Source organism: Kitasatospora sp. NPDC018058, assembly GCF_044327205.1.
In the GTDB taxonomy this organism is placed as follows: domain Bacteria; phylum Actinomycetota; class Actinomycetes; order Streptomycetales; family Streptomycetaceae; genus Kitasatospora.
On sequence record NZ_JBIRFA010000009.1, the window covers coordinates 140,276 to 251,917 of the forward strand.

Genomic DNA, 111,642 nt, shown 5'->3' on the forward strand with positions numbered 1-111,642 from the left:
ATCGCCGTGCGCAGCCGTCCCATCGTCGCCGCCGCGTGCAGCCCGTGACCGACCACGTCTCCGACCACCAGCGCCACCCGGGCGCCCGGCAGCGGGATCACGTCGAACCAGTCCCCGCCCACCCCGGCCTGGGCCGACAGGTAGCGGTGCGCCACCTCCAGCGCGTTCTGGGCCGGCAGACTGCGCGGCAGCAGGCTGTGCTGCAGGGTCACCGCCATCGCGTGCTCGCGGGTGTAGCGGCGGGCGTTGTCGATGCACACCGCCGCGTGCGCCACCAGCTCCTCGGCCAGCGCCAGGTCCTCCGGCTCGAACGGTTCCGGCCGCTCCGACCGCCAGAACCGGGCCACCCCCAGCAACACGCCGCGCGCCCGCAGCGGCACCCGCACCAGTGAGTGCACCCCGTACGCCAGGATCTGCGCCGAGCGCTCGGGGTCCTGTTCGCGCCACTCCCGGGCCTCGGCCAGGTTCGGCTCAAGGTCGGGCTCCCCGCTGTGCAGCGCCCCGGCCAGCGGGGTGGCGGGTACCACCTCCAAGGTGGTGCCCACCGGGTAGAACGGCGCGTCGGTGCTGATCCCGGCGATGGCCGCGCGCCGCATCCGGCCGAGCGAGCCACCCGGGGGCGGTTCCTCGCCGGCCGGCACCTGCTCCGCGAGGTCCACCGTGACGAAGTCCGCGAACCGGGGCACCGTGACCTGCGCCAGCTCCTCCGCCGTCCTGGTCACGTCCAGCGAGCTGCCCACCGTCACCCCGGCGTCGTACAGCAGCCGCAGCCGCCGCTGCGCTCCCTCGGCCCGGCCGGTCAGCGCCAGCAGCTCGGTGGAGTCCCGCAAGGTGGCGACGCAGCCGGGCGGGCGGCCCGTCTGGTCGATCAGCCGTACGTTCACCGCGAGCAGCCGCTCCCCGGCCAGCACCACCTCGTCGGTCACCTGGCGGTTGGCGGTCAGCAGCTCCAGCGAGGCGGGCTCCAGGCCCAGCTCGGTCACCGGGCGGCCCTCGGCGTCCGGCGGCAGGTCGAGCAGCCGGCGCGCCTCGTCGTTGCAGAGCAGCAGCTGCCCGTCCCCGCCGACGATCATGACGCCCTCACGAACCGCGTGCAGCACCGCCGCGTGGTGCTCGTACATCCTGGTCATCTCGACCGGGCCCAGCCCGTGCGTCTGCCGGCGCAGCCGTCGACTGACCAGCGCCGTGCCCAGGGTGGCCAGCCCGATCGCGCCCGCCGCCGCACCCAGGACCACCGGCAGCTGGCGCTCGCTCGCGGTGGAGACGTTGCTCAGGGTGACGCCCGTCGAGACCATCCCGACCACCGAGCCGTCCGGCGCGTACACCGGGACCACCGTCTGGACCAGCGGGCCGAGCGTGCCGTTGAGGCGCTCGGTCACCACCTGGCCGTGCAGCGCGGGCTCGTAGGTGCCGACGAACTTCTGACCGATCAGGGCCGGGTCCGGGTGGGTGTAGCGGATGCCCTGGTCGTTCAGCACCACGATGAAGTCCACGCCCGAGGCGACCTGCGCGGACTGCGCCTTCGGCTGCAGGATCGCGGTGGGGTCGGGGGAGCGCAACGCGGCCACCATGCCCGGTGAGTTGGCGAAGGCCTGCGCGACCGCCACCGTCCGGTTGGCGGCCTCGCGGTCGGCGTCGTTGTGCGACTGCACCACCAGCGCCAGCGCCGCCCCCGCAACGAGCAGCAGCACGATCAGGATCTGCAGTGCGAACACCTGCCCGGCCACCGACCGGTGTCGTATCGGTCGCGACCGCTTCGCGCGTGGCAACTGTTGCCGACCGTGTGGGCGCCCACCGAAGGAGCCGGCGTCGCCGGTGGCACCAGAGGCCGACGGAGCCCAGGATCGGCCCGGATTTCGGGCCATACGGTCATATTTGCACTCCGCATAGCCTGCGACCACCCCGTCCCTTCGGCCGTTTGGCCTTCCCCGCCCCGGCTTGGCAAGATCGCAGGGTGTCCGAACCCAGCACCATCACCGACCCCGCCGACCCCCGCCTCGCCGACTACACCGGCCTCACCGACGTCGAACTGCGCCGCCGCCGCGAACCCGCCGAGGGCCTGTTCATCGCCGAGGGGGAGAAGGTCATCCGCCGCGCCCTCGCGGCCGGCTACCGGATGCGGTCGATGCTGCTCACCGCCAAGTGGCTGGACGTGATGGCCGACGTCATCGCCGAGGCCGACGCCCCCGTCCACGTGGTCGAACCCGCCCTCGCCGAGGCCGTCACCGGCTACCACGTCCACCGCGGTGCCCTCGCCTCGATGGAGCGCAAGCCCCTCCCGGACGCGGCCGACCTGCTCGCCGGGGCCCGCCGGGTCGCCGTCCTGGAAGGCCTGGTCGACCACACCAACCTCGGCGCGGTGTTGCCTTTGGGTCTACGAGAACATGCGGTTCGGCGCGTCGCCGTGTTCGAGGATATCGTCGACCACGCCAACATGGGGGCGGCCTTCAGGAACGCGGCCGCCCTGGGCGTTGACGCGATCTTCCTCACCCCGCGCTGTGCCGATCCCCTCTACCGCCGGTCCGTGAAGGTGTCGATGGGTGCCGTCTTCCAGGTGCCGTGGACTCGCCTGGTGGCCTGGCCGAAGGACATCGAGATCCTGCGTTCCGCAGGCTTTACGGTCGCTGCGCTGTGCCTGAGTGACCGGGCGATCACCCTCGATGACCTCGCTTCGCGGGACAACGAGAAGCTCGCCCTGGTTTTCGGCACGGAGGGCGACGGCCTCGCCGCCAGGACACTCGCTTCGGTCGACGAGCATGTCCGCATCCCGATGGATGCCGGTGTCGACTCGCTCAACGTCGCGGCGGCCTCGGCGGTGGCCTTCTACGCGACCCGCCCGCGACGTGAGCTGGCCCAGTAGATCACCCAGGGCAACTCCTGGGCCTCCCCGCCGCACAGGCCAGCCCGACCAACGACGGTGGAACCCCGCGCAGTGCCCAGCGGGCGACCGACCGCCAGGCAAGGCCCATAGGCGGCCGGGGTGTCTCGCTAGCCCCATCCTCCGCATGTGACCGGTTCGGATGAGCTGATGATGTGGCCGGTACTTCGGCGAGGCTGGGTCGTTGGGTAGGGCGTGCCGATATCTCGTTCGCGTCGTTCCCGGGTCGGGTCTGTGCAGTGACTGGGGCGTCGCTTCCTAGAACCTCGCCGTTGAGCCAGTACGAGTTCGGGTGGGCCCTCACCCGCAGCCGCTGGGCTCCGCGGGTGAGTCGCTCGACGCGCGGCCTGGCGGCGTCGTAGCCGGGACGGGGACGGAAGAGCGAGGCGACGCGGACCTCGCCGCCAACGCCCTCGACGATCCGGGATGATCCTGGCGTCCGCGTGGTCGGTGACCGTGGGCGCCGGCATGAAGTCGGTGACGGCGACCGTGCCGGTGGCGGTGTCCCACTCCTGGCGCAGGACCAGGGACCAGGACACCGTTCTCGAAGCGCGCGCCAGCGCGGACCAGGGGAACGAGGCGGGCGCCGGTGATGGCACGCCAGCGGGCCTGGGCGGATTCGATGAGCTTGAACACCATCGCCAGGGCCGCGGCCGGCAGCCGGTCGAAGGCGCGGGTGGCGGGCCAGGACGGGGCGGCGGGTGGGCGGGCGCCGGTAAGGTTCCGGTGCGGCACGTCCACGGTGGAGGGTGGGGGTATATGGGGTCCGGCGGCGAGCAGCGGTTACCCGTTGAGGACTTGAAGGAACAGCTTCGCCGGGCGCGGGCCGAACGCGGTCTGTCGATGGACTCGCTGAGCCGCCGGGCCGGCCTGGGCCGGACCACCGTCAGCCAGGCCCTCAACGGGCCCACACTGCCGAGCGAAGCCACTGTGGTCCGGGTCGCCCGCGCCCTGGGGATCACCGCGGATCCACTGCTGGTCCTGCGCGGGCATGCCCTGGCGACGGCGCCAGCGGTTGCACCCGCCGTAGCGCCTGAGCGGTCGGAGAGCGAGTCTGCGCCCGATGCGGCCTTCGAGCAGCGGTACCGCCAGTACGTGGCCGAGCGGCACGCCCGGCTCTCGGTGGTCGGCCTAGACCTCTCCCAACCCGAGTACGCCTGCTGGCCGTTGGACACCGCCTACCTCAGCCTGGAGTTCTGCGCACCGAGCGCCGACCCGCTCGCGGTGGCTCTCGGAGGCCCGGGGCCCGCGGCCCCGGTGGCAGCCGTGAATCGGGCCGAGCAGGCGCTGGCCGACCTACGACGGACCCTGGTGCGGGGCCTGGCCGGCAGCGGAAAGACCACGCTGCTGCAGTGGTTGGCGGTCTCCGCCGCGCGCGGCGTGCTGCCCGCTCCGCTGATGGAGCTGAACCGGTGTGTGCCCTTCGTCCTGCCGCTGCGATCGCTCGTCCGCCGCAGGCAGCTGCCCGGTCCTGAGGAACTGCTGAGCTCGGTGGGCTGTCCGCTGGCATCCGCGCAACCGGCGGGCTGGGCCGACCGCGTGCTGCAGGGCGGGCGGGCGCTGCTGCTGGTCGACGGGCTGGACGAGGTGCCACAGGCGCAGCGGGCACGGACCCGGGACTGGCTGAGCGAGTTGCTGGCCGCCTATCCGCAGGTCCGCGTGCTGGCAACCACCCGTCCCTCGGCAGTCCCGGAGGGCTGGCTTACCGACCACGGATTCGACGAGCTGACGGTCCGTCCGATGAGCACCCGGGACGTCGGGGTCTTCGTCGGCCGCTGGCACGCTGCGGCGGCGGAGGTCGGCGCGCGCACCGGCCAGGAACGCTCCCAGCTGGCCGGGTTGGGCGAGGCACTGACGGACACCGTGCGCTCCCAGCGTCCGCTGGCCCAGCTCACCACCACGCCGCTGCTGTGCGCCCTGGTCTGTGCGCTGCACCGGGACCGGCGCGGCCACCTACCCCAGGGGCGGATGGAACTGTACGCGGCGGCGCTGTCGATGCTGTTGGTTCGCCGCGACCGGGAGCGGGGCATCGAGCGCCCCGAGGGCGTGGTGCTCTCCGAGCAGCAGAGCATCCAGCTGCTGCAGCGCCTGGCCTACTGGCTGGTCGTCAACCGGCAGACCGAGATGGACCGCGAGACGGCGCTCACCCAGATCGCCAACCTCTTGTCGGCCATGCCCGAGGTCGCGGCGCAGGGCGACGCCGTCGCGGTTCTGGATCACCTGGTGGGTCGCAGCGGCCTGCTGCGCACGCCGGACCCGGACACGGTCGACTTCGTGCACCGTACCTTCCAGGACTACCTGGGCGCCAAGGCGGCGATCGAGGCGATGGACCTCCCGCTACTGGTGCGCAACGCCCATGACGACCAATGGGAGGACGTCGTCCGGATGGCGGTCGGCCACGCCCGTCCGCAGGAGCGTGCCAAATTGCTTCGCCGGTTGGTCGCCCGCGGGGTGCGCAGCCAGCGCCACCGGGTCCGGCTACACCTGTTGGCGATGGCCTGCCTGGAGAACGCCACCGAGCTGGACCCTGAGGTACGGCAGGAGGTGACGGAGCACGCGGCGGCTCTCCTGCCGCCGAGGGACGGCGAGGAGGCCGCAGTGCTCGCCGCGGCGGGACCGGTCATCCTCGATCTGCTCCCCGGTCCCGACGGACTGGACGAGGACGAGGCGGCCGCGGTAGTGCGTACCGCCGGCTTGATCGGTGGCGAGGCGGCGATGGGGGTGATGAAGCGGTTCCGGCTGGCCACTGAGGATCGGGTGGCTTGGGAACTTCAGTCCGTCTGGGACCGGTTCGACGCCGCCGCCTACGCCGAGGAGGTCCTCCGGTATGGGCCCAACCGTCGCCTGACGACGGTCACCACGGCCGAACAGTTCACTCTCCTGCGGTCGATGGAAACGACGCCCGAAGTGATCGTCAGCGGTCCCTTCACCGGCAGTGAGATAGCCGACGCTCTCGCCGCAGAGCAGCTGGAATACCTCAACATTCAAAACAACCCGGCCTTGCGCGAGGTCGGGTTTCTCTCCGCCTTCACCCGGATGGCCACCCTCACTCTGCTCGGCTGCACCGCTATTCACGACCTCGCAGGACTGGCCGACTCCGCCGTTGCGAGCCTGACCCTCGACGTCCCGACTCAGGCACTCGACAGCCTCGCGGCGCTCACTCGATTGCGGCACCTGCACCTCTTCATGCCGCTCGGCCTCCGAAACATCGAAGCCCTGCCTATCGCAGCCGACCTGACGAGCCTAACCCTCTCCTCCACGAAAGCCGGTGGGCTGTCACTGGCCGGCATCACTCGTTGGCCGCGGCTCGACATGCTGCAACTCTACGGAAAGGTGCGGGACCTGTCTGCTATCGAGGCGCTTACGGAGCTGCGCTTCCTCGGTTTGCACGACGCTGCGTCCGCACATCTGTACCGCGAAGGGCTGCCAGCCTTGCCTCAGGTCACATCCCTCGACCTCCGTTGCCTCTCCGGCTGGGGTCCGGAGAACCCGCTGGTTGCGGTGCCCTCCGTCTTCCCGCGCCTGAAGCAGATCACCCTCCTCTGTCAGACCAAAGGCGACCGCCGGGTGGACCTCTCGCCCCTCGCTGACCTTCCCGATCTCACCGAGATCCGTCTCTACAAGGCGCGCGAGGTGGCCGGCGCCGAGCTCTTCCCCGAGGGGACGGTCTTCGGCCTCCCCCGCCCCCGCTCCTGACCCGCGCCCTCAGGCCACCAGCGCGGCCGCCGTGCCGGCCAGCGCGGCGACCAGGGTCAGGGTGGCGGCGAAGGCAGCCGCGCCCCTGGTCACGGCCGCCGGGTAGGTCGCTCCGTCCAGCCGCGCCAGGTAGGCGGCGGCGGTGCCCACCAGGACGGCGACGAGCATGGCCACGACGAACGCGAGGGCGAGCAGGGCGGTGGTGGTCACAGTCAGGTGCATCGGGTGCTCCCTCGTCAGGTGGTCAGTGGTGACGAAGTAACCCTGCCGGTCGGGCTGTTCACCGGCGTTCGGCTGAACGAAGATGAACAACCGCGGTCGGAGGACGCTTTCCTCTGCTGCCCAGCACAACGTCCGGAGCGAGCCCTTGGGAGCCCTGATGACGTTCGTACCGAAGGTCCCGGCATGATGCCCACTGTGCATGAGGACGGGAACCATCGCGGGTGGACGCGGTACACGCTGGCTGAGACGGAGAACGGCCATGCCTGGGGCGTCTTCGCCGAGGCGGAGGGGCTGTTCGGGGAGCCCCGGCGCGGGACCTACGAGCTGTTCGGCTGGGTTCCACATGTAGAAGTGCGCGGCTGGGTCGGCAGCCGGGTGTGGGTGGTGCCGGAAGACGATGAGCATGACCCCTGGCTGCTGGAGGACGCCGAGAGCCTGGGGCAGCAGCCCGGGACAGACAGTCTCGTGCTCACTGGCCTGGACGACTACGAAGGACCACCCGAGGGATTCAGGGGCCCGGTTCGAGTGCACGACAGGCACCGGTGGCTGGGCTCCTGCCGGGAATTCGCCCGCGGGGTCCTCCTGACCGCGGCCAGCCGCCGACCGCCGTGCATGTGACCGAGCTCGCCAGCTTGCGGACCGGGAGCGCTGCCGCGCCCAGATCAGCGGCGAGTCGGCTGGCAGCGCTCGACGCGGTCGAGGTCGCCGGCGAGAAGGTCGCTGTGGCTGATGGTGAAGTCTCCGTTGAGCAGGGCATCTCCTCCGCCGTAGTACTGGCCCACGACAGCGGCGGGAAGGAACGAGCGCAGGCTGTGGCGCATGTTCTCGGGGTAGTCAACGGATTCGCCCCAGTCGGAGGGAGCTTGGTCAGTGGACAGCAGGACCCAATGATCCACGGGGACGACGGCGTCGAGGTCCGGGGCTGCTCCGGTGTGGCTGTCCAGCGCGGGCACGGTCAGCCGGTCGGGGTCGAGCGGCGGGTACCACAGCAACAGGGGCTTGGCGCGCTGTGCGTCAGCGTTGTCGAAGCAGCAGACGGCGATGGTGTGGTCGGGGAAGTGGTCGGTGTAGAAGCGAAGGAGGTCCGGGTCGAGGTCCGGCCGCCGGTGTGATGGCACCTGCTGCAGTGCGGCGGGGATCGCGGTGGGGTCAGTGGCCAAGAGCACCGTGTAGATGTCGTGCTCGAAGACCTGGACAGACTCCGGCTCCCCGCTCATCCACGTGATCTCGTCGGCTGCCACGGCGATGGGGCGAACGGCGGCAACCATGCGCTCAAGGACGTCGCCGCTGCGTCCGACGGAGAGGGTATGAGTGCTGCCGACCGCAATACACGATCGTGTCGGAGAACGCGGCCTCACTGGTCGAGATACGCATGCTGGCAAGGTTTCGCCGTCCCCTACGCCCGCCTCGACCCCTGGCCCGCCGCCCTCGGCACCGTCCGCGACGCCGGCTTCACCCTGCTCGCCCTCACCCCCGCCGACACGGCCGTCGACCTCGCCAGCCTCGCCCCCCACACCCTCCCCAAAACGGCCCTCATGCTCGGCGCCGAAGGCGACGGCCTCACCCCCCACGCCATCGCCGCCGCCCACCACCCCGTCCGCATCCCCATGGCCCACGGCATCGACTCCCTCAACGTAGGCGCCGCAGCCGCCGTGGCCTTCTACGCCGTCACCACCCCCTGACCCCTCCGCCGCGCACACCGGCCACACCCTGCGCAGGAAGTCGGCCCGTCCGACGTCCCACGCCCGCCTCGGGCCGCCCGTCCCTCCCTCGTCCATGGCCCAGCCGGTAACTTTTCGATCGGCCCGGCTGCTTTGCCGCAGCTGGCTCTCGCCCAGCCGCCCGACCCCGGCCGGCATCTGCCGCATGCGCGCAGGCCTGTGCCAGCCGGGGCTCCGCGTCGCCCCGGGCTCGGCCCTGTGCGTAGGAAGTCGGCCGGGTCGACTCTCCCCGCAGATCCACGCTCGCGCTGATCTGCATCGGTGCCGCGCCGGAGATCGGCCACACCGACTCACCAGAAGTCGGCCGGGCCGACTTTCCACTCCCCGCCTCAGCCCGCCGGAGCCGTGGGCGGCGCAGGAGCGGCCGCTGGGGGTGGGGTGGTGAGGCCGGTGCCGCCGGAGGCGCCGGCGCCGGGCCAGGATTCGTCGAGACTGCCGTCGGCGCGGACGGTGTAGCGGGTGGAGGTGACCGCGCCGGTGGCGGCCACGCGCTCCTCGCGGACGACCGCGCTGCCGTCCAGGCGCCAGGTGGCCGAAGCCTGCGGGTCGGCCGTCGAGGTGCGGGAGGTGGTGGCGACCGGGTTGTCCCCGGCGAAGGTGTAGAGCTGGACGAGGTCGACCGGCGCGGACCCCTCGGCCCGCCGCAGCACGACGACCGCGGCCGGCTGGCCCTTGTACCGGGCGGGCAGCACCGTGCTCAGCGCGACCTGTGGCCCGGGCCCGGCCGAGTGCCCGTCCTTCAGGGCGATCACGGCCCCTCCCGCCCCGTCGGGGTAGCTGCGGTTCGGCCAGTTCACCACCGGACCCGGCCCCTGGGCGGGCGCCAACGCCCCGTCCGCCGCACCGCCGCGGGCCGCCGCCGGTAGCGGCGTCGCCGAGGACTGCGGAGCGACGTCCACCGAGGTCCCGGGCACCGACTGCTCGCCTCCGCGGCCACCGCGATGGTCCGCCGTCGCGGTCTGTCCGACCGGCGGCCGGGCCCCCTGGTTGCTGCGGTTCTCGCACCCCTGGGCCACCGCGATGGCCAGCGCGACGCCGATCGTCACGGTGACGAAGACCACCAGTCGCTGCCTCAGCAGCCGCTGTCGCGCCGTGCCGGGCCGCCCGCCGGGAGCCGGGGTGTGCTGCCGGTCCCGGGGCCGGGGACGCCCGGGCGGTGGAGTCTGCGGGCGGTCCCGCAGCGGACGGGTGACCGGTGTCGCCTCGGGCCGCTGGGGCGGAGCAGCCGGGCGCCGCGCCGGCATCCCCGCCTGCCCGGCGGGGCCACCGGGCCGACCGGCCGCCGCCGCTCTGGCCCGTGCCGGAGCGGCCGGTTCGGGCGAGCGCCCCGGTGCGGGAACCCCCTGCCGGAGGGCTTCCGGTGCAGGGGCCTGCGGCGGAGGCGCCGGAGCCGCCCGTCGTGCCCCGCGTGCACCGCCACCGGCGGTCCCCGCCGTCGCGCCGCGCGCCGCCAGTTCGCTGAGCCGCTCGTGCAGCGCGGCCGCGCCCGGCCGTTCGGCGGGCTCCTTGGCCAGGCAGGCCCGGATCAGCGGGGCGAGCTGCGGGGGGACGGCCGACAGGTCGGGCTCCTCGTGGACGACCCGGTACAGCATCACCTCGGAGGAGGCCCCCGACCCGAACGGCGTGTCCCCGGTGAGCGCGTACGCCAGTGTCGCCCCGAAGGCGAAGACGTCCGTGGCCGGGGTGACGGTCGCGCCGCGGACCTGCTCGGGCGCGAGGAAGCCGGGCGAGCCGACCGCCGTGCCGACGTGGGTGAGGGTGCTGGCGCCGCGCGACCACGCGATGCCGAAGTCGATGATCCGCGGGCCGCGCGGCGAGAGCAGGATGTTGGAGGGCTTGAGGTCCCGGTGGACGACCCCGGCCTCGTGCACCTTGACCAGCCCGTCGGCCAGCGCCGCCCCGATCCGGGCGGCTTCGGGCCAGCTCAGCGGCCCCTCGTCGCCGACCTGCTTGTAGAGGGAGGGCCCGGGGACGTAAGCGGTGGCCAGCCAGGGCCGGTCGGCCTCGATGTCCGAGCCGACGACGCGGGCGGTGCAACCGCCGCGGATCCGGGAGGCGGCGGCGATCTCGCGGGCGAAGCGGGTGCGGAACTCCTGGTCCTCGGCGAGTTCGGCGCGGATCAGCTTGAGTGCGACGCGCTGCCCCCGGCGGTCGGAGCCGAGGTAGACCACGCCCATGCCGCCGGCGCCCAGTCGCCGGTGCAGGCGGTACGGCCCGACGATGCGGGGGTCCTCACGCCTCAGCCGCATCATCGCCATGTCTCGTTCCCCGTCAGCCTGTGGGTGAGGCCCCGTCGCTTGGGGCATCGTCAGTTCCTGTCTGGCACAGCTTACGGACTGCCCGCTGCGGTGTGCTGATACGCAACACCTCAAGCCACCATGCGATTGTCGGATCTTGCTGAGAGCTGCAGGTCACAGGGGTGCCGAATCGTTTCTCGGGGTAACCCCTCAGGGTTCCCCCGGGGGCACGGTGCGGCCTGTCTCCCCCTCCGGTAGTACGCCTTGAGTCTGAGCGTCATCCTCCGGGATGCCCGAGGAACAGTACGACGGCATGACGCCCGGAAGGCCCCCTGACCAATAGCGTTGTGCTCAGCGGTGGACGGGGAGCTCGTCCCCCGAGGTAAGCCGTCCACCGCGCCAATTCGATCGGATCAGGAGCAGGGCCATGGCATCGCAGCAGACGGGTACCACCCGCCGCCGTCGGCTGGCCTTCACCCAGTCCCAGTCCGCCGAGCAGCCCACCCGGCACCCCGCCGTCGCGCTGGCCATGGCCCTGCCGTGCGCCGTGCTCCTGGTACTGCTGTTCGGCGGGTGGGATCAGATGGCCAACCAGGCCGAGGCCCTGGTCGACCTGATCGGCCGCTGAGGGAGGAGCACCAGAACGGGCACTGGTCCCCTGGGGACGGGGAGCGGTGCCGCCGGGGAGGCCGCGGCCGCGATGACACGCGGACGGGCGAGAGCGGTCCGCAGAGCACCCCGGCAGGCGGAGATGCCGCGTACGGACGTCGGTGAGGGCGACCGTACGCGGCTCTTCTCTTTTCCGACCTCCGCCGGAACGACGCTCCCGGAGCGACCGACCTGGAACGACCACCCCGGAACGACCGACCGGAACGACAAAACGGCCGGGGTCGCGAACCATACGGTTCGCGGCCCCGGCCGTTACTGTGCGCGATACTGGGATTGAACCAGTGACCCCTACCGTGTCAAGGTAGTGCTCTCCCGCTGAGCTAATCGCGCCTGGTGTGGCGGTCTTGCAGCAGATCCCGAAGGATCGGACGTGCGCGATACTGGGATTGAACCAGTGACCCCTACCGTGTCAAGGTAGTGCTCTCCCGCTGAGCTAATCGCGCGGGGAGGTCTCCCGGTGGAACCGGGTGAGCCTCTTGGAGGTGGAGACGGGATTTGAACCCGTGTACACGGCTTTGCAGGCCGTTGCCTCGCCTCTCGGCCACTCCACCAGGCAACACACGAAGAACGATCTTACACTGTTCTCCATCGAGCGGACGACGAGATTCGAACTCGCGACCCTCACCTTGGCAAGGTGATGCTCTACCAACTGAGCCACGTCCGCCTGTCTCCCAGGAGCTTCACCGCTTTTCTTCGGCTGCGCTCCCTGGCGACGTGTTGAACTCTAGCGGATTCCTGGGCCAGCTAAAAATCCGTTCCCGCAGCGTGCCGAGGGGACGCCCTCGGCACGCCGTCCGGTCCGCCCTCCGGACCGGTCACCGGCCGCCACCTGCGGCGCTTCCGGACGATCATCCGCAGGCCATCCGGCGCACACCCACGCGACGCACGGAACCGCTCGTACGCGGGGGCATGGGCCCGGCCGGGCCCGCGCCCCCCGACCTACACTTCAGGCACCGCCACCCCCAGCACCACCGCGCAGGAGAACCGTGTCCGGCCACCCCGACCCCCGCACCCCGCTCGCCCGCTTCGGAGGCCGCCTGGCCACCGGCCTGCGCGATGTCACCTCGGACCCGGCCGCGCTCGACTCCTCCGGCTACTGGGCCGTCGCCTACGACTTCGAGGGCCGGCTGACCTGCGCACGCTTCGACGAGGTCCGCCCCGCGCCCGCTCCGCCCTCCGGCGCCGGCTGGCGCGGCCCGGACGCCGGCAGCTGGCACAGCTCCCTGGACCGCGCCGCCTACACCGCGGGCGTACGCCGCATCCGCGAGCACATAGCCGCCGGCGAGGTCTACCAGGCGAACCTCTGCCGGGTGCTGTCCGCGCCGCTGCCCGACCCCGACCGCAGCGACATCGACGCCCTCACCGGCCTGCTCGCCCACGGCAACCCCGCCCCCTACGCGGGCACCATCCGGCTGCCCGAGTACGGCGTCGAGATCGCCACCGCCTCTCCCGAGCTCTATCTGCGCCGCAGCGGACGCACCGTCTCCTCCGGCCCGATCAAGGGCACCGGCCGCACCGAGGGCGATCTCCTCGACAAGGACCACGCCGAGAACGTGATGATCGTCGACCTGGTCCGCAACGACCTCGGTCGCGTCTGCGAGACCGGCAGCGTCACCGTCCCCGACCTCTGTGTCGTCGAGAAGCACCCCGGCCTGGTCCACCTGGTCTCCACCGTCGAGGGCACCCTGCGCGAGGGCGACGGCTGGCCCGGGCTGCTCGCCGCCACCTTCCCGCCCGGCTCGGTCACCGGCGCCCCCAAGTCCAGCGCCCTGCGGATCATCGAGGCCCTGGAGACCGCCCCGCGCGGCCCCTACTGCGGCGCCGTCGGCTGGGTGGACGCCGACCGCGGCGAGGGTGAACTCGCCGTCGGCATCCGCACCTTCTGGCTCGACCGGCAGGACCCCCGGGCGCCCGTCCTGCGCTTCGGCACCGGTGCCGGCATCACCTGGGGCTCCGACCCCGAACGTGAGTGGGACGAGACCGAACTGAAGGCCGCCCGCCTGGTCGCGATAGCGTCGGGCAGCGCGACCGGCCCGACCGGGGCGTAAGCCACGCCCGTGCTCGGGGCGTGTCTTGCGGATCTTCGCCGGGCCCGCGACGCGACCCGATTCCGACCAGACCCACACGACGCGCCCCTAGGAGCAGCCTCGATGCACACCCGCACCACGAGCTGGGTCAACGGGACACTCGTCGATTCCGCCGACGCCGCCCTGTCCGTCCTGGACCACGGACTCACCACCGGCGACGGCGTCTTCGAGACCATGAAGGCCGTCGACGGCAAGGCCTTCGCGGTCACCCGCCACCTCGACCGGCTCACCCGCTCCGCCCGCGGCCTCGGCCTGCCCGACCCCGACCACGACCTGGTCCGCGAGGCCTGCGCCCGGGTCCTCGCCGCCAACCCCGCCCCGCTCGGCCGCCTGCGGGTCACCTACACCGGCGGCAACTCCCCGCTCGGCTCCGAGCGCGGCACCGCTGCCCCGACCCTGGTGGTCGCCCTCGGCGCCATCAACCGACGCCCCGACGAGACCGCCGTCGCCGTCGTCCCCTGGCGCCGCAACGAGCACAGCGCCGTCGCCGGCCTCAAGACCACCTCGTACGCCGAGAACGTGGTCGCCCTGGCCGCCGCCCACCGGGCCGGCGCCTCCGAGGCCCTGTTCGCCAACACCGCGGGCCGACTCTGCGAGGGCACCGGCTCCAACGTCTTCACGGTCATCGGCGGCCGCCTGCTCACCCCCGTCCTCGCCTCCGGCTGCCTGGCCGGCATCACCCGGCAACTGGTCATCGACTGGTGCGGCGCCGAGGAGGCCGACCTCCCGCTCAGCGCCCTCCAGGACGCCGAGGAGATCTTCCTGACCTCCACCACCCGCGACGTCCAGGCCGTCACCCGCGTCGACGACCGCGAACTGCCCGGCGTCGGCCCGGTCACCGCCAAGGCCATGGCGGTCTTCGCCGAGCGCAGCGGCGACGACCTCGACCCGTGAGCCCCGCCCCGGGCAGCCGTGACGGGCTGCGCGGATAACCTTCCCGACGAGGGGAAGGGAGCACCACATGACCACCACGCTGCGCCCCGAGGGTCCGGAGACACCCATCACGGCCGGCGGCCGCACCAGACGCTGGCGGATCCTGGCGAACGGCCACCCGGTCGGCGCGTTGCGTACCACATCGGTCCGGCACGGCAGCCAACTCTGGGGCGAGATATCGGAGTTGGAGGTCACTGAGGGGCGCGGCCGCGGTCGCGGCACGTTCGGCGCGCTGGCCGCGGAGGAGGTGCTGCGCAACTGGGGCTGCACCCGGGTGGACGTCAACGTCCCCGAGTCGGCCCCGATCGCCCGCGGCCTCGCCGCCACCCTCGGCTACACCGAGCGGATGCGGAACCTGGGCAAGACCCTGACCGTCGCCCCCGCCCTGCCCGCCGGCGTCACCGCCCGCCCGATCGACGCCACGGAGTTCCCGGCCTGGCTCGACCGGGCGGCGGAGGGCTACGTCGCCTCGCTCATGGGTTCCGGCCTCAGCGAGGAGCAGGCCCGCGCCAAATCGTGGCTGGACCACCAGAACGTGCTCCAGCAGGGCGCCGACAGCCCCGGCGTCGCCCTGCGCCGACTGTGCGGCGCCGACGGCGCACCGGAGCCGCTCGGCTCGCTCTGGGTGGAACTCCACCTGCGCGACCTGCCGGACGGCGCACCGCTCGCCTGGGTCATGGTCGTGGAGGTGTCCCCGGCCCACCGGGGCCGGGGACACGGTCGCACCCTGATGCTGCTCGCCGAACGCGAGTGCCTGGCCGCCGGGGTGCGCGAGATCGGCCTCAACGTCTTCTCCGGCAACGAGGTCGCCATCCGCCTCTACGACTCGCTCGGCTACCGGATCACCAGCCGGTGTCACGGCAAGCCACTGTGAGGAGTCGGCGGAACGTCAGGAGGCCTTGGCCGCCTCGATGACGGTGACGATCCGCTCCCGCAGCCCCTCCTGGCTCCGCCCGCCGTCCAGCCGCTCGCCGCCGATCACGTACGTCGGCGTGCCGGTGATCCCGATCGCCTTGCCCTCGGCCTGGTCGGCGTCCACGGTCAGCATGTGCCGGCCGTCGATGAGCGCGGTCTCGACCTCCTCGACGTCCGCCCCGACCTCCCGGGCCACCTCCAACAGCACCTGCTGCCCGCGCGCGTCCAGCTCCTCGACCCGAGCCAGCAGCGCCTCTACGAACGGCCAGCCCAGTTCCTGGGCGAACGCCTCCTCGGCCGCCTCCGCGGCGGCGTAGGCGTGCTTGTGCTTCTCCAACGGGAAGTGCCGAAGCTCCACCGGCAGCGCGTCGCCGTACCGCGCACGCAGCGCCCGTACGTCGTCCAGCGCGGTGCGGCAGTCCGGGCACTGGAGGTCGCACCAGAACTCAAGGCGGGGGAGGGAACCATCGATCATTCCCCCAGTGTTCCATCAGTGGGTGCCCGCTCCCGCCGGCGGTGCGCCCGAGGGCGGACCGACAGGGAGGCACCGATGACCATGACGACCGCAAGCGAAGGGGCGAGCCCGTGCTGACCGCGGCGATCAGCTTCCTCCTCACGGCCGGCGGAGTGGCGGTCGCGGGCCTGCGGGCCTGGCGGCGGCGCTTCCGCTCGGCGACCCGGTGGTTCGCGGTGGCCCTGCTGCCCGCCGGGCTCTACCTGACCGGGCTGTTCCCGCTGGCAAGCACGATCGGCCGGGAGTTCGCCGACTGGGCGGCCAAGCTGGTCTTCGACCCCCGGGTGTGGACCGGCATCGTGCTGCTGGGCGTGTCCGCCGTCCTGCTGCTCACCACCCGGTGGGTGGGCCGCCGCGATGCCGTCGAGGGCGCGCCGGAGCGCCCGGCGGCGGCCGGAGCGGCCCCCGAGCGCCCGGCGGTGGCCCGAGCGCCGAAGGCCCCGAAGAAGCCGGCGGCGGGCAAGCGGGACGACGGCCTCGGCGACTTCGCCGACATCGAGGAGATCCTCCGCAAGCGCGGGATCTGAGCGCGCCGGGAGCGTCAGGCGGAGGCCACGGCCTCCGCCGACCGCTGCCGCGCCCGGTAGGCGGCGACGTGCAGCCGGTTGCCGCAGGTGCGGCTGTCGCAGTAGCGCCGCGAGCGGTTCCGGGAGAGGTCCACGAAGACCCGCGCGCAGTCCGGCGCCTCGCACCGGCGCAGCCGCTCCCGCTCGCCCGCCATGAGGATGAAGGCCAGCGCCATGCCCAGCTCGGCCGCGAGGTGGTCGCCGAGCGCGGCGTGCGGCGCGAAGTAGTGCATGTGCCAGTCGTGGTGGTCGTGGTTGACCAGCCGGGGCGTCGTCCCGGCGGCCGCGACGACCGCGTTGACGAGTTCGGCGGCCTCTTCGGTGGACTCCGTCGCGAACACCTCGCGCAGTCGGGTGCGCAGCTCGTGCACCCGCCGCAGGTCGTCCTCGGTCAGCGAGTCGATCTCGCTGATCTCCTGGCGGACCACGAAGGCGTCCAGCGCGGCGATGTCCGGCAGCCGCTCGTCGCCGCACACCTCGGGCGCGGTGTTGAGCAGATCCACGAGGATGCTCAGCGCGCACTCGGTGTCATGGGTGATCAGCACGTTGGGGCTCCTCGCGCAGGGGGACTCCGGTGCCCCGCGTCCACGGTTACCCCAGACCATACCGGCCCTTGCGGCAGAAGGGCGGCGCGTTCGTTCGAAGGCCTGTGCGGATTCCGTCGGAGTGTCCTAAAGCGGGCGCCGCCCGGGTGCGAGGCCCCCGCTGTACGGACTCCGCGCGGCCGCTGCGCGGCCCCGCAGGGCCCCGGGAATGACACGGGCGCCCGACAGTGAGGCCGGCCACCCGTACGGATGGCCGGCCTCGCTGCCGGGCGCCTGTAGTGCGGTGGCCCCGCTCTGGTGGGAGCGGGGCCTGACACCGGCCCCGAGACCGCGTCGTGCGCGGCTGAGTCTGCTGCCGTGCCCCCGAGTAGGACGGCTGCGATGACGGCAGGAGGTGCGGCCCCACGGACAGTGGGGCTGGACCGCCTCCGGTCGGGGTCAGCTTTCGGCGAGGATGTGGGACAGCTCCCGGTCAAGGTCGAAGTGACGGTGTTCGGTGCCGGGGGGCACCGCGGCGTCCGTCCGCTTGAGGAACGACTCAAGCGCCCGGGCCGGGGCCTCCAGCAGGGCTTCTCCTTCCGGAGAGCTCAGCGCGATGCAGACCACCCCTTGCCCGTGGCTGCGCGACGGCCACACCCGGACGTCGCCGGTACCGGTGGGTCGGTGTAGCCCCTCCGCGAGGAGATCTCGGGCGAACACCCACTCCACGGTCTCGTCGGCGCCCGTGTGGAACGTGGCGTGCACGGCGTAGGGGTCGGCGGTGTCGTAGCGCAGGCCCGCGGGGACGGGCAGTGAGGACTCGCTGGACACGATGAGGCGCAGGTGCAGCTCGCAGCTGACCGTGGTGTTCATAAGCGCCATGGCCTTTCGCTCAGTGTGCGCTCGGGGATTCGCACGTCGGCGAACGGACCATCCCACCTCCAAGACCGATGTAAACCCCTCTGTCCCGATTCGGGCGCGAGTCGTACCCCTTACGGCGCATTGCGGAATCGTCACGGAGTACCCGCCCGGGGCATTACCGGCGGTTCTTCTCGGCCGGTTTCCGGGCCGGCATGTAGTCGGTCTGTATGAAGCGCCAAGGCGGGTCGGGAACAGGGGAGCGGGTGGTGCGGCCGGGTCCGACGAGTCGGCCGCGTGGTCGGGAGGGCGGGGCGGGGTCCGGGCCCCCGCCCGGGCGTACGGCGGCCGGCGCCCCTGGGTGGGGGCCTCCGCCGGAGGGTGTTCGGAGCACCCCCCGGGATGCGGTAATGTTTTCCCTGCACCCGGGCGATTAGCTCAGCGGGAGAGCACTTCGTTCACACCGAAGGGGTCACTGGTTCGATCCCAGTATCGCCCACCGGAATGCATTGTGATATGTGAGGCCCAGTCGATTATCGGCTGGGCCTTACATGTATTTCCAGAATGCCCCCGAAGTGCCGTCTCTAATCCGGCTGAGGCTCAGTCATCTTCCGTGCGGAGCGCGAGTTCTGCAGGTGCGCCAGCCTCGCCCGGAAGGGGCGAGTTGTACGACCTCCCTCAAACGGTGCTACAGTTCATCTCGTTGCCCGGGCGATTAGCTCAGCGGGAGAGCACTTCGTTCACACCGAAGGGGTCACTGGTTCGATCCCAGTATCGCCCACCGGACAGCACGCAGGCCCTGACCAGGAAGCCGGTCAGGGCCTGCGGCGCGTTCAGGGCCGTTTCCCGCTAGGCCGCCGCCTCGCAGCCGTGTTCGGGCTCCAACCGGCGGCCGCAGCCGCACCGGGCGGGCCGCAGCGGCCAGGACGGATCCACCCGCTCCGGCGTCCCCGACCGGTTGAACCAGCTCTGCAGCCCCCGCGCCTGCGCCGCGTGCCAGACCGCCTGCCGCAGGTGCAGCTCCGCCGCCGTCAGTCCGCCCAGCGCCGCCGGGTAGCGGGCGCCTATTCGCCGGGTCAGCGAGAGCGCAGCCGTCGCGTCCGCCGCCGCGTCGTGCGCCCCGGTGAGATCGACGCCGTAGTGCGCGCACAGGTCGGTCAGCGTCCGGCGGCCCTTTCGGTAGCGGTCCACGTGCTTGTCCAGCACCCGAGGATCCAGCACCAGCAGCCCGGTGCCGTCCAGCCCGCCGGTCAGCGTCAGCCCGTGGTGGCGGCGCAACTCCCGGTCCAGCAGCGTCAGGTCGTAGGGCGCGTTCATCACCACCACCGGGTGCCCGGCCCGTGCCTGGGCCGCCAGTGCGCGGGTGACCTCCGCCACCACCGCGCGGGCCGGCCGACCGTGCGCCCGGACCCGCTCGTCGGTGATGCCGTGCACCGCGCGGGCGCCGTCCGGGATCGGCACGCCCGGATCGGCGAGCCAGGTGGTGGTCTGCGCCGGTGCGCCCGGGGTGAGTTGGACGACCAGCGCGGCCGAGACGATCCGGTCGGTCTCGACGTCCACGCCGGTGGTCTCGGTGTCGAAGGAGGCGAGCGGACCGGTGTACCAGTAGTGCTGCATGACTGCCCCTCAGACGTGCGTTCGGCGCACTGGTGATACCCGGTTCTGATGCCCGCTCAACCCGTTTGGCCCAGGCCCGACCGGGGATCCTGCCCAAGGGCGGCCCGTCCGGATCCGGACGGGCCCGGAGCCGGGGGAGGCCACGGGGCGATGGCACTGACACAGCCGCAGCCCGAGGAGGCGGCGGCCGCGCTGCGGGGGAACCTCGCGGTCACCGCCTGCATGGAGACACTGCAGGTCGGCTATCTGCACGCGGTCGCCGCCGCGTCCGGCTGCTCGCTCTCCCAGCCGTTCCCGGACAACGGCATCGACTGGCAGGTCAGCCACGGCTCACGGGCGCACGAGGTGGACGACGAGGTCACCATCAAGATCCAGCTGAAGGCCACCCAGCAGATCGCGCCCGACCCGGCCGGGCCGTTCTTCAGCTTCACCCTGGACAACGACCACCTGCGCAAGCTCGCCCGCGCCCGGGTCGCCGTCCCGCGCATCCTGGTCGTGATGCTGCTGCCGCGCCGGGTCGACCGCTGGCTCCGGGCCCGCCCGGACGCCCTGGAGCTGCGGCACTGCTGCTACTGGGTCAACCTGGCCGGCCACCCGATCACCGGGCAGCGGCGCACCAACGTCCGGGTGCCCACCGACAAGGTCTTCGACGACCGCGCGCTCTGCGACATCATGGCCCGGGTCGGCGCGGGCGACAGCCCGTGACCGCCCGGCCCCGGCAGCGAGGAACTGGACCCATGACACTGCCGCACGGACCGGACCACCCGTCCCGGGCCCTGCCCGACCCGGCCACCGTGGACCCCATGGTGCTGGCCACCCTGCTCGCCCGGCACGGCTGGGTCCGACGCGGCGGCCCCGCCGCCCGGTACGGACGCTGGACCCCGCCGGACGACGAACCCGGCACCAGCCTGCTCGTCCCCGCCGGCGACGGCTTCGACGACGCCGTGGAACTCCTCACCGACGCTGTCACCGCCCTCTCCCGCTCCCGCACGCCCTCCGCCCGTTCGATCCTGCTCGCCCTCGCCGTCCCCGGCGACGAACTGCGCTGGCGCCGCGAACTGCCCGGCCCCCTCGATGCCACCCCCTGGGACGACGCCGAGCGGCTCCAGCGGGCGGCGCGCGCGATGCTCGCCGCCGGGGCCAAAGCCGGCCGGACCACCGCCGCCTACTTCGGCGCCCGGCTGGACGGCCTCGCCGGGGACTTCCTGGAGCGGGTCCTGGTCGTCGAACAGGGAGTCGTCGAGCAGGGCGCCGCCCTGACCGCCTACACCCCCGCCCCCGAGGGCCGGGCCGCCGTCACCACCCTGGTCCGCGCCCTGGAGGCGCTGCGCGAGGCCGTCGACTACCGCCGGGTCAGCGGCGGGCCCGAGGCCCTCGAGAACGCCGTCCAGTCCGGGGTCAGCCGCGAACTCGTCCAGGCCGTCGAGGATCTGGTGCGCGGCGCGACCGCCGCCCGGCTCACCGTCGCCTGGTCGCCCGCCGCCGGAACCCCGGGCGGATTCGGCGACCGCCGGATCGACCTCGACTTCTCGCCCGGCGACCTGCCGGCCCTGGCCGAGGCCGCCGACCTGCTGGAGCGGATCGAGCCCGCCGTCGACGTCACCGTGGTCGGCGTGGTCGTCCGACTCAAGCGCGCCGACCCGTCCGGTCCCGGCTCGGTCCGGCTGCGGGTGCTCGGCGGCGCCGACGTCCGCGAACTCAAGCTGCGCCTGCCCGACCCCGACTACCGGCTCGCCGCCGAGGCCCACCTCTCCGGCGCCCCGGTCCGGGTCTCCGGCCGGCTGGAGCGGCGCGACGGCTTCCGCCGGCTGACCCGGGCCCACGGCCTTGAGCTGTGCGGTTGGGAGGAGGGCGACCGCGAGCAGCTGCTGAAGGGGCTCCAGGACGGGGGAGAGCGGACGTAGGTGCGCGGTGCGGGTGGCGCTCTCGGTACCATCGTCACGCGCAGCGCAGTGTTGCGTCCTCTGAATCCAGCACGTCAGGAGAGACCGGTGACGGACGTCCGGGTAATCATCAGCCGCGAACCCGATCGGGAAGAGCGCGTGGTGACGACGGGCACTACGGCCGCCGAGCTCTTCGCCGACGACCGCTCGATCATCGCCGCCCGCATCGGCGGCCAGCTCAAGGACCTCGCCTACGTCCTCCAGGACGGCGACGAGGTCGAGCCGGTCGCGATCGGCAGCAAGGACGGCCTCGACATCCTGCGCCACTCCACCGCGCACGTCATGGCCCAGGCCGTGCAGCAGCTCTACCCGGAGGCCAAGCTCGGCATCGGCCCGCCGGTCAAGGACGGCTTCTACTACGACTTCGACGTCGAGAAGCCCTTCCACCCCGATGACCTCAAGGCCATCGAGAAGAAGATGCAGGAGATCATCAAGCGCGGGCAGAAGTTCTCCCGCCGCGTGGTCACCGACGAGGCCGCCCGCGAGGAGCTGGCCGCCGAGCCGTACAAGCTGGAGCTGATCGGCCTCAAGGGCTCCGCCGCCACCGCCGGCGAGGGCGCCGACGTCGAGGTCGGCGCCGGCGAACTCACCATCTACGACAACCTGGACGCCAAGTCCGGCGACCAGTGCTGGGGCGACCTCTGTCGCGGCCCGCACCTGCCCAGCACCCGGCACATCCCGGCGTTCAAGCTGATGCGCAACGCGTCCGCCTACTGGCGCGGCAGTGAGAAGAACCCGCAGCTGCAGCGCATCTACGGCACCGCCTGGCCGACCAAGGACGAGCTGAAGGCCCACCTGGACTTCCTCGTCGAGGCCGAGAAGCGCGACCACCGCAAGCTCGGCAACGAGCTCGACCTCTTCTCCATCCCCGAGGAGATCGGCTCCGGCCTCGCCGTCTTCCACCCCAAGGGCGGCATCATCCGCCGCGCCATGGAGGACTACTCGCGCAAGCGGCACGAGGAAGAGGGCTACGAGTTCGTCTACACCCCGCACGCCACCAAGGGGAAGCTCTTCGAGAAGAGCGGCCACCTGGACTGGTACGCGGACGGTATGTACCCGCCCATGCAGCTCGACGAGGGCGTGGACTACTACCTCAAGCCGATGAACTGCCCGATGCACAACCTGATCTTCGACGCGCGCGGCCGTTCGTACCGTGAACTGCCGCTGCGCCTCTTCGAGTTCGGGACGGTGTACCGCTACGAGAAGTCGGGTGTCGTGCACGGCCTGACCCGTGCCCGCGGCTTCACCCAGGACGACGCCCACATCTACTGCACCCGTGAGCAGATGGCGGAGGAGCTCGACTCCACGCTGACCTTCGTGCTCAACCTCCTCCGCGACTACGGTCTGACCGACTTCTACCTGGAGCTGTCGACCAAGGACCCGGTGAAGTACGTCGGCAGCGACGAGACCTGGGAGGAGGCCACCCGCGTCCTGGCGAGCGTGGCCGAGAAGCAGGGCCTGCCGCTGGTGCCGGACCCGGGCGGCGCGGCCTTCTACGGCCCGAAGATCTCGGTGCAGGCGAAGGACGCCATCGGCCGTACCTGGCAGATGAGCACCATCCAGCTCGACTTCAACCTGCCGGAGCGCTTCGACCTGGAGTACACCGCGGCGGACGGCTCGCGTCAGCGGCCGGTCATGATCCACCGCGCACTGTTCGGCTCGATCGAGCGCTTCTTCGCGGTGCTGCTGGAGCACTACGCCGGTGCCATGCCGCCGTGGCTGGCCCCGGTCACCGTGACCGGCATCCCGATCACCGACGAGCACGTGCCGTACCTGCTGGAGGTCGCGGCCGAGCTGAAGAAGCACGGGATCCGGGTCGAGGTGGACACCTCGGACGACCGCATGCAGAAGAAGATCCGCAACGCCCAGAAGAGCAAGGTTCCGTACATGCTCATCGCCGGCAACGACGACGTCGAGGCGGGTGCCGTCTCCTTCCGCTACCGCAACGGCGAGCAGAAGAACGGCGTTCCGGTGGCGGACGCGGTCCAGGAGATCGTGGACGCGGTGAAGAACCGCGTCCAGGTGTGACGCCGTAGTCGGACCGTCACGCGCGGGGCAGGCTCTCGAAGAGTCTGCCCCGCGCGGCTTTGCAAGCACGGCTGGGCGAATATGCTGATCAGCATGACGACTGAGCCGGAACTGCAGCGGGGCGTCGGTGAGCCGGACGGCTTCCGCCGCCTGTGGACCCCCCATCGGATGGCGTACATCCAGGGTGAGAACAAGCCCACCGGCCCGGCTCCGGACGACGGTTGTCCGTTCTGCTCGATCCCGTCGCTGAGCGACGAGGACGGGCTGATCATCGCCCGGGGGAGCGCCGTGTTCGCGGTGCTGAACCTGTACCCGTACAACGGCGGGCACCTGATGGTGGTCCCGTACCGGCACGTGGCCGACTACACCGACCTGGACGAGGCGGAGACGGCCGAGCTGGCCGACTTCACCAAGAAGGCGATGACCGCGCTGCGGGCCGCCTCCGGGGCGCACGGGTTCAACATCGGGATGAACCAGGGGACGGCGGCGGGTGCCGGGATCGCGGCGCACCTGCACCAGCACGTGGTGCCGCGCTGGGGCGGGGACACCAACTTCATGCCGGTGGTCGGCCACACCAAGGTGCTGCCGCAGCTGCTGGCGGACACCCGGAAGATGCTGGCCGAGGTCTGGCCGCAGGGCTGAGCCGGACGCCCGCGCGAAAGCCCGTACGAAAGGGGCCTGCCACCGAACTCCTCGGTGGCAGGCCCCTTTCGGCACGTCGGGGGCCGGGATCAGTCGGCGCTGAACTCGTCGACCTTGTACGGGCGGCTGCCCTGCGCCTCGGACTTGATGATCGAGGTGCGGTTCTTGAAGAAGCGGTCCGCGTCCAGGTCGTGCTCCTGGAGGAACTCCAGCGTCGCGGTGTGCACCGCGTTGAGCACCGGGACGGAGGCGTTGAGCGCGTTGTCGACCATGGAGCGGTTGTTCCAGGCGGTGGCGACCCAGGAGTGCCGCAGTCCGAAGGGCTCGGGCAGGCCGAGGCCGCCGCCGAGCCAGCCGAGCAGGCCGGGCATCCGGTAGAAGGGGGCGCGGACGGCCTGGCGGACCACCTCGTCGTTGTCGATCAGCGGGAGCTTGACGGTGCGCTCCTCCCAGAACTTCACCGTCTTGGCGACCGACTTCTCCTTGTCCTTGGGCTTGTCGAAGAAGACGCCCTTGACCGGGCCGAGCGCGTAGCCGGCCACCGAGATGTTCAGCACGTTGGCCAGCAGGGTCACCGTGACGGTGAAGGTGATGACCAGCTTGCCGTCGTGGGTGATGAACTGGGTGGCCAGGTAGTGCCGGGGGCCGCCGGGGAAGGTCTGCTTGTCGGCGATGCTCTGCACGGCGAAGTCGCGCATCCGGTCGCCGTCCATGTCGGCACTGCCGGGGCGGCTGATCTCGTCGGCGCCCTCGCTGATGTCGAAGACCACCCACTGCTTGATGTTGACGTTGGGGATGCCGCTGTTGGCGACGTGGCTGACGCCGAGGCCCTTGAGGTGGGCAGAGATCCGGCGGACCAGGTCCCAGGGGTGGAAGGCGCGGAAGTCGACGTGGCCCTCGGCGGGGTGCAGGGTGTCGGCCAGGCGCCACTCGCCCCAGCGGCGGCCGGCGCCGAGGATGCCCTTCGGACCGGCGTAGTGGTGGACGTTGGTCTCCTGCTCGGCGTCCAGGCGGCCGAGCTTGTCGCGCAGGTCGTTGGCCTTCTTGTCCAGGTCGTCGCGGGGCACGGCCTTGGCCACGGTGGCGGCGACCGCGCTGCCCTCGACCAGGTCCTGCCAGCGGGTGCGCGAGTCCTTGGCGAAGCGTTCGACGATCCGGCGGGCGAGGTACCAGCCGATCACCGGGGCGAGCATGGTGATCCGCAGGTAGACGCCCAGGACACCGGCCGCCGGCGGGCGCAGCACGAGCAGGACCGCGAGGGCGGCGGCCGCGATCAGGGCGAGGCCGCCGTAGACGTCGGCGCCGCGGGTGCTGTCCCGCTTGAGCCAGGCGCGCAGTTGGAAGGCGCCGAGCCAGACCAGGGTGCCGGGGAGGAAGAGCAGGCCGGTGACCACGGTGACGGTGCTGAGCTGCCGGTCGCGGGCGGTGCGCAGTTCCTCGGCGGCCAGGCAGTGTTCGACGACCTGGCGGGTGTCGACACCGAAGGAGGGGACGAGGGGCTTGCGGTCGCCGCCGAGGGCGCGGGAGATCAGCGCCTTGCTGAAGGCCTCGCCGAGGTTGGGGCGGAGAAGGGCGAAGCGGCCCTTCTTCGCCGTGACGTCGGTGACGGCCGTGACGAAGTCGTTGATCTCGCCGTCCCGGTAGGCGGCCGAGGAGAGCGCCTGGGTGACGGCGGTCTGCGGGCCGGCGTCGGTCCGGGGTATCTGCGCACCCGGGGTCATGTCGAGTGTGGTCACGGTGGCGTCCCCTCCTCCCCTTGTCAGCGGCAGGTTACCGTGCCGCGGCACCCCCGCGCGGATGATCGTCTGAAGTACCGTCACGAACCGTCACGATCGAGCCGCACCCGGCCCGAGAGGCATGATGCCCAGCTTCGGCCTGGTCGATACCCGCCCGAACCAGACGTGTTGGGGTGGTGCAGGATGGGCGGTGAAGCTGATGGTGGAGCTGGTGAAGGGGGTTGCCGTGAAGGATCCGGTACTGGTGTTCGACGGGGACTGCGCGTTCTGCTCGTCGTGCGTGCGGTGGGGGGAGACGTACCTGCGGCAGACGCTGGCCTCGGGGGGCTGGGAGGCGGTGCCGTTCCAGTTCGCGGAGCTGTCGGAGCTGGACGCGCTCGCCGGCGGCCTGGGCGAGGTGTCGGCCGAGCGGGCCGAGCGCGAGGTGCTGTGGGTGACGCCGACCGGCCGGGTGTACGGGGGCGCGCAGGCGGTGGCGCGGTTGTTGATGCGCTCCGGGGGCGCGTGGGCGTACCTGGGGGCGGTGCTGACCCTCGCGCCGGTGCGGCCGGTGGCGGCCCTGGCGTACCGCTGGGTGTCGCGCAACCGGCACCGGATGCCCGGGGGCACGGCGGCGTGCGCGCTGCCCAACCGCAAGGCGGTCGCGCACCCCTAGGGCGCGCCCTCAGTCCGTGTAGCGCGCGGCCAGGGCGGTCGGCATGGGTTCGTGGCGCAGGTAGGCGCGGGAGAACTCGGCGGTGCCGTGGGTGAGCGAGCGCAGGTCGGTCGGGTAGCGGACGAGTTCGAGTTCGGGGACCTCGGCGCGCAGCAGGGTGAGGCCGGGCCCGCCCGTCTCCGTGCCGAGGACCCGGCCGCGGCGGGCGGAGAGGTCGCCGAGGACGGCGCCGAGGTACTCGTCGGGCAGCAGGACGCTGACGGCGGCGACGGGTTCGAGCAGCCGGATGACGGCGTGCTCGGCGGCGTCGCGCAGGGCGAGGGCGGCGGCGTTCTGGAACGAGGCGTCGGAGGAGTCGACGGAGTGCGCCTTGCCGTCGGTGAGGGTGACCCGGACGTCGACGAGCGGGTAGCCGGTGGCGACGCCCTTGGCGAGTTGGGCGCGGACGCCCTTCTCGACGGAGGGGATGAAGTGCTTGGGGACGGCGCCGCCGACGACGTGTTCCTGGAACTCGAAGCCGGAGCCGGCCGGCAGCGGTTCGACCTCCAGGTCGCAGATGGCGTACTGGCCGTGCCCGCCGGACTGTTTGACCAGGCGGCCGTGGCCGGCGGCGGCGGTGCCGAAGGTCTCGCGCAGGGCGACCTTGGGCTCGACGGTGTCGACGTGGACGCCGTGCCGGGTGCGCAGCCGGTCGAGGACGACCTCGGCGTGGGCCTCGCCGGTGCACCAGAGGACGAGCTGGTGGGTGTCGGGGTTCTGTTCCAGGCGTAGCGCAGGGTCCTCGGCGGTGAGCCGGGTGAGGGCCTGGGAGAGCTTGTCGTCGTCGGCCTTGCTGTGGGCTTCGACGGCGATCGGCAGGAGGGCCTCGGGGAGGGTCCAGCCGTCGAGTTCGACGGGGTGGCCGGGTTCGTGGACGGTGTCGCCGGCCCGGGCGGTGGTGAGTTTGGCGGCGCAGACGAGGTCGCCGGCGACGGCGTGCGGGACGGGGCGCTGGAGCTTGCCGAAGGGGCTGGTGAGGGCGGTGACGCGTTCGTCGCCGTTCTGGTCGGCGGTGTGGGTGGGGCCGACCAGGTGGATCTTGGTGTCGGGGCGCAGGGTGCCGGCGTACAGGCGCAGCAGGCTGATCCGGCCGACGTAGGCGTCGCCGGTGACCCGGACGACCTGGGCCGCGAGCGGGGCGTCGGGGTCGCAGTCGGGGGCGGGGCGGGTGCGTTCGGTGGGGTCGGGGAAGGTGTGCGCGATGAGGTCGAGGAGCTCGGCGGCGCCGAGGCCGCTCTCGCTGGTGGGGACGGCGGGGTGGAGGGTGCAGGCGAGGACTTCGCGGCGCATGCCGGCTTCGAGGGAGTCGGAGTCGAGGGTGTCGCCGGCCAGGTAGCGCTCCATGAGGGTGTCGTCCTGGCCGGAGATGGCCTCGACGAGGCTGTCGTGGGCGGGGCCGGTGTCGGGGAGCGGGGCGGCGTCGCCGTAGGTGTCGCCGGTGAGCAGGTCGACGCTGCCGTCGGGGTGTCCGTCGTGGAGGACGGGCAGGAAGAGCGGGCGGAGGGTGTCCGGGCCGAGCTCGAAGGCGTCGTGGCAGGTGGTGAGGATGTCGTCGAAGCCGGTGCGGGCGAGGTCGAGCTTGGCGACGGCGACGGCGCGCGGGATGCCCTCGGCGGCGCACTCGCGCCAGAGGGCACGGGTGGGGGCGGTGACCGGGTCGGTGGCGGAGACCACGAAGACGGCGGCGTCGGCGGCGTGCAGGGCGGCGCGCAGGTCGGCGGTGAAGTCGGGGTGGCCGGGCGGGTCGATCAGGTTGATCTTGACGCCCTTCCATTCGAGCGGGAGCAGCGAGAGCTGGACGGAGCGCTGCTGCTGCTGCTCGATCTCCTCGTGGTCGGAGACGGTGGTGCCGTCGACGACGCGTCCGGCGCGGCCGGTGACGCCGGCGGCGAGGGCGAGGGATTCGGCGAGGGTGGTCTTGCCCACACCGCTGGAGCCGATGAGGACGACGTTGCGCAGGTCCCGGGGGCCGGTGACGGCGGGCGCCTGTCCGGCACGTGCCGTGCTGCGGTCGGGCATCGGGGTCTCCTCCCGTAGCGCCGAGGCTGTCCTTCGCAGTCTAGGCGGGCCACGCGGATCAGGCCCGGCAGTGATCCGCGTGGCACGCCTGTGGTCGGGTGTCGCGCCGGTGCGTGTCGTGCGGGCGGTCGGTGACCGTGCGTGTGTGGGCGGTGGCCGGTGTCCCGTCCGGCGGTGCGTGCGCCGGAGCGTGTCTCCGGCGTGGCTACGATGGGTGCGCCGGGCGGGCTCATTCGTCCGGCCGTCTGCCGCGCGTGTTGCGCCAGGCGGGTACCTGGGAGATCGGAGCGGCTGGGAAGGCCATGCTCAACAAATACGCGCGTGCCTTCTTCACACGTGTCCTGACCCCGTTCGCCGCGTTCTTGATCCGCCTGGGTGTGAGCCCGGACGCCGTGACGCTGATCGGTACCGCCGGTTCGGTGGCCGGTGCGCTGGTGTTCTTCCCGCGTGGGGAGTTCTTCTGGGGCACCATCACGATCACGCTGTTCATCTTCTCGGACCTGGTGGACGGCAACATGGCCCGTCAGCTGGGCCGGAGCACCAAGTGGGGGGCCTTCCTGGACTCCACGTTGGACCGGGTCGCGGACGCGGCGATCTTCGGCGGCCTGGCGATGTGGTACGCGGGCAAGGGTGACGACAACCTGCTCTGCGCGGTGGCGATCTTCTGCCTGGCGAGCGGTCTGGTGGTGTCGTACACCAAGGCGCGGGCGGAGAGCCAGGGCCTGCCGTGTGACGTGTCGGGGCTGGTGGAGCGGGCTGAGCGGCTGGTGGCCAGCCTGGTGGCGGCCGGGGTCGCGGGTCTGCACGAGTTCGGGGTGCCGTACGTGGAGTGGCTGCTGCCGGTGGCGCTGTGGCTGGTGGCGGTGGGCAGCCTGGTGACGGTGTTCCAGCGAATGCTGACCGTGCGCCGGGAGGCGTTCGAGGCCGACCGAGCGGCGGCCGGGAGCTGATGGGGGGCGTCCTGCGGTGACGGACCGACTGGTGTACTGGGCGTACGCGCTGGGGTGGGCGGTGCTGAAGCACCTGCCGGAGCCGGTGGCGCGGGGGCTGTTCGACCGGCTGGCGGACTACGCGTGGCGTCGGCGCGGCAAGCGGGTGCTCCAGCTGGAGGCGAATCTGCGCCGGGTCCGTCCGGAGCTGGACGAGGCCGCGATGCGGTCGCTGTCACGGGCCGGGATGCGCTCGTACCTGCGGTACTGGATGGAGTCCTTCCGACTGCCGGTGTGGAGCCGGGCCAGGGTCGCCCGGGACGTCCGGGTGGAGGGCTTCGAGAACCTGCGGGGGCCGATGGAGGCCGGGCGCGGAGCGGTGATAACGCTGCCGCACATGGGCAACTGGGACCTGGCGGGCACCTGGGTGGCGCAGCAGGGGTACCCGTTCACCACGGTCGCCGAGCGGCTGAAGCCGGAGCGGTTGTTCGACCGGTTCGTCGAGTTCCGGGAGGGCCAGGGCATGGAGGTCCTGGCGCTGACCGGCGGTTCGGTGAACGTGATCGGCACGCTGGCGCGGCGGTTGCGCGAGGGCCGGCTGGTCTGCCTGGTGGGGGACCGGGACCTCTCGGAGGCGGGCATCGGGGTGTCCTTCTTCGGCGAGGCGACCCGGATGCCGGCCGGACCGGCGGCGCTGTGCCAGCGGACCGGGGCGGCGCTGCTGCCGGTGACGCTCTGGTACGACGGCCCGGTGCTGCGGGCGCGGATCCACCCCGAGGTGCTGGTGCCCGAGGAGGGCGACCGCACGGAGCGGACCCGGGCGATGACCCAGGAGATGGCGGACGTGTGGGAGCGGGGGATCCGCGAGCACCCGCAGGACTGGCACATGCTGCAGAAGTTCTGGCTGGCCGACCTGCCGGTCCGTGAGACGGTGAAGACGCCTTCCGCGGTGCGCGAGGAGGCCGCCCCGGAGGCGGCGCCGGAGCCCGCGGCGGAGGCCTCCGGGTCCTGACCCGGAGTGGGGACCTCCGGGTCCTGAGCCCGCGCCCGTACGACCTGTCCGAAGGAGCTTGAGGAACCCGTGAAGATCGGCATCGTCTGCCCGTACGACTGGGACGTCCCCGGTGGGGTGCAGTTCCACATCCGGGACCTGGCCGAGCACCTGATCGGTCTGGGCCATCGGGTCTCGGTGCTGGCGCCGGCCGAGGACGACGAGGCGCTGCCGCCGTACGTGGTCTCGGCCGGGCGGGCGGTGGCGGTGCCGTACAACGGGTCGGTGGCGCGGCTGAGCTTCGGCATCCTGTCGGCGGCGCGGGTGCGGCGGTGGCTGCGCGAGGGCCGTTTCGACATCCTGCACGTGCACGAGCCGTCCTCGCCGAGCCTGTCGATGCTGGCCGCCTGGTCGGCGACCGGGCCGATGGTGGGCACCTTCCACACCTCGAACCCGCGTTCGCGGGCGATGATCGCGGCCTCGCCGATCCTGCAGCCGGGCCTGGAGAAGATGCGGGCCCGGATCGCGGTGTCGGAGTACGCCCGGCGGACCCTGGTGGAGCACCTGGGCGGGGATGCGGTGGTGATCCCGAACGGCGTGGACGTCGGCTTCTTCGCCGATGCCGAGCCGGACAAGCGCTGGATCGGCGGCGCGGCCGCGGGGGAGCCGGGCACGATCGGCTTCATCGGCCGGATCAACGAGCCGCGCAAGGGCCTGCCGACGCTGCTGGCGGCGCTGCCGAGGATCCTGGCCGAGCGGCCGGGGGTGCGGCTGCTGGTCGCGGGCAAGGGCGACGAGGAGGAGGCCGTCTCGGGTCTGGCGCCCGAGGTCCGTCGGCAGGTGGAGTTCCTCGGCATGGTCTCCGACCGGGAGAAGGCCAGGCTGCTGCGCAGCGTGGACCTGTACGTGGCGCCGAACACCGGCGGCGAGAGCTTCGGGATCATCCTGGTCGAGGCGATGTCGGCGGGCGCCCCGGTGCTGGCGAGCGACCTGGACGCGTTCAAGCAGGTGCTGGACGGCGGCGACGCCGGCGAGCTGTTCCCGGTGGAGGACGCGGACGCGCTGGCCCGTACGGCGCTGCGGCTGCTGGGCGACCCGGCCCGGCTGGAGGAGCTGCGCAAGGCGGCCTCGCGGCACGTGCGGCGGTTCGACTGGTCGACGGTGGGCGCGGACATCCTGGCGGTGTACGAGACGGTGACGGCCGGGGAGGCCGCGGTGGTCGAGGAGGACGTGCGCAGCGGGCGGCGCGGCCGGTTCGGCCTGGCCAGGGACTGATCCGCAGCGGCGGGTCCCGCGGCCGGGCCGGATGTTCGTGGCGTTAGGGTCGGGCGACCGCACCACCGCGATTCATGGGGGCAAGGATGCCGCAGATCTCCGTCGACTACTCGTCCAGCCTGGCCGGCAGCTTCGACCGGGTGCCGCTCGGCCTGGCGATCAACCGGCTCGCGGAGGAGACCATCGACGCGAAGCCGGAGTCGTGCAAGACGGTGTTCCGCCAGAGCGAGGTGCTCGTCGTGGGGACCACCGGGACTCCGGCCGACGCGCAGGTCTTCGTCGAGTTCCAGATCTTCCCCGGCCGCACGCCGGAGGCGAAGGCGGCGCTGAGCGAAGGGGTCCTGGCGCTGCTGGCCGAGCACGTGAAGCCGGGGCCCGGTGTGCGGCTGTTCACGGCCGTGAACATCGCGGACATCGACCGGGAGAGCTACCGCAGCGCGACCGCCCAGGGGTGAGCCGGTGACACCCGGTAACGTAGCGGCCCGTGACTACCTGGATCTGGGCCGGCGTGGCCGTGGTGCTCTTCGGCATGTACCTGAGTTGGACGGCCGGCCGCTTGGACCGGCTGCACGCCCGGATCGACGCCGCGCGGGCGGCGCTGGACGCGCAGTTGGTCCGTCGGGCCTCGGTGGCGATGGAGCTGGCGACGTCCTCGCTGCTGGACCCGGCGGCCTCGCTGCTGCTGCTGGACGCGGCGCACGCCGCCCGGCAGGCCGATGACGAGCAGCGTGAGGTGGCGGAGAGCCAGCTGAGCCTGGCGTTGCGCGCGGTGTTCGAGGAGCCGGAGCAGGTGGCGGCGCTGATGGCCGAGCCGGGTGGCGAGGACGCCGTTCGCGATCTGACGGCCGCGGTGCGCCGGGTGCCGATGGCCCGCCGTTTCCACAACGACGCGGTGCGGGCGGCGCGGGCGGTGCGGGAGCACCGGTTGGTGCGCTACTTCCGGCTGGCGGGGAAGGCGCCGTTCCCGTTGGCCTTCGAGATGGACGATGCTCCGCCGCCCGCCCTCACCCCGGAGGGAGCGCCTGCTTAGGCTGTTCCTGGATACGGCCCGATTGTCGCATCCCGTCGTCCAGGCTGGACTTGGTGGCAGATGGATGGGTCACCTGTTCCGCCTACCATAGGGCGATAGCACTGGTTAATCTTCGAGTGAGGTCTCACGTGTCCACCACCCCCACCACCGCAGACCAGCCGCAGATCGGTACCGCCCGGGTCAAGCGCGGCATGGCCGAGCAGCTCAAGGGCGGTGTGATCATGGACGTGGTCAACGCCGAGCAGGCGAAGATCGCCGAGGACGCCGGCGCGGTGGCCGTCATGGCCCTGGAGCGGGTTCCGGCCGACATCCGCAAGGACGGCGGTGTGGCCCGCATGTCCGACCCGAACATGATCGAGGAGATCATCGGCGCGGTCTCCATCCCGGTGATGGCCAAGTCCCGCATCGGCCACTTCGTCGAGGCCCAGGTCCTGCAGTCGCTCGGCGTCGACTACATCGACGAGTCCGAGGTGCTGACCCCGGCCGACGAGGTCAACCACTCCGACAAGTGGGCCTTCACCACCCCCTTTGTCTGTGGCGCCACCAACCTGGGCGAGGCCCTGCGCCGCATCGCCGAGGGCGCGGCCATGATCCGCTCGAAGGGTGAGGCCGGCACCGGCAACGTCGTCGAGGCCGTTCGCCACCTGCGCCAGATCAAGAACGAGATCGGCCACCTGCGCGCTCTGGACCACAACGAGCTGTACGCCGCCGCCAAGGAGCTGCGCGCCCCGTACGAGCTGGTCAAGGAGGTCGCCGAGCTCGGCAAGCTGCCGGTCGTGCTGTTCTCCGCCGGTGGCGTGGCCACCCCGGCCGACGCCGCGCTGATGCGTCAGCTGGGCGCCGAGGGCGTCTTCGTCGGCTCCGGCATCTTCAAGTCGGGCGACCCGGCCAAGCGCGCCGCCGCCATCGTGAAGGCCACCACCTTCTTCGACGACCCGAAGATCATCGCGGACGCCTCCCGCAACCTGGGCGAGGCCATGGTCGGCATCAACTGCGACACCCTCCCGGAGACCGAGCGCTACGCCAACCGCGGCTGGTAATCGCTCTCCTCGCTTCCGGGCCGGCCCGCCGCAGCGCCGCGGCGCGCGGCGGGCCGTGCCGCGCATTCCCGTAGTAACGATCGATTGAGGTTGAAGACCGTGAGCACTCCAGTCATCGGCGTCCTCGCCCTGCAGGGCGACGTCCGCGAGCACCTGGTGGCGCTGGCCGAGGCCGACGCGCTCGCCCGTCCGGTGCGCCGTGCCGAGGAGCTGGCCGAGGTCGACGCGCTGGTGATCCCCGGCGGGGAGTCCACCACCATGTCCAAGCTGGCGCTGCTGTTCGACGTGATGAACCCGGTGCGCGAGCGGGTCGCCGCCGGGATGCCGGTCTACGGCACCTGCGCGGGCATGATCATGCTGGCCGACAAGATCCTCGACGGCCGGGACGACCAGGAGACCGTCGGCGGCATCGACATGACGGTGCGCCGCAACGCCTTCGGCCGTCAGAACGAGTCCTTCGAGTCCGGGATCGCCTTCAAGGGCCTGGACGATGCGCCGGTGCAGGGCGTCTTCATCCGCGCCCCCTGGGTCGAGGCGGTCGGCGCGGGCGTCGAGGTGCTGGCCGAGCTGCCCGCCGCGGACGGTCCGGAGGCCCGGATCGTGGCGGTGCGCCAGGGCAACCTGCTGGCCACCTCCTTCCACCCGGAGCTCACCGGCGACCACCGGGTGCACGCCTACTTCGTGAAGATGGTCGAGGAGCACCTCGCCGCCCGGCCGGTAGGGCACCGGTAGCCGTGTGCGTTCCACCGGTGACGACACCGGTAAGATCTCATCTGTTTCATTTCCATTTGGCGACGTAAAGGAGCTGGCGATGTCCGGCCACTCTAAGTGGGCTACCACCAAGCACAAGAAGGCCGTGATCGACGCCAAGCGCGGCAAGCTCTTCGCCAAGATGATCAAGAACATCGAGGTGGCGGCGCGCACCGGCGGTCCCGACCCGGCGGGTAACCCGACCCTCTACGACGCCATCCAGAAGGCGAAGAAGAGCTCGGTCCCGATCGACAACATCAACCGCGCCGTCAAGCGCGGTGGCGGCCTGGAGGCCGGCGGCGCCGACTACCAGACCATCATGTACGAGGGCTACGGCCCGAACGGTGTCGCCGTCCTGATCGAGTGCCTCACCGACAACCGCAACCGCGCCGCCTCCGACGTGCGCGTCGCGATGACCCGCAACGGCGGCTCGATGGCCGACCCGGGCTCGGTGTCGTACCTGTTCACCCGCAAGGGCGTCGTGATCGTCCCCAAGGCCGACGGCGTGGACGAGGACAAGCTGTTCGAGGTCGTCCTCGACCAGGAGCCGGAGGAGATCAACGACCTCGGCGACTCCTTCGAGATCGTCTCCGAGGCCTCCAAGATGGTCGCCGTGCGCACCGCGCTGGTCGACGCCGGCGTCGACTACGACTCGGCCGAGGCCAACTTCCTCCCGAGCATGCAGGTCGAGCTGGACGTCGACGGCGCCCGCAAGATCCTGAAGCTGATCGACGCGCTGGAGGACAGCGACGACGTGCAGAACGTCTTCGCCAACTTCGACATCTCCGACGAGGTCGGTGTGCAGCTCGACGCCGAGTGATCACTGCGCGGTGATCGTCGGTGAGTGATCGTTCCCACTGCCCGGCCCGGTGGTCCCAGGACCGCCGGGCCGGTGTCGTCGGCGGGGTTGTCGGACCCGGACGGTAGCCTTCGCGCAGACCCTTCGCTGCGAGCCGAAGGGCGCGCCGGTGCCGAAAGTCACGAGCGGCAAGCGACCGAGGAGCGTCGGAGCGTGGGGGCACCTCCCGGCCGCCAGGCTGGGGTGGGGGCACCTCCCGGCCGCCAGGCTGGGGGAGAGCGTCGGCATCGGGTCAGAGCGCCCGGAGGCGAGTGGCGAGTCACAGAGAGGCGGGGCGCGACGTGCGGGTGCTGGGTGTGGACCCGGGGCTGACCAGGTGCGGGGTCGGCGTGGTCGACGGTGCGCCGGGCCGACCACTGCGGATGGTCGGGGTGGGCGTGGTGCGCACCCCCGCCGAGGCCGAGATCGGGCAGCGGCTGCTGCTGGTCGAGCAGGGGATCGAGGGCTGGCTGGACGAACACCGGCCCGACCTGGTCGCGGTCGAGCGGGTCTTCGCCCAGCACAACGTCCGGACCGTGATGGGGACGGCCCAGGCCAGCGCGGTCGCGATGCTCTGCGCCACCCGGCGCGGCATCCCCGTCACCCTTCACACCCCCAGCGAGGTCAAGGCCGCCGTCACCGGCTCCGGCCGGGCGGACAAGGCGCAGGTCACGGCCATGGTGCAGCGGCTGCTGCGGCTGGACGCCCCGCCCAAGCCCGCGGACGCCGCCGACGCGCTGGCGCTGGCCATCTGCCACATCTGGCGCGGTGGGGCGACCAACCGTCTGGAGGCCGCCGTCCAGGCCGCCCGCTCCACCTCCCGCTCCATGCCCCTGAAAGCCCGCTCCACTTCCGTGAAAGGCAGCATCCTGTGATCGCCTTCGTGCAAGGCCCCGTGGCGGCCATCTCCTCCGGCGTCGCGGTGGTCGAGGTCGGCGGGGTGGGCATGGCCGTGCAGTGCACCCCGAACACCCTGGCCGGTCTGCGACTGGGCGAGCCGGCCCGGCTGGCCACCTCGCTGGTGGTCCGGGAGGACTCGCTGACCCTGTTCGGCTTCGCGGACGACGACGAGCGCTCGGTGTTCGAGATCCTGCAGGCCGCGCCGGGCGTCGGCCCCAAGCTGGCGCAGGCGATCCTCGGCGTGCACAGCCCCGACGCGCTGCGCGCCGCGGTCGCCGGTGGGGACGAGAAGGCGCTGGTCGCCGTTCCGGGCATCGGCAAGGCGAAGGCCGCCAAGCTGCTGCTGGAGTACAAGGACAAGCTGGGCGCCCCGCACGGTGCGGTGCCCGCGCAGAAGCCGATCGCCAGCGGTCCGGCGCCGTGGAGCGAGCAGCTGCACTCCGCGCTGACCGGCCTCGGCTACGCCCCGCGCGAGGCGGACGAGGCGGTCGCCGCCGTCACCCCGGAGGCGGAGGCGCAGCAGACGCCGGACGTCGGCGCCCTGCTCCGGCTGGCGCTGCGCGGCCTCAACCGCGCCCGCTGAATCCCCTGACGATCTGTCCGTTTGTCGACACCGGAGACTTTGGAGCCCGCGAGGATGTACGACTCGGAACCTGCGGACCGGCTGGTCACGGCCGCCGCCGACGGCGAGGACCAAGCGGTCGAGGCGGCGCTGCGCCCCAAGCTGCTGGACGAGTTCATCGGCCAGGAGCGGGTGCGCGAGCAGCTGTCCCTGGTGCTCCAGGCGGCCCGCAAGCGCGGCAGCGCGCCCGACCACGTGCTGCTGAGCGGGCCGCCCGGGCTCGGCAAGACCACGCTGTCCATGATCATCGCCGCCGAGCTGGGCGCCCCGATCCGGATCACCTCCGGCCCGGCCATCCAGCACGCGGGGGACCTCGCGGCGATCCTCTCCTCGCTCACCGAGGGCGAGGTGCTCTTCCTCGACGAGATCCACCGGATGTCCCGGCCGGCCGAGGAGATGCTCTACATGGCGATGGAGGACTACCGGGTCGACGTGATCGTCGGCAAGGGCCCGGGTGCCACCGCCATCCCGCTGGAGCTGCCGCCCTTCACCCTGGTCGGCGCCACCACCCGGGCCGGCCTGTTGCCGCCACCGCTGCGCGACCGCTTCGGTTTCACCGGGCACATGGAGTTCTACGCCCCGAACGAGCTGCAGCGGGTGGTGTGCCGCTCGGCCACGCTGCTGGACGTCGAGATAGACCCGGCCGGCGCGGCTGAGATCGCCGGGCGCTCGCGCGGCACCCCGCGCATCGCCAACCGGCTGCTGCGCCGGGTCCGCGACTACGCCCAGGTCCGGCACGACGGCCAGGTCACCGCCGATATCGCCGCCCAGGCGCTGGACGTGTACGAGGTGGACGCCCGCGGTCTGGACCGGCTGGACCGCGCGGTGCTGGACGCGCTGCTGCGGCTGTTCGGTGGTGGACCGGTCGGTTTGTCGACACTCGCGGTCGCCGTGGGGGAGGAGTCCGAGACGGTCGAGGAGGTGGCCGAGCCCTTCCTGGTCCGCGAGGGCCTGCTCGCCCGCACCCCGCGCGGCCGGATCGCCACCGCCGCCGCCTGGCAGCACCTCGGCCTGACTCCACCGGTCCAGACCCCGCCGGTCCAGACCACCCGCAGCGCGGCGGCGGCCCAGCCGGAGCTGTTCCGGGAGGACGGAAGTTGACCGGCCTGGGCTGAACGGGTGAGAGGTGTCCGCCGGTTCCCGCCCGGCCCGGGCGCCGCACGGCGAGGAGATGCCAGGTGAGAAGTCCGGGGAAACTGTGCAGGCGGAGGGTCGCCACTTTCGGCGGCAGGATGCGATGCTTGGCGTTGTCCGATCAGTTCGGGGTCGCCTAGACTCCGCCGGACCGCCCCTCTCACCTGACGGGCCGACCCATACCACACAGGCCGCCGGTCGGCGGCCCGTAAAGGACCCTGGCTGCAGTGAACCTCATCATCCTTCTCCTCCCGATCATCGCGATCGTGCTCATGTTCCGGTCGCAGAAGAAGCGCCAGTCGCAGATGCAGCAGATGCAGACGTCGCTGGAGCCCGGGGCGGGGGTGCGCACCATCGGCGGCCTGTACGCCCAGGTGAAGGCGGTCAACGACGAGACCGTCGAGCTGGAGATCGCTCCCGGCGTGGTCACCCACTTCACCAAGAGCGCCATCGCGGCCGTCCTGGACCCCCAGGAGTACGACGCGATCATCAACGGCCGCCCCGCGGAGGACGAGCTGCCCGAGTCCGAGGACGCGGACGACGCGCCGGTCGAGGACAAGCCGCTGACGCTCACCAAGGACAGCGCCGAGAAGGGCGATGCCGAGGGCGGGGCTCCCGCGAGCAAGTAGTACGGCCGGGCAATCCGCCCGGTCGCGCGGCGCACTGCCGCGAGCCCACAGGACCTCAGGGCCGCAGAACCGCCATGTCCCCGTCCCGCCACGAGCCGGACGGGGGTCCGGCCGGGGAGGTGGCATGGACAGGGAGAAACGAGCAAGGTGGCAACACCCAAGTCGCGCCCGCGCGACGGCTACCCAGGGCGGGCGCTGGCCCTCATCCTGGTCGTCACCGTCGGACTGGTCGCCCTCATGTTCGGGACGGGCAACACCAAGCCCCGGCTCGGAATCGACCTCGCCGGTGGCACCAGCATCACGCTGACCGCGAAGTCGACCGATCCCAAGGCGGTCAACAAGTCCAACATGGACATCGCCGTCGGGATCATCGAGCGCCGGGTCAACGGAATGGGTGTCTCCGAGGCGGAGGTCCAGACCCAGGGCTCGGACACGATCATCGTGAACATCCCCAAGGGCGGCGACCGGCAGAACGCGGCGGACCAGGTCGGTACCACCGCGAAGCTGTTCTTCCGTCCGGTCCTGGCCGTGGCGCCCAGCGGTGTCACCCCGCCCGCGCCCACCGGCACCCCGTCCGCCGGCGCCACCGGCAGCCCGAGCGCCGCCCCCTCGGGCAGCGCCACCCCGTCGGCCGCCGCCGCGGCATCGGCCGGTGCGAGCTCCTCCGCCAGCCACGCGCCGACCGCCTCCGCGAGCGCCACCAAGCAGGGCCGCGCCGTCGGTGAGGCCCTGGCCGCCGAGGCCGCCAGCCCGTCGGCCGCCGCCACCGGCGCGAGCACCACCCCGTCCGCCGCCGCCACCGGTTCCGCGGCCCCGGCCGCCAGTGGCGCCCCGAGCGCCCCGGCCACCCCGCCGAGCGCCGCCGACCTGAGCGCCGCGATGACCCAGGGCACCGTGCCGCCGGAGCTGGCCGACGCCTTCGCGAAGCTCGACTGCTCCAAGCCCGAGGTCCGCGCCGCCCAGACCGGTGCCGAGGACAAGGCCATGGTGGCCTGCTCCCAGAAGCCCGAGCACGGCTACTACGAGAAGCTGGCCCTCGGCCCCGCGGCCGTGAAGGGCGCGGACGTCTCCAAGGCCCAGCCCACCCTCGACACCCAGACCGGTGGCGGCTGGCAGGTCCAGCTGCAGTTCAACGGCGCCGGCACCGACGCCTTCGCCAAGGTCACCGGCCAGCTGGCCACCCAGACCCCGCCGGCCAACCAGTTCGCCATCGTGCTGGACAACCAGGTCGTCTCGCACCCGCAGGTCAACGGCCCGATCCCGGGCGGCAGCGCGGTCATCACCGGCCAGTTCTCCCAGGCCGAGGCGCAGGACCTGTCCAACGTGCTGAGCTACGGCGCCCTGCCGCTGGAGTTCGCCAAGAGCGACATCACCACCGTCTCCCCGGCGCTGGGCAGCGACCAGCTCAAGGCCGGCCTGGTGGCCGGCGCGATCGGCATGCTGCTGGTGGTCGCCTACTCGCTGATCTACTACCGCGGCCTCGGCCTGGTCTCGATCGCCGGTCTGATCGTCTCGGCGATCCTGACCTACTCGATCATGAGCCTGCTCGGCGGCGGGATCGGCTTCGCGCTGAACCTGCCGGCGGTCTGCGGTGCGATCGTCGCCATCGGTATCACCGCCGACTCCTTCATCGTGTACTTCGAGCGCATCCGCGACGAGGTCCGCGAGGGTGCCCCGCTGCGTTCGGCGGTCCAGCGGGCCTGGCCGCGCGCCCGGCGCACCATCCTGGTCTCGGACTTCGTGTCCTTCCTCTGTGCCGCCGTGCTCTACGTGGTCTCGGTCGGCAAGGTCCAGGGCTTCGCGTTCACCCTGGGTCTGACCACCGCGCTCGACGTCGTGGTGATCTTCCTCTTCACCAAGCCGCTGATCACGCTGCTGGCCCGGCGCAAGTTCTTCGCCAACGGTCACCCGTGGTCCGGACTGGACCCGAAGCGGCTGGGCGCCCGCCCGCCGCTGCGCAGCAGCCGTCGCCGTACCCCCTCCTCTGCCGCCGTGAAGGAGGCCTGACACCGTGTCACGCTTCTCCAATCTGGGCCACCGGCTCTACCAGGGCGAGGTCAGCTTCGACTTCGTCGGGCGCCGTAAGCTCTGGTACTCGATCTCCGGTGTGATCGTGCTGGTCGCGGCGATCGGCCTGGCCATGGGCCTGCACCTGGGCATCGAGTTCAAGGGCGGCTCGGTCTACACCGTGACCAAGCCGGGCCTGACCGTCTCGCAGGCGCAGGACAAGGCCAACCAGGTCGTCTCCTCACACCCGCTGGTGCAGTCGACCGACAACAACAAGATCCGCATCCAGGTCAGCACGGACGAGCCGAAGAGCTCCGACGAGGTCCGCTCGCAGCTCGCCGACAAGATCGGCGTGCCGCTGGACACCGTCGAGGCCCAGGTCATCGGCCCCAGCTGGGGCAAGCAGATCTCCGACAAGGCGCTCACCGGCCTGATCATCTTCATGGTCCTGGTGACGGTCTACCTGGCGATCGCCTTCGAGTGGCGGATGGCGGTGGCCGCCCTGGTCGCCCTGATCCACGACCTCCTGATCACCATCGGTGTGTACGCCCTAGTGGGCTTCGAGGTCACCCCCGGTACGGTGATCGGGTTCCTGACCATCCTCGGCTACTCGCTCTACGACACGGTCGTCGTCTTCGACACCGTGAAGGAGAACACCAAGGACCTCACCAAGCAGAACAAGCGCACCTACAGCGAGGCGGCCAACGCCGGCCTCAACCAGACCCTGGTGCGGTCGCTCAACACCACCGTGGTGGCGCTCCTTCCGGTCGCCGCGCTGCTGTTCATCGGCGGCGGCTTCCTGGGCGCCGGCACTCTGAACGACATCTCGCTCGCGCTGTTCATCGGCCTCGCGGCCGGTGCCTACTCCTCGATCTGCGTCGCCACCCCGCTGCTGGCGCAGCTCAAGGAGGAGCAGCCGGAGATGAAGGCCCTGCGCAAGCGGGTCCTGCAGCACCGGGCCGCGGCCGCCAAGGTCGAGGGCTCGGACGCGGTGCCGTCGGACGAGGGTGCGGACGGGGACCAGCCCGCGGGTATGGTCGGTCAGCGCGGTCGGGCGGCCGGTGCCGCGCGGACCAAGGACCGTCCGTCCACCAAGCGCTGATTCCGACCCGACCCTAAGGACACCACCGTGACCACCGCCGACACCACACTGGCCGAGCTGCTGAACAGCCGGATCCGGGACGTCCCGGACTACCCGAAGCCGGGTGTGCTGTTCAAGGACATCGCGCCGCTGCTCGCCGACGCCGAGGCCTTCGCCGTCCTGACCCGGGCGCTGGCCGACCGGGCGAAGGAGCTCGGGGCGACCAAGGTGGTGGGCCTGGAGGCGCGCGGCTTCGTGCTGGCGGCCCCGGCGGCCTTCGCGGCCGGGCTCGGCTTCGTGCCGATCCGCAAGCAGGGCAAGCTGCCCGGCGAGGTGTTCCGGCGCTCGTACGAGCTGGAGTACGGCTCGGCGACGCTGGAGGTGCAGTGCGACGCCTTCGAGCCCGGTGAGAAGGTGCTGGTGGTGGACGACGTGCTGGCCACCGGCGGCACCATAGGCGCCTCGTTGGACCTGGTGAAGGAGGCCGGCGCCGAGCTGGCGGGCGTCGTGGTGCTGATGGAGCTGGGCTTCCTGGACGGCCGCGAGCGGCTGGCCGGGCACCTGGGCGGTGCCCCGCTGGAGACCCTGGTCACGGTCTGAGGGACGGGCCCGGAGACGGGCCGGAGGGACGGCGGTCGGAACATCCGACCGCCGTCCCTCCGTTTACGGGCCCGGCCGGATGAACACCGGGCCGCCCGGCTCGGTACCATGAAGATTCATCCCCTTCCGGTTGCGTCCGGTCCGCACGGGCCCCGGCAGGGGTCGGCCCCGGTGCCCCGAGGAGTGTCCTTGCCCGACGAGGTTGTGCCCACGGCCGCAGCGGCCACCCCCGAAAACCGTCCCACGCCCTCGGGGGCCACCCCGGCACGCCCGACGCCGACCTCCTCGCGCCCGCCCGCCCCGCTCGGCCGCGGCTCCGGTACCGGCGGCGGCATGCGCGCCCGGCTGGCCCGCCTCGGCGGCCAGCGCTCCAGCGTGCTGAACCCCGTTCTGGAGCCGCTGTTCCGCTCGATCCGGGCGAACGACCCCAAGGCCGACCCGGCGCTGCTGCGCGACATCGAGCGCGCCTACGCCGTCGCCGAGAAGTGGCACCGCGGGCAGAAGCGCAAGAGCGGCGACCCGTACATCACCCACCCGCTGGCCGTGGCGACCATCCTCGCCGAACTCGGCATGGACGCCCCGACCCTGATGGCCGGGCTGCTGCACGACACCGTCGAGGACACCGACTACGGCCTGGAGACCCTGCGCAAGGACTTCGGTGACTCGGTGGCCCTGCTGGTCGACGGCGTCACCAAGCTCGACCGGGTGAAGTTCGGCGAGGCCGCGCAGGCCGAGACCGTCCGCAAGATGGTCGTGGCGATGGCCAAGGACCCGCGCGTTCTGGTGATCAAGCTGGCCGACCGCCTGCACAACATGCGCACCATGCGCTACCTCAAGCGGGAGAAGCAGGAGAAGAAGGCCCGCGAGACGCTGGAGATCTACGCCCCGCTGGCGCACCGGCTGGGCATGAACACCATCAAGTGGGAGCTGGAGGATCTCGCCTTCGCGATCCTCTACCCCAAGATGTACGACGAGATCGTCCGACTGGTCGCCGAGCGCGCCCCCAAGCGGGACGAGTACTTGGCGACCGTCATCGACCAGGTCCAGTCGGACCTGCGCGGCGCCCGGATCACCGCCTCCGTCACCGGCCGGCCGAAGCACTACTACTCGGTCTACCAGAAGATGATCGTCCGGGGCCGGGACTTCGCCGAGATCTACGACCTGGTGGGCATCCGGGTCCTGGTCGACACCGTCCGCGACTGCTACGCGGCGCTGGGCACCATCCACGCGCGGTGGAACCCGGTGCCGGGGCGGTTCAAGGACTACATCGCGATGCCCAAGTTCAACATGTACCAGTCGCTGCACACCACGGTGATCGGTCCCGGCGGCAAGCCCGTCGAACTCCAGATCCGCACCTTCGACATGCACCGGCGGGCCGAGTACGGCATCGCCGCGCACTGGAAGTACAAGCAGCGCGCGGTCGCCGGGGCGTCCAAGGTCCGCACCGACACCCCGACCCAGGTCCGCAAGGACGACAAGGCCGGCGCCGTCAACGAGATGGCCTGGCTGCGGCAGCTGCTGGACTGGCAGAAGGAGACCGCCGACCCGGGCGAGTTCCTGGAGTCGCTCCGCTTCGACCTGGCCAGCAACGAGGTCTTCGTCTTCACCCCCAAGGGTGACGTGATAGCCCTGCCGGCCGGGGCGACCCCGGTCGACTTCGCCTTCGCGGTGCACACCGAGGTCGGTTACCGGACCATAGGGGCCCGGGTCAACGGACGGCTGGTGCCGCTGGAGTCGACCCTGGAGAACGGAGACACCGTCGAGGTGTTCACCTCCAAGGCGGAGAACGCCGGCCCGTCCCGGGACTGGCTGGGCTTCGTCAAGTCGCCGCGCGCCCGCAACAAGATCCGCGCCTGGTTCTCCAAGGAGCGCCGGGAGGAGGCGATCGAGCACGGCAAGGAGGCGATCGTCCGGGCGATGCGCAAGCAGGGCCTGCCGATCCAGCGGATCCTGACCGGGGACTCGCTGGTCACCCTGGCCCACGAGATGCGCTACCCCGACATCTCCTCGCTCTACGCCGCCATCGGCGAGGGGCACGTCGCCGCGCAGAACATCGTCCAGAAGCTGGTCCAGGCGCTCGGCGGCGAGGAGGGCGCGACCGAGGACCTCGCCGAGACCGCGACCCCGACCCACGACACCCGCCGGGCGGTCCGCCGCCGGGCCAAGGGCGATCCGGGCGTGATCGTCAAGGGCGTCGAGGACGTCTGGGTCAAGCTCTCCCGCTGCTGCACCCCGGTGCCTGGCGACCCGATCGTCGGCTTCGTCACCCGCGGCAACGGCGTCTCGGTGCACCGCGCCGACTGCGTCAACGTCGAGTCGCTGAGCCAGCAGCCCGAGCGGATCATCGAGGTCGAGTGGGCGGCCACCCAGTCCTCGGTGTTCCTGGTGGCCATCCAGGTCGAGGCGCTGGACCGCTCCCGCCTGCTCTCGGACGTCACCCGGGTGCTCTCCGACCAGCACGTCAACATCCTGTCGGCGGCGGTCCAGACCTCCCGGGACCGGGTGGCGATGAGCCGCTTCACCTTCGAGATGGGCGACCCCAAGCACCTGGGCCACGTGCTCAAGGCGGTGCGCGGTGTCGAGGGCGTGTACGACGTCTACCGCGTCACCTCCGCCCGCAAGTGACGGCGGCATGAGGAAGGCCCCCGGGGTGCTCCCCGGGGGCCTTCCTCGTTTCGAGCCTCAGCAGGCCTCAGCAGGCCGCAGGCGGTTCAGCCGGCTCAGCCGCTGAACTCCTCCTGGCTCTTGTGCGCCTGCTCCAGCAGGGTCTGCACGCCCGCCAGCTCGGACTCCAGCTTGGCGGCCTTGGCGGTGTTGCCGGCCGCGCGGGCCTTGTCCAGGTCGGCCTGGATCTTGTCGGCCTTGGCCTGGAACAGGCCCACCATGCCGGCCGCGCGGGCCTTGGCCTCCGGGTTGGAGCGCTTCCACTCGGCGTCCTCGGCCTCGCGGATCGCCCGCTCGACCGCGTTCAGCCGGCCGTCCAGCTTCGGACGGACGTCGCGCGGCACGTGCCCGATCGCCTCCCAGCGCTCGTTGACCTCGCGCAGCGCGGCCTTGGCGGCCTTCAGGTCGGTGATCGGCAGGATCGCCTCGGCCTCGACCGCCAGCGCCTCCTTGAGCTTCTGGTTGGCCACCTGCTCGGCGTCCCGCTCGCTGAACACCGAGGAACGGGCCTGGAAGAAGACGTCCTGAGCGCCGCGGAACCGCGCCCACAGCTCGTCCTCGACGTCCCGCTGCGCCCGGCCGGCGGCCTTCCAGCGCGCCATCAGGTCGCGGTACGCGGCCGCGGTGCTGCCCCACTCGGTGGACGAGGACAGCGCCTCGGCCTCGGCGACCAGCGCCTCCTTGGTCTGCCGGGCCTGCTCGCGCTCGGCGTCCAGGGTGGCGAAGTGCGCCTTGCGGTGCTTGGAGAAGACCGAACGGGCGTGCGAGAACCGGTGCCACAGCTCGTCGTCGCTCTTGCGGTCCAGCCGCGGCAGGCCCTTCCAGGTGTCCACCAGGGCGCGCAGCCGGTCCCCGGCCTCCCGCCACTGGGTGGACTCGGCGAGCTGCTCGGCCTCGGAGACCAGCGCCTCCTTGGCGGAGCGGGTCTCGTCCTGGGCCTTGGCGCGGGCGGCCTTGCGCTCCTCCCGCCGGGTCTCGATCTCACCGGCGAGCGTGTCCAGCCGCTTGGCCAGCGCGTCCAGGTCGCCCACCGCGTGCCCCTCGACCACCTGCGCGCGGAGGTGCTCCAGCGCGGTCTGGGCGTCCTTGGCGGCCAGGTCGGTGGTGCGCACCCGCTTCTCCAGCAGGCCGATCTCCACCTCGATGCCCTGGTACTTGCGCTCGAAGTAGGCGAGGGCCTCCTCGGGCGAGCCGGCCTGCCAGGAACCCACGGCGCGTTCGCCGTCGGCGGTCCTGACGTACACCGTGCCCTGCTCGTCCACACGGCCCCACGGGTCGCTGCTCATAGCGCGTCCTCCACATGACGTCGCGCCCGCGCCGGGGCGGCGCGCGTCCGTCGTCCACAGTTGATGTGCGGCGGACCGATGAGTCCGCCGTCCCCGTCCGCCGTGTCCTGCTGCCGCGGGTGACGGCTCGGCGGGTCCGGGCACCCTATACAACGCCAACATAGGCGACCAGGCCCGGTGCTGTCCGCATCCGGGCCGGGCGATTTCGGTCCGGGGCCGGGCGGGGGCGCCTGGAACGCCCGCCGCCGGTGGCCCCGGGGTCGGTCAACTCTTCGACACGGTAACCGAGTTGAAGGTGACGTCGGCCATCGGGTGGCCGTCCGGGGCGCCCTCCAGGGTGCCCGCGGCGGCGATCTTCTGGACCACGTCCAGGCCGCCGGTGATCTTGCCGAAGGGGATGTACTTCGGGGGCAGCTGGGTGTCCTTGTAGACCAGGAAGAACTGGCTGCCGTTGGTGTCCGGGCCGGAGTTGGCCATCGCCACGGTGCCCGCCGGGTAGGTGGCGCCGGTCAGGTTCTCGTCCTTGAACTTGTAGCCGGGGCCGCCCATACCGCCCGGGACGGTCGCGCTGGCGGTCGGGTCGCCGCACTGGAGCACGAAGATGCCGTCCGTGGTGAGGCGGTGGCACTTGGTGTGGTCGAAGTACTGCTCACCGGCCAGGAAGCTGAAGGAGTTCACGGTGTGCGGCGCCTTCGCCGCGTCCAGCGCGATCGTCACCTTGCCGCAGTTGGTGTCCAACGCCATGGTGTACGAGCCGCTCGGGTCGATCGACATGGCCGGCTCGGTCTTGAACTGCTTGCCGTTGGGCGCGCCCGGCGCCGGGGCGGTGCAGCCCTCGACCGGCTTGCGGGTCGGGGTGGCCTGCTCGGTGGGCGTGGCCTGGGTCGGCGCGGCCTGGGCGGAGGAGGCGGCCGAAGCGCTCTTGTCCCTGTCCGAGTCGAACGCGCCGGTGGCGAACAGCGTGCCGCCGCCGGCCAGCACCACGACGGCGAGCGAGGCGCCCATGATCGTGTTGCGGCGCTTGCGGGCGGCCGCCGCCTCGGAACGGCGCTGCATCTGGCGCTCGTACTTCTCGCGGGCGAGCTGCCGCCGCCGCTGTTCGCTGCTGACCACCGGCCGTGTCTCCTGAGGATGTGCGGAAAGAGTGGATGGATTCCGAAGCGGATCATCGCATCCATCGGCGGCCAAGTGTAGGGACCGGGCCCGTAAGAACGGGGTGAACCAGTCGGACGGCCCGGCCCGCCACCGCTATCTGGTTCGCAACCGGACCCGGCCCGCCGGTAGGCTGCCCTTACACATCACTACTGGTAGCCATCGCAGCTTGTCGCCGCACACCCGAAGGACGCGCGTGTTCATCGCCGGATTCCCCGCTGGAGCCTGGGGCACCAACTGCTACCTGGTCGCGCCGGCGGCGGGCGAGGAGTGCGTCATCGTCGACCCCGGCCACCAGGCCGCCCGAGGCGTCGAGGAACTCATCCGCGAGCACCGGCTCAAGCCCGTCGCCGTGCTGCTCACCCACGGCCACATCGACCACGTCGCCTCGGTGGTCCCGGTCTGCGGCGCCCGCGGCGTCCCGGCCTGGATCCACCCCGAGGACCGGTACATGATGTCCGACCCGGAGAAGGCGCTCGGCCGCTCCATGGGCACCCAGCTGATGGGCGAGATCACCGTCGGCGAGCCCGACGACGTGCGCGAGCTCACCGACGGCAGCGTGCTGGAGCTGGCCGGCCTGCAGCTCACGGTGGACCACGCCCCGGGCCATACCGGGGGGTCGGTGACCTTCCGGACGCCCGGTGCCGAGGACCTCCCCCCGGTGCTGTTCTCGGGCGACCTGCTGTTCGCCGGCTCCATCGGGCGTACCGACCTCCCGGGCGGGGACAGCGAGGCGATCATGCGCTCGCTGGCCCGGGTGTGCCTGCCCCTCGACGATTCCACCGTGGTCCTCTCCGGCCACGGCGGTCAGACCACCATCGGCCGCGAGCGCGCCACCAACCCCTACCTCCGACAGGCAGCGGGGGCGGCCGGCGCCCCGGCTTTCCCGCGACGAGGAATGTGACGGAAGAGAAGTTGAGCACCTTCACCGCCCCCAAGGGCACCTACGATCTGCTGCCTCCCAGCTCCGCGACCTTCCTGGCGATCCGCGAGCGCATCGCCGCGCCCGCCCGCCGGGCCGGTTACGGCTACATCGAGACCCCGGTCTTCGAGGACGTGAAGCTGTTCTCGCGCGGTGTCGGCGAGTCCACCGACATCGTCACCAAGGAGATGTTCTCCCTCACCAAGCGCGGCAAGGAGGACCTCGCGCTGCGCCCCGAGGGCACCGCCTCGGTGCTGCGCGCCGCGCTCCAGGCCAACCTGCACAAGCTGGGCAACCTGCCGGTCAAGCTGTGGTACTCCGGCTCGTACTACCGCTACGAGCGCCCGCAGGCCGGCCGCTACCGCCAGTTCTCCCAGGTCGGCGCCGAGGCGATCGGCGCCGAGGACCCGGCGCTGGACGCCGAGCTGATCATCCTGGCCGACGACGCCTTCCGCTCGCTGGGGCTGAGCAACTACTCGCTGCTGCTCAACAGCCTCGGCGACAAGCAGTGCCGCCCGGTCTACCGCGCCGCCCTGATCGAGTTCCTGGCCGGCCTCGACCTGGACGAGGAGACCCGCCGCCGCGCCGAGATCAACCCGCTGCGCGTCCTGGACGACAAGCGCGAGTCGGTGCAGGAGCAGCTGGTCGGCGCGCCGATGCTGCGCGACTTCCTCTGCGAGGACTGCAAGGCCTACGACGAGAAGGTCCGTGAGCTGCTCACGGCCAACGGCGTGGCCTTCGTCGACGACCCGAAGCTGGTCCGCGGCCTGGACTACTACACCCGCACCACCTTCGAGTTCGTGCACAACGGCCTCGGCGCCCAGTCCGCGATCGGCGGCGGCGGTCGCTACGACGGCCTGTCCGAGATGATCGGCGGCCCCGCGCTGCCGTCCGTCGGCTGGGCCCTCGGCGTGGACCGCACCTACCTGGCCCTGGAGGCCGAGGGCGTCGTCCTCGACCTGCCGGCCGCCACCTCCGTCTACGCCGTCGCGCTCGGCGAGGAGGCCAAGAACATCCTGTTCGCCAAGGTGACCGAGCTGCGCCGGGCCGGCGTCGCCACCGACCTCGCCTTCGGCGTCAAGAGCATCAAGAACGCCATGAAGTCCGCCGACCGGTCCGGCGCCCGCTTCGCCCTGATCGCCGGGGACCGGGACCTCGCCGAGGGCGTCGTCCAGCTCAAGGACATGAGCACCGGCGAGCAGACCCCCGTCGCCCTCGACGAACTCGTCACCACCCTGAAGGAGAAGCAGCTGTGATCCGCACGCACGACGCGGGCACGCTCCGCCCGGAGCACGCAGGCACCACCGTCACCCTGGCCGGCTGGGTCGCCCGCCGCCGCGACCACGGCGGCGTGGCCTTCATCGACCTGCGCGACGCCTCCGGCACCGTGCAGATCGTGGTCCGCGACCTGGACTCGGTGCACGGCCTGCGCGCCGAGTACTGCGTCAAGGTCGTCGGCGACGTCCGGGTCCGCCCCGAGGGCAATGAGAACCCGGAGATCCCGACCGGCGCCGTCGAGGTCGTGGTCAGCGGGATCGAGGTGCTCTCCGAGGCCGCCCCGCTGCCCTTCCCGGTCGCCGAGTACGAGCCGGGCACGGTCAACGAGGAGGTCCGGCTGCGCTACCGCTACCTGGACCTGCGCCGTGAGGGCCCGGCCAAGGGCCTGCGGCTGCGCTCGAAGGTCAACAACATCATCCGCCGGGTGATGGAGGAGAACGACTTCCTCGACATCGAGACGCCGTACCTCACCCGCTCCACCCCCGAGGGCGCCCGCGACTTCCTCGTCCCGGTCCGCCTGCAGCCCGGCCACTGGTACGCGCTGCCGCAGTCGCCCCAGCTGTTCAAGCAGCTGCTGATGGTGGCCGGCATGGAGCGCTACTACCAGATCGCCCGCTGCTTCCGCGACGAGGACTTCCGCGCCGACCGCCAGCCGGAGTTCACCCAGCTGGACATCGAGGCCTCCTTCGTCGACCAGGAGGACATCCTGGCCCTCGGCGAGAAGATCATCGGTGCCGTCTGGCGCGAGGTGCACGGCTACGAGATCCCCAACCCGCTGCCGCGGATGACCTACGCGGACGCGATGGGCCGCTACGGCTCCGACAAGCCGGACGTCCGCTTCGGTCAGGAACTCACCGACCTCACCGAGTACTTCAAGGGCACCGAGTTCCGCGTCTTCCAGGCCCCGTACGTCGGCGCCGTGGTCATGCCGGGCGGTGCCTCGCAGCCGCGCAAGCAGCTGGACGCCTGGCAGGACTGGGCCAAGGCGCGCGGCGCCAAGGGCCTGGCCTACGTGCTGATCGACGCCGAGACCGGCGAGCTGCGCGGCCCGGTCGCCAAGAACCTCTCCGAGGAGCACCTGGCCGGCCTCGCCGCCGCGGCCGGCGCCAAGAACGGCGACGCGGTCTTCTTCGCGGCCGGCAAGGAGCGCGCCTCGCAGGAGCTGCTGGGCGCCGCCCGTCTGGAGATCGGCCGTCGCTGCGAGCTGATCGACGAGTCCAAGTGGGCCTTCCTCTGGGTCGTCGACTTCCCGATGTTCGAGCCGATCGAGGACGACAAGGGCCAGTTCCAGGGCTGGCACGCGGTGCACCACCCGTTCACCGCCCCGACCGCGGAGTCGCTGGCCACCTTCGACACCGACCCGGGCTCGGCCCTGTCCAACGCCTACGACCTGGTCCTCAACGGCTCGGAGCTGGGCGGCGGTTCGATCCGTATCCACCAGCGGGACGTCCAGAAGCGGGCGTTCGACGCGATCGGCCTCTCCGAGGAGGAGGCGGCCTCGCAGTTCGGCTTCCTGCTGGACGCCTTCAACTACGGCCCGCCGCCGCACGGTGGTGTCGCCTTCGGCCTCGACCGGATCGTCACCCTGCTGGGCGGGTACGACACCATCCGCGACGTCATCGCCTTCCCGAAGACGTCCACCGGTGGTGACCCGCTGACCGGCGCCCCGACCCCGATCACCCCGGCGCAGCGCCGCGAGGCCGGCGTCGACGCCCAGCCGAAGGTCCGTGAGGACGCCAAGTCGGAGGCGCAGCCCAAGAGCTGACGAAGCGTCATCCGCTAACCTTCAACGGCCCCGGACGGTCCACCCACCGTCCGGGGCCGGTCCACAACGGCGTGAGACGCAGGGAGGGTTGACCATGCAGGTCACTCAGGTCACGACGAGAGTCGAGAGTCCACAGGACGCCCCGGCGACCAGGCGGGTCCACATGGCCGCGTTCCCCGGCCCGGACGAGGCCGATCTGGTGGACGCGCTGCGCCGCGATCCCGCCTGGCTGCCCGGGCTGTCGCTGGTGGCGGTGGACGAGTCCGGTCTGGTGATCGGGCACGCCCTGCTGACCCGGCTGCGGGTCGGCGACGGCGGGGGCGGCGGTGACGCGGTGGCGCTCGCGCCGGTCGCGGTCGCGCCCGAGTGGCAGCGCAAGGGCATCGGTGAACTCGTCGTCCGGGCCGCGCTCGCGGCGGCCGAGGAGGCGGGGGAGAAGCTGGTGGTCGTCCTCGGCGATCCGGGCTACTACGGCCGGTTCGGCTTCACCCCGGCCGGGCGGCACGAGGTCACCGGCCCGTTCGAGGTGCCGGAGGCGTACTTCCAGGCGCTGCCGCTGGCGGCGTACGACGGCGGCCCGCGCGGGCTCTGCCGCTATCCGGAGCCCTTCGTCGAGGTCTAGGGGCGAGTCGGCTCGTTCCTTCTCCCCGACCTGCGAGGTCACCGTTCTGCGCCTACGGTGAAAGGTCATCAGCAGGAGTCGGACGGAGGACCCGAGGGTGACCACCGAGCAGCGGACCGCGAAGCCGGAGCGACTGGCGAGGAGATCGTACGAGCGGGAGCTGCTGCGGCTGCAGCAGGAGCTGGCGAAGCTCCAGGAGTGGGTGCGGGTCGAGGGGGCCCGCGTGGTGGTGGTCTTCGAGGGGCGGGACGCGGCCGGCAAGGGCGGCGCGATCAAGCGGGTCACGGAGTACCTGAACCCACGCATCGCCAGGGTCGTGGCACTTCCCACCCCGACCGAGCGGGAGAAGACCCAGTGGTACTTCCAGCGGTACGTCGAACCCCTGCCGGCGGCGGGGGAGATCGTGCTGTTCGACCGGAGCTGGTACAACCGGGCCGGGGTCGAGCGGGTGATGGGCTTCTGCACCGACGAGGAGTACTGGCAGTTCCTGCACCAGTGCCCGACCTTCGAGCAGATGCTGATCGAGGCGGGCATCCTGCTGCGCAAGTACTGGTTCTCGGTGAGCGACACCGAGCAGCAGCGGCGGTTCCGGGACCGGCTGGAGGACCCGATGAAGCGCTGGAAGCTCTCCCCGATGGACGTCGAGTCGATCAAGCACTGGGAGGACTACTCGCGGGCCAAGGACGAGATGTTCCTGCACACCGACACCCCGGACTCGCCCTGGCACGTGGTGGAGAGCGACGACAAGCGCCGGGCCCGGATCAACATGATCGCCCACCTGCTCTCCACCGTGCCGTACCACGAGATCACCCCGCCGAGGATCGAGCTGCCGCCCCGCCCGGCCTCGCGCGGTTACCAGCGGCCCCCGCGTGATCTGCAGAAGTACGTCCCGGACCACGCCGCCGGGCTGGAGTAGCGGGTCGTCCGGACGGACGCGTGGTGTCGCCGGTGCCAGGGACCGGCCGTGCGTGCTGGACCGCCGTCCGCCGCGCGGGTAAGGGTGTCGGCGGCCTCGCATAGGCTTCCGGTGTGGACGAACCGGACCTCTTCACCGCCGCCGCCGAGGAACGCCAGAGCAAGGAGCCCGGGCGGGCGCCCCTGGCCGTACGGATGCGCCCGCGCACCCTGGACGAGGTGGCCGGGCAGCGGCAGCTGCTGAAGCCCGGGTCCCCGCTGCGGCGGCTGGTCGCGAACTCGCGCGGGCCCGCGGCCACCAGTTCGGTGATCCTCTGGGGGCCGCCCGGCACCGGCAAGACCACCCTCGCCCATGTGATCAGCCAGGCCGTGGAGGGCCGCTTCGTCGAGCTGTCCGCGATCACCGCCGGGGTCAAGGAGGTCCGGGCGGTGATCGACGGCGCCCGGCGGGCGGTCGGCATGTCCGGCAAGGAGACGGTGCTCTTCCTGGACGAGATCCACCGCTTCTCCAAGGCCCAGCAGGACTCGCTGCTGCCGGCCGTGGAGAACCGCTGGGTCACCCTGATCGCGGCCACCACCGAGAACCCGTACTTCTCGGTGATCTCCCCGCTGCTGTCCCGCTCGCTGCTGCTCACCCTGGAGTCGCTGACCGACGAGGACATCCGGGTGCTGCTGCGCCGCGCGGTGGCCGACGAGCGCGGCCTGGAGGGCGCGCTGGAGCTGACCGCGGAGGCCGAGGACCACCTGGTGCGGCTGGCCGGCGGGGACGCCCGGCGGGCGCTCACCACGCTGGAGGCGGCGGCCGGGGCGGCGCTGGAGAAGGGCGAGGCGAGCATCACGCTGGCCACCACCGAGACGGCCGTCAACCAGGCGGCGGTGCGCTACGACAAGGACGGCGACCAGCACTACGACGTGGCCAGCGCGCTGATCAAGTCGATCCGCGGCAGCGACGTGGACGCCACCCTGCACTACCTGGCCCGGATGATCGAGGCGGGGGAGGACCCGCGGTTCATCGCCCGGCGGCTGATGATCTCGGCCAGCGAGGACGTCGGCCTGGCGGATCCGACGGCACTGCAGACGGCGGTGGCGGCGGCCCAGGCGGTGGCCCTGATCGGCTTCCCGGAGGCCCGGATCATCCTGTCCCAGGCGGCGATCGCGCTCGCCCTGGCGCCCAAGTCCAACTCGGCCTACCTGGCGATCGACGCGGCGCTGGCGGACGTCCGGCAGGGTCTGGCGGGGGCGGTGCCGCCGCACCTGCGGGACGCCCACTACGGCGGTGCGGGCAAGCTCGGCCACGGCAAGGGCTACCAGTACCCGCACGACCTGCCGGAGGGCATCGCGGCCCAGCAGTACGCGCCGGACGCGGTGCACGGCCGGGAGTACTACCAGCCGAACCGGCGCGGCGGCGAGGTCCGGTACGCGGACACCGTGGAGTGGACGCGCGGTCGGCTGCGGGGGGAGCGCCGGGTGGAGAAGAAGGCCGCGAAGGGGGTCGAGAAGGCCGAGGCGAAGGCCGACCGGCAGCCCGAGGAAAAGGCGGACTGATCCAGCGGTATACTTCGTCGGAGTGCCGTGTCCCGGGACGGCGGCGGGGGAGACCCCACCGACCGGCCGCACCAGCGGGGCACCGGCCGTAGGCCTCCGTCAGGAGGCCCGCACCAGGAGCGTCGCGCACCGTTTCGGTGTCGCGGACGGCCCGGCTTCCGGGCCCTTCGTGTGACCAGCACTTCTCGTGCCCGGCTCCGGAGAGCGGCTGACCCTCGCGCAGGCGGTGGGTTTTCTCCGGGTCGCGACATGCGACCTCCGTCAACACCTGGTGAAAGCCGTATTCGTAAGCAAGGAAGGTTTGGTTCATGGCGAACCAGAAGCGTCCCAAGGTCAAGATCGCTCGTGCGCTCGGCGTGCCGCTGACCCCGAAGTCCGTCAAGTACTTCGAGGCCCGCCCGTACCCGCCCGGCCAGCACGGCCGTGGTCGCAAGCAGAACTCGGACTACAAGGTCCGTCTGCTCGAGAAGCAGCGTCTTCGCGCCCAGTACGACCTGAGCGAGAAGCAGCTGTCGCGTGCGTTCGACCGCGCGAAGAAGGCCGAGGGCAAGACCGGTGAGGCGCTCGTCGCCGAGCTGGAGACCCGTCTGGACTCGCTGGTGCTGCGTTCGGGCATCGCCCGCACCATCTACCAGGCCCGCCAGATGGTCGTCCACGGCCACATCGAGGTCAACGGTGGCAAGGTCAACAAGCCGTCGTTCCAGATGAAGCCGGGCTACGTGGTCACCGTCCGCGAGCGCAGCAAGGAGAAGGTCCCGTTCCAGGTCGCCCGTGAGGGTGGCTACGCGGGTGAGGGCCAGACCCCGAAGTACCTCGAGGTCAACCTGAAGGCCCTGGCCTTCCGCCTGGACCGTGCGCCGCAGCGCAAGGAGGTCCCGGTGATCTGTGACGAGCAGCTGGTCGTCGAGTACTACTCGCGCTGACCCGCGCTCGGTTCCGCAGTTCGCGAAACCACCAGCGAGCCCCCGTCGCCTTTCGAGGCGGCGGGGGCTCGCTGCTTCTCGCCCGGGGCCCGGAGGCCGGGGCCTAGAGGTCCTCGCCGGTCATCACGGCGGCCAGCCGCAGGTGCGGGCGGGCCTCCTCGGCGCGGCCCTGGCGCTCAAGGGTGCGGCCGAGCATCAGCCGGGCGTAGTCCTCGGCCGGGGCGAGGTCGAGGATCCGGCGCAGTTCGGCCTCGGCGCGGCCGAGCTGGGCGGAGTGGTAGTAGCTGCGGGCCAGCAGCAGCCGGACGGAGAGGTTGGCCGGCTCCTCGGTCAGCACGCCTTCGAGCATGCGGGCGGCATCGGCGTACGCCTTGGACTCGAAGTAGAAGTTCGCGAGGCGGTACTCGTCGTGGACGGCCATGGTGCTCCTTCCGGGTGGTTACTCGCCTCCTCAAGCAATGGACAAGTTTCAACTATTCCGCACCGGCGAGGGAGCCGGCGCGGGCGGCACCGAGAAGGGGCCGGGGCCCGGCTCGGGGCCGCCCGTGGAGTCCCCGCCGCCGAGCGCCCGGGAGACGGCGGCGTCCAGGTCCAGCCGGATGCCGGCCCGGTAGCAGTCCTCGTACTCCTGCTCGGTCAGCCCGGCCCGGGCCCGCTCGGCGCACTCCTGGTGGGTGCCGAAGAAGGAGCGCGAGCCCAGGAAGGGGTTGCCGACCGCGCGCCAGATCCGGTGCGCGGCGCCCTGCAGCACCCGGGCCTCGCACAGGTCGGCCGGCTCGCCCGGGCCGCCCGGCTCGGTCTCCAGCAGCGCCAGCAGGTCGATCCCCAGCACGATGCCGAGCAGGTCGTGGAAGAGGTGGTTCAGCCGGACGCACTCCCTGGCCAGGGCCCGGGCCGGCAGGACCGCGCCGTCCAGGTAGTGCGAGTACGCCGTCGCGTACAGCACGTAGGCGTACGCCCACTGCTCGCCGTGCTGCTCGCACACCTCGCGGGCCTGGCCGAACCAGAGCTCGCCGCTGTCCAGGTCGCCCTGGAACAGGTAGGCCAGGCCCAGCTCGATCATGGCCATCACGACGTTGCTGTTGAGCTCGCCGATGGTCCGGTAGTGCCAGAGCGCCTCCTCGAACAGCTCGGCGGCGCGCTCCGGGTCGTCGCCGATCAGGGCGACGCAGCCCTGGCGGTGGACGGCGTAGGCGAGCGCCCGGTCGTCGCCGGTGTCCAGGGCCTGGCGGCGGCACTCCTCCAGCGCCGGACGGGCGGAGCGGAGGTCACCCTGCAGGGTGGCCATGTAGCCGGTCACCCAGAGGGCCTTGGCGCGGACCTCGGTGCGTTCGCGGTCCAGGGCGAGCGCGCGGTTCAGCCAGTGCCGGCCCTCGCCGAGGTGGCCGCAGCCGACCCAGTAGAACCACAGGGAGCCAGCCAGCAGCAGGGCGATCTGCTCCTCGCCGGGCTCGGTGAGGCAGAACTCCAGCGCGGCGCGCAGGTTGGTGTGGGCGAGCCGGGTGCGCTCGGCGGTCTCGGCCTGCCGGGGGCCGAACCACTCGACCTCGCCCCAGGTGGCGACGCCCAGATACCAGTCCCGGTGGCGGCGCAGCAGCCGCGGCTCCCCGCCGGCGGCGCGCAGCCAGTGGCCGCCGTACTCGCGCAGGGTGTCCAGCAGGCGGAAGCGGACGCCGAAGGCGCTGTCCTCGCGCAGCACGACGGACTTGGCGACGAGTTCGTCGAGCAGGTCGAGCACGTCCTCGGGCTCGATGCCGTCACCGGCGCAGACGTACTCGGCGGCCTCCAGGTCGAAACTGCCGGCGAAGACCGACAGGCGGGCCCAGAGTAAACGTTCCTGCACTGTGCAGAGCTCATGGCTCCAGCCGATCGTGGTGCGTAAGGTCTGGTGTCGGGGCAGGGCCGTTCGGCAGCCCCCGGTGAGCAGCCTGAAGCGGTCGTCCAGCCGGGCGGTGATCTGCTCCACCGACAGCGCCCGCAGCCGCCCGGCGGCCAGCTCCACGGCCAGCGGGATGCCGTCCAGCCGGCGGCAGAGCAGGCCGACCGCCTCCGCGTTGGCCTCGGTCACCTCGAAGGAGGGCAGCACCGCCCGGGCCCGGTCGGCGAACAGCCGCACCGCGTCCGGCAGCACGCCCGCCGGTCTGTTCGGCGGCGGGCCGACCGGCAACGGGGCCAGGGTCAGCACGTGCTCGCCCGAGGCCCGCAGAGCGGAGCGGCTGGTGGCCAGCACCCGCAGCCCGGGCAGCCCGCGCAGCAGCGCGTCGGTCAGCTCGGCGCAGGCCTCCACCAGGTGCTCGCAGCCGTCCAGCACCAGCAGCAGGCGGCGTCCGGCCAGCCGCTCGCCCAGGACGTCCAGCGGCGGGCGGGCGGTGCCGTCGGTCAGCCGCAGCGCCTCCAGGACGGCGTGGCCGAGCAGCAGCGGGTCCTGCACCGGGGCCACGTCCACCAGCCAGGTGCCGTCCGGGAAGGCACCGGCCGCCCGGGCCGCGGCGCGCAGCGCGAGCCGGCTCTTGCCCACCCCGCCGGGCCCGGTCACGGTCACCAGCCGGGCGCCGGCCAGCAGCCCCGCCAGCTCGGCCAGTTCCCGCCGGCGCCCGACGAAGCCGGTCACCTCGGCCGGCAGCCGGCCGGGCTCCGGCGCGCGCGGCCACGCCTCGGGCTGTGCTGTCCAGTCGCCGGCCAAGCGCTGCTCCCCGTCGTTCCGGGCCCGGACCGTCGCGGTCCGGACGTGCGTCGGGCCGTACGGGCGACGGCCCGCCTGGCAGAACGAGGTGACCGGCCGGTAGGTTACGCGCGCCGTTCGCACACCCGGGCGAGGTCACGGGCGACGACCCGGTCCGGAAACCGGGCCCGGGCGCGATAGGGTTCGGTTTCGAGAACAGCAAGGCGAGGGAGCGCGCAGAAGTGTCCGTGGGAGAGCTGGCCGGATTGCTCGTCGCCGTGTTCTGGGCGGTCCTGGTCACCCTGCTCGCCGTGGTGCTGGTCCGCCTCTCCCAGGCGCTGAAGGAGGCCACCGTCCTGGTCTCCGCGGTCACCGAGCAGGCCGTGCCGCTGCTGACCGAGGCGGGCGCCGCGGTGCGCAGCGCCAACGAGCAGCTGGAGCGGGTCGACGAGATCACCGCCAACGTGCAGGACGCCGCCGCCAACGCCAACGCGCTGTCCTCCACCGTGGCGGCCACGCTGGGCGGACCGCTGGTGAAGGTCGCGGCCTTCAGCTACGGCGTCCGCAAGGCCGTCGCCAAGCAGCAGGGCGCACTGCCGACCGTGCCGACGCAGCCCGGTGAGCGCGAGGAGCTGGCCCGGCTGATCAGGGCCGAGGTGCGCGCCGCGACCGCACCCAGGAACGGCCTGCTCTCCCGGGTCCGGCGCGCGGTGAGGGGCTGACGACATGGCACGCATCTTCTGGATGGCGGTCGGCGCCGGCGCCACCGTCTGGGCCATGAAGAAGGCCAACGAGGCCGCGCAGCGGCTCACCCCGGACAGCCTCTCCGGCACCGCCGCGCGCGGTGCGCTGCACCTGGGCGACCTCGCCAAGCAGTTCGCCCAGGACGTGCGGGCCGGCATGACCGAGCGCGAGGAGCAGCTGAAGGACGACCTCGGACTGCGCGGCACCGCCGTCGTCGAGCCCCGCAACACCCGCCGGGTGCTGCGCGGCGAGCCGCAGTACCGAGCTATCTCGGCGGCGCCCGGCAGCCCGGCCGCCGCCCTGCCTCCGCCCCGCGGTCCCCGCACCGCGCCCGAAGCCATCGAAGAGACGCCCCGCCGCGCCCTGCCGCCGCGGGGCGGTACCCCGAACCGGAAGGACCACTAATGGAGTCGGCTGAGATCCGCCGCCGATGGCTGCGCTTCTTCGAGGAGCGCGGTCACACCGTCGTTCCGTCGGCGTCCCTGGTCGCCGACGACCCCACCCTGCTGCTCGTCAACGCCGGCATGGTGCCGTTCAAGCCCTACTTCCTGGGCGAGGTCAAGCCGCAGTTCTCGCGCGCCACCAGCGTCCAGAAGTGTGTGCGCACCCTGGACATCGAGGAGGTCGGGAAGACCACCCGGCACGGCTCCTTCTTCCAGATGTGCGGCAACTTCTCCTTCGGCGACTACTTCAAGGAAGGGGCCATCAAGTTCGCGTGGGAGCTGCTCACCACTCCCGTCGCGGACGGCGGCTACGGCCTGGAGAAGGAGAAGCTCTGGATCACCGTCTACAAGGACGACGACGAGGCCGAGCAGATCTGGCGTGACGTCATCGGCGTGCCCGCCGAGCGGATCCAGCGCCTCGGCATGAAGGACAACTTCTGGTCGATGGGCGTCCCCGGCCCGTGCGGCCCGTGCTCGGAGATCAACTACGACCGCGGCCCCGCGTACGGCGAGGAGGGCGGCCCGGCCGTCAACGGCGAGCGCTACCTGGAGATCTGGAACCTGGTCTTCATGCAGTACGAGCGCGGCCACGGCGACGGCAAGGACGGGTTCGAGATCCTCGGCGACCTGCCGAGCAAGAACATCGACACCGGCCTCGGCCTGGAGCGCCTCGCCGCCATCCTGCAGGGCGTCGACAACCTCTTCGAGATCGACACCAGCCGGATGATCCTCGACCGCGCCGCCGAGCTCACCGGCCACACCTACGGTGCCGACCACAAGTCGGACGTCTCGCTGCGCGTGGTCACCGACCACATCCGCACCGCGCTGATGCTGGTCGGCGACGGCGTCACCCCCGGCAACGAGGGCCGCGGCTACGTGCTGCGCCGCATCCTGCGCCGCGCCATCCGCAACATGCGCCTGCTGGGCGCCACCGAGCCGGTGGCCAAGGAGCTCATCGACGTCGCGATCAAGGCGATGGCCCCGCAGTACCCCGAGCTGGAGAGCGACCGCAAGCGCATCGAGACGGTCGTCATCGGCGAGGAGGCCGCCTTCCTGCAGACCCTGAAGGCCGGCACCAACCTGCTGGACGCCGCGGTCACCGAGACCAAGCAGTCCGGCGGCGTGGTGCTCTCCGGCGAGCAGGCGTTCAAGCTGCACGACACCTACGGCTTCCCGATCGACCTCACCCTGGAGATGGCCGAGGAGCAGGGCCTCCAGGTGGACGAGTCCGGCTTCCGCCGTCTGATGCAGGAGCAGCGGGACCGCGCCAAGGCGGACGCCAAGGCCAAGAAGATGGGCCACGCCGACGTCGCCGCGTACCGCGACGTCGCCGACAAGTCGGGCGCCAGCGTCTTCACCGGCTACACCCTGACCGAGGGCGAGGCCACCGTGGTCGGCCTGCTGGTGGACGGCGTCCCGTCGCCGGCCGCCTCCGAGGGCGACGAGGTCGAGATCATCCTCGACCGCACCCCGTTCTACGCCGAGGGCGGCGGCCAGCTCGCCGACCACGGCCGGATCCGGCTGGAGTCCGGCGCGGTGGTGGAGATCCGCGACGTGCAGCAGCCCGTCCCGGGCGTCACCGTGCACTCGGGCGGCGTGCTGTTCGGCGAGGTCGTGCTGGGCGCCTCGGCGTACGCCACGATCGACACCGAGCGCCGCCGGGCGATCGCCCGTGCCCACTCGGCCACCCACCTGACCCACCAGGCGCTGCGCGACGCGCTCGGCCCGACGGCCGCCCAGGCCGGTTCCGAGAACGCCCCGGGCCGCTTCCGCTTCGACTTCGGCTCGCCCGCCGCCGTTCCGGGCAGTGTGCTGGTGGACGTCGAGCAGAAGATCAACGACGTGCTGGGCCGCGAGCTGGACGTCACCGCCGAGGTCATGACGATGGACCAGGCCCGCAAGGCCGGCGCCATCGCGATGTTCGGCGAGAAGTACGGCGACGAGGTGCGGGTCGTTTCGATCGGCGACTTCTCCAAGGAGCTGTGCGGTGGCACGCACGTCGGCAACACCGCCCAGCTGGGCCTGGTGAAGCTGCTCGGCGAGTCCTCGATCGGCTCCGGCGTGCGCCGCGTGGAGGCGCTGGTCGGCGTCGACGCGTACAGGTTCCTGGCCCGTGAGCACACCGTGGTCTCCCAGCTCACCGAGCTGGTCAAGGGCCGCCCGGAGGAGCTGCCGGAGAAGATCTCGGGCATGCTCGCCAAGCTCAAGGACGCCGAGAAGGAGATCGAGCGCTTCCGCGCCGAGAAGGTGCTGGCCGCCGCGGCGGGCCTGGCCGACTCGGCCGAGGACGTGCACGGCATCGCCGTGGTCGCCGCCCAGGTCGCCGACGGCGTGGGCGCGGACGAGCTGCGCAAGCTGGTCCTGGATGTGCGCGGCCGCCTGGGCTCGCGCCCGGCCGTGGTCGCCGCGTTCACCGTGGCGGGCGACCGTCCGCTGACCGTGATCGCCACCAACGAGGACGCCCGCGGCCGCGGCATCAAGGCCGGCGAGCTGGTCCGGACCGCCGCCAAGACCCTCGGTGGCGGCGGTGGCGGCAAGGACGACGTCGCCCAGGGCGGCGGGTCCAACCCGGCCGCGGTCGGCGAGGCCATCGCCGCGGTGCGCGGCCTGGTCGCGGAGCGCGCTTCCTGATGATCGAGCAGGAGCCGAGGCCCTTCCGGCGTGGACGGCGGATCGCCGTCGACGTCGGCGACGCCCGGATCGGGGTCGCGTCCTGCGACCCCGACGGGGTGCTCGCCACGCCGGTGGAGACCGTCCCGGCCGGGGTGAAGTCGCAGGCCCGGATCGCCGCGATCGTCGAGGAGTACGACGCGATCGAGGTGATCGTCGGGCTGCCGCGCTCGCTCAGCGGCAAGGAGGGTCCGGCGGCGGAGAAGGTCCGCGCGTACGCCGCCCGGCTGGCCAACCGGCTCTACCCGGTGTCGGTGCGGCTGGTGGACGAGCGGATGACGACCGTCACCGCGACGCACGGGCTGCGCGCCTCGGGGGTCAAGGCGAAGAAGGGCCGCTCGGTGGTCGACCAGGCCGCCGCGGTGGTGATCCTCCAGACCGCCCTTGAGTCCGAACGGGTGAGCGGACGCCCGCCCGGTGAGAATGTCGAGGCGGTCGGCTGACCGGCCTGCTCTAACGTCCCGTTGAGGGGTCCGTGCGGACGCGTCCGCACGGACCCCTTTTCGTTCGATTCCGTGTCCGTTTCTGGTCGGTACAGATCGATGCAGATTGATGCAGATCGATGTGAGCGGCTTGAGGTGACCCGGAGCGACTCGGACTGATTCGGAGCGATGCGGGACCGCCGAGGGGGCGCGAGCCATGACCGACCAGGACTTCCACCCGGGGCTCACCCCCGGGCACCTGGGCGCGCCGGTGCTGGAGCCGGAGGGTCGTCCCCCGGGCGCGCCCCGGCCGCGCTCCGATGCGCCGGATCCGCACCGGCGGCGCAACGAACTGGCCTGCGGGCTCACCGCGCTCGCGCTGGTCGCCGTGTTCGGCGGGATCGGGCTGACCGCCTACACCTGGTTCCAGGGACACCGCAGCCCCCCGGCCGCCGCCGACTACGCGGGGCAGGGCAGCGGCAGCGTCCAGGTCTCGGTGCCGGAGGGCGCGGGCCTGTCCCAGATCGCCTCCGCGCTGGTCCGCAACGGGGTGGTGGCCAGCTCGCTCGCCTTCACCAGGGCGGCGAAGGGCAGCGCGGCTGCCGCCGGGCGGATCCAGCCCGGGACGTACACCCTGAAGCAGAAGATGTCGGCGATCGCGGCACTGGCCGTCCTGATCGACCCGGCCAACGCCAACGGCCTCACCATTCCCGAGGGTTGGCGCGGCTCCCAGATCTACGCGGCGATCGACAAGAAGCTGAAGCTGCCCGAGGGCACCACGCAGAGGACGGCCAAGGAGAAGGGCGCCGAGCTGGGCCTGCCGGACTTCGCCAACGGCAGCCCGGAGGGCTACCTGTTCCCCGCGACGTACAGCGTCACCGACGGGACCACCGCGCTGGACATGCTGAAGCAGATGGTCGATCGGGCCGGCAAGGAGTTCAGCCGGGACGACGCCAACGTCGTGGCGCAGACCCTCGGGCAGAGCCTGTACGGGCTGGTCACCGTCGCCAGCATGGTCCAGGGCGAGGCCGACAACACCGAGGACATGGGCAAGGTGGCCCGGGTCATCTACAACCGGCTGGCCAAGAGCATGCCTCTGCAGCTGGACTCCACCATCAACTACGCGCTCGGCCGCTCGACCCTGAACACCACGGTCTCCGACACCAAGCTGGACTCCCCGTACAACACCTACCTGCACCCCGGGCTGCCCCCGTCGCCGATCTCCAACCCCGGGCGGCAGGCGATCATGGCGGCGCTGGACCCGACGCCGGGGGACTGGCTGTACTTCGTGACCGTGAAGCCGGGGGACACCCGCTTCACCGACAGCTTCGAGGTGCAGCAGCGCAACGTGGCGGAGTTCAACGCCGTCCGGGCCGCGGCGAAGCCGAGCCCCACGCGCTCCGGGGCGGCCGCCCCCACGGCCGCCCCCACGGCCTCGACCACGGGTGCGGCGACGCCGTGACGGTCCGGTGCGTCGACGGTGAGGCCGCTCACTGACGGTATGTCCGCCCGGGCGGGGGTACGGCTGCGGTACGGTAACGTCTCCTCCGAGGCGCTGCGCTAGCACGCCGGTTCGAGAATCAGCCGGGACGGCGTCGTCCCGGACGGCCGGTCCGATCCTCCGGTCGTCACCGTCGGTTAAGGGGATCAATGACCGATCTGGGTCGGGGCTACGGCCCCCAGGGCGAGCCGTGGCACCCCGGTGATCCCGGGTACGGCGGCGGGCAGCCGGTCCCCGGCCAGCAGGACGGCCAGTGGCAGCAGCAGTACCCGCAGCAGGGCCAGCAGGTCCAGCAGCCGTACGGGGGCGTGCAGCAGCAGGCGTATCAGCAGCAGATGCAGCAGCAGGGATACCCCGAGGGGTACCAGCAGCAGGGTCACCCGCAGCAGATGATGGCGCCGCAACAGCAGATGCCGCAGCAGGGCTTCGCGCAGGGCTATCCCCAGCAGCCGATGCAGCAGGGCCACCCGCAGCAGATGATGGCGCCGCAGCAGCAGATGCCGATGCAGCCGGGCATGCCGCAGCAGCAGATGCGGCAGGGCCACCCCCAGCAGATGCCGATGCAGCAGCAGGGCATGCCGCAGCAGCAGGTCCAGCAGCAGCCCGCTCAGCAGCAGGTCCAGCAGGCGCCGCAGCAGGCCCGGTCGGCCGCGCCCGCCTCCGGCCCCGGTCCGGACGGGATCGACTGGGAGGCCGAGGCCGCCGCGCTGGAGTCCGGCGCCGACCAGGTCGGCGGCGCGTACGAGCCCGCGGCCGAGGAGTGGGACGGGCAGCACGAGGACGGGCACTACGAGGACGGCGAGTACGTCGAGGAGCACGCGGAGGTCGAGGGGGTCGAGGAGGTCGGCTTCCTCGGCGAGCAGGACGACTCCCGCGAGGCCAAGAAGAAGCGCAAGGAGAAGGGCAAGAAGGCCGGTCGCCGCAACGGCGGCGCCTGCCTGCTGGTCGCGCTGGTGCTGCTCGGTGCCATGGGTGGGGCCGGCTGGTGGGGCTACGGCTTCTACCAGCAGCACTTCGGCCCGCCGCCGGACTTCACGGGTGAGGGCACCGGTTCCGTCCAGGTCGAGGTCAAGCAGGGCGCGGTCGGTGGCCAGATCGGTCTGATGCTGAAGAACGCCGGTGTGGTCAAGAGCGTCGACGCGTTCACCAAGGCCTGCAACGCCGAGCCCAAGTGCGGCACCATCCAGTACGGCTTCTACGGGATGAAGAAGGAGATGTCGGCGGCCGCCGCGCTCAAGGAGCTGCTGGACCAGGCGGGCGGCGCGGCCATCGTGATCCCGGAGGGCAAGAACTCCTCCGAGATCTACGACAAGATCGACGACAAGCTGAAGCTCCAGAAGGGCACCACGGCGGGCGTGGCCAAGGCCCAGGTCAACGAGCTCGGCCTGCCGGCGTACGCCCAGGGCAACGTCGAGGGCTTCCTCTGGCCGACCCGCTACAACATCGCCGACGGCATGAAGCCCGAGGACCTGCTCAAGCAGATGGTGAAGAACGCCACCGACAAGTACGCGAGCCTGGACGGCCAGGCCGCCTCGGTGGGTCTGAAGAACGCCTACGAGGTGATCACCGAGGCGAGCATCCTGCAGCGCGAGGGCAACAACCAGGCGGACTTCGCCAAGATGGCCAAGACCATCCAGAACCGGTTGGCGAGCAACGACACCCAGCACCGTCTCGGTATGGACACCACGCTCCAGTACTCGCTCGGGCGCAAGGAGCTCACCAGGAAGGACATGGACGACGCGTCCAACAAGTACAACACCTACCTCAACGCGGGCCTGCCGCCGACGCCGATCTCCAACCCCGGCGACGACGCGATCAACGCGGTGCTGCACCCGGCTGACGGCAAGTGGCTGTACTTCATCGCGATGTCCCCGACCGAGACCCGGTTCGCCGAGACGTACGCGGAGCACAAGGCCAACGTCAAGGAGTACTGCACGGCCGCCGGGCAGGGCTTCGACGATGCCCGCGGTCACTGCACCACCCAGAAGTAGCCCGCTCAACCCGCCCACGGAGAGGCAGCGTTGACCAGCAAGCACCGGGCGGCCGTCCTCGGCTCGCCGATCGCCCACTCGCTCTCGCCGGACCTGCACCGGGCCGCCTTCGCGGCGCTCGGGCTGGACGGCTGGCGCTACGACCGCTTCGAGATCGACGAGGCGGCCCTGCCGGGCTTCGTCGCGGGGCTGGACGAGGCCGAGTGGGCCGGGCTGTCGCTGACCATGCCGCTCAAGCGTGCGGTCATCCCACTGCTGGACGAGGTCAGCGCGACGGCACGCTCGGTGGACGCGGTCAACACCGTGGTGTTCACCGCCGACGGCCGGCGCACCGGGGACAACACCGACGTCCCCGGGTTGGTCAACGCGCTGCGCGAGCGCGGCATCACCGAGGTGTCCGCCGCCGCCGTCCTGGGCGCCGGGGCCACCGCCTCCTCGGCGCTGGCGGCGCTCGCCCAGGTCTGCACCGGCGAGGTGACGGTCTATGTGCGCAGCGCCGAGCGGGCCCGGGAGATGGCCGAGCTGGGCGAGCGGCTGGGCGTGGTCGTCCGCACCGCCGACTGGGAGCGCGGGGCGGAGGCGCTGGAGCGGCCGCTGACCGTCTCCACCACGCCGGTCGGTGCCACGGACGGCTTCGCGGCCGGGCTGCCCGCCGTGCCGGGGGCGTTGTTCGACGTGCTGTACCACCCGTGGCCGACGGCGCTGGCCGCCGCCTGCGCCGAGCGCGGGTCGACCGTCCTGGGCGGGCTGGACCTGCTGGTGCACCAGGCGGTGCTACAGAGCGAGGCCTTCACCGGGCGGACGCCCGGACCGCTGGCGGCCATGCGCGAGGCGGGCGAGAAGGCGCTGGCGGGGCGCTGAGTCGCGGCATGCGGCCGGTCCACGGCCGGATGGTGACCGGTTGCCGTCCGTCACGCGGACTGTGACCCCGGGTGCCGCTGGGTCATGAAAGGATTCAGGCACAAGGCACGCCCGGGGCGGGCCGCGGCGGTGCCGTGGGCCGGTCCGCTGATGAAGGAGCTCCGTTGGGTACGTTGCGCTGGCTGACGGCGGGGGAGTCGCACGGCCCCGCACTCGTCGCGACGCTGGAAGGCCTGCCCGCCGGTGTACCGGTCACCACCGCCCTGGTGGCCGACGCGCTGGCGCGCCGCCGGCTCGGTTACGGCCGCGGGGCGCGGATGAAGTTCGAGCAGGACGAGGTGACCTTCCTTGGCGGCGTCCGGCACGGTCTGACCATGGGCAGCCCGGTGGCGATCATGGTCGGCAACACCGAGTGGCCGAAGTGGGAGCAGGTCATGTCGGCCGACCCGGTCGACCCCGAGGTGCTGGCGGGCCTGGCCCGCAACGAGGCGCTGACCCGGCCCCGGCCCGGCCACGCCGACCTGGCGGGCATGCAGAAGTACTCGATCGACGAGGCCCGGCCGATCCTGGAGCGCGCCAGCGCCCGGGAGACGGCCGCCCGGGTCGCGCTGGGCGCGGTCGCCCGCTCGTACCTGAAGGAGACCTGCGGGATCGAGATCGTCAGCCACGTGGTCGAGCTGGCCGCCGCCAAGGCGCCGGCCGGTGTGCTGCCGCTGCCCTCGGACGAGGCCCGGCTGGACGCCGACCCGGTGCGCTGCCTGGACGCGGACGCCTCGAAGGCGATGGTCGCCGAGATCGACCAGGCCCACAAGGACGGCGACACCCTCGGCGGCGTGGTCGAGGTGCTCGCGTACGGCGTGCCGGTGGGCCTCGGCTCGCACGTGCACTGGGACCGCCGGCTGGACGCGCGGCTGGCCGCCGCGCTGATGGGCATCCAGGCGATCAAGGGCGTCGAGGTCGGCGACGGCTTCGAGCTGGCCCGGGTGCCGGGCTCGAAGGCGCACGACGAGATCGTCCCCACCCCCGAGGGCGTCAAGCGCACCTCCGGCCGCTCCGGCGGCACCGAGGGCGGCCTGTCCACCGGTGAGGTGCTGCGGGTGCGCGCCGCGATGAAGCCGATCGCCACCGTGCCGCGGGCGCTGCAGACCCTGGACGTGCGCACCGGCGAGCCGGCCAAGGCGCACCACCAGCGCTCGGACGTCTGCGCGGTGCCGGCCGCCGGCATCGTCGCCGAGGCGATGGTCGCGCTGGTGCTGGCCGACGCGGTGAACGAGAAGTTCGGCGGTGACCACGTGTCGGAGACCCGCCGCAATGTGCAGAACTACCTGGAGCACCTGATCATCCGATGATCACTCCTGTTGTGGTGTTGGTCGGCCCGCCCGGCAGTGGCAAGTCCACCGTCGGGCGGGCCCTGGCCGAACGCCTGGGCGTCGGATTCCGGGACACCGACGCCGACATCGAGGCGCTGGCCGGCAAGCCCATCCCGGAGATCTTCATCGACGAGGGCGAGCCGCACTTCCGCGAGCTGGAGGTGGCGGCCGTCCGCGCCGCCGCCACCGGGCACCGCGGCGTGCTGGCGCTCGGCGGCGGCGCGGTGATGGCCGAGGCCACCCGGGAGCTGCTGCGCGAGCTGCCGGTGGTCTTCCTGGAGGTCCCGCTGGGCGACGCGGTCAAGCGGGTCGGCCTGGACGCCCCGCGCCCGCTGCTGGCCGTCAACCCGCGGGCCCGCTGGCGCGAGCTGATGGAGGCCCGCCGCCCCCTCTACCTGGAGGTGGCCACCGCCGTCGTCGACACCGCCGGCCGCACCCCCGAGCAGGTCGCGGACGCCGTACTGGAAGCACTGGAGCTGAAGACCCCCCATGACTGACAACATCGTCAGGATTCACGTCGGCGGCAGCGCCGGCCACGACCCGTACGACGTGCTGATCGGGCACCAGCTGCTCGGCGAGCTGGCGCCGCTGATCGGCACCCGGGCGAAGCGGGTCGCGATCATCCACCCGGAGGCGTTGGCCGCCACCGCCGACGCCATCCGCGACGACCTGGCCGGCGAGGGGTACGAGGCGATCGCGCTCCAGGTGCCCAACGCCGAGGAGGCGAAGAGCGTCGAGGTCGCCGCGTACTGCTGGTCGGTGCTCGGACAGACCGGTTTCACCCGCAGCGACGTCGTCGTCGGCCTCGGCGGCGGCGCCACCACCGACCTGGCCGGCTTCGTCGCCGCGACCTGGCTGCGCGGGGTGCGCTGGATCTCCATGCCCACCACGCTGCTCGGCATGGTCGACGCGGCCGTCGGCGGCAAGACCGGCATCAACATCGCCGAGGGCAAGAACATGGTCGGCGCCTTCCACCCGCCGGTGGGCGTGCTGGCCGACCTCGGCACCCTGGAGACCGTGCCCAAGCACGACTACGTCTCCGGCCTCGCCGAGGTCATCAAGTGCGGATTCATCGCCGACCCGGCCATCCTCGACCTGATCGAGGCCGACCCGGAGGGCGCCAGGACCCCGGCCGGCCCGCACACCGTCGAGCTGATCCGCCGGGCCATCCAGGTCAAGGCCGACGTGGTCTCCGGCGACCTCAAGGAGTCCGGTCAGCGGGAGATCCTCAACTACGGCCACACCCTGGGCCACGCCATCGAGCGCAACGAGCGCTACAAGTGGCGGCACGGCGCGGCGATCTCCATCGGCATGGTCTTCGCCGCCGAACTCGGCCGTCTGGCCGGGCGGTTGGACGACGAGACGGCCGACCGGCACCGCACCGTGCTGGCCTCGGTCGGCCTGCCGCTGAGCTACCGGGCGGACGCCTGGCCGAAGCTGCTGGACGCGATGAAGATCGACAAGAAGTCGCGCGGCGACCTGATCCGCTTCATCGTCCTGGACGGCCTCGGCAAGACCTCCGTGCTGGAGGGCCCGGACCCGTCGCTGCTGGTCGCCGCCTACGCGGAGGTCTCCTCGTGACCCGGGTGATGGTGCTCAACGGCCCCAACCTCGGTCGGCTGGGCAGCCGCGAGCCGGACGTCTACGGCGCCACCTCGTACGCCGGACTGGTCGAGCGCTGCACCGCGCTGGGCAAGGAGTTCGGCTTCGAGGTCGAGGTGCACGAGACCAACTCCGAGCAGCAGATGGTGGAGTGGCTGCACGAGGCGGCCGACGGGAAGGTGCCCGTGGTGATCAACCCGGGCGCGTTCACCCACTACTCGTACGCCATGCGGGACGCCGCCGCGCAGCGCACCGCGCCACTGATCGAGGTGCACATCTCCAACCCGTACGCCCGGGAGACCTTCCGGCACAACTCGGTGATCGCCGCGGTGGCCTCCGGCACCATCGCCGGCTTCGGGATCGGGTCGTACGAGCTGGCGCTGCGGGCGCTGGCGGAGCAGCTCACCTCGCGGTGAGCTTCGGCAGACCCGAATCGGCTTCGGCTGACGCGAGTTGATCCGAACTGATCTGACCTGGTTTGAGCTGGCCCGGGCCGCCTGCGGGTTGACGTGAGCCGATGTCGGCCGAGGTCAGAGCAGGTGGGGCGAGCCGGCGGCCCGGCGGCGGACTGTGCCCGCTGCCGGGCCGCCGTGTAGTGTCCCCGCTGAGAGGTGTCGGGAGGTGCCGTGACGCAGTACGCCGGAGGCGGGCAGGTCCCGCCGCGTCCCGCCGCTCCGCCGGTGCCACCGGGGGGCGGTACGAGGGTGTCCCCGTCGGGGGCGCCGTTTCCTCCGCCTCCGCCGCCGTCGGTTCGGCCGCCGACCGCTCCGGCGCCTTCCGCTGCTTCGGCGCCTTCCGCCGGTCCTGCGCCTGCCCCGGCTCCCGGGCCGGTGCCCGCTCCGGCTCCCGCCGCCGTGCCGGTACCGCCGCCTCCGGTCGCGCCCGCACCCGCTCCCGCACCTGCTCAGACACCGGCACCTGCTCCGGCACCCGCTCAGGTACCCGCCGCGCCCGCTCAGGTACCCGCCCGGGCCGCGGCGCCGCAGCCCGCGCCGAGCGTGCCCGTGCCGGCCGGGGGCACCGGGCACTTCGTGCTGCCCACCGGCACGCCCGTCCAGCTCCCCGCGCACCCGCTGCAGCGGCACGCGCCCGCCGGGCCGATCGCCGTGCTGCTGATCGGCCCCGCCGGGGCGGGCAAGACCACCGTCGCCCGGTACTGGGCCGAGCGCCGGGCCACCCCGACCGCCCACATCAGCCTGGACGACGTCCGCGAGTGGGTGCAGTCCGGCTTCGCCAACCCGCAGTCCGGCTGGAACAACGCCTCCGAGGCCCAGTACCGGCTGGCCCGCCGCACCTGCGGCTTCGCCTGCCGCAACTACCTGGCCAACGGCATCTCCTGCATCATCGACGACGCCGTCTTCCCGGACCGCCCGGCGATCGGCCTCGGCGGCTGGAAGCGGCACATCGGGCCCGGCATGATCCCGGTCGTCCTGTTGCCCAGCCTGGACTCGGTGCTGCAGCGCAACGCCCGCCGCAGTGGCAACCGGCGGCTCGGCGACGAAGAGGTGGCGCGGATCCACGGCCGGATGGCCGGCTGGTACAACTCCGGGTTGCCGATCATCGACAACTCCTACCTGGACATCGCCGGGACGACCGCCGAGCTGGACCGGGTGATCCTGGCCCGGCTGATGGGCATGCCGGTCCGCTGACGGGCGCCCTCGCTGACCTGTGGCCTCGCTGACCTGCGGCTTCGTGGAGCTGTCGGCGGCGGCTGCGATGATGGACCCCGTCCTGCCGTACTACTTCTGGGGGAGCTGGCGCCCGTGCCGGAAGGCCACATCATCCACCGCCTCGCCGTAGAGAACCGGAAGGCCTTCGGCGACCGCCCGGTCCAGGTCTCCAGCCCGCAGGGCCGGTTCGCCGACGAGGCCAAGGTGATCGACGGGCAGCTGCTCACCGGCGCCGAGGCCACCGGCAAGCACCTCTTCCTCGGCTTCGAGGAGGGTGCCTGGGTGCACATCCACCTGGGCCTCTACGGCGGCATCACCTTCGGCACCGGCCCCGCACCCGACCCGGTCGGCCTGATCCGGCTGCGGCTGGCCAACGACGACGGCTACGCCGACCTGCGCGGCCCCAACACCTGCAAGCTGATCACCGGCGCCGAGAAGGCCGCCGTCGCCGCCCGGCTCGGCCCCGACCCGCTGCGCGCCGATGCCGACCCGGAGGCCGCCTGGCGCCGGATATCCGGCAGCCGGACGACCGTCGCCGCGCTGCTGATGGACCAGAAGGTGCTGGCGGGCGTCGGCAACGTCTACCGCGCCGAGGTGTTGTTCCGGCACAACATCAACCCGCACCGGGCCGGCCGCGACCTCACCCGCCGCGAGTGGGACGCGATCTGGGCCGACCTGGTCGCCCTGATGCACGAGGGCGTCGCCGCCGGCCGGATCGACACCGTCCGCCCCGAGCACACCCCCGAGGCGATGGGCCGCCCGCCCCGGGTGGACGACCACGGCGGCGAGGTCTACGTCTACCGCCGCGCCGCGATGCCCTGTCTGGTCTGCGGCACGAACGTCCGGACCGAGGAGCACGCCGCCCGCAACCTGTTCTGGTGCCCGACCTGCCAGACGGCCTGACCAGCTGATCCGCCCGTCGGCCGGGTGCGGGGGAGCCGACGGATGGATCGGCGCGAAGTGCCGTTCATCGTGTCAGGCACCACGGTGGGCGGCCAGGTGGTGCAGGCCGACAGCATCGGAGGGCGCTGCACCTCCACCAGCCCGAGCCGGTGCCGAGATCTCGTCAGGTCGGGCCGCCGCGCCGTCCCGCCGTCACCCGCGAGCCGGAACTCGCCTCGCTGACCGGGGCGTTGGGCCGGGGCGTTGGGCCGGGTCAAGGAGGGCGGCCTCGGCGGCACATCGTGCTCAACCGGGCGGCTCCCGGTGCCGCTTCACGCGGGACGGGCGGCCCCGAGTGTCGGTCAGCCCGCGGCGGCGGTGGGCTCGTGGTGCTCGGCGGCGGCGCACTCGTCGAGGAGGGGGCGCATGCTGTCGTCCACGAGCCGGTAGCGCACCACGCGTCCGTCCTTCTCCCCGGTGACCACGCCCGCTGTACGGAGCAGCCGCAGGGCCTGGGAGACGGCGGGGTCGCGCATGCCGGTGGCAACCGCCAGGTCGGTGACGGCGAGCGGCCCGGCCCGGTGCAGGGCGAGCAGCAGGGCGAGCCGTCCGGGGTCGGAGAGCAGGGAGAACCGCTCGGCCCAGGACCGGACGTGCGCGGTGTCGCCGATGGCGGCGATGGCCTCGCAGACCCGGTGCCCGTCGATGGTGCGGTGGCCCGCGCGGTCGGCCGGTACGAGATGCATGCGCACATTCTTGCAGGCAGGGGCCTGTGATCCTGAACACCTGCACAGGTGCGCAACCTTGCGAGGGTGGCGTCGGGCCCCTACGGTGTTCCCCGCCGTGGTGCTCGGGAAGACCGGTGACGGACCCTCAGGGGTCCCAGTCCGGAGCGGCCCTCGCCACTGTGATCGGGGGAGAGTTGTCCGAACCCACATGCCACTGGGCGCCTCGTGCGCCTGGGAAGGCGGGTCCGGAAGCCCCGTAAGCCAGGAGACCGGCCACGGCATCTCACGAAGTCTTTCCACGAGGTGCTGGAGCGTGATCCGAAGATGACCCTGCCCGAAACCGCCACTCCTGCTGAGGCGGCCCCCTCCGTCCTGCCCACCTTCAGGTGGAAGCGCGAGGACACCATCCGTACGGCCGGGCTGATGGGGGTGATCCTGGCCATGCACGTGGTGGCCTTCGGGACGCTCATCTTCCTGGTCGCGCCCCACAACTACGCGGTCGGTACCCAGGTCTTCGGGGTGGGCCTGGGTATCACCGCGTACACCCTCGGCATGCGGCACGCCTTCGACGCCGACCACATCGCGGTGATCGACAACACCACCCGCAAGCTGATGGCGGACGGCAAGCGGCCGGTCTCGGTCGGCTTCTGGTTCGCCCTCGGGCACTCCTCGATGGTGGTCATCATGGCCGCCCTGGTGGCGGGCGGCGCCCAGCTGGCGAACACGCTGATGGACGACGAGTCGACCACCCACAAGTGGCTCGGGATGGTCGGCACCACCACCTCCGGCGTCTTCCTCTACCTGATCGGCGCGCTCAACCTGGCGGCGCTGATCGGCATCATCAAGGTGTTCCGGGCGATGCGGGCCGGGCAGTACGACGAGGCGGAGCTGGAGCAGCACCTCAACTCGCGCGGCTTCATGGCCCGGGTGCTGAACCGGGCGACCCGCTCGATCACCCGGCCCGGGCAGATGTTCCCGGTGGGCATGGTGCTGGGCCTCGGCTTCGACACCGCGACCGAGGTCACCCTGATGGTGATGGCCGGCTCGGGTGCGGCGGCCGGGCTGCCCTGGTACGCGATCGTCTGCCTGCCGCTGCTCTTCGCGGCCGGGATGAGCCTCTTCGACACCCTGGACGGGACGTTCATGAACTTCGCGTACCAGTGGGCCTTCTCCAACCCGGTGCGCAAGGTGTACTACAACCTGACCATCACCGGGCTGTCGATCGCGGTGGCCTTCATCATCGGCACCATCGAGCTGGTCGGCGTGCTGCACGAGAAGCTCGACCTGACCGACCCGGTCACCGGGTTCATCGCGGACATCTCACTGGACAACGTCGGGTACGCGATCGCCGGGCTGTTCGTGGTGGTGTGGGCGATCGCGATCGCGTACTGGAAGCTGGCCGGCGTCGAGAAGCGCTGGACGCCCGCGGAGTAGCCCGTCGGTCACGCTGCCGCGAGTAGCAGCGTGCCCGCGACGGCGAGCCCGGCGCCGACCACCTGGACCGGGCGCAGCCGCTCCTTCAGGACCCCGCGCGCCAGCAGCGCGGTGACCACGGGGTAGAGCGAGGCGAGCACGGCGGCCACCGCCGCCGAGCCGCCGTGCGAGGCCGCCGCGTACGTGGCGTTGCCGGCGACGTCGGCCAGCCCGATGCCGGTGAGCAGGGGCAGCCGGGAGCGCAGTTCCGGCAGCAGTACGGTCTCCTTCGACGCCTCGTACGCGCACGTCTACCGCAACGCGGGGGAGCGGGTGCTGCGGCTGACCATGGTGGTGTCGGTCCCGCCGCCGCGCTGAGGCGGCTTGTCGCAGGCCGAAACGGCGCCTCCCCGGGGTGGGGGGCACCGTTTCGGCCTGCCGTCAGTGCCGGTTGCCGTAGCGGCGGTGGAGCGGAGCTTGATCGCGGGGCGCAGTTCACTAGGGGCCACGGGGTGGACGACGCTCCGGATCACGAACGGCCGTGAGGAGACCGGCACGCCTGACAACGGCATGTTCTCCACGTTCGCCGGGCCGGTACGAGTGAACGGGGTGGGGACGTGCGTCTGGGAGACCGTGACCGCGAGTGACCCGAACGGCGGCCTCTACATCTCGTACTCGACCCCGTCCCACTCCTGCTGATCCCCGTTCCCGGTCCGTCTGCCACGGGCTCGCCGGGTCTCGGGGGGAAGCGCCCGTGCCCCCTCGGCGGCGCTCGGCGGGCGGTTTGGGGTGGGGGTTCGTAGGCTCGACGCATGGTGGATACGTACGCGGGTCGGCGGGAGCGGGTGAGGGAGCACTGCAGTGCGGCCGGGGCCGATGCGGCGATGGTCACCCGGGCGGCGAACGTGCGGTATCTGACGGGCTGCGCGCCCTGTGGGGCGACCTTGCTGCTGACCCGGGAGCGGGCGCTGCTCGCGTTGCCGGACGACCTGCCGCCGGACGACTCGGGGGAGCACCTGATCGTCGCGGACGTCACCCAGGTGCCGGTGTCGGCCGGGGCGGACACCGCGCTGGCCGCCGCGGCCGCCGCCGCGCGGCTGGGGGTGCGGGACCTGGCGGTGGAGGAGCACGACCTGTCCGTCACCCGGCACCGGGCGGTGGGGGGCGTGGCGGAGGGCGCCCGGCTGGCGGACCTCGGCCAGGTGGTGGAGCGGCTGCGGGTGGTCAAGGACGAGCACGAGATCGCCGACCTGCGGATCGCCGCCGAGATCGCCGACCAGGCGCTCGGCGAGCTGCTGGAGTCGATCCTGGTCGGCCGTACCGAGCGGCACCTCGCGATGGAGCTTGAGCGCCGGATGATCGACCACGGGGCCGACCGGGCCGCCTTCCCGGTCTCGGTCGGCACCGGCAACCACTCCGGCCGGCCCGCCCACCAGCCCACCGACCGCCGGGTGGAGGAGGGCGACTTCCTCACCGTGGTGATGGGCGCCCAGTACCGCGGCTACGGCATCTCGACCGCCCGGACCTTCGTGATCGGCGCCGCCCCCGAGCCCTGGCAGGTCGAGCTGCACCGGCTGGTGTTCCGCGCCCAGCGGGCCGGCCGGGAGGCGCTCGGGCCGGGTGTGGAGCAGTGCGTACCCGACCGGGCCGCCCGGCAGGTCCTGGAGGCGGCGGGCCACGCCGAGGCCTCGCCGCACCCGGTGGGTCACGGCATCGGGTTGGAGATCCGGGAGGCGCCGCGCCTCGGTCCGTCGGACATGGGTAAACTGGACAGCCGCGTGCCGGTCACCGTCGGCCCAGGGGTGCACCTCCCGGGCAAGGGCGGGGTCCGGATCGAGGACACGCTCGTCGTGCGCCCCCTCGAGGAGGGCGGGCCCGAGCTGCTCACCATCACCACCAAGGAGCTCCTCGCCCTGTGACGGCGGCCCCCGAAGGCCGTCGGCGGCAGGACGCGAACCCTTGGTTCCTTGACAGCTATATCCAGGAGTAAGTGCGCCCGTGGCTTCCACGAACGATCTCAAGAACGGCATGGTCCTCAAGCTGGAGGGCGGCAAGCTCTGGTCCGTCGTCGAGTTCCAGCATGTCAAGCCCGGCAAGGGCCCGGCCTTCGTGCGTACCAAGCTCAAGGAGGTCCTGACCGGCAAGGTCGTCGACAAGACCTTCAACGCCGGCACCAAGGTCGAGACGGCCAACGTGGACAAGCGCGGCATGCAGTTCTCGTACAAGGACGGCGAGAACTTCGTGTTCATGGACATGGACACCTACGACCAGCTGACCGTCGAGCCGGCCGTCGTCGGCGACGCCGCCAAGTACCTGCTGGAGGGCTTCGAGGCCCTGGTCGCCACCAACGAGGGCGCGGTCCTGTACATCGAGCTCCCGGCCGCGGTCGAGCTGGTCATCGCCGAGACCGAGCCGGGCGTCCAGGGCGACCGCTCCACCGGTGGCACCAAGCCGGCCACCCTGGAGACCGGCGCCGAGATCCAGGTGCCGCTCTTCATCACCACCGGTGAGAAGGTCAAGGTCGACACCCGCGACGGCAGCTACCTCGGCCGGGTGAAGTAAGTCCGTGTCGGCCGCACGTAGCAAGGCCCGTACCCGGGCCTTCCAGATCCTCTTCGAGGCCGACCACCGCGGGGTCGACCCGCAGCAGGTCCTCGCCGACTGGGTGGCCCGCGCCCGCGAGCCGAAGCCCGACGAGGGCACCCCGCAGGTGGGCGAGTACACCATGGAGCTCATCGAGGGGTACGTCCAGCACGCTCGTCGCATCGACGAGCTCATCGAGCAGTACGCGGTGGGCTGGACCCTCGACCGGATGCCGATCGTGGACCGCAACGTCCTGCGGCTCGGCGCGTACGAGCTGATCTGGGAGGACGGCGTCCCGGACGCGGTCGTCCTGGACGAGGCCGTCGAGATCGCCAAGGAGTTCTCCACGGACGACTCCCCGGCCTTCGTGAACGGTCTGCTCGCCCGCTTCCTGGAGCTGAAGCCGAGCATCCGCCGGTAACCGGTGATGCCCCGCAGACGGCCGACGGACCCGAGATCTCGGGTCCGGCGGCCGTTTCGCGTTTCGGTCGGCAGGCGTAATGTGGAGCCCTACTCGCCAGTAACTTGAAGGGCAGGCCACCTCCATGACCACCGCGATCCGCAGCGAGTTCGACCAGGGCATCGCCCTGACCAGACATCCCGAGGAGTCCGGCCGCTACGACGCCGAGCTCGGTGCCGGCTGGCAGATCGGTGGCGGGGTCAACGGCGGCCTGCTGCTCGCCGTGGCCGGACACGCGCTGTCGCTGGAGCACGGCGAGCACCCGGACCCGGTGTCGATCAGCGGTTACTACCTGTCCGCCTCCACGCCCGGTCCGGCCACCGTCCGCACCGAGGTGCTGCGCACCGGTCGCGGCCTGTCCACCGGCACCGCCTCGCTCAGCCAGGACGGCGTCGAGCGGCTGCGGGTGGTGGCCAGCCACGGCGACCTCGCCGCCGCCGAGGGCGAGGTGCGCACCAGCGCCACCCCGCCGCAGCTGCCGCCGCCGGACCAGTGCATCGGCGTCGAGCACGCGCCCAAGCAGCTGATCGAGCAGGCCGCCCTGCTGGAGCGCTTCGACCTGCGGCTCGACCCGGCCACCGTCGGCTGGGCGCTCGGGCAGCCCTCCGGCAACGGGCGGATCCAGGGCTGGTTCCGGCTCCGCGACGGCCGTGAGCCCGACCCGCTGCTGCTCCTGCTGGTCGCCGACGCGCTGCCGCCGGTCACTTTCGACCTCGGCGTGCCCGGCTGGGCCCCGACCATCGAGCTGACCGTCCACCTGCGGGCCAAGCCGGCCCCGGGCTGGCTGCGGGTCACCCACGCCACCCGCAACCTCGCCGGCGGCTACTTCGAGGAGGACGCCGAGATCTGGGACGAGGCCGGCCGCCTGGTCGCCCAGTCCCGCCAGCTGGCCCGGGTGCCGCGTTCGGCGTGAGGTGACTGGGATCCGGCGTGAGGTGACGCGGAGGCGGCCACCGGTATTACCGGTGGTTACATTCCTGTGACACGCCGTACGTGTGTGGCGCGCGGAACTGGGGAGTAACACGGTCAGCGGCGAGCCCCCGCCGCTGACCGTCACCGCCGACGGTCGCCCGCCGACGCCAGGAGCCTCGATGACCAGCCGCAAGGGCCGCGCCCGCCGTAACTCCGACTGCACCGCCGGCGGCCTGCGGCCCGCGCTGCGGGCGCCGCACCGGCCGCGGCCGGTCGAGGGGGCCGAGCAGGCGTTCGTCATCGGGGTGCTCACCAACGCCGCGGACTTCCGGCGGGCCCGGGCCTGGGGTGTGACCGACGCCCCCGACTACGAGCGCTACCTGGCTGACACCGCCGAACTGCTGGCCGACGCCCTGGAGCGGTTCGAGACCGTCCGGGCCCGGATGTTCCACCCGCAGGACTTCGAGGAGTTCTGCCTGCTGCACCTGCTGGACCCGGCCGAGCCCGCCTCCCGCGACCGCTACCTGGTCAACCCGCCGCTGCAGACCCAGCTGCTGGCCTACCGGGGCGAGGAGCTGGCCGGGGACTTCGTGCCGCGCCTGGTGAGGGCCCGGGAGAACGGGCTGACGCTCTGCCACGCGGACCTGCTGCTGGACGGTGGCCTGTACGGGGGCGCGGGCGAGATCGACGAGGAGCACGTTCGCTGGGTACGCGCCGCCTACCAGCGCGGGGGCGAGGTGTTCCGCCGGATGCTGGTCGGCGCGGGCGCCGGGGTGTACGAGCTGCGCCTGCGGGTGGACGCGCCGGACGGGAAGCTCACCGCCGCGGCCCGGGTCCTGCAGTGGGAGGACGGCGTGGTGCGGATCAACGACGAGGACCTGGAGCTGGTCTGCGCGGTGCTGTGCACCGGGCTGGCGCTGGAGCTGCCGGGCGTCGCGGTGCTGCACGGCTCGCAGGGTTCGGCCGCCTCCTGCGGGGAGTACCTGCCGGCCGCCTGGGCCTGGTCGAGCGGCGGGCCGGACTGGGCGCCGACCGCCCGGCCGGTGCGGCTGGACGGGGTGGCGGCGCAGCCTGGCTACAGCCTGGGCACGGTCTGCTGAACCCCTGCTGCCGGGCCGAAGGGCGCACCGGTGCCGAAGGCGAGGCGGCGGTCACCGCAACGCCGCGACGCGGCCCCCGGATCCGGGAGGCCGCGCCGTGACGTTTCTGCTTGCCAGCACTGGTGAAACGCGTGCTGGCTTCCATCGATGGGAGCCGGTGCGGCGAGCGTCAGCTCGCGTCCTCCTCGCGCACCGCGCGGCGCGCGTCGGGGTTGAGCACGCCCCAGGAGATCAGCTGCTCGGTGAGGATCGACGGCGACTGGTCGTAGATCACGGCCAGCGTGCGCAGGTCGTCCTGGCGGATCGAGAGCACCTTGCCGTTGTAGTCGCCGCGCTGGCTCTGGATGGTCGCCGCGTAGCGCTGCAGCGGGCCGGCCTTCTCGGACGGGACCTGGGTCAGTCTCTCCAGGTCGAGGACCAGGCGCGGCGGCGGCTCGGCGGCGCCGCCCGGGGTACCGCCGGGCAGGAGCTCCTGCACCGGGACGCCGTAGAACTCGGCGAGCTCGGCCAGCCGCTGCACGGTGACCGCACGGTCGCCGCGCTCGTACGAGCCGACGACGACTGCCTTCCAGCGCCCCTGGGACTTCTCCTCGACACCGTGCAGGGAGAGCCCCTGCTGAGTGCGGATCGCTCGGAGCTTGCCTCCGAGCTGCTTCGCGTAGTCGCTGGACATTGATCTCCCCGGACGAGATTGCTTCGCGTTCAGTGGTGGGTCACGGGCGATTGTCGACGCCCTTACCGGTGGGTTCGACGGCCGTCTCGTAACTCACTGTGAGGTTACGTAGAGTAAGGTAGTTGCGTCAAGCCGAATGGGGCACTCGTGCGAATGGCCCGCATCATCGGCGCGTCCAGGGCGTTAACCCGATGAAGCGGAACGGTGGATGTCCATTTGCCTCCCGGGGCGCTGATAGGATGACCCGAAGCCCACGCCCGGTTAGGCGGGGGCAGATCCCAGACATCCTTTAAGGCCCGTCCCGTGAGGCGGGGAAGGAGGTCCGCTTCGGCATGACCGCACACCAAGAACCGACGCCGCGGCCGCCGCACCAGGTGCTGGACGGCACGGACATCGCCCGGGTCGTCACCCGGATAGCACACGAGATCGTCGAGCGCGCCAAGGGCGCGGAGGACGTCGTGCTGCTCGGCATCCACACCAGGGGCGTCCACCTCGCCCGCCGCCTGCACGGCCGGCTGGCCCAGATCACCGGGCGCGAGATCCCGCTGGGCACCCTGGACATCACCATGTACCGGGACGACCTGCGGCTGAAGCCCGCCCGCGCCCTGGAGCACACCGAGATCCCGCCCGGCGGCATCGACGGCAAGCTGGTGATCCTGGTCGACGACGTGCTCTTCTCCGGCCGCACCATCCGCGCCGCGCTCGACGCGCTGAGCGACATCGGCCGCCCGCGCGCCGTCCAGCTCGCCGTCCTGGTCGACCGAGGCCACCGCGAGCTGCCGATCCGAGCCGACTACGTGGGCAAGAACCTCCCCACCTCGCTGCGCGAGGCCGTGCAGGTGCGGCTGTCCGACACCGACGGCGTGGACGCCGTCCTGGTCGGCGACCGCGACCACACCGCCCGCAGCTCGCAGGCCCTGGCCTCCCAGCCCACCGAACCGCACCTCCCGGAGTAACCCGCGTGAAGCGCCACCTCGTCTCCGCCGCCGATCTCAGCCGCGACGACGCGCTGCTGATCCTGGACACCGCCGAGGAGCTGGCCCAGCTCTCCGGCCGGGCCGTCAAGAAGCTGCCCACGCTGCGCGGCCGCACCGTCGTCAACCTCTTCTTCGAGGACTCCACCCGCACCAAGACCTCCTTCGAGGCCGCCGAGAAGCGGCTCTCCGCCGACGTCATCAACTTCTCCGCCAAGGGCTCCTCGGTCTCCAAGGGCGAGAGCCTCAAGGACACCGCGCTGACCCTGCAGGCGATGGGGGCCGACGCGGTCGTCATCCGCCACCACGCCTCGGGCGCGCCGGCCCGACTGGCCCAGTCCGACTGGCTGCACGGCAGCGTGATCAACGCCGGTGACGGCACCCACGAGCACCCCACCCAGGCGCTGCTCGACGCCTTCACCATGCGCCGCCACCTGAACGCGGGCCTCGGCAAGGACCTCGCGGGCCGCCGGGTCACGATCGTCGGCGACATCCTGCACAGCCGGGTCGCCCGCTCCAACGTGCACCTGCTGACCACCCTCGGTGCCCAGGTCACCTTCGTCGCCCCGCCGACCCTGCTGCCGATCGGCATCGAGAACTGGCCCTGCGAGATCAGCTACGACCTCGACAGCGTGCTGCCCAAGACCGACGCGCTGATGATGCTGCGGGTGCAGCGCGAGCGGATGAACGCCGCGTTCTTCCCGACCGAGCGCGAGTACAGCCGCCGCTACGGCATGAACGGCATCCGGATGGCCCAGCTGCCCGAGCACGCCATCGTGATGCACCCCGGCCCGATGGTCCGCGGCATGGAGATCACCGCCGAGGTCGCCGACTCGCCGCGCTGCACCGTGGTCGAGCAGGTCGCCAACGGCGTCTCCGTCCGGATGGCCGTCCTCTACCTGCTGCTCGGTGGAGCCGTATTCGCCGACGGTCCCGCCGAACCCGCCGCCCCCCGCACCGACTCCGTGGAGACCGCTCAGTGACCAGCTACCTGATCCGCAACGCCAAGATCCTGGGCGGCGCCCCGCAGGACCTCCACCTCGCCGACGGTGTCGTCAAGGCGATCGGCACCGGCCTGGCGGTCGAGGCGGACATCGAGATCGACGCCACCGGCATGATCGTCCTGCCCGGCCTGGTCGACCTGCACACCCACCTGCGCGAGCCCGGCCGTGAGGACGCCGAGACCGTGCTCACCGGCACCCAGGCCGCCGCGATGGGCGGCTTCACCGCCGTCCACGCGATGGCCAACACCACCCCGGTGGCCGACACCGCCGGTGTGGTCGAGCAGGTCTGGCGGCTCGGCCAGGAGGCCGGCTACTGCGACGTGCAGCCGGTCGGCGCCGTCACCGTCGGCCTGGAGGGCAAGAAGCTCGCCGAGCTCGGCGCGATGCACGAGTCCGCCGCCGGCGTCCGGGTCTTCTCGGACGACGGCAAGTGCGTGGACGACGCGGTGCTGATGCGCCGCGCCCTGGAGTACGTCAAGGCCTTCGACGGCGTCGTCGCCCAGCACGCCCAGGAGCCGCGGCTGACCGAGGGCGCCCAGATGAACGAGGGCCAGGTCTCCGGCGAGCTCGGGCTCGGCGGCTGGCCGGCCGTCGCCGAGGAGTCGATCATCGCCCGCGACGTGCTGCTCGCCGCGCACGTCGGCTCCCGGCTGCACGTCTGCCACGTCTCCACCGCCGGCTCGGTCGAGATCATCCGCTGGGCCAAGGCCAAGGGTTGGGACGTCACCGCCGAGGTCACCCCGCACCACCTGCTGCTCACCGACGAGTTGGTCCGCTCCTACGACCCGGTGTACAAGGTGAACCCGCCGCTGCGCACCGCCGAGGACGTCCAGGCGCTGCGCAAGGCGCTCGCCGACGGCACTATCGACGCCGTCGCCACCGACCACGCGCCGCACCCGGCCGAGGACAAGGACTGCGAGTGGGCCGTGGCCGCGATGGGCATGGTCGGCCTGGAGACCGCACTGTCGGTCGTCCAGCAGACCATGGTCGACACCGGCCTGCTGAACTGGGAGGGCGTCGCGGACCGGATGTCGCACCGTCCGGCCCGGATCGGCCGTCTCACCGGGCACGGTCGGCCGATCTCGGCTGGTGAGCCGGCGAACCTGGTGCTGTTCGATCCCGCGTACCGTGGTGCCGTGAACCCGGACAACTTCGCCACCCGCAGCCGCAACACCCCCTACAAGGGTCTGGACCTGCCCGGACGGGTGCACGCCACCTTCCTGCGCGGTCGCGCCACCGTGCTGGCCGGCGAGCTGGCCGAGCAGGGCGGCCTGGCATGACCGACCTCGCCGAGCGAGCGAGCGGCGCGGTGACGGCGTACGCCACGCTCGCCAAGGAGCAGGCGAAGGTCACCAACTGGCCCGGGTACATCGGCTGGACCATCGGACTGCTGATCATCATCGGCCTGGTCTACTGGCTGATGCGCCAGGGCTGGAACTGGCGGCGCACCCTGCAGTCCGGCATCCCCCCGCTGCCCGCCGTGCCGGCCCACGCCGGCCGGACCATCCTGGAGACCAGCGGCCGGTACCACGGCACCACCACCGCCGGTGACTGGCTCGACCGGGTCGTCGCGCACGGCCTGGGCACCCGCAGCCGTGCCGACCTCACCCTCGGCGAGGACGGCCTGCTGGTGAAGCGCCCCGGCGACACCGATCTCTGGATCCCGGCCGAGCACCTGACGGGTGCCCGGACGGACTCCGGGATCGCCGGCAAGGTCGTCCCCTCCGGGCTGCTCGTCGTCACCTGGACGCACGAGGGCACCGAGCTGGACTCCGGCTTCCGGGCCGACCACCCCGATGAGCACACCGCCTGGATCGAGGCGATCGCTCAGCTTGCAACACGTACGAAGACGAAGACGGAAGAGGCCGCTCAATGACCGCACCTGCCCCCACCACGCAGCGCCAACGGCGGGAGCGCCCGTTCTTCGATCGTGCTGCCGCCGTGCTCGTCCTGGAGGACGGCCGGACCTTCCGCGGCCAGGCCTACGGAGCGATCGGCGAGACCTTCGGCGAGGCGGTCTTCAACACCGGCATGTCCGGCTACCAGGAGACCCTGACCGACCCGTCGTACCACCGCCAGGTGGTCGTGATGACGGCCCCGCAGATCGGCAACACCGGCTGGAACGACGAGGACGACGAGTCCAAGCGGATCTGGGTCGCCGGCTACGTCGTGCGCGACCCCGCCCGGGTGGCGTCCAACTGGCGCTCCCGCCGCTCGCTGGACGAGGAGCTGGCCGACCAGGGCATCGTCGGCATCAGCGGCATCGACACCCGCGCGCTGACCCGCCACCTGCGCGAGCGCGGCGCGATGCGCTGCGGCATCTTCTCCGGCGAGGCGCTGGCCGACCCGGCCGCCCTGCTCGCCCGGGTGCAGCAGTCGCCCGAGATGAAGGGCGCCGACCTGTGCGCCGAGGTGGCCACCACCGAGCCGTACGTCGTGCCCGCGATCGGTGAGAAGAGGTTCACCGTCGCCGCGCTGGACCTCGGCATCAAGGCGATGACCCCGCAGCGGATGGCCGAGCGCGGCATCGAGGTGCACGTGCTGCCGGCCGACGCCACCCTGGAGGACGTCTACGCGGTCAACCCGGACGGCGTCTTCTTCTCCAACGGCCCGGGCGACCCGGCCACCGCCGACCACCAGGTCGCCGTCGCGCAGGGCGTGCTGGAGCGCAAGACCCCGTTCTTCGGGATCTGCTTCGGCAACCAGATCCTCGGCCGTGCCCTGGGCTTCGGCACCTACAAGCTCAAGTACGGCCACCGCGGCATCAACCAGCCGGTGCAGGACCGCACCACCGGCAAGGTCGAGGTGACCGCCCACAACCACGGCTTCGCCGTGAACGCGCCGCTGGACCAGGTGAGCGACACCCCCTACGGGCGGGTCGAGGTCTCCCACGTCTGCCTCAACGACGACGTGGTCGAGGGCCTGCAGGCGCTCGACGTGCCCGCCTTCAGCGTGCAGTACCACCCTGAAGCGGCCGCCGGCCCGCACGACGCCGCCTACCTGTTCGACCGCTTCGTGAAGCTCATGGAGGGCCAGCGTGCCTAAGCGCACTGACATCAAGTCCGTCCTGGTGATCGGGTCCGGCCCGATCGTCATCGGCCAGGCCGCCGAGTTCGACTACTCGGGCACCCAGGCCTGCCGCGTCCTCAAGGCCGAGGGCCTGCGGGTCGTGCTGGTCAACTCCAACCCGGCCACGATCATGACCGACCCGGAGATCGCCGACGCCACCTACGTCGAGCCGATCACCCCGGAGTTCGTCGAGAAGATCATCGCCAAGGAGCGCCCCGACGCGCTGCTGCCGACCCTGGGCGGCCAGACCGCGCTGAACACCGCGATCGCGCTGCACAAGGCGGGCACGCTGGAGAAGTACGGCGTCGAGCTGATCGGCGCCGACGTCGAGGCGATCAACAAGGGCGAGGACCGCGACCTGTTCAAGGCCGTCGTCGAGGCCGTCAACGCCAAGATCGGCTACGGCGAGTCCGCCCGCTCGGTCATCTGCCACACCATGGACGAGGTGCTGGCCGGCGTCGACACGCTCGGCGGCTACCCGGTCGTGGTGCGCCCCTCCTTCACCATGGGCGGCGCCGGCTCCGGCTTCGCCCACAACGAGGAGGACCTGCTCCGCATCGCCGGCCAGGGCCTGGCCCTCTCGCCGACCACCGAGGTGCTCCTGGAGGAGTCCATCCTCGGCTGGAAGGAGTACGAGCTGGAGCTGATGCGCGACAAGAGCGACAACGTCGTGGTCGTCTGCTCCATCGAGAACTTCGACCCGATGGGCGTGCACACCGGTGACTCGATCACCGTCGCCCCGTCGATGACCCTCACCGACCGCGAGTACCAGATCCTGCGCGACATCGGCATCGCCGTGATCCGCGAGGTCGGCGTCGACACCGGCGGCTGCAACATCCAGTTCGCCGTCAACCCCGTCGACGGCCGGGTCATCGTCATCGAGATGAACCCGCGCGTCTCCCGCTCCTCGGCGCTCGCCTCCAAGGCCACCGGCTTCCCGATCGCCAAGATCGCCGCCAAGCTGGCCGTCGGCTACACCCTGGACGAGATCCCCAACGACATCACCGAGGAGACCCCGGCCTCCTTCGAGCCGACCCTCGACTACGTCGTCGTCAAGGTGCCGCGGTTCGCGTTCGAGAAGTTCCCGAGCGCCGACGCGACGCTGACCACCACCATGAAGTCCGTCGGCGAGGCCATGGCGCTCGGCCGCAACTTCCCCGAGGCGCTGCAGAAGGCGCTGCGCTCGCTGGAGAAGAAGGGCTCCCAGTTCAGCTGGACCACCCCGGTGGGGGACAAGGCCGAGCTGCTGGTCAAGGCCGCCGTGCCGACCGACGGTCGGATCAACACCGTGATGGACGCCATCCGGGCCGGTGCCACCGCGGAGGAGGTGTTCGAGGCCACCAAGATCGACCCGTGGTTCGTCGACCAGCTCTTCCTGCTCGACGAGATCGCCGGCGAGATGGCCGAGGCCGCCGAGCTGACCCCGGAGCTGCTGCGCCACGCCAAGCGGCACGGCTTCTCCGACCAGCAGATCGGCGAGATCCGCGGCCTGCGCTCCGACGTGGTCCGCGAGGTGCGCCACGCGCTCGGCATCCGCCCGGTGTTCAAGACCGTCGACACCTGCGCCGCCGAGTTCGCCGCCAAGACCCCGTACTTCTACTCGTCCTACGACGAGGAGAACGAGGTCGCCCCGCGCACCAAGCCGGCCGTGATCATCCTCGGCTCCGGCCCGAACCGCATCGGCCAGGGCATCGAGTTCGACTACTCCTGCGTCCACGCCTCCTTCGCGCTGGCCGAGGCCGGGTACGAGACCGTGATGGTCAACTGCAACCCGGAGACCGTCTCCACCGACTACGACACCTCCGACCGGCTCTACTTCGAGCCGCTCACCCTGGAGGATGTGCTGGAGATCGTCCACGCCGAGCAGCAGGCCGGCCCGCTGGCCGGTGTGATCGTCCAGCTCGGCGGCCAGACCCCGCTCGGCCTGGCCCAGGCGCTCAAGGACAACGGCGTGCCGATCGTCGGCACCCAGCCCGAGGCCATCGACCTCGCCGAGGAGCGCGGCGCCTTCGGCCGCGTGCTGCGCGACGCCGGCCTGCCCGCCCCCAAGCACGGCACCGCCTTCTCCTTCGAGGAGGCCAAGGCGATCGCCGACGAGATCGGCTACCCGGTCCTGGCCCGCCCGTCCTACGTGCTCGGCGGCCGCGGCATGGAGATCGTCTACGACGAGGCCTCGCTCGCCTCCTACCTGGAGCGGCACGCCGGTCTGATCTCCGAGCACCCGGTGCTGATCGACCGCTTCCTGGACGACGCGGTGGAGATCGACGTCGACGCGCTCTACGACGGCACCGAGCTCTACCTCGGCGGCGTCATGGAGCACATCGAGGAGGCCGGCATCCACTCCGGCGACTCCGCCTGCGCGCTGCCCCCGATCACCCTCGGCGGCTACGACATCAAGCGCCTGCGCACCTCCACCGAGGCCATCGCGCGCGGTGTCGGTGTCCGCGGCCTGATCAACATCCAGTTCGCGCTGGCCGGGGACATCCTCTACGTGCTGGAGGCCAACCCGCGGGCCTCCCGCACCGTCCCGTTCACCTCCAAGGCGACCGCCGTGCCGCTGGCCAAGGCCGCCGCCCGGATCTCGCTCGGCGCCACCATCGCCGAGCTGCGCGCCGAGGGCCTGCTCCCGGCCGAGGGCGACGGCGGCACGCTGCCCGCCGACTGCCCGATCTCGGTCAAGGAGGCCGTGATGCCGTGGAGCCGCTTCCGCGACATCCACGGCCGCGGCGTGGACACCGTGCTCGGCCCGGAGATGCGCTCGACCGGTGAGGTCATGGGCATCGACAAGGTCTTCGGCACCGCCTACGCCAAGGCGCAGTCCGGCGCGTACGGCGCGCTGCCGACCAAGGGCAAGGTCTTCGTCTCGGTCGCCAACCGCGACAAGCGCAACCTGGTCTTCCCGGCCCGGGCGCTGGTCGGCCTGGGCTTCGAGGTGCTCGCCACCGCCGGCACCGCCGAGGTGCTCCAGCGCGGCGGCATCCCGTCCACGCTGGTGCGCAAGCACAGCGAGGGCGAGGGCCCGAACGGCGAGAAGACCATCGTCCAGCTGATCCACGACGGCGAGGTCGACCTGATCATCAACACGCCGTACGGCACCGGCGGTCGCCTCGACGGCTACGAGATCCGCACCGCGGCCGTCTCCCGCGGGGTCCCGTGCCTGACCACCGTCCAGGCGATGGGCGCGGCCGTCCAGGGCATGGACGCGCAACTGCGCGACGAGGTCGGGGTGATGTCGCTCCAGGAGCACGCCGAGCTGATCAACGCCGGCCGCAAGTAGCACCACCGCAGTGGGGGGCACCGGAGCCGGATTGGTGCCCCCCACTTCCATGCCCGCCCGTCGCCCGCCGTCGCCCTTCAGCCGACGGGCTACGCCCGGGCCCTGAATTCCGCTGCCTGCTTTCGGAGTTGACCACCTTGTACAAGCTTCTGTTCGACCTTGTCTTCAAGCGGATGGACCCCGAGAAGGCGCACCACCTCGCCTTCTTCTGGATCCGGCTCGCCTCCTCGGTGCCCGGCCTGCGCACCCTGGTGCGGCTGGTCCTCGCCCCGCGTGACCGGGCGCTGCACACCCGGGCCCTCGGCCTCGACTTGCCCGGCCCGTTCGGCCTCGCGGCCGGCTTCGACAAGAACGGCGTCGGCATCGACGGCCTGGCCATGCTCGGCTTCGACTACGTCGAGATCGGCACCATCACCGGCGAGCCCCAGCCCGGCAACCCGGCCCCCCGGCTGTTCCGCCTGGTCGAGGACCGCGCGCTGATCAACCGGATGGGCTTCAACAACCAGGGCTCGGCCCGGGTCGCCGCCCGACTGGCCGCCCGCCCGCACACCAGCTCCACCCCGGTGATCGGCGTCAACATCGGCAAGACCAAGGTGGTCGAGGAGGCCGACGCCGTCGCCGACTACGTCAAGTCCACCGAGCGGCTGGCCAAGTACGCCGACTACCTGGTGGTCAACGTCAGCTCGCCGAACACCCCCGGGCTGCGCAACCTGCAGGCCGTCGACCACCTGCGCCCGCTGCTGGCCGCCGTCCGCGAGGCCGCCGACCGCACCACCGCGCACCATGTGCCGCTGCTGGTCAAGATCGCGCCCGACCTGGCCGACGAGGACATCGACGCGGTCGCCGACCTCGCCCTGGAGCTGGGCCTGGACGGCATCATCGCCACCAACACCACGATCGGCCGCGAGGGCCTGCGGGCCGACGCCGAGCGGGTCGAGCAGATCGGCATGGGCGGCCTGTCCGGCGCCCCGCTCAAGGCCCGCGCCCTGGAGGTGCTGCAGCGGCTGCGCGCCCGCACCGGGGGCCGGCTGACGCTGGTCTCGGTCGGCGGCGTGGAGACCGCCGAGGACGCCTGGCAGCGGATCATCCACGGTGCCGACCTGGTCCAGGGCTACAGCGCCTTCATCTACGAGGGCCCGTTCTGGTGCCGCCGGATCCACCGGGGCCTCTCCGCCCGGGTCCGCGCGGCGGGCTTCCGCAACCTGGCGGCGGCCGTCGGCAGCGCCGTGCGCAGCTCGTGACCCCTCTCATCGATACCGGCCTGATCGGTTCCGGAAATCCTGGAAAGGACGACATGACCCTCGCCCCGTTCGGCGCCCGCCTGCGCCAGGCCCTCGACACCCGCGGCCAGCTCTGCGTCGGCATCGACCCGCACGCCTCCCTGCTCGCCGCCTGGGGGCTCGGCGACGACCTCGCCGGGCTGGAGGCCTTCAGCCGCACCGTGGTCGAGGCGCTGGCCGACCGGGTGGCCGTGCTCAAGCCGCAGGCCGCCTTCTTCGAGCGCTTCGGCAGCAAGGGCGTCGCGGTACTGGAGAAGGCCGTCGAGGAGGCCCGGGCGGCCGGTGCGCTGGTCCTGATGGACGCCAAGCGCGGCGACATCGGCTCCACCATGGCCGCCTACGCGGAGGCCTTCCTGTCGCCCGCGAGCCCGCTGTTCTCGGACGCCGTGACGGTCAGCCCGTACCTGGGCTTCGGCTCGCTGCGCCCGGCCCTGGACCTGGCCCGCGAGCAGGGCTGCGGCGTGTTCGCGCTGGCGCTCACCTCCAACCCGGAGGGCGCCGAGGTGCAGCGCGCGGTCGGCGCGGACGGCGAGTCGGTCGCGGCGACGGTGCTGCGGCACCTGGCGGCCGAGAACGGGGACGCCGCGCCGCTGGGCTCCTTCGGCGCGGTGGTCGGCGCGACGCTGGCCGACGCGGGCGTGGAGCTGGCCATCAACGGCCCGCTGCTGGCCCCCGGGATCGGCGCCCAGGGCGCGACCATGGCGGACCTGCCGCGGGTGTTCGGCGCCTCGGTGATCAACGTGGTGCCGAGCGTCAGCCGGGACGTGCTCAAGCACGGCCCCTCGGTGGCCGCGCTGCGCGAGGCGGCGGCCCGCTTCGTGGGCGAGTTCGCGGACGCCGTCAAGTAGCCCCGCGGCCGGCCGTCATGTGGCGGAGCGTGGCCTGCGGATGTCGGCGGCCGTCGGCGGGTAGCCGGACGGTGACCGTCCGCAGTGTCCGCAGGACGGCGCGGCGGCACCGGAGTTGACGTGAGCGCCGTCACATCGACCCTGTCAAAGTTTCGCAATCGCGGTCATTTTGCCCCGGAAAGTCCTGGTCGGCCTTGGCTGACCAGGACTTTTCGTGTTCTTTTCCTGACGTGGCGCCGCAATGCGGGTAGTGTCCGGCGATAGGTCACCGGCGAGCCGCGAAACTCGTAGCTCCCGCAGGTCAGGGCCCTGTGGTTCCCCATTGGGCTCCCCTTGCGGACGGTGTCCTGCGTACCGAACCAGTCATAGCTCAATCCCTTCCTTCCACACCCTGAGGTGAACGGCGTGGCTCTTCCGCCCCTTACCCCTGAACAGCGCACCGCCGCGCTCGCCAAGGCCGCCGAGGCTCGCCGGGAGCGCGCCGAGGTCAAGAACCGGCTCAAGCACTCCGGCGCCTCCCTGCACGAGGTGATCAAGGCCGGCAAGAACGACAACGACGTCATCGGCAAGATGAAGGTCTCGGCCCTGCTGGAGTCCCTTCCGGGCGTCGGCAAGGTCCGTGCCAAGCAGATCATGGAGCGCCTCGGCATCAGCGAGAGCCGGCGTGTCCGGGGTCTCGGCACGAACCAGATCGCTTCCCTGGAGCGGGAGTTCGGCGGTGGCGCCGCCTGACCGTGCCCCCGTGGTCCCGGGATCGTCCGCGATCCGGGATAATCGGTGCATGAGTGAGCGTCCGCGGCTGACCGTGCTCTCCGGCCCCTCGGGGGTCGGCAAGAGCACGGTCGTCGCTCATATGAGGAAGATGTACCCCGAGGTCTGGCTCTCGGTGTCGGCGACGACCCGCCACCCGAGGCCAGGCGAGAAGAACGGGGTCCAGTACCACTTCGTCGACAACGACGAGTTCGACAAGCTGATCGCCAACGGTGAGCTGCTGGAGTGGGCCGAGTTCGCCGGGAACCGCTACGGCACCCCGCGCGCGGCGGTGCTGGAGAAGCTGGAGCGCGGCGAGCCCGTCCTGCTGGAGATCGATCTGCAGGGTGCCCGCCAGGTTCGCGAGTCGATGCCGGAGGCCCAGCTGGTCTTCCTCGCCCCGCCGAGCTGGGACGAGTTGGTCCGTCGGCTGACCGGCCGGGGTACCGAGCCGCAGGACGTGATCGAGAAGCGTCTGGAGGCCGCCAAGGTCGAGCTCGCGGCCGAGCCCGAGTTCGACACGACTCTTGTCAACACCTCCGTCGAGCAGGTAGCGGCCGAACTGCTAGCCTTGCTCGGTGTAGCCTGACCTGTCTGTCTTTTCCACCCTTTCGGAAGGTTTTAGCGTGTCCTCTTCCATGACCGCGCCCGAGGGCATCATCAACCCGCCGATCGACGAGCTGCTCGAGGCCACCGACTCCAAGTACAGCCTCGTGATCTACGCCGCCAAGCGCGCGCGCCAGATCAACGCGTACTACTCCCAGCTCGGCGAGGGCCTGCTGGAGTACGTCGGCCCGCTGGTCGACACCCACGTGCACGAGAAGCCGCTGTCGATCGCGCTGCGCGAGATCAACGCGGGCATGCTGACCGCCGAGGCGGTCGAGGCTGCCTGAGGCAGTCCCGTACTTTTCCGGAAGGGCCCGGCGGAATCGTTTCCGCCGGGCCCTTCGGTGTTTTTGCCGGGCCCTTCGGCCTTTTGATTGCGGGATGGGGCTGCCCGCCGAGGGGTGGGGCACTGTGCGGGTGGCAGCTGAGGGGCCGTAGGGTGGGCGGGTTCCAGATGAGGAGGAGAGCGGGATCATGAGTGCGACTTCGGACCGGACCGGGGTGGACGCCCCCCGCGTCGTCCTGGGCGTCAGCGGCGGGATCGCCGCCTACAAGGCCTGCGAGCTGCTGCGCCGGTTCACCGAGTCCGGCCACCAGGTCACCGTGGTGCCGACCGCCGCGGCGCTGCACTTCGTCGGCGAGGCGACCTGGGCCGCGCTGTCCGGCCGCCCGGCCGCGACCGAGACCTGGGAGCGCGTGCACGAGGTGCCGCACGTGCGGATCGGGCAGGAGGCCGACCTGGTGGTGGTCGCCCCCGCCACCGCCGACCTGATCGCCAAGGCCGCCCACGGGCTGGCCGACGACCTGCTGACCAACACCCTGCTCACCGCCCGCTGCCCGGTCGTGCTGGCGCCCGCCATGCACACCGAGATGTGGGAACACCCCGCCACCCAGGACAACGTCGCCACCCTGCGCCGCCGGGGCGTGATCGTGCTGGAGCCCGCCGTCGGGCGGCTGACCGGCAAGGACACCGGCAAGGGGCGGCTGCCCGAGCCGTCCGCGGTCTTCGACGCCTGCCGGGCCGTGTTGCGCCGCGCCGGGGCGGTCCCCGCCGACCTGGCCGGGCGGCACGTGGTGGTCTCGGCCGGCGGCACCCGGGAGCCGCTGGACCCGGTGCGCTACCTGGGCAACCGCTCCTCCGGCAAGCAGGGCTACGCGCTTGCCGTGACCGCCGCGGCGCGCGGGGCCCGGGTGACCCTGGTCTCGGCCAACGCCGAGCTGCCCGACCCGGCCGGGGTGGACGTGGTGCACGTCGGGACGGCGCTGGAGCTGCGCGAGGCGGCGCTGAAGGCGGCCGAGGACGCGGACGCCGTGGTGATGGCCGCGGCGGTGGCGGACTTCCGGCCGGCCGAGTACGCCACCGGCAAGATCAAGAAGGTCGAGGGGGTCGAGCCGGCGCCGGTCGCCCTCGTCCGCAACCCGGACGTCCTGGCCGAGCTGTCGGCCCACCGCCCCCGTTCGGGCCAACTGGTCGTGGGTTTCGCGGCGGAGACCGACGACGTGCTCGCCAACGGTCGCGCCAAGCTCGCCCGCAAGGGCTGTGACCTGCTGGTCGTCAACGAGGTCGGCAACGGCAAGGCCTTCGGTACGGACGTCAACGAGGCCGTCGTTCTGGGCTCGGACGGCAGTGAGACGCCGATTCCGGTGGGCCCCAAGGAGGCCCTGGCGGACGTGGTCTGGGACCTGATCGCGGAGCGGCTCGAATCGATCGGCGACTGATCGAATCCCGTTGGAGAACGGTCTTGATTCTTGGAAGCGGGTGACGTTCGGCGGAAGCAGACCGTTAGACTCCAGGAATCAAGTCTTTCCGGATGTCCCCGGTTCGCCGGGGGCCTTCAGTCAGCAGCCGCTGCAACCCCAGGGAGCGCTGTGTCTCGCCGCCTGTTCACCTCGGAGTCCGTGACCGAGGGACACCCCGACAAGATCGCTGACCAGATCAGCGACACCATCCTTGACGCTCTCCTGCGGGAGGACCCGACGTCCCGGGTCGCCGTGGAGACGCTCATCACCACCGGCCAGGTGCACGTGGCCGGCGAGGTGACCACCAAGGCGTACGCGCCGATCGCCCAGCTCGTCCGGGACAAGATCCTGGAGATCGGCTACGACAGCTCCAAGAAGGGCTTCGACGGCGCCTCCTGCGGCGTGTCGGTGTCCATCGGCGCGCAGTCGCCCGACATCGCGCAGGGCGTCGACACCGCGTACGAGGCCCGGGTCGAAGGCGATGAGGACGACCTGGACAAGCAGGGTGCCGGCGACCAGGGCCTGATGTTCGGCTACGCGTCCGACGAGACGCCCGAGCTGATGCCGCTGCCGATCACCCTGGCGCACCGCCTCTCCCGCCGCCTCACCGAGGTCCGCAAGAACGGGACCATCCCGTACCTGCGCCCCGACGGCAAGACCCAGGTCACCATCGAGTACGACGGCGACAAGGCCGTGCGCCTGGACACCGTGGTCGTCTCCACCCAGCACGCCAGCGACATCGACCTGGAGTCGCTGCTCACCCCGGACATCCGCGAGTTCGTCGTGGAGCCGGAGCTGAAGGCGCTGGCCGACCAGGGCATCAAGCTGGTCACCGACGGCTACCGGCTGCTGGTCAACCCGACCGGCCGCTTCGAGATCGGCGGCCCGATGGGCGACGCCGGCCTGACCGGCCGCAAGATCATCATCGACACCTACGGCGGCATGGCCCGCCACGGCGGCGGCGCCTTCTCCGGCAAGGACCCGTCCAAGGTCGACCGCTCGGCCGCCTACGCCATGCGCTGGGTCGCCAAGAACATCGTCGCCGCCGGCCTCGCCGCCCGCGCCGAGGTACAGGTCGCCTACGCGATCGGCAAGGCCGAGCCGGTCGGCCTGTTCGTCGAGACCTTCGGCACCGAGACCGTCCCGGTCCTCACCATCCAGAGGGCCGTCTCCGAGGTCTTCGACCTGCGCCCCGCCGCGATCATCCGCGACCTGGACCTGCTGCGCCCGATCTACTCGCAGACCGCCGCGTACGGCCACTTCGGCCGTGAGCTGCCGGACTTCACCTGGGAGCGCACCGACCGCGTCGACGCCCTGAAGGCTGCCGTCCAGGACTGACGTCCCGGGTCTTGAAGCGGCGCCCGCCCCTCCGGGGGTGGGCGCCGCTCACGTTTGTGCACACGGCTGATTTGTGCGCTGTGTCCGTGTGACCTGGTAGTACTGGGAGCGATGAGCAGCACAGGGGAGAACGGGGCCGCCGAGCCGGAGCAGCTGGCGTTCATCCGGGAGACGGTCAAGCGGGCCAAGCCCCGGACGTGGAAGGGCGCCAAACGGGCCGAGCACCTGCCGGTGGCCCGGGTCGTGGTGGACAAGGGCGTGCTCACCATCGACAAGTTCTTCGACTACGAGGTCCCGGCCGCCATGGCCGAGGACGCGCGGCCGGGTGTCCGGGTGCGGGTGCGCTTCGGGGCGCGGGTGGTGAAGGGCCAGCGTGAGGGCGGGGAACTGCACGACGGGTTCATCGTCGCCCGGCTGGAGAAGAGCGACTTCCCCGGCCCGCTCGCCCCGCTCGCCCAGGTGCTCTCGCCCGAACCGGTGCTCTCCCCGCAGCTGCTGCGGCTGTGCCGCACCGTCGCCGACCGGTACGCCGGGACGCTGGCCGATGTGCTGCAGCTGGCCGTACCGCCCCGGCACGCCAAGGCCGAGGCCGAACCCTCACCGTCGCCGTTGCCGCGCCCGCAGGCCCCGGCCCCGGGGGGCTGGCAGCGCTACCCGGCCGGGCCCGACTTCCTCGCCGCGCTGGCCGGCGGCGGGTCGCCGCGCGCGGTGTGGGCGGCCCTGCCGGGGCCCGGTTGGCCGTACGAGATCGCCCGGGCGGTGGCGGCGACGCTGGCCGGCGGGCGCGGCGCGCTGGTGGTGCTGCCGGACCGGCGGTCGGTGGCCCGAGTGGACCAGGCGCTGACCGAGCTGCTCGGGCCGGGGATGCACGTGGCGCTGGAGGCCGAGCTCGGGCCGCGTGAGCGCTACCGGCGCTGGCTCGCGGTCAGCCGTGGCTCGGTGCATGCCGCGATCGGCACCCGGGCCACCATGTTCGCGCCGGTGCGCGACCTCGGGCTGGTGGTGGTCTGGTCCGACGGCGACGGCAGTCACAGCGATCCGCGCGCCCCGCATCCGCACGTGCGCGAGGTCGCGCTGCTGCGCGCGGCCGAGGAGGGCGCGGCGGTGCTGCTCGGCGGGCACGCGGTGACCGTGGAGGGCGCGCAGCTGGTCAGCACCGGTTGGGCGCGGCCGCTGGTCGCGGACCGGGAGACGGTGCGACGGGTCGCGCCGAGGGTGCGCACCGTCACCGACCAGGACCAGCACCGGGACGCCGCCGCGCAGGCCGCCCGACTGCCCTCGGTGGCCTGGGAGGCGGCCCGGGAGTCGCTGGCGGCCGGGCATCCGGTGCTCATCCAGGTGCCCCGGCGCGGCTACGTCCCCCGGCTGGCCTGCGGACGCTGCCGCACCCCGGCCCGCTGCCGGCGGTGCGAGGGGCCGCTGGAGGCGCCGTCGGCGGACGCCTCCCTGCAGTGCGGTTGGTGCGGGGAACCGGAGAACGACTGGCACTGCCCCGAATGCGGCTCCTTCCGGCTGCGGGCGCAGGTGGTCGGCGCCCGGCGTACGGCGGAGGAGCTGGGCAAGGCGTTCCCGCGGATCCCGGTGCGGACCTCGGGGCGGGACGCGGTGCTGACCACCGTGCCGGACGAACCCTCGCTGGTGATCTCCACGCCGGGCGCGGAGCCGGTGGTCGAGGGCGGCTCCGGCTACGGGGCCGCGCTGCTGCTGGACGGCTGGGCGCTGCTGAGCCGGCCCGACCTGCGGGCCGGGGAGGAGACGCTGCGGCTCTGGCTGGCGGCGGCCGCGCTGGTCCGGCCCTCGACGGAGGGCGGGACGGTGGTGGTGGTCGCCGAGCCGTCGGCCCGCCCGGTGCAGGCGTTGGTGCGCTGGGACCCGCTGGGTCACGCCGGGCTGGAGCGGGACGAGCGGGCGCAGCTGCACTTCCCGCCGGTGTCGCGGATGGCCTCGGTGAGCGGGAGCCCGGCGGCGGTCACCGACCTGCTGAACCTGATCCGGTTGCCGGAAGGGGCGGACGTGCTCGGGCCGGTGCCGGTGCCCGCTCTGCGCGGGGAGGAGCAGGAGCGGGCGCTGCTGCGGGTGGCGCCCGGGCACGGGGCGGCGCTGGCGGCGGCGCTCAAGGCGGCGCAGATCGCCCGGATCGCGCTGCGGACGGCGGAGCCGGTGCGGGTGCGGGTGGATCCGACGGACATCGGCTGACGGTTCTCGGCGGGCCGGTCTCGTGGTTCTCGGCGGTCCGGTCCGGCGGCTCCTGCAGGCCGGTGGGGCGGGGTGAGTGGGCCACCCCGCCCCGGGTGGCCCGGGCGTGTGGAGCCCGGTCAGCCGCGCAGCGGGATGCCGGTGCGGTCGGCCTGCGGGCGGTCGATGGGGGTGCGCTCGATGGTGGTGCGCTCGATGGGGGTGCGCTCGATGGGGGTGCGCTCGATCGGGGTCCGGTCCACCGGGGTGCGGTCCAGCGGAACACGGTCGAGGGTGGCGCGGTCCAGGCCGCCCTGGCGTGCGGCGGGGACGGTGGTGGCCAGGCCGCCGCGTTCGGCGGGGGCGGGCAGGTCCTCGGAGCGGTCCGGGCGGCTCGGGCCCGGGACGGCGCCGCTGGCGGCGAGGAGTTCGCTGGTCGGGCGGCGCATGCCGTAACGGCGGTGCACGGCCTGCTTGGTGACCCCGAGGGCGGAGCCCACCGAGTCCCAGGAGAAGCCCAGCGACCGGTCGAACTCGACCGCCGCCGCGACCAGGGTCTCCACGCTCTCCCGCAGCTCCTGCGCCAGGCGCACGGTCGGCGCGGGCGCCCGTCCGTACACCACGAAACCGGCCGAGGTGCTGGGGCGGCGCGGTCGGTAGACGTTGCCCAACTGGGCGGTGAGCGTCCGCAGCGCGTCGACCTGGCGCCTCACCCGTTCGATGTCCCGCACCAGCAGGTGCAGGCTCGCCCGCGCCCGGGCGTCGTGATTGATCTGCTCGGCCATGGCCTACGTGCCACCTTCCGTACGGTTCATCGGCCGGGGCGCGGTGTCCCGTGCGCCCGGCCCCGGTCAATCTCTCTTGACCAACGCCGAAGCGGGGGCCGGGGTAACGCGGCTCGGCAGACTCGGGATATGCCGGAAACCGATGCGGCTGTCCCAGGACGGCCCGGCGGATCGCCCGGGAGGGTTGCATAGACTTGCGCCGAACCAGTCGTTGCCCGTATCCCGTGCCCTTACGGACAGGAGCCCGTACCCCGTGGCGATCCAGCCGATCCGTCTCTTCGGAGACCCCGTCCTGCGGGCCACCGCCCAGCCGGTGACCACCTTCGACAAGGAACTGCGCAACCTGGTCAGCGACCTCACCGACACCATGCTCGACTCCCCCGGCGCCGGCCTGGCCGCGCCCCAACTCGGCGTCTCACTGCGGGTGTTCACGTACCACGTGGACGGCGTCACCGGACACCTGATCAACCCCGACCTGTCGCTGAGCGAGGAGGAGCAGGACGGCCCCGAGGGCTGCCTCTCGCTGCCCGGCCTGCGCTACGACACCAAGCGGGCCTACGGCGTGGTGGCCAAGGGCTTCAACATGTACGGCGATCCGGTCACGCTGGAGGGCACCCAGCTGCTCGCCCGGTGCATCCAGCACGAGACCGACCACCTGGACGGCATCATCTTCATCGACCGGCTTGACCGGGAGCAGCGCAAGGCCGCGCTCAAGGCGATCCGGGAGACGGACTGGGGCGGCGGGCCGGCGCCGGTGGTCAAGGTGTCGCCGCACAGCACCTTCGGCGCTGCCCGCTGACCGTCCGGCGTGGCTCGCCGACGCTCCGGCCCGGCTCACTGGTCTTCGTTGGCTTCCTGAACTTCCATTTGCAGAAAGGCACTTGATGCGTCTCGTCTTCGCCGGCACCCCCGAGGTCGCCGTTCCCGCCCTGGAGGCGCTGCTCGCCTCCGACCGGCACGAGGTCGTCGCGGTGGTCACCCGCCCCGACGCCCCCGCCGGGCGCGGCCGCAAGCTGGTCGCCAGCCCCGTCGCCCAGCGCGCCGAGGAGGCCGGGATCGAGGTCCTCAAGCCGGTGAAGCCCAGCGACCCGGAGTTCGTCGCCCGGCTCACCGAACTCGCCCCCGACTGCTGCCCGGTGGTCGCCTACGGCGCGCTGCTGCGCCCCGGCGCCCTGGAGATCCCCGCGCACGGCTGGGTCAACCTGCACTTCTCGCTGCTGCCCGCCTGGCGCGGCGCGGCCCCGGTCCAGCACGCGGTGCTGGCCGGCGACGAGGTCACCGGCGCGTCCACCTTCCTGATCGAGCAGGGCCTGGACTCCGGCCCGGTCTACGGCGTGATCACCGAGGAGATCCGCCCGGGCGACACCAGCGGCGAACTGCTCACCCGGCTCTCGAACTCCGGCGCGCGGCTGCTCGTGGCCACCATGGACGGCATCGAGGACGGCTCGCTGCAGGCCGTGCCGCAGCCGGCCGAGGGCGTCACGCTCGCGCCGAAGATCAGCGTCGAGGACGCGCGGATCGACTGGAACCACCCCGCGCTGCGGATCGACCGGGTGGTGCGCGGCTGCGCTCCGGCGCCGGGGGCGTGGACGGAGTTCCGGGGCGAGCGGCTGAAGGTCACCGGGCCGGTCAAGCTGCTGCCGGAGTCGACCGAGCTGGCGCCGGGCGAGGTCGCGATGGTCGGCAAGAACAGCGTGCGGGTCGGCACCGGCAGCCACGACATCGAGCTCGGGGAGGTGCGTCCGCAGGGGAAGAAGGAGATGCGGGCCGCCGACTGGGCGCGCGGGGCGCGGCTGGAGGCGGGGGAGCGGCTCGGGCTCCCGGCCGGCGCGGAGGGCTGATGGGCGCCGAGGGGGATATCGTGGGCGTGATAACCACCGAAGCACTTTGAGGCACCTGTGACCACCCCCAGCGCCAAGCGCGCCCCCCGCCCGCACCGTCGGCCGAAGAAGGACCCGGCCCGGATCGTCGCGTTCCGCGCGCTGCGCGCCGTCGACGAGCGCGACGCGTACGCCAACCTGATCCTGCCCTCCCTGCTCCGAGAGGCCGAGCAGAAGGGCATGGACCGGCGCGACGCCGCCCTCGCCACCGAGCTGGTCTACGGCACCCTGCGACTGCAGGGCACCTACGACGCGATCATCGCCGCCTGCATCGACCGGCCGCTGAGCAAGGTCGACCCGCCGGTACTGGACGTACTCTCGCTCGGCGCCCATCAGCTGCTCACCACCCGCATCCCCAGCCACGCGGCCGTGTCGGCGACCGTCGAGCTGGCCCGGGTGGTGCTCGGCGACGGCAAGGCCAAGTTCGTCAACGCCGTGCTGCGCCGGATCAGCGCCCACGACCTGGACGCCTGGATCGAGCAGGTCGCCCCGCCGTACGACCAGGACGCCGAGGACCACCTCGCGGTCGTGCACTCGCACCCGCGCTGGGTCGTCTCCGCGCTCTGGGACTCGCTCGGCCGCTGGCAGCCGGACGCCTCCGGGCGCAGCGCGGTGGAGGAACTGCTGCGGGCCGACAACGAGCGGCCCGAAGTCACCCTGGTCGCCCGCCCCGGCCGGGCCACCGTCGGCGAGCTGGCCGAGGCGCTGCCCGAGGCCGAGCCCGGCCGCTGGTCCCCGTTCGCACTACGGCTCGCCGAGGGCGGCGACCCGGGTTCGCTGACCGCCGTCCGGGAGAACCGGGCGGGCGTGCAGGACGAGGGCAGCCAGCTGGTGGCGCTGGCGCTGGCTTCGGCACCGGTGGAGGGCCCGGACCGGCTCTGGCTGGACGGCTGCGCCGGGCCGGGTGGCAAGGCCGCGCTGCTCGGCGCACTGGCCGCCGAGCGGGGTGCGGCGCTGGTCGCGAGCGAGAAGCAGCCGCACCGGGCCCGGTTGGTGGCGCGGGCACTGGAGGGCAACCCCGGTCCGTACACGGTGATCGCGGCGGACGGGACGCGCCCGGCCTGGCGCTCCGGGGGCTTCGACCGGGTCCTGGTGGACGTGCCGTGCTCCGGCCTGGGCGCGCTGCGCCGCCGTCCGGAGGCGCGCTGGCGGCGCCGGCCGGCCGATGTCGCGGCCTTCGGGCCGCTGCAGCGGGACCTGCTGCGTTCGGCGATCGACGCCACCCGGGTCGGCGGCGTGGTCGGCTACGCGACCTGCTCGCCGCACCTGGCGGAGACCCGTGCGGTGGTCGACGACGTGCTGCGCGCCGAGGGCGGCCGGGTCGAGTGGATCGACGCGCGGCCGCTGCTGCCGGGTGTCCCGGCGCTCGGCGACGGGCCGGACGTCCAGCTGTGGCCGCACCTGCACGGGACGGACGCGATGTACCTGGCGCTGCTGCGGCGGACGGCCTGAGGCCGTAGCGACGGCCTGTATCTCCCGTACCCGCGTCTCCCGTACTTGCATCTCCCGTAGGGGGAGGTGCCAGGGTGGTGGCCGTGAACGGCGACGCGCACTACCTGATCGGTGACCTGGCCCGGCTGACCGGGCTGACGGTGAAGACCGTCCGGTTCTACTCGGACCAGGGGCTGGTGTCGCCGGCCGACCGCAACCCGGCCGGCCACCGGCGGTACGGCGCGGACGCCGTCGCCCGCCTGGAACTGGTGCGCACCCTGCGCGAGCTCGGGCTCGGACTGCCGGTGATCCGGCAGGTGCTGGAGCGCGAGCTCGCGCTGTCCGACGTCGCGGCGGCGCACGCCGAGGCGCTGGACGTCCAGATCCGGGTGCTGCGGCTGCGGCGGGCCGTGTTGGGCGCGGTGGCCGGGCACGGGTCCACCACGGAGGAGTTGACGCTCGTGCACCAGCTGGCCCGGTTGACGGGGGAGGAACGGCGGCGCCTGGTCGGGGAGTTCCTGGCCGAGGTGTTCGGTTCGGACGGTCGTTTCGCAGGGGTGGCTCGGTCGCTGACGCCGGAGTTGCCGGAGGACGCCTCGGCCGAACAGATCGAGGCCTGGGTGGAGTTGGCGCGGTTGGCGGGGGACGCCGGGTTCCGCGAGCTGTTGCGCGGGCTGGCGGCCGACGAGGCGGCGGAGAGCGGTACGGGCGGCCCGCCCCGGCCCGGACTGGCCGTACTGGTGTGGGAGTTGGCCGGGCCGGCGGTTGCGGCTGGGGTGGTGCCCACGTCGCCTGAGGCGGCTGGGGTGGTTGCCGAGCTGGTGGACCGGTACGCCGGGATGCTGGATGCCGAGGCGGTGGGCGGTTCGGTGCGCGCCCGGCTGCTGGCTCGGCTGCGGGCCATGGGGGATCCGCGGCGGGAGCGGTACGTGGAGCTGCTGGCCGTAATCAACGGGTGGGCCGCACCCAGGAGTTCGGTGCGGGTGCTGGACTGGGCGGTGCGGGCCCTACGCCTGTAGGGGGCGCGGGCAGTCGGTGAGGAAGGCGTGGGCCTGGGCGCGGAGGTGGTCGACCGGCGGGTCCTCGCAGATGACCTCCAGGCCGAGTCCGGTGGCCTGGCCCCGGTGGTAGTAGGACTGGTAGGCGAGGTACGGGCGGTGGTCGTCGGTCGGGTCGAGGCCGACGGCGAAGGTCGCGAAGTGGATCCGCTCGTTCTCGGTGCGCTCGAACTCCGTTCGGGAGAGCTGCCATTCGAACTCGTAGGGTTCGGGTTCGGCGGGCAGGTCGAGGAGGGCCTGGGCGAGTCGGCGGACCTCGTCCGGGTTGGCGAAGGGGAGCGACTCGGACCAGAGCGGCGCGGCGGCGTACAGCACCCAACTGCTGCCGTTGTGGCTGACGGTCAGTGCCCACTCGCCGTCCTGGTCGTGCCAGCGGCAGCTGAGGATCGGGTCCATGGTGCTCAACCTCCCTGTGGAGCGCGGCCGTTCTGCCCCCGTTCCCTCATCGTGGCACATCGGGCGCCTTGTCGGACCAGGGCGTGACCGGTCCTCGGGCGCCTTGCCAGGCCTCCTGCAGCGGGCGGTAGCCGAGCACGGTGACTTCGTGCTCGGCGAGCAGGCGGCGGGCCTCGGGGGAGACCAGGAACTCGTAGTCGGTGCGGCGCACCTGCCAACCGTCGTCCGGCCGGCCGTCCTCCGGGGCTCGGGGGTTCGGGCCGGTGGCGAGGCTCGGGTGGACGGCCCACTCGGTCAGGCCCGGCGGGAGGCCGGCGAGCAGACGGGCGTAGTGGGCGGGTTTGTCCTCCAGCGGGACGGCGAAGCTGTCGAGGAAGCCGTGGTCGACGACGGGCAGGCCGCGCTCGCGCATCCGGGCCAGGGCGGGCGGCAGCCAGACCCGCACCGCCAGGCCGTACTCGGCGCCCAGGGCCAGGGTGAGGTCGAGGATGTCCTCGCGGCCGCCGTCGGCCAGGCAGTGGAAGTCCAGGTGGGTCGGGGCGAGACCGGTTGCCGCGACCGCGTCGATCTGGGCGCGGAACTCGCGTTCCACGTCCTCCAGTTGCGCGCGGGCGAGCAGGGCGGCGCGTCCGGCGGGGGTGGGGGCGTACAGCTCGCCGGTGGCGTCGAGCAGGGTGGGCACCCGGTCGCGGGCGGCGAGCGGGCCCCAGCGCAGGTGGGGTGCCTCGCAGACCAGGGTGAGGTGGACGCCGAAGGGGATCTCCGGGTGGCGGCGCAGGAGCCGGAGCGCGTGCGGGGCCCCGGGGCAGGGGGTCATCAGGCTGCAGGAGGCGGCGATGCCGCGCTGGACCGCCTCGACGACGGCGAGGTTGACGGACTCGTCCAGGCCGAAGTCGTCGCAGTTGAGCAGCAGGAGGCGGGCGGTGGGCGGGTGGCCGAGGAGGCGGTTGGCGGCGGGGCCGTTCGGGGCGGTGGCGGCGGGCATCGGGCCAGTTTCCGCCGGCGGAGGGGGTGGGCGCGCGGGGATTCTCCGGTCAGTCCGCGGTGGGGTGCCAGGGGCGGTCGGGGCGGGTCGGGACCGGGGAGGAGGTGAGGCGCAGCCCGTACACCTCGCGGTCGTCGGCCGGGTGCGGGACGGGGCCGAGGTACTCGTGGCCGGTCAGGTGGCACCAGGCGGGCAGGTCGAGCGGGGCGGCGGGGTCGGTGGTGTGGATGTGGACCATCGCGCCGGCCGGGAGGTGGGCGATCCGGGCGCGCAGCCGGAGCAGGAGTTGGACGCAGAGCAGGCCGGTGCCGTCGACGGTGAGGTCGGGGACGGCGGTGGGAGCGGTCCCGCCGCGGTCGTGCGTCATGTGCTGTCCCTTGAGTCGGTCCGGGTCGGTGGTGCGTGTCCAGCCTAGGCGCGCGGGGTGTGACTGGCGGGTGGGGGGTGGTGGGCGGAGCCTGGGAGGGAGGGGGCCCGGTTCGGCGGGAAGGCTCGGGTTCCGGTTTCCGGGGGCGGGCAGGAGCGGGCATGGGTGAGACGGATGTGCTGGTGGTCGGGGCGGGGCCGGTGGGGCTGACGGCTGCGGCGGAGCTGTGCCGGCGGGGCGTCGCGTGCCGGATCGTCGATCGGCTGGCCGCGCCGCAGCCGTACGCCAAGGCGGTGGGCATCCAGCCGCGCACGCTGGAGGTGTGGGACGCGATGGGGCTGCTGCCGCGGGTCTTGGACGAGGCCGTGCCGTTGCGGGGGGAACTGGTGTACGTGAACGGGGAGGCCGGACCGCGGATCGAGCTGGCGCTGCCGGCGGAGGTGCCGTACGGGTTCGCCGCGCTGCCGCAGTACGCGACGGAGCGGTTGCTGGCGGAGCATCTGGCGGGCTTCGGGGCGGTGGTCGAGCGGGGTTGCGAGCTGGTGGGGCTGGAGGAGGGCGGCGGTGCTGTCCGGGTTTCGCTCACGACGCCGGACGGCGGGGAGGAGGTGTCGGCGCGGTACGTCGTCGGGTGCGACGGTGCGCACAGTCGGGTGCGGCGGGCGGTCGGGATCGGGTTCGAGGGGGACGCGTTTCCCGAGCAGTACATGCTGGGTGACGTCGAGGTCGACTGGGACCTGCCGGAGGGATACGTCGTGGGTTCCACGCGGGACGGCGGCGACGTGTTGGTGTGCGTTCCACTGCCGGGCCGGCGGCGGTACCGGATGTCGATGCTGGTGCCCTCGGAGTCGTCGTCCGTGGCGTTCTCCGAGTCGTCGTCCGAGGCGGCCGGGAGGGTGGCGCACGGGCTGGAGGAGGGGTGGGCGCCCTCCTTGGGGCACATCCAGGCGGTGCTCGACCGGCTCGCGCCGCAACCGACCACCGCTCGTGAGCTGCGCTGGTCGTCGGCCCTCCGGATCAGTCACCGGCTGGCGGACCGCTACCGCGAGGGGCGGGTCCTCCTCGCCGGCGACGCCGCCCACATCCACCCGCCCATGGGCGCCCAGGGGATGAACACCGGGGTGCAGGACGCGTACAACCTGGGGTGGAAGCTGGCTCTGGCGGTGCGGGGCCTGGCCGCGGACGGGCTGCTCGACAGCTACCACGCGGAGCGTCATCCGGTGGGCGAGGAGCTGGTCGGGCGTACGGTGCGGTATGCCCGGGCCGGTTTCGGCGGGGCGGGCGAGGACCCGGGGACGATGCTGCGGCGTGAGGCGCAGCTGCTGGTGAACTACCGGGGCGGGCAGCTGGCGGAGCCGGGGAGCGGTCCGGCGTCCGTCGCCGAGCCCGCCCCTGGCTCCGCTCCTGTTCCGGGGGACCGGGCGCCGGACTGCGCGGGCTTGGTACGACCGTTGGTGTCGTACCCGGTCCGGCTGTTCGACCTGCTGCGCGGCCCGAACCACACGTTGTTGCTGTACGCGGGGACGGGCACGGCGGCGCGGAGTCTGCACACGTGTGCGGAGGTGGCGCGTTCGGCGGCGTACGGCCTGCTGGACGTCTATGCGGTGCTCGCCCCGGAGGTCGAGCGTTTGTTGGGTCTGCTGATCCCGTGGGTCCGGGACACGGACGGGGCCTTTCGGGAGGCGTACGGGGCGGCGGTGGAGGGCGAGGTCTTCGTGATCCGTCCGGACGGGTACCTGGGCGCCCGGCTTCCGGTCGACGATCCGGCGCGGCTGGTCGCTCACCTGCGCCGCACGTTCACGGCTTCCTGAGGGCGGGCCGGTCAGCGGTGGCGGGCCGGTCAGCGGTTGAGGGGGGCGAGCAGGGTGGTGAGGGTGGTGAGGTCGTCGGCGGGCCACTGGGCGAAGACCTCGCCCGCGACCTGGCGGGCGGTGGTCAGCATCTCGGTGAGGCGTTCGCGGCCGGTGGCCGTCAGGGCGGCGTAGGCGACGCGGGCGTCGCGTGGGGCGGGCTCGCGGGTGACCAGGCCGATGCGCTCCAGCGGGGCCAGGCCGCGGGTGACTCCGGAGGCGGTGAGGCCGAGCGCCTCGGCGAGGTCGACCCGGCGCATCCGGCCACCGGGGGCTTCGCTGAGGCGCAGCAGCATCGTGAAGTCGGAGAGGCTGACGCCGTGCAGGCCGCTGAGGCCGGCGTCGAAGCGTTTGACGACGGACGCTTGGGCGCGGACCAGGCGCAGGGCGGTTTCCAGCGGGTCGGGCGTTGTGGGCGCTGTCATTGCCACCTCCTTGACTGCTCAAGTATATGCCCGTGCGGAGCCGTGAAGGAGGTGGCGGAGGGGGAGGGGCTCTGGTCAGCGGGCGGCGTTGGCGGCGCGGCGCTGACGCTTGCCGAGCGGGGCCTGGGAGAGGTCCTCGGCCTGGGAGCGGAGGTTCTTGAAGCCGTAGCCGCGGCTCGTCAGCCAGATCTGCGCCGCCTGCTCGGCCCGCTCGGTGGCCTCCAGGATGTCCTCCTCGGCCTCGCCTTCGTCGAGGAAGCGGAAGGTGAAGGCGGCGCGCGCGGAGAGGTCGTAGCTGAGGTGGCCCTCGCGGGTGAAGGCGGCGTGCAGCACGTCGTGTTCGGGCGCGGCTGCGAGGAGTTCGGCGCGCTGCTCGTCGGTGAGGCCGTCGAAGACGCCGCGCACCATGATGCGGAAGGTTCGGGTAGTCATCCCCCGACGATAGGCAGGAAGGGCGGTGGGCCGCCAATGCGATTCGGTGGGGCCCTGCCGCCGGGCGGTTCTGTACGGTCCCGAGGCCGGGCCGGTTTTGTACGGCCCCGCCGTCGGGCCGGGCGGCGGGGCCCCGGGGTTGTCAGCGGGCGAAGGGCCCGAAGACCGTGAAGGCGAGCCGAAGGGCAGGGGCCGAGGTGTCGTCGGTGGTGCCGACGGAGTAGACCAGGCGCTTGCTCAGGTCCGGGGTGGTGAAGAAGCCGCCGGAGTAGCCGAGGTCGTGACCGGTCTTGCCCCAGACCACCGTGCCGTCCTGCAACGGGATGGCCATCAGGCCGGCGCTGTAGCAGGCCTTGCCCTTGTCCGGCCCGAACTGGCAGCTCCCGGCGTCGCGGTAGGGCACCGGCTGCGCTGCGGCGTCGCGTGGCAGGGTGAGCAGGTCGTGCAGCTGCTGCGGGGGCAGGAGCTCGCCGTCCAGCAGGGCGCGCAGGAAGCGGTCCAGGTCGGCGGGGGTGGAGACCATCGACTCGGAGTTGCCGCCCTGCTCGGAGACGTCGGTCGGGATGTCGGCGTTATTCGCGAAGTAGCCGGCGAGGTGGGGTTCTGGCATGGCGGGCCGGCCCTCGGTGACCTCGGTGTGGCGCAGGTGGAGGGGCTTGAGGATGCGGGTGGTCACCTCCTGCTTGATCGAGTGGCCGGTCACCTGCTCGATGATCCGGCCCGCCAGGCGGTAGTTGAAGTTGTTGTACTGCTGCTCGGTGCCCGGGTCGAAGACCGGGCCGGCGGGCGGCTTGCCCTTCGGGTGAAGGGTGCGCTGGACGACCTGGTCGAGGGTCTCGATGTCGAAGCGCAGGGCGATCAGAGCGTCGTGGTCATGGTCCTTGACGTCCGGGCCCTCGACGGCCTGCGGCAATCCGCTGGTGTGGTCGAGGAGTTGGCGGACGGTGATCGGCTTGAAGTCCTTCGGTAGGGTGCCGGGCAGGTACTGCTGGACGGTGCCGTCCAGGTCGATCCGTTGCTCGGCGGCGAGTTGGAGCAGGACGGCGGCGACGAAGGTCTTGTTGATGCTGCCGATCCGGAAGGCGGCGTTCGGCGCGACCGGCTGCCCGCTCACCGGATCCCCGGCGGTGCCGCGCCAGGTTCGCCCGTCGACCGTCACCCGGGCGACCACGCCGGCGGCCGGGTCTCCTGGTCGGGTGGCTATCGCGGCGCCTAACGCGGCTCGGTCGGGGCTGTCCGTCGGGGTCCGGCCCTCGGCCAGGGCGGGCGTGGGGACGGCGGCGAGGAGCAGTCCGGCGAGGGCGAGGGCGCTGCGCTTGGTGATGGCCATGTGGTCTCCGATGTCGGCGGGGCGGGCAGCAGGGGGCACAATGCTCTGCCATGGAGAACACGCGTGTGACACCCGATCAGTTGCCCGTTGCCCGCGAGATCCTGCTGGACGAGCCGGTGTCGCCGGTGAAACCGACCTCGCGGGTCGAGGTGCGCAGGATCACCATGCCGCCGCGGTTCGCCGCCGGGTGGCACGTGCACAACGGGCCGGTGGTGGGCAGTGTGGTGGCGGGGACGGTCCACTTCCAGGTCGAGGGCGGGGAGGAGACCGTATTGGAGCCCGGTGAGGTGTTCCACGAGCCGGCCGGTGTGCCGGTGCGCTTCGATGCCGGGGCGGAGGGGGCGACCTTCCTGGCGTACTTCCTGCTGGCGGACGGCGAGCAGCCGGAGATCGCCCTGGTGGGCGGCGCATCGGTCGGGTGAGTTCGGATGGGTGGTGGGCTGATGTGTGAGGACCATGGTTCTCCTCGTCGGTTCCGGGCCGGTGGCCCGCTTCTGCTCGCGTCTGTGGGCTGGTTGTGCAGCGTGCCGACGCTGGTGGCGGATGAGGATGTACGGGCGGTGGTGAGCCGCTGTCAGGACAGCCCCGGTGCGGCGGTCTATGTGCTGCCGCTGGCCTGGACGGGCCTGCTGCTGGGAGTTGCCGCGGTTTGCTGGGGAGGCCGGCAGCTCGTCACCGCTGCGCGGAGGAAGGCCTTGCGGGTTGGTCTGGCGCACGCAGCGCTCTGCGCGGTGCTGCCGGTCGCGGCCGTTGCTGCGCCGCTCCAGTACGCGCTGGCGCAGACGGCCGCCCATGACACCGGGTACCAGCACAACAGGTGCTTCGGGCAGGGTCAGGCGGTGACGCTGTCGACGGAGTGGACGGTGTAGCCGCCGCGGGTGACGGGGGCGAAGGGGGCCAGGGCCATGCAGGTGCCGACGACGGGCTGGTAGAGGTGGCCGTCCTTGTCCACGTCCGCGTTGCCCACGCCCCAGGAGAAGCCCAGGCGGTCCTTGCCGTGGCCGTGGGCGTCGTAGATGCTCAGGCCTATGCGATCGCCGACCGTCATGCCGTTCGACTTGGTGATCACGGCGGTCAGGGTGGCGACGGGCCCGCCGGTGGCGAGGCAGTCGACCGTGGCGTCGGCCTCGCGGAAGTCGCCGGAGGCCGTGCGGTGGGAGAAGTGGACGGTGCCCCGGGCGTCGGTGGGGAGACCGTTGGGGAGGCCGGGCAGCGGGTGGCTATGGGGGGCGCCCTCGGCGTCGATGGTGAACCAGATCTCGTCGTCGGGCACGATGCCGTAGAGGATCCGGGCGGAGCCGGTGACCCGGGCCGGCCCGGAGGCGTCGCCGGAGTCCTTCGCGACGGCCGGGGCAGGGGCGGTGAGCGCCGCGAGGGCGAGCCCCGCGAGGGCGGCCGCCGTGGTGCGGGCGGCGCGGGTACGGGCGGTACGGGAGGTACGGGAGGTGCGGAACATGGGTGGAGACTCCCTTCTCCGGCGGCCTCGGTGGCCGCCGTCTCGGTGACTCCAAGACTGGTCGCTGACACCCTCTCCGCACATGTGCCGATCGGCATAAAGCGATCACCGAGTTTGCGGGGAGGCCCTGCCGATCGGCAGGGCCAGCGCGGGAGTTCGGGCCCCGGTTGCACCCGGCGCGGCAGCCGGGTGCAGACCGCCCCCCGTGGGGCGACGGACCTGGGGATCCTGGCGGCCCAGGACTTCGGCGGGGAGCCGGTCGGTGCCGGTTGAGCGGCGATATCGGCCCGTTGAAGGCCTGGGTGTCAGCCGATCTCGACGGTTCGGGCGCCTGGGATATGAAGGTGCGGCTGGGTGAAGGATCGGTGTAGGGTCCGCCGGTGACTGATGATCATGGGGGAGATGTGGAGGCCGTTTTCCGCATGGAGGCAGCCTCCGGCGCGGCGAACGACGCCGCCGAGAGCACGGCCGCCGAGGACACGGCCGCCGAGCCCGGCACCGGCGGCCGCGAGCCGCGGGTGGGGCTGCAGCTGGCGGCGGCGGTCGTGCTGGTGGGGGCCGTGTTCGCCGGGCTCTGGGTGGTGGCCGGGAACGGCGGGGACAGCACGTCGAGCGACGGGCCGGCGAAGTGCAGTCCGGCGCGGGAGACGGACTCGCCGAAGTACCCCGCGCTGTGCGCCGCGCTCAACCGCCCCGACCTGCCGGTGCTCGCGGGTGTGCCGAAGGAGCGGGTGCTGATCGCCCAGCCCGGGATGTCGGCGGCCCTCGGGCCGGGCCTGACGAAGGACAACTACGGCGCCGCGGAGGTGCAGTTCAGCGATATGTACGTCCAGGTCGCCGACAACCGGGACGTCGAGGTGGACGACTTCGCCAGGCCCGGCGACCCGACGGTCACGCGCACGCCCGTGCTCGGTCACAAGGCGCTGCTCTACCGGTCGCCCACGATGTCGTTCTCGTTCTCCCTCGGCGGTGGGAAGTCCACGACGGGCACCGGCTCCGACGCCCACTCCCTCGCCGTCGCGAAGAACCCGGACGGGACCGGCGGCACCTTCGAGATCAGCATCTGGCGCAAGGATTCCGCGCCGATCGACGACGCCGCCCTCTACCGGGTGGCCGAGGCGGTGCTGCCGGGCCTGCAGGGCTGGGTGGGTGTCCAGGCCGGCTGAGCGGCGATGACGGGGGGACAGGGGCGGACATGCTGGTGACGCTGACCGGCGGCGCCGGGGCGGGCAAGACGACGTTGGCCGGCGCGCTGGCGGTAGTCGCCGGCCCTGGCCCGGTGCGGGTGCTGCACGGGGACGACTACTACTTCGCCGAGCCGGGCTGCGGGCGCGGCGTGTGGGCGCCGGACGAGGGCGGGGCGCCGAGGCTGGACATGGGGGATCCCCGGTCGGTGGACGAGGGGCGGCTCGCCGTGGACGTCGACGCCGCGCTCGGGGAGGCCCGGGTCGTGATCGTGGACGGGCTGTTCGCCCGCAGGGTCGCCCCGCAGCGGCCCTGCCGCCGGTTCGACGTGTTCGTCGACCTCGCGGCGGACCTCCGGCTGGTGCGCAAGATCGAGCGCAAGTGCGTCGCGGGCGGCTTCCCGCTGGAGGTGCTGCTGCGGAACTACGTCGGGCAGCGGCGGGCCGCCCACGAGCGCCACGTCGAGCCGCTGCGGCGGGAGTGCGACCTGGTGGTCGACGGTGCGCTGGCTCCGGAGGTGCTGGCCGGGCTGGTGTGGTCGGCGGCTGCCGAGAAGGCCGAGCGCGGCCGCGATTCGTAACGGTCGTGCCGGTCAGAACCTCCCATGTGCAGGGGAGAGCGGGGTTTTCCCTGCTCTTTGTTTAGGATCTTGTCCTGCTCTGCGACGATCCGATGATCGTCGCCCTATCGCGGTGGGCGACGCGTCGCAGGGGAGAGACCGGCATGGCCCAGGGGCCCGAGGACAGTGTCGTCCGGGCGCGGACGAAGTGGCGAGCCAGGTTCGCCATGAGCAAGGAGACCTGGATGGTGGTCTCCGGCGGAGTACTGGGGGCCATGTTCGCGAGCATGGGCCTGGCGGTGCTGTTCGGCCCGGCGAACGGTTTCGGCGGCAACAGCCTCGCGTACATGGGCGGCCT

Annotated in this window: 106 protein-coding genes, 6 tRNA genes, 3 pseudogenes and 1 riboswitch (2 of these 116 only partly in view); of the genes and pseudogenes, 84 read left to right on the forward strand and 31 right to left on the reverse strand. The window is 72.2% G+C overall.

What is annotated here, in order from left to right; all coding sequences use genetic code 11:
• On the reverse strand, positions 1-1,865 hold the 5' portion of the coding sequence (locus ACH4E7_RS15145; protein WP_396249492.1) for a SpoIIE family protein phosphatase. Its footprint begins 877 nt before the window's first position; the window shows 1,865 of its 2,742 coding nt (coding positions 1-1,865); its start codon is at positions 1,863-1,865; its stop codon lies beyond the left edge, outside the window.
• A gap of 89 nt (positions 1,866-1,954) precedes the next feature.
• On the opposite strand from ACH4E7_RS15145, the gene ACH4E7_RS15150 reads away from it, so the two are divergent.
• Positions 1,955-2,860 (forward strand): TrmH family RNA methyltransferase, encoded by a 906-nt coding sequence (locus ACH4E7_RS15150; protein WP_396249493.1) that lies wholly within the window; start codon positions 1,955-1,957, stop codon positions 2,858-2,860.
• Between the two features lie 537 nt (positions 2,861-3,397).
• Here the strand turns inward: ACH4E7_RS15150 and ACH4E7_RS15155 are convergent.
• Positions 3,398-3,532, reverse strand: a pseudogene (locus tag ACH4E7_RS15155) (IS256 family transposase); the annotation flags it as partial.
• 105 nt (positions 3,533-3,637) lie between these two features.
• On the opposite strand from ACH4E7_RS15155, the gene ACH4E7_RS15160 reads away from it, so the two are divergent.
• Positions 3,638-6,574 carry an NACHT domain-containing protein gene (locus tag ACH4E7_RS15160; protein ID WP_396249494.1) on the forward strand — a complete coding sequence of 979 codons (2,937 nt, stop codon included), beginning with the start codon at positions 3,638-3,640 and terminating at the stop codon, positions 6,572-6,574.
• A gap of 9 nt (positions 6,575-6,583) precedes the next feature.
• Here ACH4E7_RS15160 and ACH4E7_RS15165 read toward each other — a convergent pair whose 3' ends face one another.
• Complete coding sequence (locus ACH4E7_RS15165) at positions 6,584-6,796, reverse strand: hypothetical protein (protein ID WP_396249495.1); 213 nt, start codon at positions 6,794-6,796, stop codon at positions 6,584-6,586.
• Positions 6,797-6,979: 183 nt separating this feature from the next.
• Between ACH4E7_RS15165 and ACH4E7_RS15170 the strand changes: the two genes are divergently transcribed.
• Positions 6,980-7,414 carry a hypothetical protein gene (locus ACH4E7_RS15170; RefSeq protein WP_396249496.1) on the forward strand — a complete coding sequence of 145 codons (435 nt, stop codon included), beginning with the start codon at positions 6,980-6,982 and terminating at the stop codon, positions 7,412-7,414.
• Positions 7,415-7,458: 44 nt separating this feature from the next.
• On the opposite strand, the gene ACH4E7_RS15175 is transcribed toward ACH4E7_RS15170, so the two are convergent.
• Entirely contained in the window at positions 7,459-8,064 is a 606-nt protein-coding gene (locus ACH4E7_RS15175; RefSeq protein WP_396249497.1) for a hypothetical protein, read from the reverse strand.
• 39 nt (positions 8,065-8,103) lie between these two features.
• On the opposite strand from ACH4E7_RS15175, the gene ACH4E7_RS15180 reads away from it, so the two are divergent.
• The gene (locus ACH4E7_RS15180) at positions 8,104-8,478 is read left to right on the forward strand and encodes a TrmH family RNA methyltransferase (protein WP_396249498.1); all 375 of its coding nucleotides are present in this window, start codon (positions 8,104-8,106) and stop codon (positions 8,476-8,478) included.
• A gap of 1,037 nt (positions 8,479-9,515) precedes the next feature.
• On the opposite strand, the pseudogene ACH4E7_RS15185 reads toward ACH4E7_RS15180, so the two are convergent.
• A pseudogene (locus ACH4E7_RS15185) lies at positions 9,516-10,775 on the reverse strand (serine/threonine-protein kinase); the annotation flags it as partial.
• 406 nt (positions 10,776-11,181) lie between these two features.
• On the opposite strand from ACH4E7_RS15185, the gene ACH4E7_RS15190 reads away from it, so the two are divergent.
• Positions 11,182-11,382 (forward strand): hypothetical protein, encoded by a 201-nt coding sequence (locus ACH4E7_RS15190; protein WP_396249499.1) that lies wholly within the window; start codon positions 11,182-11,184, stop codon positions 11,380-11,382.
• Positions 11,383-11,681: 299 nt separating this feature from the next.
• Here the strand turns inward: ACH4E7_RS15190 and ACH4E7_RS15195 are convergent.
• The 4 genes from ACH4E7_RS15195 to ACH4E7_RS15210 all read right to left on the reverse strand — a co-directional run bounded on the left by ACH4E7_RS15195 (position 11,682) and on the right by ACH4E7_RS15210 (position 12,087).
• Positions 11,682-11,753 (reverse strand) — tRNA-Val (locus ACH4E7_RS15195).
• Positions 11,754-11,794: 41 nt separating this feature from the next.
• A tRNA-Val gene (locus ACH4E7_RS15200) sits at positions 11,795-11,866 on the reverse strand.
• A 34-nt stretch (positions 11,867-11,900) separates the two neighbouring features.
• A tRNA-Cys gene (locus tag ACH4E7_RS15205) sits at positions 11,901-11,974 on the reverse strand.
• A gap of 40 nt (positions 11,975-12,014) precedes the next feature.
• Positions 12,015-12,087: transfer RNA gene (locus tag ACH4E7_RS15210), tRNA-Gly, on the reverse strand.
• A gap of 322 nt (positions 12,088-12,409) precedes the next feature.
• Here ACH4E7_RS15210 and ACH4E7_RS15215 point away from each other — a divergent pair.
• The 3 genes from ACH4E7_RS15215 to ACH4E7_RS15225 all read left to right on the forward strand — a co-directional run bounded on the left by ACH4E7_RS15215 (position 12,410) and on the right by ACH4E7_RS15225 (position 15,317).
• A complete protein-coding gene (locus ACH4E7_RS15215; protein ID WP_396249500.1) occupies positions 12,410-13,471 on the forward strand; it encodes a chorismate-binding protein in 1,062 nt (353 codons plus the stop codon).
• Between the two features lie 102 nt (positions 13,472-13,573).
• Positions 13,574-14,404: an aminotransferase class IV gene (locus ACH4E7_RS15220; protein ID WP_396249501.1), complete on the forward strand. Its 831-nt coding sequence runs from the start codon at positions 13,574-13,576 to the stop codon at positions 14,402-14,404.
• A 67-nt stretch (positions 14,405-14,471) separates the two neighbouring features.
• Positions 14,472-15,317, forward strand: coding sequence for a GNAT family N-acetyltransferase (locus ACH4E7_RS15225; protein ID WP_396249502.1), 846 nt, complete (start codon positions 14,472-14,474; stop codon positions 15,315-15,317).
• 15 nt (positions 15,318-15,332) lie between these two features.
• Here ACH4E7_RS15225 and ACH4E7_RS15230 read toward each other — a convergent pair whose 3' ends face one another.
• Positions 15,333-15,833 carry a DsbA family protein gene (locus ACH4E7_RS15230; protein ID WP_396249503.1) on the reverse strand — a complete coding sequence of 167 codons (501 nt, stop codon included), beginning with the start codon at positions 15,831-15,833 and terminating at the stop codon, positions 15,333-15,335.
• A 110-nt stretch (positions 15,834-15,943) separates the two neighbouring features.
• Between ACH4E7_RS15230 and ACH4E7_RS15235 the strand changes: the two genes are divergently transcribed.
• Positions 15,944-16,399 (forward strand): hypothetical protein, encoded by a 456-nt coding sequence (locus ACH4E7_RS15235; RefSeq protein WP_396249504.1) that lies wholly within the window; start codon positions 15,944-15,946, stop codon positions 16,397-16,399.
• Between the two features lie 14 nt (positions 16,400-16,413).
• Here ACH4E7_RS15235 and ACH4E7_RS15240 read toward each other — a convergent pair whose 3' ends face one another.
• Entirely contained in the window at positions 16,414-16,983 is a 570-nt protein-coding gene (locus ACH4E7_RS15240; RefSeq protein ID WP_355669852.1) for a CGNR zinc finger domain-containing protein, read from the reverse strand.
• Positions 16,984-17,421: 438 nt separating this feature from the next.
• The gene (locus tag ACH4E7_RS15245) at positions 17,422-17,835 is read right to left on the reverse strand and encodes an SsgA family sporulation/cell division regulator (RefSeq protein WP_030056266.1); all 414 of its coding nucleotides are present in this window, start codon (positions 17,833-17,835) and stop codon (positions 17,422-17,424) included.
• A gap of 412 nt (positions 17,836-18,247) precedes the next feature.
• Between ACH4E7_RS15245 and ACH4E7_RS15250 the strand changes: the two genes are divergently transcribed.
• Together ACH4E7_RS15250 and ACH4E7_RS15255 are read left to right on the forward strand one after the other, a co-directional pair.
• A tRNA-Val gene (locus ACH4E7_RS15250) sits at positions 18,248-18,319 on the forward strand.
• Between the two features lie 210 nt (positions 18,320-18,529).
• Positions 18,530-18,601 (forward strand) — tRNA-Val (locus ACH4E7_RS15255).
• Between the two features lie 68 nt (positions 18,602-18,669).
• On the opposite strand, the gene ACH4E7_RS15260 is transcribed toward ACH4E7_RS15255, so the two are convergent.
• A complete protein-coding gene (locus ACH4E7_RS15260) occupies positions 18,670-19,437 on the reverse strand; it encodes a 3'-5' exonuclease (RefSeq protein ID WP_396249505.1) in 768 nt (255 codons plus the stop codon).
• A 150-nt stretch (positions 19,438-19,587) separates the two neighbouring features.
• Between ACH4E7_RS15260 and ACH4E7_RS15265 the strand changes: the two genes are divergently transcribed.
• The 4 genes from ACH4E7_RS15265 (at position 19,588) to ACH4E7_RS15280 (ending at position 24,050) form a co-directional block, all read left to right on the forward strand.
• The gene (locus ACH4E7_RS15265; RefSeq protein ID WP_396249506.1) at positions 19,588-20,142 is read left to right on the forward strand and encodes a DUF4365 domain-containing protein; all 555 of its coding nucleotides are present in this window, start codon (positions 19,588-19,590) and stop codon (positions 20,140-20,142) included.
• A gap of 32 nt (positions 20,143-20,174) precedes the next feature.
• The gene (locus ACH4E7_RS15270) at positions 20,175-21,341 is read left to right on the forward strand and encodes a hypothetical protein (RefSeq protein WP_396249507.1); all 1,167 of its coding nucleotides are present in this window, start codon (positions 20,175-20,177) and stop codon (positions 21,339-21,341) included.
• Positions 21,342-21,428: 87 nt separating this feature from the next.
• Positions 21,429-23,408 carry a threonine--tRNA ligase gene (gene thrS / locus ACH4E7_RS15275; RefSeq protein ID WP_396249508.1) on the forward strand — a complete coding sequence of 660 codons (1,980 nt, stop codon included), beginning with the start codon at positions 21,429-21,431 and terminating at the stop codon, positions 23,406-23,408.
• A gap of 81 nt (positions 23,409-23,489) precedes the next feature.
• Complete coding sequence (locus tag ACH4E7_RS15280) at positions 23,490-24,050, forward strand: HIT family protein (RefSeq protein ID WP_396249509.1); 561 nt, start codon at positions 23,490-23,492, stop codon at positions 24,048-24,050.
• A gap of 89 nt (positions 24,051-24,139) precedes the next feature.
• On the opposite strand, the gene ACH4E7_RS15285 is transcribed toward ACH4E7_RS15280, so the two are convergent.
• Entirely contained in the window at positions 24,140-25,786 is a 1,647-nt protein-coding gene (locus ACH4E7_RS15285) for a hypothetical protein (RefSeq protein ID WP_396249510.1), read from the reverse strand.
• 199 nt (positions 25,787-25,985) lie between these two features.
• Between ACH4E7_RS15285 and ACH4E7_RS15290 the strand changes: the two genes are divergently transcribed.
• The gene (locus ACH4E7_RS15290) at positions 25,986-26,441 is read left to right on the forward strand and encodes a thiol-disulfide oxidoreductase DCC family protein (RefSeq protein ID WP_396249622.1); all 456 of its coding nucleotides are present in this window, start codon (positions 25,986-25,988) and stop codon (positions 26,439-26,441) included.
• 9 nt (positions 26,442-26,450) lie between these two features.
• Here ACH4E7_RS15290 and ACH4E7_RS15295 read toward each other — a convergent pair whose 3' ends face one another.
• Positions 26,451-28,499 carry an elongation factor G-like protein EF-G2 gene (locus tag ACH4E7_RS15295; protein WP_396249511.1) on the reverse strand — a complete coding sequence of 683 codons (2,049 nt, stop codon included), beginning with the start codon at positions 28,497-28,499 and terminating at the stop codon, positions 26,451-26,453.
• Between the two features lie 302 nt (positions 28,500-28,801).
• Here ACH4E7_RS15295 and pgsA point away from each other — a divergent pair, with 302 nt between their 5' ends.
• From pgsA to ACH4E7_RS15375, 16 genes are all read left to right on the forward strand, one after another.
• Positions 28,802-29,449 carry a phosphatidylinositol phosphate synthase gene (gene pgsA, locus ACH4E7_RS15300; protein WP_396249512.1) on the forward strand — a complete coding sequence of 216 codons (648 nt, stop codon included), beginning with the start codon at positions 28,802-28,804 and terminating at the stop codon, positions 29,447-29,449.
• A gap of 16 nt (positions 29,450-29,465) precedes the next feature.
• Positions 29,466-30,440 (forward strand): phosphatidylinositol mannoside acyltransferase, encoded by a 975-nt coding sequence (locus ACH4E7_RS15305; RefSeq protein ID WP_396249513.1) that lies wholly within the window; start codon positions 29,466-29,468, stop codon positions 30,438-30,440.
• 69 nt (positions 30,441-30,509) lie between these two features.
• Entirely contained in the window at positions 30,510-31,694 is a 1,185-nt protein-coding gene (locus ACH4E7_RS15310) for a glycosyltransferase family 4 protein (protein WP_396249514.1), read from the forward strand.
• Between the two features lie 86 nt (positions 31,695-31,780).
• Positions 31,781-32,149 (forward strand): 5-carboxymethyl-2-hydroxymuconate Delta-isomerase, encoded by a 369-nt coding sequence (locus ACH4E7_RS15315; RefSeq protein ID WP_396249515.1) that lies wholly within the window; start codon positions 31,781-31,783, stop codon positions 32,147-32,149.
• A 29-nt stretch (positions 32,150-32,178) separates the two neighbouring features.
• Complete coding sequence (locus ACH4E7_RS15320; RefSeq protein ID WP_380612086.1) at positions 32,179-32,724, forward strand: hypothetical protein; 546 nt, start codon at positions 32,179-32,181, stop codon at positions 32,722-32,724.
• Between the two features lie 128 nt (positions 32,725-32,852).
• Positions 32,853-33,764 carry a pyridoxal 5'-phosphate synthase lyase subunit PdxS gene (pdxS, locus tag ACH4E7_RS15325; RefSeq protein WP_396249516.1) on the forward strand — a complete coding sequence of 304 codons (912 nt, stop codon included), beginning with the start codon at positions 32,853-32,855 and terminating at the stop codon, positions 33,762-33,764.
• A 99-nt stretch (positions 33,765-33,863) separates the two neighbouring features.
• Positions 33,864-34,496, forward strand: coding sequence for a pyridoxal 5'-phosphate synthase glutaminase subunit PdxT (gene pdxT / locus ACH4E7_RS15330; protein ID WP_396249517.1), 633 nt, complete (start codon positions 33,864-33,866; stop codon positions 34,494-34,496).
• Between the two features lie 79 nt (positions 34,497-34,575).
• On the forward strand, positions 34,576-35,334 hold the full coding sequence (locus tag ACH4E7_RS15335; protein ID WP_396249518.1) for a YebC/PmpR family DNA-binding transcriptional regulator: 759 nt from the start codon (positions 34,576-34,578) through the stop codon (positions 35,332-35,334).
• 320 nt (positions 35,335-35,654) lie between these two features.
• Entirely contained in the window at positions 35,655-36,227 is a 573-nt protein-coding gene (ruvC, locus tag ACH4E7_RS15340; RefSeq protein WP_396249623.1) for a crossover junction endodeoxyribonuclease RuvC, read from the forward strand.
• Complete coding sequence (gene ruvA / locus ACH4E7_RS15345; protein WP_396249519.1) at positions 36,224-36,835, forward strand: Holliday junction branch migration protein RuvA; 612 nt, start codon at positions 36,224-36,226, stop codon at positions 36,833-36,835. The genes ruvC and ruvA overlap by 4 nt, the downstream gene beginning before the upstream one ends.
• A 54-nt stretch (positions 36,836-36,889) precedes the next feature.
• Positions 36,890-37,975: a Holliday junction branch migration DNA helicase RuvB gene (gene ruvB / locus ACH4E7_RS15350; RefSeq protein WP_396249520.1), complete on the forward strand. Its 1,086-nt coding sequence runs from the start codon at positions 36,890-36,892 to the stop codon at positions 37,973-37,975.
• Between the two features lie 260 nt (positions 37,976-38,235).
• On the forward strand, positions 38,236-38,637 hold the full coding sequence (gene yajC, locus ACH4E7_RS15355) for a preprotein translocase subunit YajC (RefSeq protein ID WP_396249521.1): 402 nt from the start codon (positions 38,236-38,238) through the stop codon (positions 38,635-38,637).
• Between the two features lie 147 nt (positions 38,638-38,784).
• Positions 38,785-40,644 (forward strand): protein translocase subunit SecD, encoded by a 1,860-nt coding sequence (gene secD / locus ACH4E7_RS15360; protein WP_396249522.1) that lies wholly within the window; start codon positions 38,785-38,787, stop codon positions 40,642-40,644.
• A 4-nt stretch (positions 40,645-40,648) separates the two neighbouring features.
• Positions 40,649-41,746 (forward strand): protein translocase subunit SecF, encoded by a 1,098-nt coding sequence (gene secF / locus ACH4E7_RS15365; protein WP_396249523.1) that lies wholly within the window; start codon positions 40,649-40,651, stop codon positions 41,744-41,746.
• A 27-nt stretch (positions 41,747-41,773) separates the two neighbouring features.
• Positions 41,774-42,325, forward strand: a complete 552-nt coding sequence (locus ACH4E7_RS15370; protein WP_396249524.1) for an adenine phosphoribosyltransferase — start codon at positions 41,774-41,776, stop codon at positions 42,323-42,325.
• A 189-nt stretch (positions 42,326-42,514) separates the two neighbouring features.
• Entirely contained in the window at positions 42,515-44,950 is a 2,436-nt protein-coding gene (locus tag ACH4E7_RS15375; protein ID WP_396249525.1) for a RelA/SpoT family protein, read from the forward strand.
• A gap of 95 nt (positions 44,951-45,045) precedes the next feature.
• Here ACH4E7_RS15375 and ACH4E7_RS15380 read toward each other — a convergent pair whose 3' ends face one another.
• Positions 45,046-46,275 carry a DUF349 domain-containing protein gene (locus ACH4E7_RS15380; RefSeq protein ID WP_396249526.1) on the reverse strand — a complete coding sequence of 410 codons (1,230 nt, stop codon included), beginning with the start codon at positions 46,273-46,275 and terminating at the stop codon, positions 45,046-45,048.
• A gap of 264 nt (positions 46,276-46,539) precedes the next feature.
• On the reverse strand, positions 46,540-47,388 hold the full coding sequence (locus tag ACH4E7_RS15385) for a peptidylprolyl isomerase (RefSeq protein WP_396249527.1): 849 nt from the start codon (positions 47,386-47,388) through the stop codon (positions 46,540-46,542).
• A gap of 235 nt (positions 47,389-47,623) precedes the next feature.
• On the opposite strand from ACH4E7_RS15385, the gene ACH4E7_RS15390 reads away from it, so the two are divergent.
• The 7 genes from ACH4E7_RS15390 (at position 47,624) to rpsD (ending at position 55,397) form a co-directional block, all read left to right on the forward strand.
• The gene (locus ACH4E7_RS15390; protein WP_396249528.1) at positions 47,624-48,331 is read left to right on the forward strand and encodes an MBL fold metallo-hydrolase; all 708 of its coding nucleotides are present in this window, start codon (positions 47,624-47,626) and stop codon (positions 48,329-48,331) included.
• 11 nt (positions 48,332-48,342) lie between these two features.
• Positions 48,343-49,605: a histidine--tRNA ligase gene (hisS, locus tag ACH4E7_RS15395; protein WP_396249529.1), complete on the forward strand. Its 1,263-nt coding sequence runs from the start codon at positions 48,343-48,345 to the stop codon at positions 49,603-49,605.
• The gene (gene aspS / locus ACH4E7_RS15400) at positions 49,602-51,392 is read left to right on the forward strand and encodes an aspartate--tRNA ligase (protein ID WP_396249530.1); all 1,791 of its coding nucleotides are present in this window, start codon (positions 49,602-49,604) and stop codon (positions 51,390-51,392) included. The genes hisS and aspS overlap by 4 nt, the downstream gene beginning before the upstream one ends.
• 94 nt (positions 51,393-51,486) lie before the next feature.
• Positions 51,487-52,014, forward strand: coding sequence for a GNAT family N-acetyltransferase (locus ACH4E7_RS15405; protein ID WP_396249531.1), 528 nt, complete (start codon positions 51,487-51,489; stop codon positions 52,012-52,014).
• Between the two features lie 97 nt (positions 52,015-52,111).
• Positions 52,112-52,930 (forward strand): polyphosphate kinase 2, encoded by an 819-nt coding sequence (gene ppk2, locus ACH4E7_RS15410; RefSeq protein ID WP_396249532.1) that lies wholly within the window; start codon positions 52,112-52,114, stop codon positions 52,928-52,930.
• A 113-nt stretch (positions 52,931-53,043) separates the two neighbouring features.
• Positions 53,044-54,474, forward strand: coding sequence for a replication-associated recombination protein A (locus ACH4E7_RS15415; protein ID WP_396249533.1), 1,431 nt, complete (start codon positions 53,044-53,046; stop codon positions 54,472-54,474).
• Between the two features lie 308 nt (positions 54,475-54,782).
• A complete protein-coding gene (rpsD, locus tag ACH4E7_RS15420; protein ID WP_270148363.1) occupies positions 54,783-55,397 on the forward strand; it encodes a 30S ribosomal protein S4 in 615 nt (204 codons plus the stop codon).
• Between the two features lie 103 nt (positions 55,398-55,500).
• On the opposite strand, the gene ACH4E7_RS15425 is transcribed toward rpsD, so the two are convergent.
• Positions 55,501-55,818 carry a tetratricopeptide repeat protein gene (locus tag ACH4E7_RS15425; RefSeq protein WP_396249534.1) on the reverse strand — a complete coding sequence of 106 codons (318 nt, stop codon included), beginning with the start codon at positions 55,816-55,818 and terminating at the stop codon, positions 55,501-55,503.
• A gap of 48 nt (positions 55,819-55,866) precedes the next feature.
• The gene (locus ACH4E7_RS15430) at positions 55,867-58,080 is read right to left on the reverse strand and encodes an ATP-binding protein (protein ID WP_396249535.1); all 2,214 of its coding nucleotides are present in this window, start codon (positions 58,078-58,080) and stop codon (positions 55,867-55,869) included.
• Positions 58,081-58,301: 221 nt separating this feature from the next.
• On the opposite strand from ACH4E7_RS15430, the gene ACH4E7_RS15435 reads away from it, so the two are divergent.
• The 5 genes from ACH4E7_RS15435 (at position 58,302) to mltG (ACH4E7_RS15455) (ending at position 63,800) form a co-directional block, all read left to right on the forward strand.
• Positions 58,302-58,781, forward strand: coding sequence for a DUF948 domain-containing protein (locus tag ACH4E7_RS15435; RefSeq protein ID WP_396249536.1), 480 nt, complete (start codon positions 58,302-58,304; stop codon positions 58,779-58,781).
• Between the two features lie 4 nt (positions 58,782-58,785).
• Positions 58,786-59,208, forward strand: a complete 423-nt coding sequence (locus tag ACH4E7_RS15440) for a DUF6167 family protein (protein WP_355669820.1) — start codon at positions 58,786-58,788, stop codon at positions 59,206-59,208.
• Positions 59,208-61,877: an alanine--tRNA ligase gene (alaS, locus tag ACH4E7_RS15445; protein ID WP_396249537.1), complete on the forward strand. Its 2,670-nt coding sequence runs from the start codon at positions 59,208-59,210 to the stop codon at positions 61,875-61,877. The genes ACH4E7_RS15440 and alaS overlap by 1 nt, the downstream gene beginning before the upstream one ends.
• Entirely contained in the window at positions 61,877-62,359 is a 483-nt protein-coding gene (ruvX, locus tag ACH4E7_RS15450; protein WP_396249538.1) for a Holliday junction resolvase RuvX, read from the forward strand. The genes alaS and ruvX overlap by 1 nt, the downstream gene beginning before the upstream one ends.
• Before the next feature lie 196 nt (positions 62,360-62,555).
• A complete protein-coding gene (mltG, locus tag ACH4E7_RS15455; protein WP_396249539.1) occupies positions 62,556-63,800 on the forward strand; it encodes an endolytic transglycosylase MltG in 1,245 nt (414 codons plus the stop codon).
• Between the two features lie 185 nt (positions 63,801-63,985).
• On the opposite strand, the gene ACH4E7_RS15460 is transcribed toward mltG (ACH4E7_RS15455), so the two are convergent.
• Entirely contained in the window at positions 63,986-64,306 is a 321-nt protein-coding gene (locus tag ACH4E7_RS15460; protein WP_396249540.1) for a hypothetical protein, read from the reverse strand.
• On the opposite strand from ACH4E7_RS15460, the gene mltG (ACH4E7_RS15465) reads away from it, so the two are divergent.
• The 8 genes from mltG (ACH4E7_RS15465) (at position 64,292) to ACH4E7_RS15500 (ending at position 72,236) form a co-directional block, all read left to right on the forward strand.
• Complete coding sequence (mltG, locus tag ACH4E7_RS15465; RefSeq protein ID WP_396249541.1) at positions 64,292-65,830, forward strand: endolytic transglycosylase MltG; 1,539 nt, start codon at positions 64,292-64,294, stop codon at positions 65,828-65,830. The two genes, ACH4E7_RS15460 and mltG (ACH4E7_RS15465), sit on opposite strands and share 15 nt — an antisense overlap.
• 30 nt (positions 65,831-65,860) lie before the next feature.
• Positions 65,861-66,691, forward strand: a complete 831-nt coding sequence (locus tag ACH4E7_RS15470; RefSeq protein WP_396249542.1) for a shikimate dehydrogenase — start codon at positions 65,861-65,863, stop codon at positions 66,689-66,691.
• 164 nt (positions 66,692-66,855) lie between these two features.
• Positions 66,856-68,040: a chorismate synthase gene (aroC, locus tag ACH4E7_RS15475; protein ID WP_396249543.1), complete on the forward strand. Its 1,185-nt coding sequence runs from the start codon at positions 66,856-66,858 to the stop codon at positions 68,038-68,040.
• Positions 68,037-68,558, forward strand: coding sequence for a shikimate kinase (locus ACH4E7_RS15480; RefSeq protein ID WP_396249544.1), 522 nt, complete (start codon positions 68,037-68,039; stop codon positions 68,556-68,558). Before aroC ends, ACH4E7_RS15480 begins: the two co-directional genes overlap by 4 nt.
• Entirely contained in the window at positions 68,551-69,642 is a 1,092-nt protein-coding gene (aroB, locus tag ACH4E7_RS15485) for a 3-dehydroquinate synthase (RefSeq protein WP_396249545.1), read from the forward strand. The genes ACH4E7_RS15480 and aroB overlap by 8 nt, the downstream gene beginning before the upstream one ends.
• A gap of 8 nt (positions 69,643-69,650) precedes the next feature.
• Entirely contained in the window at positions 69,651-70,079 is a 429-nt protein-coding gene (aroQ, locus tag ACH4E7_RS15490; protein ID WP_396249624.1) for a type II 3-dehydroquinate dehydratase, read from the forward strand.
• Between the two features lie 264 nt (positions 70,080-70,343).
• Positions 70,344-71,312, forward strand: a complete 969-nt coding sequence (locus ACH4E7_RS15495) for an AAA family ATPase (protein ID WP_396249625.1) — start codon at positions 70,344-70,346, stop codon at positions 71,310-71,312.
• A gap of 114 nt (positions 71,313-71,426) precedes the next feature.
• On the forward strand, positions 71,427-72,236 hold the full coding sequence (locus ACH4E7_RS15500; protein ID WP_396249546.1) for an Fpg/Nei family DNA glycosylase: 810 nt from the start codon (positions 71,427-71,429) through the stop codon (positions 72,234-72,236).
• A gap of 341 nt (positions 72,237-72,577) precedes the next feature.
• Here ACH4E7_RS15500 and ACH4E7_RS15505 read toward each other — a convergent pair whose 3' ends face one another.
• The gene (locus ACH4E7_RS15505) at positions 72,578-72,961 is read right to left on the reverse strand and encodes a metalloregulator ArsR/SmtB family transcription factor (RefSeq protein WP_355669809.1); all 384 of its coding nucleotides are present in this window, start codon (positions 72,959-72,961) and stop codon (positions 72,578-72,580) included.
• An 81-nt stretch (positions 72,962-73,042) separates the two neighbouring features.
• Positions 73,043-73,236, forward strand: a riboswitch (cobalamin riboswitch).
• A gap of 31 nt (positions 73,237-73,267) precedes the next feature.
• On the opposite strand from ACH4E7_RS15505, the gene ACH4E7_RS15510 reads away from it, so the two are divergent.
• Positions 73,268-74,377 (forward strand): HoxN/HupN/NixA family nickel/cobalt transporter, encoded by a 1,110-nt coding sequence (locus tag ACH4E7_RS15510; protein ID WP_396249547.1) that lies wholly within the window; start codon positions 73,268-73,270, stop codon positions 74,375-74,377.
• An 8-nt stretch (positions 74,378-74,385) separates the two neighbouring features.
• Here ACH4E7_RS15510 and ACH4E7_RS15515 read toward each other — a convergent pair.
• Positions 74,386-74,622 (reverse strand): annotated as a pseudogene (locus ACH4E7_RS15515) (EamA family transporter); the annotation flags it as partial.
• Here ACH4E7_RS15515 and ACH4E7_RS15520 point away from each other — a divergent pair.
• From ACH4E7_RS15520 to ACH4E7_RS15550, 7 genes are all read left to right on the forward strand, one after another.
• Positions 74,597-74,734, forward strand: coding sequence for a hypothetical protein (locus tag ACH4E7_RS15520; protein WP_396249548.1), 138 nt, complete (start codon positions 74,597-74,599; stop codon positions 74,732-74,734). The pseudogene ACH4E7_RS15515 and the gene ACH4E7_RS15520 sit on opposite strands and share 26 nt — an antisense overlap.
• Before the next feature lie 192 nt (positions 74,735-74,926).
• Positions 74,927-75,055 (forward strand): hypothetical protein, encoded by a 129-nt coding sequence (locus ACH4E7_RS15525; RefSeq protein ID WP_396249549.1) that lies wholly within the window; start codon positions 74,927-74,929, stop codon positions 75,053-75,055.
• 113 nt (positions 75,056-75,168) lie between these two features.
• A complete protein-coding gene (locus ACH4E7_RS15530) occupies positions 75,169-76,275 on the forward strand; it encodes an aminopeptidase P family protein (protein WP_396249550.1) in 1,107 nt (368 codons plus the stop codon).
• A gap of 79 nt (positions 76,276-76,354) precedes the next feature.
• Entirely contained in the window at positions 76,355-76,918 is a 564-nt protein-coding gene (efp, locus tag ACH4E7_RS15535; RefSeq protein WP_355669804.1) for an elongation factor P, read from the forward strand.
• Between the two features lie 4 nt (positions 76,919-76,922).
• The gene (gene nusB, locus ACH4E7_RS15540) at positions 76,923-77,360 is read left to right on the forward strand and encodes a transcription antitermination factor NusB (RefSeq protein ID WP_355669803.1); all 438 of its coding nucleotides are present in this window, start codon (positions 76,923-76,925) and stop codon (positions 77,358-77,360) included.
• Between the two features lie 124 nt (positions 77,361-77,484).
• Complete coding sequence (locus tag ACH4E7_RS15545) at positions 77,485-78,312, forward strand: thioesterase family protein (protein WP_396249551.1); 828 nt, start codon at positions 77,485-77,487, stop codon at positions 78,310-78,312.
• A gap of 178 nt (positions 78,313-78,490) precedes the next feature.
• A complete protein-coding gene (locus tag ACH4E7_RS15550) occupies positions 78,491-79,411 on the forward strand; it encodes a hypothetical protein (RefSeq protein ID WP_396249552.1) in 921 nt (306 codons plus the stop codon).
• A gap of 169 nt (positions 79,412-79,580) precedes the next feature.
• Here ACH4E7_RS15550 and ACH4E7_RS15555 read toward each other — a convergent pair whose 3' ends face one another.
• A complete protein-coding gene (locus ACH4E7_RS15555; RefSeq protein WP_030056198.1) occupies positions 79,581-80,084 on the reverse strand; it encodes a transcriptional regulator in 504 nt (167 codons plus the stop codon).
• Positions 80,085-80,416: 332 nt separating this feature from the next.
• Between ACH4E7_RS15555 and pyrR the strand changes: the two genes are divergently transcribed.
• The 14 genes from pyrR to ACH4E7_RS15625 all read left to right on the forward strand — a co-directional run bounded on the left by pyrR (position 80,417) and on the right by ACH4E7_RS15625 (position 97,166).
• The gene (gene pyrR / locus ACH4E7_RS15560; protein WP_396249553.1) at positions 80,417-81,040 is read left to right on the forward strand and encodes a bifunctional pyr operon transcriptional regulator/uracil phosphoribosyltransferase PyrR; all 624 of its coding nucleotides are present in this window, start codon (positions 80,417-80,419) and stop codon (positions 81,038-81,040) included.
• A gap of 5 nt (positions 81,041-81,045) precedes the next feature.
• Complete coding sequence (locus ACH4E7_RS15565) at positions 81,046-82,041, forward strand: aspartate carbamoyltransferase catalytic subunit (protein ID WP_396249554.1); 996 nt, start codon at positions 81,046-81,048, stop codon at positions 82,039-82,041.
• On the forward strand, positions 82,038-83,342 hold the full coding sequence (locus tag ACH4E7_RS15570; RefSeq protein ID WP_355674903.1) for a dihydroorotase: 1,305 nt from the start codon (positions 82,038-82,040) through the stop codon (positions 83,340-83,342). The genes ACH4E7_RS15565 and ACH4E7_RS15570 overlap by 4 nt, the downstream gene beginning before the upstream one ends.
• Positions 83,339-83,938, forward strand: coding sequence for a hypothetical protein (locus tag ACH4E7_RS15575; RefSeq protein ID WP_396249555.1), 600 nt, complete (start codon positions 83,339-83,341; stop codon positions 83,936-83,938). The genes ACH4E7_RS15570 and ACH4E7_RS15575 overlap by 4 nt, the downstream gene beginning before the upstream one ends.
• Positions 83,935-85,107 (forward strand): glutamine-hydrolyzing carbamoyl-phosphate synthase small subunit, encoded by a 1,173-nt coding sequence (carA, locus tag ACH4E7_RS15580; RefSeq protein ID WP_396249556.1) that lies wholly within the window; start codon positions 83,935-83,937, stop codon positions 85,105-85,107. The genes ACH4E7_RS15575 and carA overlap by 4 nt, the downstream gene beginning before the upstream one ends.
• Complete coding sequence (gene carB / locus ACH4E7_RS15585) at positions 85,100-88,408, forward strand: carbamoyl-phosphate synthase large subunit (RefSeq protein WP_396249557.1); 3,309 nt, start codon at positions 85,100-85,102, stop codon at positions 88,406-88,408. The genes carA and carB overlap by 8 nt, the downstream gene beginning before the upstream one ends.
• Before the next feature lie 137 nt (positions 88,409-88,545).
• Complete coding sequence (locus tag ACH4E7_RS15590) at positions 88,546-89,649, forward strand: quinone-dependent dihydroorotate dehydrogenase (RefSeq protein ID WP_396249558.1); 1,104 nt, start codon at positions 88,546-88,548, stop codon at positions 89,647-89,649.
• A gap of 53 nt (positions 89,650-89,702) precedes the next feature.
• Positions 89,703-90,536, forward strand: coding sequence for an orotidine-5'-phosphate decarboxylase (gene pyrF / locus ACH4E7_RS15595; protein WP_396249559.1), 834 nt, complete (start codon positions 89,703-89,705; stop codon positions 90,534-90,536).
• Positions 90,537-90,941: 405 nt separating this feature from the next.
• Positions 90,942-91,268 (forward strand): integration host factor, actinobacterial type, encoded by a 327-nt coding sequence (gene mihF, locus ACH4E7_RS15600; RefSeq protein ID WP_030290269.1) that lies wholly within the window; start codon positions 90,942-90,944, stop codon positions 91,266-91,268.
• Positions 91,269-91,317: 49 nt separating this feature from the next.
• Positions 91,318-91,875: a guanylate kinase gene (gene gmk / locus ACH4E7_RS15605; protein WP_387625733.1), complete on the forward strand. Its 558-nt coding sequence runs from the start codon at positions 91,318-91,320 to the stop codon at positions 91,873-91,875.
• Between the two features lie 37 nt (positions 91,876-91,912).
• Positions 91,913-92,179 carry a DNA-directed RNA polymerase subunit omega gene (gene rpoZ / locus ACH4E7_RS15610; RefSeq protein ID WP_030056185.1) on the forward strand — a complete coding sequence of 89 codons (267 nt, stop codon included), beginning with the start codon at positions 91,913-91,915 and terminating at the stop codon, positions 92,177-92,179.
• Positions 92,180-92,366: 187 nt separating this feature from the next.
• Positions 92,367-93,611, forward strand: coding sequence for a bifunctional phosphopantothenoylcysteine decarboxylase/phosphopantothenate--cysteine ligase CoaBC (gene coaBC / locus ACH4E7_RS15615; RefSeq protein WP_396249560.1), 1,245 nt, complete (start codon positions 92,367-92,369; stop codon positions 93,609-93,611).
• Positions 93,612-93,761: 150 nt separating this feature from the next.
• Positions 93,762-94,970: a methionine adenosyltransferase gene (metK, locus tag ACH4E7_RS15620; protein WP_396249561.1), complete on the forward strand. Its 1,209-nt coding sequence runs from the start codon at positions 93,762-93,764 to the stop codon at positions 94,968-94,970.
• Between the two features lie 111 nt (positions 94,971-95,081).
• Positions 95,082-97,166, forward strand: a complete 2,085-nt coding sequence (locus ACH4E7_RS15625; protein ID WP_396249562.1) for a primosomal protein N' — start codon at positions 95,082-95,084, stop codon at positions 97,164-97,166.
• A gap of 119 nt (positions 97,167-97,285) precedes the next feature.
• Here ACH4E7_RS15625 and ACH4E7_RS15630 read toward each other — a convergent pair whose 3' ends face one another.
• Positions 97,286-97,930: a hypothetical protein gene (locus ACH4E7_RS15630; RefSeq protein WP_396249563.1), complete on the reverse strand. Its 645-nt coding sequence runs from the start codon at positions 97,928-97,930 to the stop codon at positions 97,286-97,288.
• A gap of 253 nt (positions 97,931-98,183) precedes the next feature.
• Here ACH4E7_RS15630 and def point away from each other — a divergent pair, with 253 nt between their 5' ends.
• From def to ACH4E7_RS15650, 4 genes are all read left to right on the forward strand, one after another.
• Positions 98,184-98,729, forward strand: coding sequence for a peptide deformylase (def, locus tag ACH4E7_RS15635; protein ID WP_396249564.1), 546 nt, complete (start codon positions 98,184-98,186; stop codon positions 98,727-98,729).
• Between the two features lie 85 nt (positions 98,730-98,814).
• The gene (gene fmt, locus ACH4E7_RS15640; protein WP_396249565.1) at positions 98,815-99,771 is read left to right on the forward strand and encodes a methionyl-tRNA formyltransferase; all 957 of its coding nucleotides are present in this window, start codon (positions 98,815-98,817) and stop codon (positions 99,769-99,771) included.
• A 57-nt stretch (positions 99,772-99,828) separates the two neighbouring features.
• Complete coding sequence (locus tag ACH4E7_RS15645) at positions 99,829-101,262, forward strand: RsmB/NOP family class I SAM-dependent RNA methyltransferase (RefSeq protein WP_396249566.1); 1,434 nt, start codon at positions 99,829-99,831, stop codon at positions 101,260-101,262.
• Between the two features lie 83 nt (positions 101,263-101,345).
• Entirely contained in the window at positions 101,346-102,260 is a 915-nt protein-coding gene (locus ACH4E7_RS15650; RefSeq protein ID WP_396249626.1) for a MerR family transcriptional regulator, read from the forward strand.
• On the opposite strand, the gene ACH4E7_RS15655 is transcribed toward ACH4E7_RS15650, so the two are convergent.
• The 3 genes from ACH4E7_RS15655 to ACH4E7_RS15665 are packed head-to-tail and all read right to left on the reverse strand — an operon-like array spanning position 102,249 to position 104,047.
• Positions 102,249-102,695: a hypothetical protein gene (locus tag ACH4E7_RS15655; protein ID WP_396249567.1), complete on the reverse strand. Its 447-nt coding sequence runs from the start codon at positions 102,693-102,695 to the stop codon at positions 102,249-102,251. The two genes, ACH4E7_RS15650 and ACH4E7_RS15655, sit on opposite strands and share 12 nt — an antisense overlap.
• A gap of 46 nt (positions 102,696-102,741) precedes the next feature.
• On the reverse strand, positions 102,742-103,680 hold the full coding sequence (locus tag ACH4E7_RS15660) for a polysaccharide deacetylase family protein (RefSeq protein WP_396249568.1): 939 nt from the start codon (positions 103,678-103,680) through the stop codon (positions 102,742-102,744).
• A gap of 49 nt (positions 103,681-103,729) precedes the next feature.
• On the reverse strand, positions 103,730-104,047 hold the full coding sequence (locus ACH4E7_RS15665) for a sulfurtransferase TusA family protein (protein ID WP_396249569.1): 318 nt from the start codon (positions 104,045-104,047) through the stop codon (positions 103,730-103,732).
• Between the two features lie 161 nt (positions 104,048-104,208).
• Here ACH4E7_RS15665 and ACH4E7_RS15670 point away from each other — a divergent pair, with 161 nt between their 5' ends.
• Complete coding sequence (locus ACH4E7_RS15670; RefSeq protein ID WP_396249570.1) at positions 104,209-105,858, forward strand: FAD-dependent monooxygenase; 1,650 nt, start codon at positions 104,209-104,211, stop codon at positions 105,856-105,858.
• A 29-nt stretch (positions 105,859-105,887) separates the two neighbouring features.
• On the opposite strand, the gene ACH4E7_RS15675 is transcribed toward ACH4E7_RS15670, so the two are convergent.
• The 3 genes from ACH4E7_RS15675 to ACH4E7_RS15685 all read right to left on the reverse strand — a co-directional run bounded on the left by ACH4E7_RS15675 (position 105,888) and on the right by ACH4E7_RS15685 (position 108,084).
• Positions 105,888-106,322 carry a MarR family winged helix-turn-helix transcriptional regulator gene (locus ACH4E7_RS15675; protein ID WP_396249571.1) on the reverse strand — a complete coding sequence of 145 codons (435 nt, stop codon included), beginning with the start codon at positions 106,320-106,322 and terminating at the stop codon, positions 105,888-105,890.
• A gap of 75 nt (positions 106,323-106,397) precedes the next feature.
• Positions 106,398-106,754 (reverse strand): DUF6204 family protein, encoded by a 357-nt coding sequence (locus tag ACH4E7_RS15680; protein WP_396249572.1) that lies wholly within the window; start codon positions 106,752-106,754, stop codon positions 106,398-106,400.
• Positions 106,755-106,896: 142 nt separating this feature from the next.
• Positions 106,897-108,084, reverse strand: coding sequence for a serine hydrolase domain-containing protein (locus tag ACH4E7_RS15685; protein ID WP_396249573.1), 1,188 nt, complete (start codon positions 108,082-108,084; stop codon positions 106,897-106,899).
• Positions 108,085-108,134: 50 nt separating this feature from the next.
• Here ACH4E7_RS15685 and ACH4E7_RS15690 point away from each other — a divergent pair, with 50 nt between their 5' ends.
• Positions 108,135-108,506, forward strand: a complete 372-nt coding sequence (locus ACH4E7_RS15690) for a cupin domain-containing protein (RefSeq protein WP_396249574.1) — start codon at positions 108,135-108,137, stop codon at positions 108,504-108,506.
• Positions 108,507-108,608: 102 nt separating this feature from the next.
• Complete coding sequence (locus tag ACH4E7_RS15695) at positions 108,609-108,953, forward strand: hypothetical protein (RefSeq protein WP_396249575.1); 345 nt, start codon at positions 108,609-108,611, stop codon at positions 108,951-108,953.
• On the opposite strand, the gene ACH4E7_RS15700 is transcribed toward ACH4E7_RS15695, so the two are convergent.
• A complete protein-coding gene (locus ACH4E7_RS15700; RefSeq protein WP_396249576.1) occupies positions 108,917-109,540 on the reverse strand; it encodes a hypothetical protein in 624 nt (207 codons plus the stop codon). The two genes, ACH4E7_RS15695 and ACH4E7_RS15700, sit on opposite strands and share 37 nt — an antisense overlap.
• A gap of 422 nt (positions 109,541-109,962) precedes the next feature.
• Here ACH4E7_RS15700 and ACH4E7_RS15705 point away from each other — a divergent pair, with 422 nt between their 5' ends.
• From ACH4E7_RS15705 to ACH4E7_RS15715, 3 genes are all read left to right on the forward strand, one after another.
• On the forward strand, positions 109,963-110,706 hold the full coding sequence (locus ACH4E7_RS15705) for a DUF6215 domain-containing protein (RefSeq protein WP_396249577.1): 744 nt from the start codon (positions 109,963-109,965) through the stop codon (positions 110,704-110,706).
• Positions 110,707-110,735: 29 nt separating this feature from the next.
• On the forward strand, positions 110,736-111,305 hold the full coding sequence (locus ACH4E7_RS15710; RefSeq protein WP_396249578.1) for a uridine kinase: 570 nt from the start codon (positions 110,736-110,738) through the stop codon (positions 111,303-111,305).
• Between the two features lie 206 nt (positions 111,306-111,511).
• Positions 111,512-111,642 carry the beginning of a PQQ-binding-like beta-propeller repeat protein gene (locus ACH4E7_RS15715; protein ID WP_396249579.1) on the forward strand. 1,306 nt of this gene lie beyond the right edge of the window, so 131 of the gene's 1,437 nt are visible here — the first part of the coding sequence; it begins with the start codon at positions 111,512-111,514; its stop codon lies off the right edge, out of view.

Coding starts and splice junctions, on each gene's coding strand:
- ACH4E7_RS15160 (WP_396249494.1), top strand. CDS start 3,638: ATGGGGTCCGGCGGCGAGCAGCGGTTACCCGTTGAGGACTTGAAGGAA.
- ACH4E7_RS15165 (WP_396249495.1), bottom strand. CDS start 6,796: ATGCACCTGACTGTGACCACCACCGCCCTGCTCGCCCTCGCGTTCGTC.
- ACH4E7_RS15170 (WP_396249496.1), top strand. CDS start 6,980: ATGATGCCCACTGTGCATGAGGACGGGAACCATCGCGGGTGGACGCGG.
- ACH4E7_RS15175 (WP_396249497.1), bottom strand. CDS start 8,064: ATGGTTGCCGCCGTTCGCCCCATCGCCGTGGCAGCCGACGAGATCACG.
- ACH4E7_RS15180 (WP_396249498.1), top strand. CDS start 8,104: ATGAGTGCTGCCGACCGCAATACACGATCGTGTCGGAGAACGCGGCCT.
- ACH4E7_RS15190 (WP_396249499.1), top strand. CDS start 11,182: ATGGCATCGCAGCAGACGGGTACCACCCGCCGCCGTCGGCTGGCCTTC.
- ACH4E7_RS15220 (WP_396249501.1), top strand. CDS start 13,574: ATGCACACCCGCACCACGAGCTGGGTCAACGGGACACTCGTCGATTCC.
- ACH4E7_RS15225 (WP_396249502.1), top strand. CDS start 14,472: ATGACCACCACGCTGCGCCCCGAGGGTCCGGAGACACCCATCACGGCC.
- ACH4E7_RS15230 (WP_396249503.1), bottom strand. CDS start 15,833: ATGATCGATGGTTCCCTCCCCCGCCTTGAGTTCTGGTGCGACCTCCAG.
- ACH4E7_RS15245 (WP_030056266.1), bottom strand. CDS start 17,835: ATGAACACCACGGTCAGCTGCGAGCTGCACCTGCGCCTCATCGTGTCC.
- ACH4E7_RS15260 (WP_396249505.1), bottom strand. CDS start 19,437: ATGCAGCACTACTGGTACACCGGTCCGCTCGCCTCCTTCGACACCGAG.
- ACH4E7_RS15265 (WP_396249506.1), top strand. CDS start 19,588: ATGGCACTGACACAGCCGCAGCCCGAGGAGGCGGCGGCCGCGCTGCGG.
- ACH4E7_RS15270 (WP_396249507.1), top strand. CDS start 20,175: ATGACACTGCCGCACGGACCGGACCACCCGTCCCGGGCCCTGCCCGAC.
- ACH4E7_RS15280 (WP_396249509.1), top strand. CDS start 23,490: ATGCTGATCAGCATGACGACTGAGCCGGAACTGCAGCGGGGCGTCGGT.
- ACH4E7_RS15290 (WP_396249622.1), top strand. CDS start 25,986: ATGGTGGAGCTGGTGAAGGGGGTTGCCGTGAAGGATCCGGTACTGGTG.
- ACH4E7_RS15295 (WP_396249511.1), bottom strand. CDS start 28,499: ATGCCCGACCGCAGCACGGCACGTGCCGGACAGGCGCCCGCCGTCACC.
- pgsA (WP_396249512.1), top strand. CDS start 28,802: ATGCTCAACAAATACGCGCGTGCCTTCTTCACACGTGTCCTGACCCCG.
- ACH4E7_RS15315 (WP_396249515.1), top strand. CDS start 31,781: ATGCCGCAGATCTCCGTCGACTACTCGTCCAGCCTGGCCGGCAGCTTC.
- ACH4E7_RS15335 (WP_396249518.1), top strand. CDS start 34,576: ATGTCCGGCCACTCTAAGTGGGCTACCACCAAGCACAAGAAGGCCGTG.
- ruvB (WP_396249520.1), top strand. CDS start 36,890: ATGTACGACTCGGAACCTGCGGACCGGCTGGTCACGGCCGCCGCCGAC.
- ACH4E7_RS15380 (WP_396249526.1), bottom strand. CDS start 46,275: ATGAGCAGCGACCCGTGGGGCCGTGTGGACGAGCAGGGCACGGTGTAC.
- ACH4E7_RS15405 (WP_396249531.1), top strand. CDS start 51,487: ATGCAGGTCACTCAGGTCACGACGAGAGTCGAGAGTCCACAGGACGCC.
- rpsD (WP_270148363.1), top strand. CDS start 54,783: ATGGCGAACCAGAAGCGTCCCAAGGTCAAGATCGCTCGTGCGCTCGGC.
- ACH4E7_RS15425 (WP_396249534.1), bottom strand. CDS start 55,818: ATGGCCGTCCACGACGAGTACCGCCTCGCGAACTTCTACTTCGAGTCC.
- ACH4E7_RS15440 (WP_355669820.1), top strand. CDS start 58,786: ATGGCACGCATCTTCTGGATGGCGGTCGGCGCCGGCGCCACCGTCTGG.
- alaS (WP_396249537.1), top strand. CDS start 59,208: ATGGAGTCGGCTGAGATCCGCCGCCGATGGCTGCGCTTCTTCGAGGAG.
- ruvX (WP_396249538.1), top strand. CDS start 61,877: ATGATCGAGCAGGAGCCGAGGCCCTTCCGGCGTGGACGGCGGATCGCC.
- mltG (WP_396249539.1), top strand. CDS start 62,556: ATGACCGACCAGGACTTCCACCCGGGGCTCACCCCCGGGCACCTGGGC.
- mltG (WP_396249541.1), top strand. CDS start 64,292: ATGCAGCAGGGCCACCCGCAGCAGATGATGGCGCCGCAGCAGCAGATG.
- ACH4E7_RS15480 (WP_396249544.1), top strand. CDS start 68,037: ATGATCACTCCTGTTGTGGTGTTGGTCGGCCCGCCCGGCAGTGGCAAG.
- aroB (WP_396249545.1), top strand. CDS start 68,551: ATGACTGACAACATCGTCAGGATTCACGTCGGCGGCAGCGCCGGCCAC.
- aroQ (WP_396249624.1), top strand. CDS start 69,651: ATGGTGCTCAACGGCCCCAACCTCGGTCGGCTGGGCAGCCGCGAGCCG.
- ACH4E7_RS15505 (WP_355669809.1), bottom strand. CDS start 72,961: ATGCATCTCGTACCGGCCGACCGCGCGGGCCACCGCACCATCGACGGG.
- ACH4E7_RS15510 (WP_396249547.1), top strand. CDS start 73,268: ATGACCCTGCCCGAAACCGCCACTCCTGCTGAGGCGGCCCCCTCCGTC.
- ACH4E7_RS15525 (WP_396249549.1), top strand. CDS start 74,927: ATGTTCTCCACGTTCGCCGGGCCGGTACGAGTGAACGGGGTGGGGACG.
- ACH4E7_RS15530 (WP_396249550.1), top strand. CDS start 75,169: ATGGTGGATACGTACGCGGGTCGGCGGGAGCGGGTGAGGGAGCACTGC.
- ACH4E7_RS15545 (WP_396249551.1), top strand. CDS start 77,485: ATGACCACCGCGATCCGCAGCGAGTTCGACCAGGGCATCGCCCTGACC.
- ACH4E7_RS15550 (WP_396249552.1), top strand. CDS start 78,491: ATGACCAGCCGCAAGGGCCGCGCCCGCCGTAACTCCGACTGCACCGCC.
- ACH4E7_RS15555 (WP_030056198.1), bottom strand. CDS start 80,084: ATGTCCAGCGACTACGCGAAGCAGCTCGGAGGCAAGCTCCGAGCGATC.
- pyrR (WP_396249553.1), top strand. CDS start 80,417: ATGACCGCACACCAAGAACCGACGCCGCGGCCGCCGCACCAGGTGCTG.
- ACH4E7_RS15575 (WP_396249555.1), top strand. CDS start 83,339: ATGACCGACCTCGCCGAGCGAGCGAGCGGCGCGGTGACGGCGTACGCC.
- carA (WP_396249556.1), top strand. CDS start 83,935: ATGACCGCACCTGCCCCCACCACGCAGCGCCAACGGCGGGAGCGCCCG.
- pyrF (WP_396249559.1), top strand. CDS start 89,703: ATGACCCTCGCCCCGTTCGGCGCCCGCCTGCGCCAGGCCCTCGACACC.
- gmk (WP_387625733.1), top strand. CDS start 91,318: ATGAGTGAGCGTCCGCGGCTGACCGTGCTCTCCGGCCCCTCGGGGGTC.
- coaBC (WP_396249560.1), top strand. CDS start 92,367: ATGAGTGCGACTTCGGACCGGACCGGGGTGGACGCCCCCCGCGTCGTC.
- ACH4E7_RS15625 (WP_396249562.1), top strand. CDS start 95,082: ATGAGCAGCACAGGGGAGAACGGGGCCGCCGAGCCGGAGCAGCTGGCG.
- ACH4E7_RS15630 (WP_396249563.1), bottom strand. CDS start 97,930: ATGGCCGAGCAGATCAATCACGACGCCCGGGCGCGGGCGAGCCTGCAC.
- fmt (WP_396249565.1), top strand. CDS start 98,815: ATGCGTCTCGTCTTCGCCGGCACCCCCGAGGTCGCCGTTCCCGCCCTG.
- ACH4E7_RS15655 (WP_396249567.1), bottom strand. CDS start 102,695: ATGGACCCGATCCTCAGCTGCCGCTGGCACGACCAGGACGGCGAGTGG.
- ACH4E7_RS15660 (WP_396249568.1), bottom strand. CDS start 103,680: ATGCCCGCCGCCACCGCCCCGAACGGCCCCGCCGCCAACCGCCTCCTC.
- ACH4E7_RS15665 (WP_396249569.1), bottom strand. CDS start 104,047: ATGACGCACGACCGCGGCGGGACCGCTCCCACCGCCGTCCCCGACCTC.
- ACH4E7_RS15670 (WP_396249570.1), top strand. CDS start 104,209: ATGGGTGAGACGGATGTGCTGGTGGTCGGGGCGGGGCCGGTGGGGCTG.
- ACH4E7_RS15675 (WP_396249571.1), bottom strand. CDS start 106,322: ATGACAGCGCCCACAACGCCCGACCCGCTGGAAACCGCCCTGCGCCTG.
- ACH4E7_RS15680 (WP_396249572.1), bottom strand. CDS start 106,754: ATGACTACCCGAACCTTCCGCATCATGGTGCGCGGCGTCTTCGACGGC.
- ACH4E7_RS15685 (WP_396249573.1), bottom strand. CDS start 108,084: ATGGCCATCACCAAGCGCAGCGCCCTCGCCCTCGCCGGACTGCTCCTC.
- ACH4E7_RS15690 (WP_396249574.1), top strand. CDS start 108,135: ATGGAGAACACGCGTGTGACACCCGATCAGTTGCCCGTTGCCCGCGAG.
- ACH4E7_RS15700 (WP_396249576.1), bottom strand. CDS start 109,540: ATGTTCCGCACCTCCCGTACCTCCCGTACCGCCCGTACCCGCGCCGCC.
- ACH4E7_RS15705 (WP_396249577.1), top strand. CDS start 109,963: ATGGAGGCAGCCTCCGGCGCGGCGAACGACGCCGCCGAGAGCACGGCC.
- ACH4E7_RS15710 (WP_396249578.1), top strand. CDS start 110,736: ATGCTGGTGACGCTGACCGGCGGCGCCGGGGCGGGCAAGACGACGTTG.